The 114708-nt window shown below is 60.2% G+C and carries 104 protein-coding genes and 1 pseudogene (2 of these 105 cut by a window edge); 56 read left to right on the top strand and 49 right to left on the bottom strand.

The window, feature by feature from the left end; translation table 11 throughout:
- From FHT87_RS24310 to FHT87_RS24355, 10 genes are all read left to right on the top strand, one after another.
- A protein-coding gene (locus FHT87_RS24310) for a circularly permuted type 2 ATP-grasp protein (RefSeq protein WP_183805271.1) crosses the window boundary here: on the top strand, positions 1 to 833 show its 3' end. Its footprint begins 1585 nt before the window's first position; 833 of the gene's 2418 nt are visible here — the last part of the coding sequence; its start codon lies beyond the left edge, outside the window; the stop codon is at positions 831 to 833.
- On the top strand, positions 830 to 1717 hold the full coding sequence (locus tag FHT87_RS24315) for a transglutaminase family protein (protein WP_183805273.1): 888 nt from the start codon (positions 830 to 832) through the stop codon (positions 1715 to 1717). The genes FHT87_RS24310 and FHT87_RS24315 overlap by 4 nt, the downstream gene beginning before the upstream one ends.
- A 118-nt stretch (positions 1718 to 1835) precedes the next feature.
- Positions 1836 to 3062: a pilus assembly protein gene (locus tag FHT87_RS24320; RefSeq protein WP_183735466.1), complete on the top strand. Its 1227-nt coding sequence runs from the start codon at positions 1836 to 1838 to the stop codon at positions 3060 to 3062.
- 279 nt (positions 3063 to 3341) lie between these two features.
- Positions 3342 to 5801, top strand: a complete 2460-nt coding sequence (locus tag FHT87_RS24325) for a glycogen/starch/alpha-glucan phosphorylase (protein ID WP_183735296.1) — start codon at positions 3342 to 3344, stop codon at positions 5799 to 5801.
- A complete protein-coding gene (gene glgB, locus FHT87_RS24330; protein ID WP_183805275.1) occupies positions 5801 to 8008 on the top strand; it encodes a 1,4-alpha-glucan branching protein GlgB in 2208 nt (735 codons plus the stop codon). Before FHT87_RS24325 ends, glgB begins: the two co-directional genes overlap by 1 nt.
- A 19-nt stretch (positions 8009 to 8027) precedes the next feature.
- The gene (gene glgC / locus FHT87_RS24335; protein WP_183735298.1) at positions 8028 to 9290 is read left to right on the top strand and encodes a glucose-1-phosphate adenylyltransferase; all 1263 of its coding nucleotides are present in this window, start codon (positions 8028 to 8030) and stop codon (positions 9288 to 9290) included.
- Positions 9291 to 9293: 3 nt separating this feature from the next.
- Positions 9294 to 10736 (top strand): glycogen synthase GlgA, encoded by a 1443-nt coding sequence (gene glgA, locus FHT87_RS24340; protein ID WP_183735299.1) that lies wholly within the window; start codon positions 9294 to 9296, stop codon positions 10734 to 10736.
- 6 nt (positions 10737 to 10742) lie between these two features.
- Positions 10743 to 12374 carry an alpha-D-glucose phosphate-specific phosphoglucomutase gene (locus FHT87_RS24345; RefSeq protein WP_183805277.1) on the top strand — a complete coding sequence of 544 codons (1632 nt, stop codon included), beginning with the start codon at positions 10743 to 10745 and terminating at the stop codon, positions 12372 to 12374.
- A 13-nt stretch (positions 12375 to 12387) separates the two neighbouring features.
- On the top strand, positions 12388 to 14358 hold the full coding sequence (glgX, locus tag FHT87_RS24350) for a glycogen debranching protein GlgX (RefSeq protein ID WP_183805279.1): 1971 nt from the start codon (positions 12388 to 12390) through the stop codon (positions 14356 to 14358).
- 87 nt (positions 14359 to 14445) lie between these two features.
- Positions 14446 to 14934 (top strand): MaoC family dehydratase, encoded by a 489-nt coding sequence (locus tag FHT87_RS24355; RefSeq protein ID WP_183735302.1) that lies wholly within the window; start codon positions 14446 to 14448, stop codon positions 14932 to 14934.
- A gap of 116 nt (positions 14935 to 15050) precedes the next feature.
- Here FHT87_RS24355 and FHT87_RS24360 read toward each other — a convergent pair whose 3' ends face one another.
- Genes FHT87_RS24360 through FHT87_RS24375 form a run of 4 tightly spaced genes read right to left on the bottom strand, consistent with a single transcriptional unit; the run spans position 15051 to position 20189 of the window.
- The gene (locus FHT87_RS24360; protein WP_183805281.1) at positions 15051 to 15599 is read right to left on the bottom strand and encodes a sarcosine oxidase subunit gamma; all 549 of its coding nucleotides are present in this window, start codon (positions 15597 to 15599) and stop codon (positions 15051 to 15053) included.
- Positions 15592 to 18585, bottom strand: coding sequence for a sarcosine oxidase subunit alpha (locus FHT87_RS24365; protein ID WP_183805283.1), 2994 nt, complete (start codon positions 18583 to 18585; stop codon positions 15592 to 15594). Before FHT87_RS24365 ends, FHT87_RS24360 begins: the two co-directional genes overlap by 8 nt.
- A complete protein-coding gene (locus FHT87_RS24370) occupies positions 18582 to 18923 on the bottom strand; it encodes a sarcosine oxidase subunit delta (protein WP_183735305.1) in 342 nt (113 codons plus the stop codon). Before FHT87_RS24370 ends, FHT87_RS24365 begins: the two co-directional genes overlap by 4 nt.
- Before the next feature lie 12 nt (positions 18924 to 18935).
- Complete coding sequence (locus FHT87_RS24375; protein WP_183805285.1) at positions 18936 to 20189, bottom strand: sarcosine oxidase subunit beta family protein; 1254 nt, start codon at positions 20187 to 20189, stop codon at positions 18936 to 18938.
- Positions 20190 to 20429: 240 nt separating this feature from the next.
- Between FHT87_RS24375 and FHT87_RS24380 the strand changes: the two genes are divergently transcribed.
- A complete protein-coding gene (locus FHT87_RS24380) occupies positions 20430 to 21608 on the top strand; it encodes a FecR domain-containing protein (RefSeq protein ID WP_183805287.1) in 1179 nt (392 codons plus the stop codon).
- 4 nt (positions 21609 to 21612) lie between these two features.
- Here FHT87_RS24380 and FHT87_RS24385 read toward each other — a convergent pair whose 3' ends face one another.
- Complete coding sequence (locus FHT87_RS24385) at positions 21613 to 23784, bottom strand: adenylate/guanylate cyclase domain-containing protein (RefSeq protein ID WP_183805289.1); 2172 nt, start codon at positions 23782 to 23784, stop codon at positions 21613 to 21615.
- 286 nt (positions 23785 to 24070) lie between these two features.
- Between FHT87_RS24385 and FHT87_RS24390 the strand changes: the two genes are divergently transcribed.
- The 6 genes from FHT87_RS24390 (at position 24071) to FHT87_RS24415 (ending at position 30598) form a co-directional block, all read left to right on the top strand.
- Positions 24071 to 25699 (top strand): adenylate/guanylate cyclase domain-containing protein, encoded by a 1629-nt coding sequence (locus tag FHT87_RS24390; RefSeq protein WP_183805291.1) that lies wholly within the window; start codon positions 24071 to 24073, stop codon positions 25697 to 25699.
- A 179-nt stretch (positions 25700 to 25878) separates the two neighbouring features.
- Positions 25879 to 26094 (top strand): 30S ribosomal protein S21, encoded by a 216-nt coding sequence (gene rpsU, locus FHT87_RS24395; protein ID WP_003542939.1) that lies wholly within the window; start codon positions 25879 to 25881, stop codon positions 26092 to 26094.
- Between the two features lie 139 nt (positions 26095 to 26233).
- Complete coding sequence (locus tag FHT87_RS24400) at positions 26234 to 27100, top strand: tetratricopeptide repeat protein (protein WP_183735310.1); 867 nt, start codon at positions 26234 to 26236, stop codon at positions 27098 to 27100.
- A gap of 24 nt (positions 27101 to 27124) precedes the next feature.
- On the top strand, positions 27125 to 28198 hold the full coding sequence (locus tag FHT87_RS24405; RefSeq protein ID WP_183735467.1) for an FAD-dependent oxidoreductase: 1074 nt from the start codon (positions 27125 to 27127) through the stop codon (positions 28196 to 28198).
- A 211-nt stretch (positions 28199 to 28409) separates the two neighbouring features.
- A complete protein-coding gene (locus FHT87_RS24410) occupies positions 28410 to 30053 on the top strand; it encodes a sensor histidine kinase (RefSeq protein ID WP_183735311.1) in 1644 nt (547 codons plus the stop codon).
- 62 nt (positions 30054 to 30115) lie between these two features.
- On the top strand, positions 30116 to 30598 hold the full coding sequence (locus FHT87_RS24415; protein WP_183735312.1) for a DUF992 domain-containing protein: 483 nt from the start codon (positions 30116 to 30118) through the stop codon (positions 30596 to 30598).
- A gap of 148 nt (positions 30599 to 30746) precedes the next feature.
- On the opposite strand, the gene FHT87_RS24420 is transcribed toward FHT87_RS24415, so the two are convergent.
- The 6 genes from FHT87_RS24420 to FHT87_RS24445 all read right to left on the bottom strand — a co-directional run bounded on the left by FHT87_RS24420 (position 30747) and on the right by FHT87_RS24445 (position 37499).
- Positions 30747 to 32141, bottom strand: coding sequence for an NAD(P)(+) transhydrogenase (Re/Si-specific) subunit beta (locus FHT87_RS24420; RefSeq protein ID WP_183735313.1), 1395 nt, complete (start codon positions 32139 to 32141; stop codon positions 30747 to 30749).
- A 7-nt stretch (positions 32142 to 32148) separates the two neighbouring features.
- Entirely contained in the window at positions 32149 to 32547 is a 399-nt protein-coding gene (locus FHT87_RS24425; RefSeq protein WP_007817406.1) for a proton-translocating transhydrogenase family protein, read from the bottom strand.
- Entirely contained in the window at positions 32547 to 33695 is a 1149-nt protein-coding gene (locus FHT87_RS24430; protein ID WP_183735314.1) for a Re/Si-specific NAD(P)(+) transhydrogenase subunit alpha, read from the bottom strand. The genes FHT87_RS24425 and FHT87_RS24430 overlap by 1 nt, the downstream gene beginning before the upstream one ends.
- 107 nt (positions 33696 to 33802) lie before the next feature.
- Complete coding sequence (locus FHT87_RS24435) at positions 33803 to 34027, bottom strand: aa3-type cytochrome c oxidase subunit IV (protein WP_183735315.1); 225 nt, start codon at positions 34025 to 34027, stop codon at positions 33803 to 33805.
- Between the two features lie 267 nt (positions 34028 to 34294).
- Positions 34295 to 35047, bottom strand: a complete 753-nt coding sequence (locus tag FHT87_RS24440) for a hypothetical protein (RefSeq protein ID WP_183735316.1) — start codon at positions 35045 to 35047, stop codon at positions 34295 to 34297.
- 145 nt (positions 35048 to 35192) lie between these two features.
- Complete coding sequence (locus tag FHT87_RS24445; protein WP_183735317.1) at positions 35193 to 37499, bottom strand: EAL domain-containing protein; 2307 nt, start codon at positions 37497 to 37499, stop codon at positions 35193 to 35195.
- A gap of 317 nt (positions 37500 to 37816) precedes the next feature.
- On the opposite strand from FHT87_RS24445, the gene FHT87_RS24450 reads away from it, so the two are divergent.
- Positions 37817 to 38356, top strand: coding sequence for a TRAP transporter small permease subunit (locus FHT87_RS24450; protein ID WP_183735319.1), 540 nt, complete (start codon positions 37817 to 37819; stop codon positions 38354 to 38356).
- Positions 38357 to 38378: 22 nt separating this feature from the next.
- Positions 38379 to 39875, top strand: coding sequence for a TRAP transporter large permease subunit (locus FHT87_RS24455; protein WP_183735320.1), 1497 nt, complete (start codon positions 38379 to 38381; stop codon positions 39873 to 39875).
- Positions 39876 to 39955: 80 nt separating this feature from the next.
- On the opposite strand, the gene FHT87_RS24460 is transcribed toward FHT87_RS24455, so the two are convergent.
- Positions 39956 to 41062: a TRAP transporter substrate-binding protein gene (locus tag FHT87_RS24460; protein ID WP_183735321.1), complete on the bottom strand. Its 1107-nt coding sequence runs from the start codon at positions 41060 to 41062 to the stop codon at positions 39956 to 39958.
- Between the two features lie 237 nt (positions 41063 to 41299).
- On the opposite strand from FHT87_RS24460, the gene FHT87_RS24465 reads away from it, so the two are divergent.
- Positions 41300 to 42079, top strand: a complete 780-nt coding sequence (locus tag FHT87_RS24465) for a gamma-glutamyl-gamma-aminobutyrate hydrolase family protein (RefSeq protein WP_183735322.1) — start codon at positions 41300 to 41302, stop codon at positions 42077 to 42079.
- Between the two features lie 55 nt (positions 42080 to 42134).
- Here the strand turns inward: FHT87_RS24465 and FHT87_RS24470 are convergent, their stop codons facing one another.
- From FHT87_RS24470 to FHT87_RS24485, 4 genes are all read right to left on the bottom strand, one after another.
- Positions 42135 to 43166, bottom strand: coding sequence for an aldo/keto reductase (locus FHT87_RS24470; RefSeq protein ID WP_183735323.1), 1032 nt, complete (start codon positions 43164 to 43166; stop codon positions 42135 to 42137).
- Between the two features lie 264 nt (positions 43167 to 43430).
- Positions 43431 to 44387 carry a 2-hydroxyacid dehydrogenase gene (locus FHT87_RS24475; RefSeq protein ID WP_183735324.1) on the bottom strand — a complete coding sequence of 319 codons (957 nt, stop codon included), beginning with the start codon at positions 44385 to 44387 and terminating at the stop codon, positions 43431 to 43433.
- Between the two features lie 24 nt (positions 44388 to 44411).
- The gene (locus FHT87_RS24480) at positions 44412 to 45434 is read right to left on the bottom strand and encodes a LacI family DNA-binding transcriptional regulator (RefSeq protein ID WP_183735325.1); all 1023 of its coding nucleotides are present in this window, start codon (positions 45432 to 45434) and stop codon (positions 44412 to 44414) included.
- A gap of 119 nt (positions 45435 to 45553) precedes the next feature.
- Positions 45554 to 46063: a MarR family transcriptional regulator gene (locus FHT87_RS24485; RefSeq protein WP_183735327.1), complete on the bottom strand. Its 510-nt coding sequence runs from the start codon at positions 46061 to 46063 to the stop codon at positions 45554 to 45556.
- 83 nt (positions 46064 to 46146) lie between these two features.
- Here FHT87_RS24485 and FHT87_RS24490 point away from each other — a divergent pair, with 83 nt between their 5' ends.
- From FHT87_RS24490 to cysE, 4 genes are all read left to right on the top strand, one after another.
- Complete coding sequence (locus FHT87_RS24490) at positions 46147 to 46938, top strand: creatininase family protein (RefSeq protein ID WP_183805293.1); 792 nt, start codon at positions 46147 to 46149, stop codon at positions 46936 to 46938.
- Between the two features lie 144 nt (positions 46939 to 47082).
- On the top strand, positions 47083 to 48159 hold the full coding sequence (locus tag FHT87_RS24495; RefSeq protein WP_183805295.1) for a GTP-binding protein: 1077 nt from the start codon (positions 47083 to 47085) through the stop codon (positions 48157 to 48159).
- Complete coding sequence (locus tag FHT87_RS24500) at positions 48159 to 49151, top strand: WD40 repeat domain-containing protein (protein ID WP_183805297.1); 993 nt, start codon at positions 48159 to 48161, stop codon at positions 49149 to 49151. Before FHT87_RS24495 ends, FHT87_RS24500 begins: the two co-directional genes overlap by 1 nt.
- Before the next feature lie 173 nt (positions 49152 to 49324).
- On the top strand, positions 49325 to 50137 hold the full coding sequence (gene cysE / locus FHT87_RS24505; protein ID WP_183805299.1) for a serine O-acetyltransferase: 813 nt from the start codon (positions 49325 to 49327) through the stop codon (positions 50135 to 50137).
- Between the two features lie 12 nt (positions 50138 to 50149).
- On the opposite strand, the gene FHT87_RS24510 is transcribed toward cysE, so the two are convergent.
- Positions 50150 to 51307 carry a GGDEF domain-containing protein gene (locus FHT87_RS24510; RefSeq protein ID WP_183735336.1) on the bottom strand — a complete coding sequence of 386 codons (1158 nt, stop codon included), beginning with the start codon at positions 51305 to 51307 and terminating at the stop codon, positions 50150 to 50152.
- A 100-nt stretch (positions 51308 to 51407) separates the two neighbouring features.
- Positions 51408 to 52418, bottom strand: coding sequence for a serine hydrolase (locus tag FHT87_RS24515; protein WP_183735337.1), 1011 nt, complete (start codon positions 52416 to 52418; stop codon positions 51408 to 51410).
- A 163-nt stretch (positions 52419 to 52581) separates the two neighbouring features.
- Between FHT87_RS24515 and FHT87_RS24520 the strand changes: the two genes are divergently transcribed.
- Positions 52582 to 53547 carry an NAD(P)-dependent oxidoreductase gene (locus FHT87_RS24520; protein ID WP_183735338.1) on the top strand — a complete coding sequence of 322 codons (966 nt, stop codon included), beginning with the start codon at positions 52582 to 52584 and terminating at the stop codon, positions 53545 to 53547.
- 113 nt (positions 53548 to 53660) lie between these two features.
- On the opposite strand, the gene FHT87_RS24525 is transcribed toward FHT87_RS24520, so the two are convergent.
- Together FHT87_RS24525 and odc2 are read right to left on the bottom strand one after the other, a co-directional pair.
- Positions 53661 to 54251 carry an N-acetyltransferase gene (locus tag FHT87_RS24525; protein ID WP_183735339.1) on the bottom strand — a complete coding sequence of 197 codons (591 nt, stop codon included), beginning with the start codon at positions 54249 to 54251 and terminating at the stop codon, positions 53661 to 53663.
- A gap of 96 nt (positions 54252 to 54347) precedes the next feature.
- A complete protein-coding gene (gene odc2, locus FHT87_RS24530) occupies positions 54348 to 55481 on the bottom strand; it encodes an ornithine/lysine decarboxylase (RefSeq protein ID WP_183805301.1) in 1134 nt (377 codons plus the stop codon).
- Between the two features lie 529 nt (positions 55482 to 56010).
- On the opposite strand from odc2, the gene FHT87_RS24535 reads away from it, so the two are divergent.
- The 3 genes from FHT87_RS24535 (at position 56011) to FHT87_RS24545 (ending at position 58710) form a co-directional block, all read left to right on the top strand.
- Complete coding sequence (locus FHT87_RS24535; protein ID WP_183805303.1) at positions 56011 to 56904, top strand: LysR family transcriptional regulator; 894 nt, start codon at positions 56011 to 56013, stop codon at positions 56902 to 56904.
- Positions 56905 to 57004: 100 nt separating this feature from the next.
- Entirely contained in the window at positions 57005 to 57646 is a 642-nt protein-coding gene (locus FHT87_RS24540; protein WP_183735342.1) for a DUF1007 family protein, read from the top strand.
- Positions 57640 to 58710 carry a nickel/cobalt transporter gene (locus FHT87_RS24545; RefSeq protein ID WP_183805305.1) on the top strand — a complete coding sequence of 357 codons (1071 nt, stop codon included), beginning with the start codon at positions 57640 to 57642 and terminating at the stop codon, positions 58708 to 58710. The genes FHT87_RS24540 and FHT87_RS24545 overlap by 7 nt, the downstream gene beginning before the upstream one ends.
- Positions 58711 to 58714: 4 nt before the next feature.
- Here the strand turns inward: FHT87_RS24545 and FHT87_RS24550 are convergent, their stop codons facing one another.
- The 3 genes from FHT87_RS24550 to FHT87_RS24560 all read right to left on the bottom strand — a co-directional run bounded on the left by FHT87_RS24550 (position 58715) and on the right by FHT87_RS24560 (position 60498).
- Positions 58715 to 58921 (bottom strand): hypothetical protein, encoded by a 207-nt coding sequence (locus FHT87_RS24550; protein ID WP_183735468.1) that lies wholly within the window; start codon positions 58919 to 58921, stop codon positions 58715 to 58717.
- A gap of 87 nt (positions 58922 to 59008) precedes the next feature.
- On the bottom strand, positions 59009 to 59728 hold the full coding sequence (locus tag FHT87_RS24555) for a tellurite resistance TerB family protein (protein ID WP_183735345.1): 720 nt from the start codon (positions 59726 to 59728) through the stop codon (positions 59009 to 59011).
- Positions 59729 to 59859: 131 nt separating this feature from the next.
- Entirely contained in the window at positions 59860 to 60498 is a 639-nt protein-coding gene (locus FHT87_RS24560; RefSeq protein ID WP_183805307.1) for a 2-dehydro-3-deoxy-phosphogluconate aldolase, read from the bottom strand.
- Between the two features lie 152 nt (positions 60499 to 60650).
- Between FHT87_RS24560 and FHT87_RS24565 the strand changes: the two genes are divergently transcribed.
- The 4 genes from FHT87_RS24565 (at position 60651) to FHT87_RS24580 (ending at position 63578) form a co-directional block, all read left to right on the top strand.
- Positions 60651 to 61139 carry a CYTH domain-containing protein gene (locus FHT87_RS24565; protein ID WP_183735348.1) on the top strand — a complete coding sequence of 163 codons (489 nt, stop codon included), beginning with the start codon at positions 60651 to 60653 and terminating at the stop codon, positions 61137 to 61139.
- The gene (locus FHT87_RS24570) at positions 61117 to 62025 is read left to right on the top strand and encodes a CHAD domain-containing protein (RefSeq protein ID WP_183805309.1); all 909 of its coding nucleotides are present in this window, start codon (positions 61117 to 61119) and stop codon (positions 62023 to 62025) included. Before FHT87_RS24565 ends, FHT87_RS24570 begins: the two co-directional genes overlap by 23 nt.
- 74 nt (positions 62026 to 62099) lie before the next feature.
- A complete protein-coding gene (locus FHT87_RS24575) occupies positions 62100 to 62576 on the top strand; it encodes a VOC family protein (protein WP_183805311.1) in 477 nt (158 codons plus the stop codon).
- A gap of 72 nt (positions 62577 to 62648) precedes the next feature.
- Positions 62649 to 63578: a rhodanese-related sulfurtransferase gene (locus FHT87_RS24580; protein WP_183805313.1), complete on the top strand. Its 930-nt coding sequence runs from the start codon at positions 62649 to 62651 to the stop codon at positions 63576 to 63578.
- 9 nt (positions 63579 to 63587) lie between these two features.
- Here FHT87_RS24580 and FHT87_RS24585 read toward each other — a convergent pair whose 3' ends face one another.
- Complete coding sequence (locus tag FHT87_RS24585) at positions 63588 to 65792, bottom strand: EAL domain-containing protein (RefSeq protein ID WP_183805315.1); 2205 nt, start codon at positions 65790 to 65792, stop codon at positions 63588 to 63590.
- A 181-nt stretch (positions 65793 to 65973) separates the two neighbouring features.
- Between FHT87_RS24585 and FHT87_RS24590 the strand changes: the two genes are divergently transcribed.
- Both FHT87_RS24590 and FHT87_RS24595 read left to right on the top strand, forming a co-directional pair.
- A complete protein-coding gene (locus FHT87_RS24590) occupies positions 65974 to 66444 on the top strand; it encodes a MarR family winged helix-turn-helix transcriptional regulator (RefSeq protein ID WP_183805317.1) in 471 nt (156 codons plus the stop codon).
- Positions 66441 to 66905, top strand: coding sequence for a hypothetical protein (locus tag FHT87_RS24595; protein ID WP_183805319.1), 465 nt, complete (start codon positions 66441 to 66443; stop codon positions 66903 to 66905). The genes FHT87_RS24590 and FHT87_RS24595 overlap by 4 nt, the downstream gene beginning before the upstream one ends.
- Before the next feature lie 40 nt (positions 66906 to 66945).
- Here FHT87_RS24595 and FHT87_RS24600 read toward each other — a convergent pair whose 3' ends face one another.
- The gene (locus FHT87_RS24600) at positions 66946 to 68319 is read right to left on the bottom strand and encodes a GH1 family beta-glucosidase (RefSeq protein ID WP_183805321.1); all 1374 of its coding nucleotides are present in this window, start codon (positions 68317 to 68319) and stop codon (positions 66946 to 66948) included.
- 241 nt (positions 68320 to 68560) lie between these two features.
- Between FHT87_RS24600 and FHT87_RS24605 the strand changes: the two genes are divergently transcribed.
- Positions 68561 to 68968 (top strand): DoxX family protein, encoded by a 408-nt coding sequence (locus FHT87_RS24605; protein WP_183735360.1) that lies wholly within the window; start codon positions 68561 to 68563, stop codon positions 68966 to 68968.
- A 76-nt stretch (positions 68969 to 69044) separates the two neighbouring features.
- Here FHT87_RS24605 and FHT87_RS24610 read toward each other — a convergent pair whose 3' ends face one another.
- The 5 genes from FHT87_RS24610 to FHT87_RS24630 all read right to left on the bottom strand — a co-directional run bounded on the left by FHT87_RS24610 (position 69045) and on the right by FHT87_RS24630 (position 75206).
- Positions 69045 to 70232, bottom strand: a complete 1188-nt coding sequence (locus tag FHT87_RS24610) for a Gfo/Idh/MocA family oxidoreductase (protein WP_183735361.1) — start codon at positions 70230 to 70232, stop codon at positions 69045 to 69047.
- A 27-nt stretch (positions 70233 to 70259) separates the two neighbouring features.
- Positions 70260 to 71315, bottom strand: coding sequence for a sugar phosphate isomerase/epimerase (locus FHT87_RS24615; RefSeq protein WP_183805323.1), 1056 nt, complete (start codon positions 71313 to 71315; stop codon positions 70260 to 70262).
- Positions 71316 to 71564: 249 nt separating this feature from the next.
- Positions 71565 to 72512 (bottom strand): substrate-binding domain-containing protein, encoded by a 948-nt coding sequence (locus tag FHT87_RS24620; RefSeq protein WP_183805325.1) that lies wholly within the window; start codon positions 72510 to 72512, stop codon positions 71565 to 71567.
- Between the two features lie 87 nt (positions 72513 to 72599).
- Positions 72600 to 73604: an ABC transporter permease gene (locus FHT87_RS24625; RefSeq protein WP_183805419.1), complete on the bottom strand. Its 1005-nt coding sequence runs from the start codon at positions 73602 to 73604 to the stop codon at positions 72600 to 72602.
- A gap of 75 nt (positions 73605 to 73679) precedes the next feature.
- On the bottom strand, positions 73680 to 75206 hold the full coding sequence (locus FHT87_RS24630; RefSeq protein ID WP_183735366.1) for a sugar ABC transporter ATP-binding protein: 1527 nt from the start codon (positions 75204 to 75206) through the stop codon (positions 73680 to 73682).
- Positions 75207 to 75372: 166 nt separating this feature from the next.
- Here FHT87_RS24630 and FHT87_RS24635 point away from each other — a divergent pair, with 166 nt between their 5' ends.
- Positions 75373 to 76404, top strand: coding sequence for a LacI family DNA-binding transcriptional regulator (locus FHT87_RS24635; RefSeq protein WP_183735368.1), 1032 nt, complete (start codon positions 75373 to 75375; stop codon positions 76402 to 76404).
- A 92-nt stretch (positions 76405 to 76496) separates the two neighbouring features.
- Entirely contained in the window at positions 76497 to 76883 is a 387-nt protein-coding gene (locus tag FHT87_RS24640) for an ester cyclase (protein ID WP_183805327.1), read from the top strand.
- 22 nt (positions 76884 to 76905) lie between these two features.
- Here the strand turns inward: FHT87_RS24640 and FHT87_RS24645 are convergent, their stop codons facing one another.
- The 6 genes from FHT87_RS24645 to FHT87_RS24670 form a co-directional block, all read right to left on the bottom strand.
- Positions 76906 to 77526 carry a class I SAM-dependent methyltransferase gene (locus FHT87_RS24645; RefSeq protein ID WP_183735370.1) on the bottom strand — a complete coding sequence of 207 codons (621 nt, stop codon included), beginning with the start codon at positions 77524 to 77526 and terminating at the stop codon, positions 76906 to 76908.
- Positions 77527 to 77675: 149 nt separating this feature from the next.
- Complete coding sequence (xylA, locus tag FHT87_RS24650; RefSeq protein WP_183735371.1) at positions 77676 to 78986, bottom strand: xylose isomerase; 1311 nt, start codon at positions 78984 to 78986, stop codon at positions 77676 to 77678.
- 177 nt (positions 78987 to 79163) lie between these two features.
- Positions 79164 to 80618: a xylulokinase gene (gene xylB, locus FHT87_RS24655; protein WP_183735372.1), complete on the bottom strand. Its 1455-nt coding sequence runs from the start codon at positions 80616 to 80618 to the stop codon at positions 79164 to 79166.
- A gap of 21 nt (positions 80619 to 80639) precedes the next feature.
- Positions 80640 to 81665, bottom strand: a complete 1026-nt coding sequence (locus tag FHT87_RS24660; RefSeq protein ID WP_183735470.1) for a LacI family DNA-binding transcriptional regulator — start codon at positions 81663 to 81665, stop codon at positions 80640 to 80642.
- A 159-nt stretch (positions 81666 to 81824) separates the two neighbouring features.
- Positions 81825 to 83426 (bottom strand): DHA2 family efflux MFS transporter permease subunit, encoded by a 1602-nt coding sequence (locus tag FHT87_RS24665; protein ID WP_183735373.1) that lies wholly within the window; start codon positions 83424 to 83426, stop codon positions 81825 to 81827.
- Between the two features lie 23 nt (positions 83427 to 83449).
- Complete coding sequence (locus FHT87_RS24670; RefSeq protein WP_183735374.1) at positions 83450 to 84658, bottom strand: HlyD family secretion protein; 1209 nt, start codon at positions 84656 to 84658, stop codon at positions 83450 to 83452.
- Positions 84659 to 84809: 151 nt separating this feature from the next.
- Here FHT87_RS24670 and FHT87_RS24675 point away from each other — a divergent pair, with 151 nt between their 5' ends.
- The 5 genes from FHT87_RS24675 to lysS all read left to right on the top strand — a co-directional run bounded on the left by FHT87_RS24675 (position 84810) and on the right by lysS (position 90624).
- The gene (locus tag FHT87_RS24675; RefSeq protein WP_183735375.1) at positions 84810 to 85490 is read left to right on the top strand and encodes a TetR/AcrR family transcriptional regulator; all 681 of its coding nucleotides are present in this window, start codon (positions 84810 to 84812) and stop codon (positions 85488 to 85490) included.
- 105 nt (positions 85491 to 85595) lie between these two features.
- The gene (locus FHT87_RS24680) at positions 85596 to 86435 is read left to right on the top strand and encodes an AraC family transcriptional regulator (protein WP_183735376.1); all 840 of its coding nucleotides are present in this window, start codon (positions 85596 to 85598) and stop codon (positions 86433 to 86435) included.
- Between the two features lie 101 nt (positions 86436 to 86536).
- The gene (locus FHT87_RS24685; RefSeq protein ID WP_183805329.1) at positions 86537 to 87286 is read left to right on the top strand and encodes a TerC family protein; all 750 of its coding nucleotides are present in this window, start codon (positions 86537 to 86539) and stop codon (positions 87284 to 87286) included.
- 364 nt (positions 87287 to 87650) lie between these two features.
- Positions 87651 to 89105: a glutamate--tRNA ligase gene (gene gltX / locus FHT87_RS24690; protein ID WP_183805331.1), complete on the top strand. Its 1455-nt coding sequence runs from the start codon at positions 87651 to 87653 to the stop codon at positions 89103 to 89105.
- A 22-nt stretch (positions 89106 to 89127) separates the two neighbouring features.
- Positions 89128 to 90624, top strand: a complete 1497-nt coding sequence (lysS, locus tag FHT87_RS24695) for a lysine--tRNA ligase (RefSeq protein ID WP_183735379.1) — start codon at positions 89128 to 89130, stop codon at positions 90622 to 90624.
- Between the two features lie 58 nt (positions 90625 to 90682).
- Here lysS and FHT87_RS24700 read toward each other — a convergent pair whose 3' ends face one another.
- Both FHT87_RS24700 and FHT87_RS24705 read right to left on the bottom strand, forming a co-directional pair.
- Positions 90683 to 90985 carry a hypothetical protein gene (locus tag FHT87_RS24700; protein WP_183735380.1) on the bottom strand — a complete coding sequence of 101 codons (303 nt, stop codon included), beginning with the start codon at positions 90983 to 90985 and terminating at the stop codon, positions 90683 to 90685.
- A 13-nt stretch (positions 90986 to 90998) separates the two neighbouring features.
- Positions 90999 to 91751 carry an SDR family oxidoreductase gene (locus FHT87_RS24705; RefSeq protein WP_183735381.1) on the bottom strand — a complete coding sequence of 251 codons (753 nt, stop codon included), beginning with the start codon at positions 91749 to 91751 and terminating at the stop codon, positions 90999 to 91001.
- Between the two features lie 132 nt (positions 91752 to 91883).
- Between FHT87_RS24705 and FHT87_RS24710 the strand changes: the two genes are divergently transcribed.
- Positions 91884 to 92774, top strand: a complete 891-nt coding sequence (locus FHT87_RS24710) for an AraC family transcriptional regulator (protein WP_183805333.1) — start codon at positions 91884 to 91886, stop codon at positions 92772 to 92774.
- Between the two features lie 12 nt (positions 92775 to 92786).
- Here the strand turns inward: FHT87_RS24710 and FHT87_RS24715 are convergent, their stop codons facing one another.
- Positions 92787 to 93509 carry a hypothetical protein gene (locus FHT87_RS24715; RefSeq protein WP_183805335.1) on the bottom strand — a complete coding sequence of 241 codons (723 nt, stop codon included), beginning with the start codon at positions 93507 to 93509 and terminating at the stop codon, positions 92787 to 92789.
- A gap of 180 nt (positions 93510 to 93689) precedes the next feature.
- Here FHT87_RS24715 and FHT87_RS24720 point away from each other — a divergent pair, with 180 nt between their 5' ends.
- From FHT87_RS24720 to FHT87_RS24755, 8 genes are all read left to right on the top strand, one after another.
- Positions 93690 to 94598 (top strand): LysR family transcriptional regulator, encoded by a 909-nt coding sequence (locus FHT87_RS24720; RefSeq protein WP_183735384.1) that lies wholly within the window; start codon positions 93690 to 93692, stop codon positions 94596 to 94598.
- Positions 94599 to 94718: 120 nt separating this feature from the next.
- Positions 94719 to 95879, top strand: a complete 1161-nt coding sequence (locus FHT87_RS24725; RefSeq protein ID WP_183805337.1) for an ABC transporter substrate-binding protein — start codon at positions 94719 to 94721, stop codon at positions 95877 to 95879.
- A gap of 201 nt (positions 95880 to 96080) precedes the next feature.
- Positions 96081 to 97067 carry an ABC transporter ATP-binding protein gene (locus tag FHT87_RS24730; RefSeq protein ID WP_183805339.1) on the top strand — a complete coding sequence of 329 codons (987 nt, stop codon included), beginning with the start codon at positions 96081 to 96083 and terminating at the stop codon, positions 97065 to 97067.
- Positions 97064 to 98026: an ABC transporter permease gene (locus FHT87_RS24735; protein WP_183805341.1), complete on the top strand. Its 963-nt coding sequence runs from the start codon at positions 97064 to 97066 to the stop codon at positions 98024 to 98026. The genes FHT87_RS24730 and FHT87_RS24735 overlap by 4 nt, the downstream gene beginning before the upstream one ends.
- Complete coding sequence (locus FHT87_RS24740) at positions 98016 to 98831, top strand: ABC transporter permease (RefSeq protein ID WP_183805343.1); 816 nt, start codon at positions 98016 to 98018, stop codon at positions 98829 to 98831. The genes FHT87_RS24735 and FHT87_RS24740 overlap by 11 nt, the downstream gene beginning before the upstream one ends.
- 75 nt (positions 98832 to 98906) lie before the next feature.
- Positions 98907 to 100334, top strand: a complete 1428-nt coding sequence (locus FHT87_RS24745) for a gamma-aminobutyraldehyde dehydrogenase (protein ID WP_183805345.1) — start codon at positions 98907 to 98909, stop codon at positions 100332 to 100334.
- Between the two features lie 186 nt (positions 100335 to 100520).
- The gene (locus FHT87_RS24750; RefSeq protein ID WP_183805347.1) at positions 100521 to 101627 is read left to right on the top strand and encodes a LuxR C-terminal-related transcriptional regulator; all 1107 of its coding nucleotides are present in this window, start codon (positions 100521 to 100523) and stop codon (positions 101625 to 101627) included.
- 170 nt (positions 101628 to 101797) lie between these two features.
- Positions 101798 to 101971, top strand: a complete 174-nt coding sequence (locus FHT87_RS24755; RefSeq protein WP_007817547.1) for a DUF1328 domain-containing protein — start codon at positions 101798 to 101800, stop codon at positions 101969 to 101971.
- A 52-nt stretch (positions 101972 to 102023) separates the two neighbouring features.
- Here FHT87_RS24755 and FHT87_RS24760 read toward each other — a convergent pair whose 3' ends face one another.
- Positions 102024 to 102470: a DoxX family protein gene (locus FHT87_RS24760; RefSeq protein ID WP_183805349.1), complete on the bottom strand. Its 447-nt coding sequence runs from the start codon at positions 102468 to 102470 to the stop codon at positions 102024 to 102026.
- Between the two features lie 8 nt (positions 102471 to 102478).
- On the opposite strand from FHT87_RS24760, the pseudogene FHT87_RS31295 reads away from it, so the two are divergent.
- Positions 102479 to 102831: pseudogene (locus FHT87_RS31295) on the top strand (anti-sigma factor); the annotation flags it as partial.
- On the opposite strand, the gene FHT87_RS24765 reads toward FHT87_RS31295, so the two are convergent.
- On the bottom strand, positions 102828 to 103496 hold the full coding sequence (locus FHT87_RS24765; protein WP_183735392.1) for a DUF1345 domain-containing protein: 669 nt from the start codon (positions 103494 to 103496) through the stop codon (positions 102828 to 102830). The pseudogene FHT87_RS31295 and the gene FHT87_RS24765 overlap by 4 nt on opposite strands.
- 97 nt (positions 103497 to 103593) lie before the next feature.
- The gene (gene tal, locus FHT87_RS24770) at positions 103594 to 104559 is read right to left on the bottom strand and encodes a transaldolase (RefSeq protein WP_183805351.1); all 966 of its coding nucleotides are present in this window, start codon (positions 104557 to 104559) and stop codon (positions 103594 to 103596) included.
- A gap of 446 nt (positions 104560 to 105005) precedes the next feature.
- Here tal and FHT87_RS24775 point away from each other — a divergent pair, with 446 nt between their 5' ends.
- Positions 105006 to 105989 (top strand): sugar-binding transcriptional regulator, encoded by a 984-nt coding sequence (locus FHT87_RS24775; RefSeq protein ID WP_183735394.1) that lies wholly within the window; start codon positions 105006 to 105008, stop codon positions 105987 to 105989.
- Between the two features lie 23 nt (positions 105990 to 106012).
- Here the strand turns inward: FHT87_RS24775 and FHT87_RS24780 are convergent, their stop codons facing one another.
- Complete coding sequence (locus FHT87_RS24780; RefSeq protein ID WP_183735395.1) at positions 106013 to 106885, bottom strand: bifunctional helix-turn-helix domain-containing protein/methylated-DNA--[protein]-cysteine S-methyltransferase; 873 nt, start codon at positions 106883 to 106885, stop codon at positions 106013 to 106015.
- A 71-nt stretch (positions 106886 to 106956) separates the two neighbouring features.
- Complete coding sequence (locus FHT87_RS24785) at positions 106957 to 107454, bottom strand: DUF2244 domain-containing protein (RefSeq protein WP_183805421.1); 498 nt, start codon at positions 107452 to 107454, stop codon at positions 106957 to 106959.
- Here FHT87_RS24785 and nth point away from each other — a divergent pair.
- Positions 107453 to 108256: an endonuclease III gene (nth, locus tag FHT87_RS24790; RefSeq protein WP_183735396.1), complete on the top strand. Its 804-nt coding sequence runs from the start codon at positions 107453 to 107455 to the stop codon at positions 108254 to 108256. The genes FHT87_RS24785 and nth overlap by 2 nt on opposite strands.
- Here nth and FHT87_RS24795 read toward each other — a convergent pair.
- On the bottom strand, positions 108221 to 108799 hold the full coding sequence (locus FHT87_RS24795; RefSeq protein ID WP_183735397.1) for a TetR family transcriptional regulator: 579 nt from the start codon (positions 108797 to 108799) through the stop codon (positions 108221 to 108223). The genes nth and FHT87_RS24795 overlap by 36 nt on opposite strands.
- Before the next feature lie 83 nt (positions 108800 to 108882).
- On the opposite strand from FHT87_RS24795, the gene FHT87_RS24800 reads away from it, so the two are divergent.
- On the top strand, positions 108883 to 109308 hold the full coding sequence (locus tag FHT87_RS24800; protein ID WP_183735398.1) for a VOC family protein: 426 nt from the start codon (positions 108883 to 108885) through the stop codon (positions 109306 to 109308).
- Here the strand turns inward: FHT87_RS24800 and FHT87_RS24805 are convergent.
- Positions 109305 to 110018, bottom strand: coding sequence for a sulfate transporter family protein (locus tag FHT87_RS24805; protein WP_183805423.1), 714 nt, complete (start codon positions 110016 to 110018; stop codon positions 109305 to 109307). The genes FHT87_RS24800 and FHT87_RS24805 overlap by 4 nt on opposite strands.
- A 237-nt stretch (positions 110019 to 110255) precedes the next feature.
- Between FHT87_RS24805 and FHT87_RS24810 the strand changes: the two genes are divergently transcribed.
- On the top strand, positions 110256 to 111110 hold the full coding sequence (locus FHT87_RS24810; protein ID WP_183805353.1) for a MurR/RpiR family transcriptional regulator: 855 nt from the start codon (positions 110256 to 110258) through the stop codon (positions 111108 to 111110).
- A 30-nt stretch (positions 111111 to 111140) separates the two neighbouring features.
- Here FHT87_RS24810 and FHT87_RS24815 read toward each other — a convergent pair whose 3' ends face one another.
- From FHT87_RS24815 to FHT87_RS24825, 3 genes are all read right to left on the bottom strand, one after another.
- Positions 111141 to 112724 (bottom strand): FGGY-family carbohydrate kinase, encoded by a 1584-nt coding sequence (locus tag FHT87_RS24815; RefSeq protein ID WP_183805355.1) that lies wholly within the window; start codon positions 112722 to 112724, stop codon positions 111141 to 111143.
- Entirely contained in the window at positions 112724 to 113413 is a 690-nt protein-coding gene (locus FHT87_RS24820; RefSeq protein ID WP_183735401.1) for an HAD family hydrolase, read from the bottom strand. The genes FHT87_RS24815 and FHT87_RS24820 overlap by 1 nt, the downstream gene beginning before the upstream one ends.
- Positions 113414 to 113504: 91 nt before the next feature.
- A protein-coding gene (locus tag FHT87_RS24825) for a mannitol dehydrogenase family protein (RefSeq protein ID WP_183735402.1) crosses the window boundary here: on the bottom strand, positions 113505 to 114708 show its 3' portion. It continues 278 nt past the right edge of the window; 1204 of the gene's 1482 nt are visible here — the last part of the coding sequence; its start codon lies beyond the right edge, outside the window; its stop codon occupies positions 113505 to 113507.

A 114708-nucleotide genomic window follows, 5' to 3' on the forward strand; every position in this document is an offset into this window, starting at 1 on the left:
CCGACAACCTCTTCTGGCTGGGCCGCTATATCGAGCGTGCCGAAGGGGCGCTGCGCATCCTGCGCGCCTGGCATGCGCGTTACGCCGAGGCCGCCGACCCGAACCAGCCGCTGCTGGCAGACGTCACCGAATACCTGGCCGCGGTCGATATCGACACGGCCGAACCGGTGCCGGAATCGCTGCTGCGCAATATCGACAGCGCCGTCTATTCGGCGAGCAATATCCGCGACCGCTTCTCGCCCGACGGATGGTTGGCCCTGAACGATCTCGCCAAGACCGCCCGCCGTTTCCATACGACGATTACATCAGGCGACGACGCCAGCCATGCTATGACCATCCTGCTGCGAAAGCTTGCGGGCTTCGCCGGTCTCGTGCATGAAAACATGTACCGCTTCACCGGGTGGCGCTTCCTCTCGCTTGGCCGATACATCGAGCGCGGCCTGCATATGACGCGTCTTCTCGGCCACATGTCCGGCCCGGAAGCGCCCGATGGCGCGCTCGATATGCTGCTCGAAATCGGCGACAGCGTCATGACCCACCGCCGCCGCTACAATGTGAACACCGCGCGGCTGACGGTGACCGACCTCCTGGCGCTCGATCCGCTCAACCCGCGCTCGATCCTCTTCCAGATGAACGAGATCCATCGCGAAGTCGAGCAGCTTCCAAACGCCTTCATCAATGGCCAGATGTCGCCCTTCTACCGTGAGGCGATGCGCCTGCATTCCGGCCTCGCCGTCATGACGCCGGAAGCCATGAACGGTGATGTCTATCATCGGCTGGAGCGCGAGCTGGAACACCTTTCCGACCTTCTGGCACAGACCTATCTCGGATGACGGCCGTGCTCTACGATCTCACCCTGCATATGGGCTATGCCTACGACACGCCGGCATCCGGCGCGCGCCACATCATGCGCCTCATGCCGCTCTCGCTGCCGAACCGCCAACGCCTTGTCGCCGGTTCGATCAGCATTTCGCCACAGCCGGACGAACAGTCCCATTTCGTCGATTTCTTCGAACATCCGGCCACATCCTTCCTGCTGCGCTCGCCACATGAAACGCTCGATATCCGCATGCAGGCCCGCGTGCAGGTCGAAAGCCAAGCCATATCGGCGGACTTCTCGCCGCTGCTGGCCGAGCTCCCGGAGGACGTCGCCGGAATCTGGTCACTCGATCCGGGATCGCCCCACCATTTCCTTGGCGACAGCCCGCGCCTGACCGAAACCAAGATCATCAGTGAGTACGCAAGGACCTGTATCCAGCCTTCGCTGACGGTGATGCAGATCGCCTATGCGCTTTGTGCCCGCATCAACGAGGATTTCACCTACGATTCGGAAGCGACGAGCGTCGAGACGACGCCGCTGGAAGCCTTCACGCTGAAGCGCGGCGTTTGCCAGGACTTCACCCACATCATGATCCTTGCCTTGCGCAGCCTCGGCATTCCCGCCGGCTACGTTTCCGGCTTCCTGCGCACCATCCCGCCACCGGGCAAGGAACGGCTGGAGGGGGCCGATGCCATGCATGCATGGGTGCGCGTCTGGTGCGGCGAGACGGCCGGCTGGATCGAGCTCGACCCCACCAACAACATCCCCGCCGGAACCGACCATATCGTCGTCGCCTACGGCCGCGACTATGCCGACGTCGCTCCCGTTATCGGCGTACTCAAGAGCTATGGCAGCCAGCGCTCCGTGCAGGCGGTAGACGTAATTCCGCTGAAATAATCCCGAAATAGGAAAAAACAGCCAGTTGCCTACAATTTTAGACACTGGCTTTAGCGGCCATTAAAGTCATCTGGTCCATCAGTAGCCTGCATAGGGCTCCTTTGAACCGGTGGACATGATGAACACCCTGCATTCGCATCTTGATCGGCTGCGGCGCGACCGTGGCGGCAATTTCGGCATCATGACGGCCATCCTGCTGCCTGTGCTTATCGGCGCCGCAGGCTTGGCGATCCAGGTCAGCGATATGTTACTCTCAAAGCAGCAGTTGCAGGAGGCAGCCGACTCGGCTGCGCTCGCAACCGCGACCGCGCTGGCAAATGGCACGATCCAAACCTCGGAGGCCGAGGCCTTCGCGCAGAATTTCGTCGCCGGACAAATGGCGAATTACCTGCAAAGTGGTGTGGATATCAAGAACGCGACGGATGTCGATGTCCAGACAACGACATCGGGTAAGTCGACGTCCTACCAGGTAACGGTTTCACCGAGTTACGATCTCGCGGTCAATCCACTCATGCGAGCGGTCGGCTTCACGACGCAGCATCTTTCGACGTCGGGCACAACGGTCAGCGGCCATTCACAGACCCAGGGCTCCATCTCCATGTTTCTTGCGCTCGATAAATCGGGATCGATGGGAGAGGCTACAGCGACCGTCAATGTGGATAACCCGACGGAAACATACACGTATAACTGCAACGGCCACTACAACAGGAACAACAAGTGGGTCTACGACACCTGCACTGGCACTCGTGCGCGCTATTACACGAAGATAGAGGCTCTAAAGATTGCCGCCGGCAATCTCTTCGGCCAGCTCAACAGCGCCGATCCCAATGCGGAATACGCGCGCACCGGCGCGGTATCTTACGATCTGGTTGAATACACGCCGAGCAAGCTCGCTTGGGGAACCGCCGGTGTCGCCAGCTATGTCAACGAGCTTCAGGCCGGGGGCGGCACGAATTCAAGCGGCGCGATGAACACGGCCTACACGTCATTGACTGCTAAGAACGCGGCCGGGAACGATGCCGAGGATGCCCTTCACCAGCAGAAGACCGGGCAGGTACCCAAGAAATACATCGTCTTTATGACGGATGGTGATAACAACAACGACAAGTGGGGCGGCCGCTCTTACGATACCTCGACAAAAACAACGTGCGACAACGCCAAATCCAAGGGTATCGAGATCTACACCATCGCCTTCATGGCGCCTGCGGGCGGACAGGCACTGCTGCATTATTGCGCCTCTGATGATGCCCATTATTTCCAGGCAGAAAAAATGGAAGACCTCCTTGCGGCGTTCAAGGCGATCGGAGCGAAGGCCTCCGCACAGATGACGCGCCTGACGAACTGACAATCGGTATCTACAAACAGCAGCAGCAAAAAGCCGCTCCGGAACAAACCGGGGCGGCTTTTGTTTAAGCTTTATTCTGCCAATCAGATCGGGAAAACAGATTGAAATCAAGTCCCTTGAGCCCCCGAACATGAAGGTTCCGCAAATTTTTCGTTTGCCTAATTCCCTTGTTGCAAGTGCGTGATAACGGTGCATAAACTGCCCTGTCGGTGTAAGCGACAAATCGATTGAATCAGGCGTAAGATACTGTAACAAAATCAAAATTGGCGAGACCTGACCATGAATACTGTTTCGAAGCCGATCATTCCCGCCCCCGCTCCGCGCAGTTCCCGGCCGGAAATCCTCGCTGAGGAAATTATCGAGCGCCTGACCTATCGTATCGGAAAGGACGCCAAGGTCGCCAAGCCGCATGACTGGCTGACGGCGACCATTCTCGTGGTGCGTGACCGCATCATCGACAAGTGGATGGAATCCACCCGCAAGGTTTATGAAACAGGCGCCAAGCGCGTCTATTATATGTCTCTCGAATTCCTGATCGGCCGCCTGATGCGCGATGCCGTGTCCAACCTCAACCTCATGGAAGAGGTAAGCGATGCGCTCGCTTCGCTCGGCGTCGATATCAACGTCATCGCCGGCCTGGAGCCTGATGCCGCACTCGGCAACGGCGGTCTCGGCCGTCTTGCCGCCTGCTTCATGGAATCGATGGCAACCGTCGATGTGCCGGCCTACGGCTATGGCATCCGCTACGTCCACGGCCTCTTCCGTCAGCAGATGGCAGACGGCTGGCAGGTCGAGCTGCCGGAAAACTGGCTCGCCCACGGCAACCCTTGGGAATTCGAACGCCGCGAGAGCGCCTATGAGATCGGCTTCGGCGGCTCGATCGAGGTCATCAGCGGCCATGACGAGCAACCGCGTTACGTCTGGAAGCCGGCCGAGCGCGTCATCGCCGCCGCTTTCGACACACCTGTCGTTGGCTGGCGCGGCAAGCGCGTCAATACGCTTCGCCTTTGGTCGGCGCAGCCGATCGACCCGATCCTGCTCGACGCCTTCAATGCCGGCGATCATATCGGCGCGCTGCGCGAGAGCAACAGGGCTGAAAGCCTGACGCGCGTTCTCTATCCGGCGGATGCAACGCCTGCCGGCCAGGAACTGCGCCTGCGCCAGGAATACTTCTTCTCGTCCGCCTCGCTGCAGGACATCCTGCGCCGTCACCTGCAGCAGTATGACGATTTCACCTCCCTACCGGACAAGGTGGCGATCCAGCTCAACGACACGCACCCGGCCGTTTCCGTCGCCGAACTCACGCGCCTGCTCTGCGATGTGCACGGCATGGATTTCGATCAGGCCTGGGATATCACCCGCCGGACCTTCTCTTACACAAACCACACGCTTCTTCCGGAAGCGCTGGAAAGCTGGCCGGTTCCGCTGTTCGAGCGACTGCTGCCGCGCCATATGCAGATCATCTATGCGATCAACGCCAAGATCCTGATTGAGGCGCGCAAAAGCCGCAATTTCTCCGACACGGAAATCCGTTCGATCTCGCTGATCGATGAAAGCGGCGACCGCCGCGTGCGCATGGGCAACCTCGCCTTTGTCGGCTCGCACTCGATCAACGGCGTCTCGGCACTGCACACGGACCTGATGAAGGTCACGGTCTTCGCAGACCTGCACAAACTCTATCCCGACCGCATCAACAATAAGACCAACGGCATCACGCCGCGCCGCTGGCTGCAGCAATGCAACCCCGGCCTGACCAGTCTGGTGCGCGAAGCGATCGGCGATGAATTCCTCGACGACGCCGAGAAGCTGCGGGCACTCGACAAATTCGCCACCGACCCGAGTTTCCAGCAGAAGTTCGCGGCCGTGAAGCGCACGAACAAAGTGGCTCTTTCCAATCTCGTCGCCAGCCGCATGGGCGTGAAGCTCGATCCTTCGGCCATGTTCGACATCCAGATCAAGCGCATCCACGAATATAAGCGCCAGCTCCTTAACATCGTCGAAGCCGTGGCACTCTACGATCAGATCCGCTCGCATCCGGAACTGGATTGGGTTCCGCGTGTAAAACTCTTCGCCGGCAAGGCGGCGCCGAGCTATTACAACGCCAAGCTCATCATCAAGCTCATCAATGACGTTGCCCGCACCATCAATAACGACCCGTCGGTCCGCGGCCTACTGAAGGTCGTCTTCGTGCCGAACTACAACGTCTCGCTTGCGGAAGTCATGGTTCCGGCCGCCGACCTGTCCGAGCAGATCTCGACGGCAGGCATGGAAGCGTCGGGTACCGGCAACATGAAGTTCGGCCTGAATGGCGCGCTGACGATCGGCACGCTCGACGGCGCCAATGTCGAAATGCGCGACAATGTCGGCGAAGACAATATCGTCATCTTCGGGCTCCAGGCCGATGAAGTCGCCAAGATCCGCAGCGAGGGCCATAATCCACGTGCGATCATCGAGGGTTCGCGGGAGCTATCGCAGGCGCTGGCCGCCATCAGCTCGGGTGTCTTCTCTCCTGACGATCGCAACCGCTATACCGGCCTCATCGACGGCATCTACTCTCACGACTGGTTCATGGTCGCAGGTGATTTCGATGCCTATGCCGCCGCCCAGCGTGAGGTCGATCAGATCTGGACCAACCAGTCCTCTTGGTATGAGAAGACGATCAATAATACGGCGCGGATGGGCTGGTTCTCTTCCGACCGCACGATCCGACAGTATGCCGACGAGATCTGGAGAGCTTGATGAAGCCGCCGAAAGCCGCCCCTGAAGTGAAGCTTCCCTGGGAAATTTCGGCAGACGAGATCGCGGCAATCCTCAGTGGCTCGCAGGCCAATCCTTTTGCCGTCCTGGGCGTGCACCAGGCCGGTGAGTCCTTCATCGCCAGGTGCTTCATTTCGGGTGCGGAAGCCGTTACCGCCATGACGCTGGATGGGACGCCGATCGGCGATCTCCACCAGCTCCATCCGGACGGCCTCTTCGGCGGCCAGGTTTCCATCACCAAATTCCAGCCGGTGCGCTATCGTGCTCGGCGCGCCGACGCCGAATGGGCCGTGACCGACCCTTACAGCTTCGGCCCGGTGCTCGGCCCGATGGACGATTATTACGCCCGTCAGGGTTCGCATCTGCGGCTTTTCGACAAGATGGGCGCCCATCGCATCAAGCACGAGGGTGCAACCGGCATCCACTTCGCCGTATGGGCGCCGAATGCGCAGCGCGTCTCCGTCGTCGGTGATTTCAACAATTGGGATGGTCGCCGCCACGTCATGCGCTTCCGGTCCGACAGCGGCATCTGGGAGATCTTCGCCCCCGACGTGCCGCTCGGTGTTCCCTACAAATTCGAGATCCGCGGTCACGACGGCGTGCTGTTGCCGCTGAAGGCCGATCCCTTTGCCCGCCGCAGCGAACTGCGTCCGAAGACGGCTTCCGTGACGGCCGCCGAGCTTTTGCAGGAATGGCAGGACGAGCCGCATCTGAAGCATTGGCGCGAAACCGACAAGCGCCGCCAGCCGATCAGCATCTATGAGGTTCATGCCGGCTCCTGGCAGCGTCGCCAGGATGGTTCCATGCTGTCCTGGGATGAGCTTGCCTCGAGCCTCATCCCCTACTGCGTCGATATGGGCTTCACCCATATCGAATTCCTGCCGATCACCGAGCACCCCTACGATCCCTCCTGGGGCTACCAGACGACCGGCCTCTATGCCCCGACCGCCCGCTTTGGCGAGCCGGAAGGCTTCGCCCGTTTCGTCAATGGCTGTCACAAGGTCGGCATCGGCGTCATTCTCGACTGGGTGCCGGCGCATTTCCCGACTGATGAGCACGGCCTTGGCTGGTTCGACGGCACAGCACTTTACGAACATGCCGATCCGCGAAAGGGCTTCCACCCGGACTGGAACACGGCGATCTATAATTTCGGCCGCACGGAAGTCGTGTCTTACCTCGTCAACAATGCCCTCTATTGGGCCGAGAAATTCCATCTCGACGGCCTGCGCGTCGATGCGGTCGCGTCGATGCTCTATCTCGATTATTCGCGCAAACACGGCGAATGGATCCCGAACGAGTATGGCGGCAATGAAAACCTCGAAGCGGTCCGCTTCCTGCAGAACCTCAACACACGCATCTATGGCGAGCATCCTGGCGTCATGACCATCGCCGAGGAATCGACTTCCTGGCCGAAAGTCTCGCAGCCGGTTCACGAAGGCGGCCTCGGCTTCGGTTTCAAGTGGAACATGGGCTTCATGCACGACACGCTGAGCTACATGAGCCGCGAGCCGGTGCACCGCAAGCATCACCACAATGAACTGACCTTCGGGCTGCTCTACGCCTATTCGGAAAATTTCGTCCTGCCGCTGTCCCATGACGAAGTCGTGCATGGCAAGGGTTCGCTGATCGCCAAGATGCCGGGTGACGACTGGCAGAAATTCGCCAATCTGCGCGCCTACTACGCTTTCATGTGGGGCTATCCCGGCAAGAAACTGCTCTTCATGGGACAGGAATTTGCCCAGTGGGCCGAATGGAGCGAAAACAAGTCGCTCGACTGGAACCTCCTCCAGTATCGCATGCACGAAGGCATGCGCCGCCTGGTGCGCGACCTCAACTTCACCTACCGCAGCAAGGCAGCGCTCCATGCGCGCGACTGCGAAGGCGACGGTTTCGAATGGCTGATCGCCGACGATTACGAGAACTCGGTCTTCGCCTGGCTGCGCAAGGCGCCCGGTCAGAAACCGGTTGCCGTCATCAGCAACTTTACGCCTGTCTATCGCGAGAATTACTCGATCCGGCTGCCTTCGTCGGGACGCTGGCGGGAAATCCTCAATACCGATGCCGACATCTATGGCGGCAGCGGAAAAGGCAATGGCGGGCGCGTGCAGGCCGTCGATGCCGGCGGCGAGATAAGCTGCTCGATAACCCTGCCGCCGCTGGCGACGATCATGCTTGAACCCGAGAATTAGTGACTGGTGGGAGGAGAAAATGGTAGAAAGACGCATTCAGCCACTTGCCCGCGATGCAATGGCCTATGTTCTGGCCGGCGGCAGGGGAAGCCGCCTCAAGGAGCTGACCGACCGGCGTGCCAAACCGGCCGTCTATTTCGGCGGCAAGGCGCGCATCATCGATTTCGCATTGTCCAATGCCTTGAATTCCGGCATCCGCCGCATCGGCGTCGCCACGCAATACAAGGCGCATTCGCTGATCCGCCACATGCAGCGCGGCTGGAACTTCTTCCGTCCGGAACGCAACGAAAGCTTCGACATTCTGCCGGCATCGCAACGCGTTTCCGAAACGCAGTGGTATGAAGGCACTGCCGATGCCGTCTATCAGAACATCGATATCATCGAGGATTACGGCGTCGAATACATGGTCATCCTCGCTGGCGACCATGTGTACAAGATGGACTACGAATACATGCTCCAGCAGCATGTCGATTCCGGCGCCGACGTGACGATCGGCTGCCTGGAAGTACCGCGTATGGAAGCGGTCGGTTTCGGCGTCATGCATGTCAACGACAAGGACGAGATCTTCGCCTTCATCGAAAAGCCGGCCGATCCTCCAGGCATTCCGGATAAGCCGGATTTCGCTCTCGCCTCCATGGGCATCTACGTCTTCCGCACGAAGTTCCTCCTTGAGGCGCTGCGCCGCGATGCCGCCGATCCAACCTCGAGCCGCGACTTCGGCAAGGATATCATCCCCTATATCGTCGAGCATGGTAAGGCGGTCGCCCATCGCTTCGCCAAGTCCTGCGTCCGCTCGGATTTCGAACACGAGCCCTACTGGCGCGACGTCGGTACCATCGACGCCTATTGGCAGGCCAATATCGACCTGACGGCGATCGTTCCGGCCCTCGATATCTATGACAAATCCTGGCCGATCTGGACCTACGCCGAAATCACGCCACCGGCGAAATTCGTCCATGACGACGAAGACCGCCGCGGTTCGGCAACGTCGTCCGTCGTTGCAGGCGACTGCATTATTTCAGGCGCAAGCCTCAACCGGAGCCTTCTTTTCACCGGCGTAAGGGCCAACTCCTTCTCCAAACTGGATGGAGCGGTCATCCTGCCCAATGTGAAGATCGGCCGGCGCGCGCAGCTCAAGGATGTTGTGATCGACCATGGTGTCGTCATTCCGGAAGGCCTCGTCGTCGGTGAGGATCCAGAACTCGATGCGCGGCGCTTCCGACGCACGGAAAGCGGTATTTGCCTGATCACGCAACCGATGATCGACAAGCTGGATATCTGACTTATGAAAGTTCTTTCGGTTTCGTCCGAAGTCTTCCCTTTGATCAAGACAGGGGGCCTTGCCGATGTGGCAGGCGCCCTGCCCATAGCCCTCAAATCCTTCGGCGTCGAAACCAAGACCCTCATGCCCGGTTATCCCGGTGTCATGAAGGTCTTGCAAAATCCGATCGCCCGGCTGGAATTTTCCGATCTTCTGGGCCAGCCGGCACGCGTGCTTGAGGCGGAGCATCAGGGTCTCGATATCCTCGTACTCGACGCCCCCGCCTATTACGACCGCCCCGGCGGCCCCTATCTCGACACGACCGGCAAGGATCACCCGGACAACTGGCGCCGTTTTGCCGCCCTTTCGCTGGCGGGCGCCGAAATCGCCGCAGGCCTGTTGCCTGGCTGGCGGCCGGATCTCGTGCATGCCCATGACTGGCAGGCCGCCATGGTGCCGGTCTATATGCGCTATTATCCGACGCCCGAGCTGCCGAGCATCCTGACGATCCACAACATCGCCTTCCAGGGCCAGTTCGGCGCCGATATCTTTCCCGGCCTGCGCCTGCCACCCCACGCCTTTGCCACCGAAAGCATCGAATATTACGGCACCGTCGGCTTCCTGAAGGGCGGCCTGCAGATTGCCTCGGCTATCACCACAGTCAGCCCCTCCTATGCCGATGAAATCCTGACCCCGGAATTCGGCATGGGCCTGGAAGGCGTCATCGCCAGCCGCCGCAACGTGCTGCATGGCATCGTCAATGGCATCGATGCCGACATCTGGAACCCGGCGACTGATCCGGTCGTCCACACGCATTATGGCCCGACGACACTGAAAAACCGTATCGAGAACCGCAGGTCGATCGAAGAATTCTTCCATCTCGACCATGACAATGCGCCGATCTTCTGCGTCATCAGTCGGCTGACCTGGCAAAAAGGTATGGATCTTGTCGCAAGCACCGCAGATAAGATCGTCGCACTCGGCGGCAAGCTCGTCGTGCTCGGATCCGGGGAGGCAGCCCTCGAAGGTGCGCTGCTCGCCGCCGCCAACCGCAACCCGGGCCGCATCGGCGTTTCCATCGGTTACAACGAGCCGATGTCGCACCTCATGCAGGCTGGCTGTGACGCGATCATCATCCCCTCGCGCTTCGAACCCTGCGGCCTCACCCAGCTCTATGGCCTGCGCTACGGCTGCGTGCCGATCGTGGCGCGCACCGGCGGTCTCAACGATACCGTGATCGATGCCAATCATGCCGCACTTGCAGCAAAGGTGGCGACAGGCATACAATTCGCACCTGTAAACGAAGAAAGCATGCTGCAGGCACTGCGCCGCGCCATGCACCTCTACGCGGATCAAAAAGTCTGGACCCAATTGCAAAAGCAGGGCATGAAGTCGGATGTCTCTTGGGAGAAGAGCGCCGAACGTTATGTTGCCCTGTATTCAAGCCTCGTCTCGAAAGGCATGTGAACTAAAATGATCAAGTCCGTTCCCACCACGCCCTATCAGGACCAGAAACCCGGCACTTCAGGTCTGCGCAAGAAGGTTCCCGTCTTCCAGCAACCGAACTATGCTGAGAACTTCATCCAGTCGATCTTCGATTCGCTGGAAGGCTATCAGGGCAAGTGCCTGGTCATCGGCGGCGACGGACGCTACTACAACCGCGAAGTCATCCAGAAGGCGATCAAGATGGCCGCCGCCAATGGCTTCGGCAAGGTCATGGTGGGCAAGGGCGGCATTCTTTCGACACCCGCAGCCTCCCACATCATCCGCAAGTACAAGGCTTTCGGCGGCATCATTCTCTCGGCGAGCCACAACCCAGGCGGCCCGACAGAGGACTTCGGCATCAAGTACAATGTCAACAATGGCGGTCCGGCACCGGAAAAGATCACGGACGCGATCTTCGCCCGCTCCAAGGTGATCGAAAGCTACAAGATCGCCGACTTCGCCGACGTCAATATCGACCGCATCGGCAAGGAAGAGCTGCCCGGCGGCATGATCCTCTCGGTCATCGACCCGGTCGAGGACTATGCCGCGCTGATGGAAGAGCTCTTCGATTTCGGCGCGATCCGCAATCTGATCAGCCTCGGCTTTCGCATCGCCTTCGATGCCATGAGCGCCGTTACCGGCCCCTATGCCAAGGAAATCTTCGAGAACCGTCTCGGCGCGCCCTCCGGCTCCGTTCGCAATTTCATGCCGCTCCGGGATTTTGGCGGCCATCACCCCGACCCGAACCTCGTTCATGCCAAGGAGCTCTACGACGAGATGATGGGTGAGGATGCTCCCGATTTCGGCGCCGCATCCGACGGCGACGGCGACCGCAACCTCATCATCGGCCGGGGCATTTTCGTAACCCCGTCCGACAGCCTTGCTATCCTCGCCGCCAACGCCAACCTGGCGCCCGGCTATTCCGGCGGCCTCGCCGGCATTGCCCGCTCCATGCCGACATCGGGCGCGGCCGACCGTGTCGCCGAAAAACGCGGCATCGGCATCTACGAAACCCCGACCGGCTGGAAATTCTTCGGCAACCTGCTCGACGCCGGCATGGCGACGATCTGCGGTGAAGAAAGCGCCGGCACCGGCTCCAGCCATGTCCGCGAGAAGGACGGTCTCTGGGCTGTATTGCTGTGGCTGAACGTTTTGGCCGTACGCGGCGAAAGCGTGCAGGAGATCGTCACCCAGCACTGGCAGACCTACGGCCGCAACTATTATTCCCGCCATGACTACGAAGGCGTCGACAGCGATGCTGCAAACGGCCTTGTCGATAATCTGCGCAGCCAGCTTTCCACCCTGCCTGGCAAGACCTTTGGCGATCTGACCGTCGAGAAGGCAGATGACTTCGCCTATCATGATCCGATCGACAAGTCGGTCAGCGAACATCAGGGTATCCGCGTCCTCTTCCAGGGCGGCTCACGCGTCGTCTTCCGTCTTTCCGGCACCGGCACGTCTGGCGCAACCCTGCGCGTCTATATCGAGCGCTACGAGCCGGATTCGACTCGCCATAATATCGAAACGCAGGAAGCGCTCGCAGATCTGATCGCAGCCGCCGAAAGCATCGCCAACATTCGTGAGCGCACGGGCCGCAACGAGCCGACCGTGATCACCTGATCCCGGGGGGCATATGGGGGGCAACAGTTCCGCACAGGGCGGCGCCATCGTCTTCGAAACGGGCGTTGAATTTTCTGTTTGGTCGCATCATGCAACGCAGATCGATCTCTGCCTCTTCGATGAAGACGGCAAGGAATATGCAAGGCTCCCCATGGCTCGCGACAGCGGCCATGTCTTCCGTCTTTTCGCCGACAGCGTGAAGGAGGGTGCCCGCTATGGCTACCGCGCGGACGGCATCTACGCCCCGGATAACGGCCTCTGGTTCGACCCTTCGAAACTGCTGATCGATCCCTATGCCAAGGCGGTAGACCGGCCCTTCCATTACGATCCGCGCCTCGCCATTTTCGGCGAGGATACGCAGCATCTGATGCCGAAGTCGGTCGTTACCAAAGACGCGCCCGTCAAAATCCGAAAGCCGCTCTTCAAACCGGGCGGCTTTATTTACGAAGTGGCGGTCAAGCCCTTCACCATCCTGCATCCGGATGTGCCGGAAGCTCAGCGCGGCACGGTCGCCGCTCTTGCCCATCCCTCCGTTATCGCTCACCTGAAGCGCATTGGCGTCGATGCCGTCGAGCTGATGCCGATCACCGCCTGGATCGACGAGCGGCATCTGCCGCCACTCGGACTTACGAACGGCTGGGGCTACAATCCTGTTGCGTTCATGGCACTCGATCCGCGCATCGTGCCGGGCGGTATTGCAGAGCTCAGCGACACGGTGGCGAGACTGCATGAGGAGGGCATTGCCGTCATCCTTGACCTCGTCTTCAACCATACAGGCGAGAGCGACCGCTATGGCGCAACACTATCGCTGCGCGGCATCGACAATCTCAGCTACTATCGTCACGTGCCGGACCGGCCGTCCGTGCTCGTCAACGACACCGGCACCGGCAATACGGTTGCCTGCGATCATCCCTATGTTCAACAGCTCATCATCGACAGCCTGCGCCATTTCGTGCGCAATGCCGGTATCGACGGCTTCCGTTTCGACCTTGCCCCCATTCTCGGCCGCACAGAAAACGGCTTTGAGCGGAATGGCACACTGGCCGCGATCCTCACCGACGATCTGCTCACCGATCGCATCATGATCGCCGAACCCTGGGATATCGGTCCAAGCGGCTATCAGCTCGGCAATTTCCCGGCGCCCTTCCTGGAATGGAATGACCGTGCCCGCGATGACATCAGATGCTATTGGCGCGGCGATGGCTGGAAGACGGGTTCGCTCGCAACCGTGCTGGCCGGCTCGTCGAACATCTTCTCAGCCAATGGCGGAACAGCGACCCGCAGCGTCAATTTCCTCGCGGCCCATGACGGCTTCACGCTCATGGACCTCGTCTCCTACAGCGGCAAGCACAATGAGGCGAACGGCGAGAACAATCGCGACGGTCACAACGAGAACCATTCGTGGAACAACGGCGTCGAAGGCGAGACCGCTTATCCCGTGATCCGTGAGCGCCGCAAGGCCGATGTCATGGCGCTCATCTCTACGCTCTTTGCCAGCCGCGGCAGCATTATGCTCACGGCGGGCGATGAAGGCGGACGCACGCAGCATGGCAACAACAATGCCTACTGCCAGGACAATGAAATCACTTGGGTCGATTGGAAGCTGCTGGACGAAGACCTGATCGCCCATACCGCCTTCGTCGCTACGCTTCGTCGCCGCTTCTCGGTATTCTCCGATCTGACCTTCTTCTCCGGCAACGGTGATGTGGAATGGATATCGCTCTCCGGCGAACCGATGACAACAGGCGAATGGGAAACACCCTCGCTCTCCACTCTCGGCATGATGATGGCGACCCGCGATCGTTCTTCCCGCAAACAGACCCGCCTCGCCGTCCTGTTCAATCGCTCCGAGCAGCATCAGCTATTCACGCTTCTCTCAACCGGCGAAGCAAACTGGCGCCAGCTTCTGCCCGGCGAGACGCGAAACGTCGCTGCCCGTGTCATGGTGGAACCGCGTTCAGTCGCCTTTTTCGTGGAAAATTGATCCACGTTACCGGCCTGCGAGAATCGTTGTCGCAATCGTCATGAATGCGCGATAAGGCTTGCGGCTGCGGCTTTTTACGAGGAATGCATGGTCACGGAAATTTCGCTCTCGGATGTCCGGGAGCTGGTCGGCACGGAAACAGGATTATCTGACTGGATACTCGTCGATCAGAAGATGATTGATGCCTTTGCCGGGGCAACCGGCGACCATCAGTTCATTCACGTCGATCCTGTTCGCGCAGCAGCCGAAAGCCCTTTCGGCGGCACCATCGCCCATGGTTTCCTGACGCTCTCTTTGCTTTCGACGATGAACTACAACTGCTTGCCCAAGGTGCGCGAGCAGACCATGGGCATCAATTACGGCTTCGACAAAATCCGCTTCATGTCACCGGTCAAAAGCGGCACCCGCATCCGCGGCCACTTCGTGCTTTCGGATGCCCGCTTCAGGGGCGCCGGCATGCTGATGACGACCTATGACGTCTCGATCGAAATCGAGAACGAAAAGAAGCCGGCGCTCACCGCCCGCTGGATCACGATCATCCAGTTCGACCCGAAGGATCGACCGGAAGACGCTTAGGGCCGATTGCGGGGTTTAGAGCAATTCCGGCAACAGTGTGAGCGGTTGCGTGTTCGGAATTGCGTAAAACAAAGACCTAAAGCGTGGCCAGCGAATCTGAAAGATCGCGACACGCTTTAATGTCCTGCGTCCTCAGCACCTTCGGCCAGCAGCCCGAAAACATAATCCGAAAACGACCGCCAGCACTCCACCCGGAACGTATCGTCCTCGGTTCGAAAGAGCACGACCTCGGCCTTGCCGAAGATCGTCCGCGAGCAAGCGCCCACCGGAAAGACTTCGAGCGAGAGGTCCTGCGGGCAACCAACGGAAAGGGTTACCACTGCGCCAGGTCCCGAGACGATGAAACCGACATTGCGATGGGACACATCAACTGCCGAATGAAGAGCGCCGGCATCAGCGAGAAGTGCAGGCAGGTCCGAGCCGTCCTCATCGATGACGAGCCATTCATCCGGCCCCAGCCAAAGCACCGAGCGCCCCGCAGCGCGACCAGACGTCTTGGGTACAGTCGGCAAAGCGACTCCCAAAGCGGAGGAGAGTGCCGATACGGATTCAGCCGGCGCGCGCAGCGAAAGACGGCTGGCGACTGGCGCCACCGTCACGCGCACCGTGGCCGAACCGGCAAGAAGACCGGAAAGCGCCGGTTTGCGAATTGTGACCTCAGCCATGGATACGGCCTCCTTCCTTGTCAAAGAACACCAGATCCGTCACCTCGACCGGAATTGTCCGATCCGGCATAGGCACATAGAGCGTCTCGCCCATGAGGTTGCGCCCACCTTCAACCAATGCAAAGGCGATCGAGCGGCCGCAATTTTCCGACCAGTAGGCCGAGGTCACATGACCGAGCATCGTCATCGGCTTCGGCTGGTTCGGGTTGGCAACGATCTGCGCCCCCTCTTCGAGCACCAGCTTCTCATCCTTGGTGGCAAGACCAACGAGCTGCTTGCGACCTTCCTTCACAAGGTCCGGGCGCTTCAGGCCGCGGATACCGACGAAGTCCGCCTTCTTCTTGGAAACAGCCCAGGAAAGCCCCGCATCGTCGGGCGTCACGGTGCCATCCGTATCCTGGCCGACAATGATGTAGCCCTTTTCGGCGCGCAGCACATGCATGGTCTCCGTGCCGTAGACGCAGGCGCCGAGCGGCTCGGCATTGGCCCACACGGCCTCCAGCACCGACTGGCCGTAGTCGGCGGGCACGTTGATTTCGAAACCCGTCTCGCCGGTGAAGGAGACACGGAAGAGACGCGCCGGAACGCCGGCTACCTTGCATTCCGCAACGCTCATATGCGGGAAGGCTTCGTTGGAAATATCGAGACCCTCGACCAGCGGCGCTACGATGTCGCGCGCCTTCGGCCCCTGCACGGCGATCACGGCCCATTGCTCGGTCACCGAGGTCAGCCATACCTTCAGATGCGGGAATTCCGTCTGCAGGTAGTCTTCCATATGGTTGAGAACACGCGGCGCCCCGCCGGTCGTGGTCGTCACATGGAAGCGATCCTCGGAGAGACGACCGACGACGCCGTCGTCATAAACGAAACCATCCTCGCGCAGCATGATGCCGTAGCGGCATTTACCTGGTTTCAGCGTATCCCAGGCATTCGTGTACATGAGATTCATGAATTCGGCGGCATCCGGCCCGACGACCTCGATCTTGCCGAGGGTAGAAGCGTCGAAGATACCGGCGGCCTCGCGTGCCGTCCGGCATTCGCGGGCAACGGCCTGATGCATCGTTTCGCCGGCACGAGGATAAAACCAGGCGCGCTTCCAGTTGCCGACATCTTCGAAGATCGCGCCCTTGGCCTCTTCCCAGGCGTGCAGGGGCGTCTTGCGCGTCGGGTCAAACAGCGGCCCACGCGAATGCGAGATCAACGCACCATAAGTCACCGGCGTATAGGGCGCGCGGAAGGTGGTGAGACCGACCTGCGGAATATCCTTGCCGAGTGTTTCGGCAGCGATCGCCAGGCCATGCATGTTGGACAGCTTGCCCTGATCGGACGCCATGCCGTTCGTCGTGAAGCGCTTGATATGCTCGATCGAATGCATGCCCTCGCGCACAGCAAGGCGGATATCCTTGGCACAGACATCGTGCTGGAAATCGATGAAGGCCTTGGCATTCGTGTCCGGCCCGGCACCTTCGGCCGCACCGATCATGCCACCCGTCCAGTTGAAGGCCTGCTCGACCGAAATCCCGATCTTGCTGCCCGCCTGTCTGCCAACGGCCTGCGCCATCAGTTCACCGGCGGCAAGCGATTCCTCGACGGTTTGCTGCAGGCCGTCCGTCCCGTTGCATGCGCCGACGGAAAGGCAGTCCTGTGCGTAGGTGCCGGGCAGGAAACGCTGCGTCTCCGCATCGAAGGCAACCTTGCCCCGCGACTGCGAGAAGAGGTGTACGGAGGGTGTCCAGCCGGCGCAGACGAGCAGCGCATCGACGGCGATCTTGCGTGGCGAACCACCGCCGTTGCGCGCCACCGTCATAGAGGAGATGCGCAAAGCGCCCGATGTGTTGACGACCGACTGGCCGGTCAGCACATCGATACCGAGCGCACGAGCCTCAGTGAGTACCGCCGCACCTGGCGCTTGCCTGATATCAACGATCGCTGCAATCGAAACACCTGCGCGCTTCAGGTCGAAAGCAGCCTCGTAAGCCGAGTCATGCGCGGTATAGATGCCGACCTTCTGGCCAACCGCAACGCCATAATGATTGAGATACATGCGGCCAGCCGAGGCGAGCATGATGCCCGGCCGGTCGTTATTCGGAAATACCATGTGGCGCTCGATCGCCCCGGTCGCAAGCACAACGCGCTTGGCGCGGACCTGCCACAGCCGTTCGCGCGGCAGATCGCGGGTGGGAAGAGCAATATGGTCCGTGACCCGTTCGACGAGGCCGACGAAATTGTGGTTGTAGTAGCCGAAGGCTGTCGTGCGGGTCAGGACCTGCACATTCTCCATGGCCTTCAGCCGCGCAAGGGTCTTCTGTACCCAGGCGTAGCCGTCGAGCCCATCCACCTTGACGCCAACATCGAAACGCAACGCGCCGCCGGCTTCCGCCTGTTCGTCGCAAAGGATGACTTTGGCGCCGGCTTCTGCAGCGGCAAGTGCTGCCGAAAGCCCGGCAATACCGGCTCCGGCGACCAGCACGTCGCAATGAGCGTAGCGGCTGGCGTAATGGTCAGGATCGCCCTCTGTGGGTGCGACGCCAAGGCCGGCAGCGCGGCGGATCATCGGCTCGTATACGCGTTTCCACGCAGCCCGCGGCCACATGAAGGTCTTGTAGTAGAAGCCCGCTGCGAAGAAGGGCGAGAACAGGTTATTGATCGCACCAATATCGAAGGAAAGCGACGGCCAGCGATTCTGCGACTTCACGATCATGCCGTCGAAGACTTCCTGCACGGTTGCCCTGACGTTCGGCTGCTTGCGGGCGCTGTCGCGGGCGACATCGATCAGTGCATTCGGCTCCTCGGCGCCGGCCGAAAGAATGCCGCGCGGGCGATGATATTTGAACGACCGGGCGACAAGGTGCACACCATGGGCAATCAAGGCTGAGGCAACAGTATCGCCTTCGAGCGCCGTATAGCTGTTACCGTCGAAGGTGAAACGCGCGGTCCTGGCGGGCGTCAGTCGGCCCTTGCCGGCAATACGGTTGGCGCCGCTCATTGGGCCTCTCCTTCAACAGCTTCATAGGTCTCGACCGGCGCATGCGGCTCGGCCGCAGTCCCGATGTCAGGCTTCGGTTCACCGGCCTTGTAGGTCATGATGAACTTGTCGCTGACAGTATCGCGCGCCGCGTTGAAGAAGCGCCCGCAGCCATGCATGTGCCGCCAGCGTTCGAAAATCAGGCCTTTCGGATTATCGCGCAGGAAGAAATACTCCTCGAACGCTTCATCCGAAATCGAAGCGATATTGGTCGGCCGAGCGATATGGGCGTCACCGGCTCCACGGAACTCGAGCTCGGAGCGCTCCTCCTGACAGTAAGGGCAATAGATCAGCAGCATGTCGTCCTCCTGTCAGTGCGCCACGGCGGCAGCTGCCGCCTCGTCGATCAGCCGGCCGGAGCGGAAACGCTCCAGCGTCAGCCCGGCATTGAACTTGTGCGGCTCGTCGAGGGCGATCAGGTGGGCGAAAAGATTGGCCGAACCAGGCGTCGCCTTGAAGCCGCCGGTACCCCAGCCGCAATTTACGTAAAGCCCCGGAACGGGCGTCTTCGACTGGATGGCCGAACGATCCGGCGTATTGTCGACGATACCGCCCCATTGGCGCATCATCTTCACGCGGCGGAACATCGGGAAAAGTTCGCAGATTGCGTCCAGCGTATGCGTGATAATCTGCAGGCCGCCGGTCTGGGAGTAGGAATTATACTGATCCGTGCCGGCGCCGATGACGAGCTCGCCCTTGTCGGACTGCGAGATATAGGCATGCACCGTGTTCGACATCACGACGCAGGGGAAGATCGGCTTCAGCGGCTCGGAAACCAAGGCCTGCAGCGGGCTCGATTGCAGCGGCACGCGCACGTCCGCCATCTTCATGACCGTTGTCGTGTGGCCGGCGGCCGAAACGCCGACCTTCTTTGCGCCGATGAAGCCCCTGTTGGTCTCGACGCCGGTCACGCGTCCGTCCGGGCCGCGGCGGATGCCGGTGACTTCGCAATTCTGGATGATGTGGACACCACGGTCGGACGCCGCACGCGCATAACCCCAGGCAACAGCATCGTGACGCGCCGTACCACCGCGACGCTGCAGGGCTGCACCGTTGATCGGATAGCGCGCTGTCGCCGAAATATCGAGCGGCGGGCAATAGGCCTTGGCCTGCTCCGGCGTCAGCCATTCATTGTCGATACCGTAAAGCCGATTGGCATGGATATGCCGCTTGAAGCTCTGCATGTCGTGCACATTGTGCGACAGCATCATGACGCCACGCGGCGAATACATGACATTGTAGTTGAGCTCCTGCGACAGCCCTTCCCAGAGCTTCATCGAGTGCTCGTAAATGTGCATGCTCTCTTCATAGAGATAGTTGGAGCGAATGATGGTGGTGTTGCGGCCGGTATTGCCGCCGCCGAGCCAGCCCTTTTCCAAGACCGCCACATTGGTGATGCCATGCTCTTTGGCGAGATAGTAGGCCGCGCCCAGCCCGTGGCCGCCGCCGCCGATGATGATGATGTCATATTCGGGTCGCGGCTCCGGCGAGGTCCACTGTTTTTCCCAGCCCCTGTGCCCGCGCAGAGCCTCCCGCGCTACGGCAAAAACCGAATATTTCCGCATCCGCCATCATCTCCTTCAGGCAAAAGCTGTTCGTCGTGGCCATACAAATCGCAAATCGAATTGCGGCACAACGGTTCTTTTGCGACGTGAAAGAGCTTTTGTTTTGACACGACGATAGCTGCACCGCCTCCATTTGTGGCCGTCTCCCTTCGCAGATGCGGCATAGCCCTTTTCTCACCCAACAGGGCAGGCAGAAGCGGCCGACTGCAAATGCTAATGTTCCGATATGTGGAGTGTCACATGTTGGGTTTGCGTAGCATAGGGATCGCGGGCTTCTGCCTCACGCTGTTGAGCGCATGGCCTGCGCTTGCCGCCGAGCCTGTCGGCCAGGCAACCCTCATCAGAACCGAAGTGAGCGGACAGGCCGGTCCGATCATCGTCAATGACGAGGTCCATCGCAACGAGCGTATCCGCACCTCCCAATCCGGGCTCGGCCAGTTCGTCTTCCGCGACGGCACCAAGCTTGCCGTCGGGTGGGGCTCGTCCGTTGTCATCGACAAATATGTTTACGACGATTCCGACTCTGTCAAACGCCTCTCCATCAAGGCGGCTAAAGGCACGTTTCGCTGGGTCAGCGGCAATTCGAAATCCTCGGCTTACCAGATCCAGACGCCGGCCGGCACGATCGGCGTGCGCGGCACCGCTTTCGATTTCTATGTCGGCCCTGACGGTACGACTGCCGTGGTGCTGCTGAACGGTGCGGCCAGCTTCTGCGGCCCGGGCGGCTGCCGGCAATTGCAGCAGCGTTGCGATTGCGTCATTGCGCGGCCGAACGGCAACATGACGGATGCGCAACCCGTCAACCGCGCCGTGCTGCAGCGACTGGGTAACCAGCGCGCCCTTCCCTTCCTTTCCGGCAATCAGAGTCTATCAGGCGGCCTTGGCCTGCTTGGCGGCTGCCGGATGGCCTCGGTTGAGCCCGAGCGTAAAGACCGGCTTCGCCAGGAACCCCGGCCGCGGGATCCGGATCCCCCACCCTCGCAGCAACCGCAGAAGCAGGATGATCCGCCGAAGCAGCGGCCGGAAAAACCGCATCACGATAAGCCGCATCATGACAAGCCTCATCATGACAGACCCCACCATGACAAACCAAGGGACGGCTGGCACGACAAACACGACAAGCATGGCTGGAAGGATAAGGACGATAGAGACGATCACGGAAGGCCGGACCGGCACGACGGGTTCAATCGTGCGGACAGACATGGCGCGTCTGACAGGCCAGGCCGTACGGAAAGGGCAGATAACCACCAGGACCAGCCGAGCAGACAGGAAAGAGGCGGCAGCGAAAACCAGACCGCCGGCAACGACCAGAGCATGGGAAGAGATCGGGATCGCGACCACCGTGGCCATGACCGGAATCACGGCTGGGGCGGAAACGGGAGCAGGGACCGGAACGGTGGCTGGAATCGCAATCGCTGACTGACTATTCGACGGCCTGGTTTTCCGGCAGATCGATTTCCTCCCGGAAATGATCGTTCCTGCCCGATATCCGCTCGTAGAATTCGGTGAGACCGGGCAAGACCTGTACGCCGGCGAGCTTTGCCGCACCGATCAGCTTGCGGCTGTTCCTTGAGCGCACACGCAAGGCGCTCATCACGTCTTCATGGACGAGATGCAGGGCACCGAATTCCGGCGAGGTGGCGACCTTCTCGTCGCCGATCACGGCAAAGATCTGCGTTCGGCTGCTCTTTCCCTTGAGCGGAATGGCTCCCGCCTCCAAGAGCGCCGCACCGCTCTGCGCCCGCGCCGTGCTGTCGGAGATCAGGATGTCGAAACCGACGTCCTTGCAGCAGGATTCGATGCGCGCCGCGACATTCACGGCGTCACCAACCGCCGAATAGTTGAAGCGCGTCTTTGCGCCCATATTGCCGACACAGGCAAGGCCGGTATGGATGCCGATACCGATCCTGACCTGCCTAGCGTTGCCGAAACCGAAAGCATCGCGAGCGTTCAGCTCGGCGAGGGTCTCGCGCATGGCAAGTGCCGCCCGCAGCGCTTTTGCCCCATGATCCGAAACATCGACCGGTGCATTCCAGAACGCCATGATGGAATCACCGATGAATTTATCGAGCGTTCCCTCGTTCCCCACGACATGACGGCTCAGTGCATCGAGCAGCGTATTAAGGAACTGGACGACGGCGATCGGCGTCAGCTTTTCACTGATCTCCGTGAAATTGCGTACATCGACGAACATCATGGTGAGCTCACGCTCGTCTCCGCCGAGCTTCAACGCGTCAGGCGTGTGCTCGATCCGGTGCAGCAGCGAAGGCGAGAGATAGTGGCCGAAAGCGCGCCGTACTTCCCGCCGCTCCCTGTCGATGACGAGGATGCGGAACGATGTTGCCGCAAAATGCGTGATGGAGCCGCTGACGATCGGCGCCAGCGGATCGAAGAGCAGACCGGCGTAGAGAAAGCAGAACCACGACGCAACAAGCGCCATCGCGGTGATCGCCAGGCCGCAGACCAAAGCCACAGCCGGGCTGACGAAGGTCGTGACAAGAACGAGCAGGAAACCGACCACGGCAATGGAGAGGATCTCCAGCCCGTCGGCCCAGTCCGGCCGTGACAGGTAGCGGCCCGAGAGGATCTGCTCGACCGTCTGTGCCTGCAGCGAAACACCGGGCACATTTTCTCCGAGCGCGGTGGTGCGGATATCCTGCAGCCCGACCGCCGAGGTGCCGATGAAGATGATGCTGCCTTCGATCTGAGCAGCAACATCAGGGGCCGCTCCGCCGGCAGCAAGGACCTTTCGGGCCGAGATATAACGTTCCGCCCGGTTCGGCGTCACATAAAGCCAGATCTCTCCGGCAGCCGTCAGCGGGACGATGAAATCACCGATTTTCGCCGAGGTGATGATCCCTGCCCTGTCTGGCGCGCCGGCCAGTACATAGGTCGAAGCACCCTGCGCTACCCGCAACGCTTCGATCGCAAGATTGGGATAAAACTGCTCGCCATCGCTGAGGAACAACGGCACTGCACGAACCACCGATGACGGGCTGCCGGGATTGAGACTGACATGGCCAAGCCCCGCGGCATTCGCCTCCAGCCTCGGCCGGAGCGGCGTGGAAGCGTTAAGATGCGGAGGTGCGGCTAGCGGACTTTCGCCGGTAAAGGCAAAGCCGGCTTTTACCGGCGGCTTGTAATTACCCTCGTTGGAAAGCCCGAAGCCGAGAACGACAGGCTTTCCTTCGATCGATTGCGCGAATATCTCGTCATTGTCGGGCAATTGCGCCGCAAGCGATGGATCGACGCCCTCCACCTCCTGGATGACATTGCGCGGCGACATTCGGTCGGGCTCGGCGAAGATGACGTCGAAGGCGATGGCCGCCGCTCCCATGTCGGAGAGACGCTCGACCAGCGTTGCCAGCCTGTCGCGCGGCCAGGGCCACTGGCCGAACTCCCGCAGGGAAGCCTCGTCGATATCGACCACTCGGACCGGCATCGCTGCGAAGCTGCGCGGCACAAGGCGCTGATACTCATCGAAGGTGACGTCGCGGATCTGCTTCAGCACCGGCGGATCGCTTGCCCGGAACATCGTAAGCGCGGCCACGATGATCAGGCCGATCAGCACACCGATCTGCTGCAAGCGCGTCATGTTTTGCCCGACCTCCCCGCCGCAGGCAGGCTACGCCTGTTCGACGTCAAAGACCATTCGCTCATGCGCACAAGCTGAAAAACAAACGGACGGCAATGCAGAATCCGCCCATCGCACCGGCCCAGTATTTTCGCCGAGATGTAACGGCAACACAGCGTGGAATTACTTCCAGATTTGGTCCTCGCTTTCGGCCCGACCTTCAAGCGTCGGCCTTGCCGAGCACGCGACGAAATGTTTCTGTGTCTCAGGGGATTTAATAATGCGATTGATGTCGAGGGGATGAGCCATGGCAGATCCGCAAGGAGAGACCACGGCAAGAACTGCCGAAGATTCGGCTTTCACCGCGCGCAGAAGCGGCTACTGGCTGGTCGTCGTCGTGCTGGCGATGCTGGCCGGACTGCCGCTTGCTGTCTGGCTCGATATCAGCGATCTCTCCGAAAGCGCTCTGCGCCGGCAGGCGCGGGACATGAGTTCGCTCGTCACAAGTATCCGCTCCTATTATTCGGCCAATGTCGTCGGCCGGGTGCTTGCTGCCCATCAGGCAGGTGACGTCAGCGGCACCGTCGTCTCCCACAACTATGCCAATATTCCAGGCGCCATTCCGCTGCCGGCGACGCTTTCGCTGGAACTCGGCGACGTCATCAGGGAGCAGCAGGCCAATATTACCTATCGGTTCCTCTCGGATCTCCCCTTCAAGAACCGTGCGCCTCACGATCTCGATAGTTTCGAAAAGGCGTCGCTCACGGCTCTGCGCACCAATTCCGGCCAGACGCTGACGGATCTCACCCGCGTCGGATTTACCGATACGCTGCGGCTCATCACACCTGTCGTCATGGGTCAGGCCTGTGTGGCCTGCCACAATATCCATCCCGAAAGCCCGAAGAAAGACTGGAAGGTGGGCGATGTGCGCGGCATCCAGGAAGTCATCATCCGTCAGCCCTATGCGAGCAATATTCTCGCCTTCAAATATCTGCTCTGCTACTTCCTCTTCGTCGCCATCATCGGCATCAGCTTCATCGTCCTGCAGCGTCAGCAGACGCGCGTCATCCACAGCGCCAACCGCGACCTTGAAGCCGCAAACGAATTCCTCGCCAGCGTTTCTCTCAAGATTTCCCGTTACCTGCCGCCGCAGATCTACAAGAGCATCTTCAGCGGCCAGAAGGATGTGGTCGTCCACACCGAGCGCAAGCGCCTGACGATCTTCTTCTCCGACATCAAGGATTTCACCGCGACGACAGAGCGCCTGCAGCCGGAAGCACTGACGGAGATGCTGAACGAATATCTGACCGAAATGTCCGCCATCGCACTCAACCATGGCGGCACGGTGGACAAGTTCATCGGCGATGCGATGCTGGTGTTCTTCGGCGATCCCGAGACCAAGGGGCCGGAGGAAGACGCCAAGGCATGCCTGCGCATGGCGGTGGACATGCAGCGCCGGCTCGGTGAACTGAAGGACAGATGGCGCAGAAACGGCACCGAGGAGCCCTTCGTGGTACGCATGGGGATCAACAGCGGTTACTGCAACGTCGGCAATTTCGGCAGCAACGACCGCATGGACTATACGATCATCGGCGCCGAAGCGAACCTCGCCGCCCGCCTTCAATCGATTGCTCAGGGCGGCGAAATCGTCATCAGCTACGAAACCTATGCGCTGGTGAAGGATATCGTTGACGCCCATCCCCTGCCGCCGATCACCATGAAGGGGATCCAGCGGGAGATCGTACCTTACGCCGTGGACGGGCTGATGCTCGGCACCGATCACAAGAGCCGCGTTCTGAGCGAACATCTGGCCGGCCTGGACCTGCATCTGGACATGGCTCGGCTTGAGCCCGCCGACCGTTCCCGCGTGATAGCCGCGCTGAAGGAAGCGATCGCCGCGCTCGACGAAACCAAGCCCGAGACGGCCCGCTTCTAGCGCCCCGTAATCATGGCCGGCATTTTTCCGCCCATTCGCACATGCCGTCTGGACTTCACTCCCTCGATCTGCTATCCCGCTTCACCAATCGCAAGGCTGCGGCCGCGCGAACGTTATATTTTTGCCCCAGGCGCTGCGCCGCCTTCCGGCATCAACCAAACCAAAGGAACGTGATTCTCGTGCAGGTACTTGTCCGCGATAACAATGTTGACCAGGCTCTCCGCGCTCTCAAGAAGAAGATGCAGCGCGAAGGCATTTTTCGCGAAATGAAGATGCGCGACTACTACGAGAAGCCGTCGCAGAAGCGTGCTCGCGAAAAGGCCGAGGCTGTTCGTCGCGTTCGCAAGCTGGCCCGCAAGCGCGCGCAGCGCGAAGGTCTGGTTGCAGCACGCTGAGGCGGTGCCGTCGTTTTTTCGACGTTTTCAGGTGCATGTGTGGCGGGGGCGATGAGTTTCGCCGCCGCCTTTTTTAATTTGCTGCTGAAGATTGCATATCCGCCTTGCCGGATATGATGCATGGGGAAAGCGAGCCCGAATGGCTATAATAACCTTCAACCCGTCCCGCTCGTTGCGTTCGCAGAAATCGGTCGTATTTGCCTCTCTGGCTCTTATCGCCGCACTTGGCCTTGCCGGTTGCGAAACGACCAACACGTCTGATGCTGTGATCCGCATCGACAAGGCGCAGGGCTCGCAGGAAAACATCGCGTCGCTGACGGCCGTCATCAATGCCAATCCGCGCGATCCGGAAGGCTATAATGTCCGCGGTTCCGCCTATGGTCGCGCCGGAGAGTTCCGCAAGGCGCTCGACGACTTCAATACGGCGCTGCAGATCAACCCGCGCTTCTTCCAGGCCTATGCCAACCGCGCGCTGGTCTACCGCAACATGGGTCAGCAGGCGCAGGCGATCGGCGATTACAATGCCGCGCTGCAGATCAATCAGAGCTATGACGTCGCCTATATCGGCCGCGGCAATGTCTACCGCATGGCCGGCCAGGACGATCAGGCCTTCAACGATTTCTCGAGAGCGATCCAGCTCGGCACGACGGATGGCCGTGCCTACCACAACCGTGGCCTGATCTATCAGAAGCGCAATCAGCAGGATAAGGCGATCGACGACTTCTCGAAGGCGATCTCGCTCTCGCCGAACTCGCCCGAGCCCTATAATGGCCGCGGCATTTCCTATATCGCGCTGAACGACGACGACAACGCCTTCGCTGATTTCAACCACGCGATCGAGCTGAATGGCAACCTCGCCGAATCCTGGGCAAACCAGGCTCTTGTCTACGAGCGCCGCGGCGAGAAGGATAAGGCAATCCGTTCCTACCGCCACGCTGTCGGCCTCGATCCGAAGTACCAGCCAGCCCGGGACGGCCTTGCCCGCGTCGGCGGCACGGCCGGCTAGCAGAAACAGGAAAAGGTGATGACGATGACAGCGAAACCGCATGTGATCGTCGTCGGCGCCGGCATCATTGGCGCCTCCATCGCCTGGCATCTCACACGCAAGGGTGCAGCAGTCACCATCATCAGCGAAGAACTCGGCGGTGTGGCGACACCTTGCTCCTTTGCCTGGATCAATGCGAGCTGGGGCAATCCTGAATTCTATTTCCATTTCCGCCGCAGGGCGATGGCCGAATGGAAGCGGCTGACGCGGGAACTGCCCGGCCTGCCGCTTACCTGGTGCGGCGGCCTCTGCTGGGATATACCGCCGGCCGATCTCGAAACCTATGCCGATGAGCATGGCCGTTGGGGCTACGGTATCACCCGGCTGAACCGGGAAGAAAGCGCGCTGCTCGAACCCGGCCTCGGCGAATATCCGGATTTCGCCCTCTATATCGCAGAAGAAGGTGCGGTGGAGCCTGTTGCCGCCGCACGTTTGATGCTTGCTGATGCTGAGGCGCATGGTGCGACATTCGTTCATGCCACGGTCAACGGTCTGCTTCAGAGTGGTGGACGAGTCATCGGGGTCGTCACGTCGGAAGGCATGCGCGAAGCCGATCATGTCGTGCTGGCCGCAGGCGCAGGCGCAGTTCCGGTCGCTGCCTCGGCGGGAATAACATTGCCGCTCTCCACGCCGGCCGGCCTGATCGTGCACTCCCGTCCTGTCTCGAAACGCTTGAACGGCCTCGTCATGACACCGCGTCTGCATATGCGCCAGACAGCGGAAGGCCGTATCATCGCCGGCACGGATTTCGGTGGCGGCGCTCCCTGCGAAGACCATCAGGCAAGCGCTGCGGAACTCTTCGCACACGTGAAGGCGACGATCATAGACAATGGCGATTTGAAGCTCGATTTCTTCACTATCGGCTATCGCCCGACACCGGCTGATGGTTTTCCCATCATCGGAAATGCCGGCCTGCCGGGTCTCTACGCCGCGGTGATGCACTCCGGTGTCACACTTGCCCCGCTTGCGGGCCTGCTGGCAGCCGAAGAGCTTCTGTCAGGCAAGAGTGACGAAAGCCTCATGCCTTTCCGGTTGCAGCGCTTCGCCGAAGCAGGATAGTCGACAATAAAATTGACGATTTTACACCTGACTATTTTAGTAGGTTGCAACCAAATGCCCTGCCCCCTAACATGACCGTGCTTTGATAGCGGGCTATTGGGCGGTACGAATGTAAGGGGCGTTTGCGAGCGATGCGGATTCTTGCTTTCGTGACAGCAGGCGAAACCGTGCTTCCGCAGCATCCAGCCCCGACAGACCAGGGGCGGCATCGATGAAGTTTGCCGTACGTCTTTTCCCGAAAGCTGCGATCGGAACATATCTCGTCGCCATGGCCGTGGCGATTGCGCTACCGATCTTCGCCTTCGTTGCCCTTCTTCTCATGCAGTTGGAAGATAATCAGCGGTCCACACTCAAGCGCGAAACCGCACAGGATGCGCTGGCGCTGTCGCGAACCATCGACCGCCAGCTTCAGGATATGGCGACGACTTTGCGGCTGCTGTCCTCCTCGCCGGAGCTGGAGGGCGGCGACTATGAGTCTTTCTACAATCGTACAGAAACGGCGCTGCGCGGCGATACGCTCTATGTGATCGCCGTCGACAGGGCCGGGCAGCAATTTCTCAATACCCGTCGCGCCTTCGGCACGCCGCTCGGAAAGACGACGAACATCGCGGCTTTCGAAGCCGCGATGAAGTCCGGCCGGATCGAAGCCTCCGACGTCTTCGTGGGTGCAACGAGCGGCACGTGGGTCTATAACGTCACCCTACCGCGTGACGAGGATCCTGTCGCCGCATTGATCATCACCCAGAATGCCAACGACCTCGCAAAACTCGTCACGACCGAAGGTCTTGCCTCCGGCTGGTCGGCAGCGGTGATCGATCAGGGTGGTCATGTCGTAGCGAGCCGCGGCCCCGCTAATCTGCAGCCCGGCGAAGCCTTCGACCCACGCATTCTGCCCTCGCTCGTCGCTTCCAGCGGCGTTTTCGAAGACAGCGATATCCTCCCGCACGCCATGCTGGGCTATGCGCAGATTCCCGGCTGGTCCTGGAAGACGGTGGTATGGGGACCGATCGCTACTGCGCAGGCACCAATACTCAGCACCTGGCGCTTCCTGCTGATCGGCGGCCTCGTGCTGCTGCTCGTCGCCGTGCTTGCCGCCTATGCCGTTGCCCGACAAGTCCGTTCCACGATCCGTGAAATTGCCGACATGGCGAACCGGCTCGGCGAAGGCCATATCGTCTCGCCGGTCGAAACCAGCGTTATCGAGGCCAACCAGGTAGCGATTGCGCTTTCCAATGCCTCTTTCGACCGCAGCCAGAGCGAGGACCGGCTGCGCTTCGTCATGCATGAACTGGTCCATCGTACCAAGAACCTGCTGACGCTCGTTCTCGCCATGATGCGTCAACTCTCCAAACAGGCCGACAGCGTCGAGACATTCCGGCTGGCCGTCGCCCATCGCCTTGAAGGGCTCGTGCGCTCGATCGAGCTTCTGACAGGCGAACAGTGGTCCGGCGTCTCGCTGCATCGCGTCATCGATATTCATCTTCAGGCTTTTCCGCAGGCCCGTGAGCAGGTGAAAATCGAGGGTACGGATTTTATCCTCAAGCCCGATGCCGTTCAGAACCTCGGCCTAGCACTGCATGAACTTGCTACCAACTCAGTAAAATACGGAGCGCTGTCCGTGCCTCAAGGCCGTGTGCGTTTCGAATGGCAGCCGGCAGAGGACGACATGCTGCGTTTCACCTGGACTGAAAGCGGCGGTCCGCCGGTCAAACCGCCGGCGCGCACTGGCTTCGGCACCACCGTCATCAAGGCGCATGCCGCCGCCGCTTTCCGGGGCAAGGTCGATATTGACTTCCGCCCGGAAGGTCTCGTCTGGATCCTCACCGCCCAGCGTGGGATGATGGAGCGCGAGTAGCGCAACCGGAACAATCACTGCAACCGTCCGTTTCGAACAGGTCATTCAAAAGGAGAAGGACCATGTTCAAGCAAACCATGATTGCGGCTGCAGTCGTCTCGGCTGCAGCCTGGGCCGGGTCTGCCACAGCTGCCGACTATATGTCGCTTGGCCGGCTCGTCTGCGGATCGGATGGCGGCCAGGGGCTGATCGTCACGTCTGAGAAGAACCTGATCTGCACCTATACGCCAGCTTCCGGTGGCCCGAAGGCGGTCTATGCCGGCAAGATCGAAAAATTCGGCATCGATATCGGCCAGACCGGCAAGAGCGTGATGATCTGGCAGGTGCTTGCCAAGACCGGCACCAATGTTCCCGATTTCGCGCTGGCAGGAGAATATTACGGCATTGGCGCCGATGCCAGCCTCGGTGCCGGTGGAGGTGCCAAGGTCATTGCCGGCGGCACCAACAAGGCCTTCATGCTGCAGCCGCTGAACCTGCAGGCCCAGGAAGGTCTCAATCTCGCCGTCGGTGTCGAGAAGATGACACTGGTGCCGGGCGAAATCTGATCGCTCCCGGCGGCAAATGAAAAGCCCGCCGAAGCGGGCTTTTCGATGAGAGCAATTCCAGCGGAAATGCGCAGCGGCTTTGCGTCGGGAACTGTGTAAGAACAAGGCGATAGAGCATTTTCGGGATTCGAGGAAAAACGAAAACGCGCTAATGAGCGATCGCCTTGTTGATCTCTTCCGTCACCTTCTTGGCATCGCCGAGCAGCATCATCGTGCCGTCCTTGTAGAACAGCGTGTTGTCGATGCCGGCGTAGCCCGAGCCGAGCGAGCGCTTGACGAACAGGCAGGTCTTGGCCTTATCGACGTCGAGGATCGGCATGCCGTAGATCGGCGAGGTCTTGTCGTCGCGCGCCGCCGGGTTGGTGACGTCGTTGGCGCCGATGACATAGGCGACATCGGCCTGGGCAAATTCCGAGTTGATGTCCTCAAGCTCGAAGACTTCGTCATAAGGCACATTGGCCTCGGCAAGCAGCACGTTCATATGGCCGGGCATGCGGCCGGCGACCGGATGAATCGCGTACTTCACCTCCACGCCGTTCTTCTTGAGATTATCGGCGAGTTCGCGCAGCGCATGCTGTGCCTGCGCCACCGCCATGCCGTAACCAGGCACGATGATGACTTTCGAGGCATTCGCCATCAGGTAGGCCGCATCTTCGGCCGAGCCGAGCTTAACGGTCTTGTCCGAGTTATCCGCCGCACCACCCGACGTCTCGCCGCCGAAACCGCCGAGGATGACGGAGATGAAGGAGCGGTTCATACCCTTGCACATGATATAAGACAGGATCGCACCCGAGGAGCCGACCAGCGCGCCGGTGACGATGAGCGCCAGATTGCCGAGCGTGAAGCCGATGCCGGCGGCGGCCCAGCCCGAATAGGAATTCAGCATCGACACGACGACTGGCATGTCGGCGCCGCCGATCGGCACGATCAGAAGCACGCCGAGCGCCAGCGACAGAGCCACGACCGCCCAGAAGTCGAAATGGCTTTCCGTCACCGCCAGCCCGATGATGAAGAGCACGATCAGGGCAAGCAGGGTGATGTTGATCAGATGCCGGAAGGGCAGCAGGATCGGCTTGCCGGACATGCGCCCGTCGAGCTTAAGAAAAGCGATGATGGAGCCGGTGAAGGTCAGCGCACCGATCGCCACGCCGAGCGCCATTTCGATGCGTGCTTCGGTGTGGATCTGACCGATCTCGCCGATTCCGAAGGCATCAGGCGTATAGAGCGCCGATGCGGCGACCAGAACCGCGGCAAGGCCGACCAGCGAATGGAAGCCGGCCACGAGCTGCGGCATCGAGGTCATGGCGATGGTGCGGGCGATATAGGCGCCCGCACTGCCGCCGATGGCAAGACCGAGGATGATGAGCACGAAGCCGCCGAAATCCGGTGTTGCCAGCACCAGCGTGGTGAGGATCGCAATCCCCATGCCGATCATGCCATAGAGATTGCCCTTGCGGCTGGTGGCCGGATGCGAGAGCCCGCGCAGCGCCAGGATGAAGAGCACGCCGGAAACGAGATAGAGGAAGGCTGCAAGATTGGTCATCGGCGCCTCACTTGTCCTTCTTGCGGTACATTGCCAGCATGCGCTGTGTGACGAGGAAGCCGCCGAAGATATTCACCGAGACGAGTACGAGGGCCACGAAACCGAAGCCGGTCGCAAGGCCGCTGGTCGAAATGCCGACCGCAAGCAGCGCACCGACGACGATGACCGAGGAGATCGCATTGGTCACGGCCATCAGCGGCGTATGCAGCGCCGGCGTCACCGACCAGACGACGTAGTAGCCAACGAAGATCGACAGCACGAAGATCGCGAACTGGAAGACGAAGGGATCGATCGCCCCGCCGGTTGCGGCACTTGCCGCCTCAGGTGCCTGGGCAGCAGCGGTGATAACCGCGGTGACGGCCTGGTCGAGCTGTTCCAGCGCCTTGTCCATTGCTTCACTGGCCATCAGTTATCCCCCTTCTTGGCGCCGCCGAATGCCGGATGCACGACATCCCCCGCATAGGTCAGCATCGTCGCCTTGATGAGCTCGTCTTCGAGGTTGAGCACGACCGATTTCGTTTCCTTGTTCACCATCGTCTCCAGGAAGGTGACAAGGTTCTTGGCATAAAGCGCGGAGGCACTGGCGGCCACACGGCCCGCCATGTTCGAGAAGCCGACTACCTTCACGCCTTCGACATCGGCGACCTCACCCGCGACCACGCCTTCGATATTGCCGCCACGCTCGACCGCGAGATCGACAGCCACCGCACCCGGCTTCATCGAAGCCAGCATGGCGCGCGACACCAGCCGCGGCGCCGGACGGCCGGGGATGAGTGCGGTCGTGATGACGATGTCCTGCTTGGCGATATGCTCGGCTACGAGTGCCGCCTGCTTGGCCTGGTATTCGGTGGACATTTCCTTGGCATAGCCGCCGGCCGTTTCCGCCGCCTTGAACTCTTCGTCCTCGACGGCGATGAACTTGGCGCCGAGCGAGGCGACCTGTTCCTTGGCCGCGGGGCGGACATCTGTCGCCGAGACGGCGGCGCCAAGACGGCGCGCCGTCGCGATCGCCTGCAGACCGGCAACGCCCGCACCCATGACGAAAACCTTGGCGGCGGGAACCGTACCTGCCGCCGTCATCATCATCGGCAGGGCTCGGTCATAAACGACGGCGGCTTCGATGACGGCCTGATAGCCGGCAAGATTGGCCTGGGATGACAGCACGTCCATCGACTGCGCGCGGGTAATGCGCGGCATCAGTTCCATGGAGAAGGTGGAAAGACCCGATCGAGCCATCGCGGCAACCGCCTCGTCATTGCCATAGGGATCCATGATGGCGATGACGACGGCACCGGCTTTGTAGCCGGCAATTTCGCTTTCGCTCGGCCGGCGGACCTTGAGGATGACATCGGCGGACGCTGCATCCGCGAATGTGCCGATTGCAGCACCGACGGCCTCGAACTCGCTGTCCGGAATGCGGGAAAGCGTTCCGGCGCCTGATTCAACGATAATATCGAAGCCGAACGACCTCATCTTTTTCACGGTTTCGACAGACGCGGCAACGCGCGTCTCATCATCAGTGATTTCCTTTGCTACGAAAATGATATTCGCCAACTGCCCCCTCCTCCGGGTCAGCTGGACCGTCGCAGGCTGCTTGCCTGCGCGGGCCAAGCATCTACATCACAAAGTTCGGAAAAACCTTGTCTTCCCGCAGGCCGCGCTTAGCGGAGCAGGAAGATGCCGGCGACGAGAATGATGAGGAAGACGAGGATGCCGCCGAGGAAGCCGGCGCCGCCGAAGAAACCTGCAGCCATGGCAAGCATCAGGGCAATTAGAATCATCGTGCCGTATTTCGTGCCGGCAATGAACATGTCGTAGGTCTTTTCATGTTCCTTGTAGTCCATCGGCGCGCCGGTCTCGACCGGTCCGGTATGATGTTCGGCCATGAATATCGTCTCCCTGAAATGCCTTAACGCTGCCTGATTCCCTTGCCCCAGCAAGGCAAACCCCTACCCGCAGGGATTACACAATGACGGGCGAAAGCGCAATGCATGAGAATGCCGCAGGAACGCCTCACCGCGACATCATCCGAACGAAAAGACGACCTCAACGGCCGGATGAAAGGAGGTCCGACGACAGATGCGGTTTTCGACTGTCGCCCACGCCTCATCTGCCCTGACGGGTATCGTCCCTCTATCGCGAAGAAAGAGAAATCACAGCGGCAGATCGGTACCAAGTTCGCCTGGCGGCACGAAACGCGCCGTCGGAATGATGGTGAGAGGCGGCAGCGTGTCGTTCGGCTTGCGCGAAAACATCATGCGCTGCTCGCTGGCGCTGGAGATGAAGAAGGGGTAACGCGTCAAAAGCTTGCGCCCGACCTCGACCACATTCGTTGCCATCAGCGTCACGTCAACCCCGTAACTCTCCGCCAGTCGGCCGGGCACAATGGTATCGGCATAGAAGACCCGCTTGTAGAAGGCGGCATGCGGGGGCCGGACGGACTGAATAACGCGGTCAGCCCGGAAATACGCTGCCGCAACGATGGCGGGTCTCAGCGTCAGATAAGGAACCCATGGCATGTTGGCGGTGAGTTCCGGATCAGCCGCAAAACGCGCCGGGTCGATCAAGGTCAGCCCCGCGTCCAAAAGCTCATCCATCGCCTCGGGAAAGGCCTCTCCGGACCGACTGATACGATGATCCGGCGTCACATAGTGAATTCGGATCGTACTGACCAGTTCGCCATAATAGTAAAGACCGAAAATATAGGCATGGCTGTCGAAATCGACATCGTCCAATAGGCCTTCCGGGGCAAGCGACAGCGCGCCATGAGCCTTATAGGCCTTATAGCGCAGCCGCTCCACCTCCTCCATGTCTTCGTTGCTTTCGACACGGCGATATTCGACGTGGTCTAGAATTTCCAGGATTTTCCTGCTGAAATCGCCACGCGTAAAAAGTGTGTCTGACATTCTCTCGATCCGCTCGTTAACGGATCATTAATCATACGCCGCCGATATATAGGCAAGAAAATCTGAGAATTTGCGTTAAATTTAAATTATTAAGGTTAACGGCCCGCAAGATTTTCGGCTGGACAACCAGTCACTTGCAGGAGGCTCAGGCGACCTTGGTGCGACGGCGCTGGACGGTGCGGCGGCCGATGATGCCCTCTTGCAGCAGCGTGATGTTCTGGGAGGGCACGGGCGGCGAGAAAACATAGCCCTGCACGAGGTCGGCGCTGCGGTGCTTGTTGAGTAGCGCCAGCTGCTCCTCGGTCTCCACACCCTCGATGACAATTTTGAGGCCGAGTTCGCGGGCGAGATTGACGGTGCCACGCAGAAGCTTGAGGCGGCGGGTATCCTCGACGATGTTGCGCACGAAGGAGCGGTCGATCTTGACGATATCGAGCGGCAGCGTGTCGAGATAGCTGAGGCTGGAGAAGCCGGTGCCGAAATCGTCGATGGCGATGGTGATGCCACGGAACCTGAGTTCCGCCAGGATGGCGCGCACCGCCGCCGGTTCGTCGATCAGGCAGCTTTCGGTTACCTCGAGATGAAGCCGCGCCGCCGCCAGGCCGGATTGGGCAAGCGCATCGGCGACGACTGAAAGGATGTCAGCGTCGCGCAGATCCCGTGCCGAAAGGTTGACCGAGACAGCGATGTGTTCCGGCCAGGTCATGCATTCGCTGCAGGCCTTGAACAGCACGAAACGAGTGATGTCGGAGATGATGCCCATATCCTCGGCGAGCCGGATGAAGACGTCGGGTGGGATCGAGCCCCTTTCCGGATGCACCCAGCGCGCCAAGGCCTCGGCGCATTCGATGCGCGCACCATCAGCCTTGAACATAGGCTGGAAGACGAGGTGCAGCGCATTTGCAGCCACCGCCTCGCGTAAATCCGCCTTCAGCTTCTGCTGCTCGATATAGCGGCCGTCCATCTCGCGCTCGAAACCGGCGATGCCACCCTTTATGCGCGACTTGCTTTCGAATAGCGCAAGGTCAGCCTTGACGCTCCATTCGTCCATGGCGAAGGCATCGCTCTCAAGAACAGCATAACCGGCACTGAGCGAGACGAGGAAGGTTACTTCATCGACTTCATATTGCCCCTGGACGGCGGCATGCAGCTTGCGGATGTCGGCATCCAGCACCTGCTTGTCGCGCGCATGCGGGAAGAAGAGGATGAACTGATCCCCCATCAGGCGGCCAACGATCGCATTGCCAGCCATCTCCTTGACCCGCATGGCGATCGCACACAGCAGATGGTCGCCGGTGACATGGCCCCGCATGTCGTTGACATGCTTGAACTCGTCGATATCGAGGATCATGAAACCGAGAGGGCCACGCTTTTTCGGATGTCTGGTGAGGTACTCCTGCACGCGCTGGCCGAAATATTCGCGATTCGGCAGACCTGTCAGTGCATCGAAGCGCACCATATGCAGGATCTTCTGCTCGGCCTTCACGCGGCTCGAAACGTCTTCGAAAATCAATACGGCGCCGCCATCCGCACGTCGGCTCGCCGAAAATTCCAGCGACAAACCCTCAGGAAAATGGATGAGCGTACGTGACAGACTGCCTTCGGCGACCTGCGTCAGCTGCCGCAGGATCAACTCCGGCTGGGACGCGTCCATGAAGCTGTAGCGCGCGCCATAGCGCAACACTGCGCCGAGATCGCGATCCTTCAGCCGATCCGGTGCGCCGATCTTCAGGAGCTCGCAGGCCTTGCGGTTGATGACCTGGATCCGGTTCTCCGTATCGACCATGACGAGGCCGTGCGGCATGTTGTTGAGCGCCGTATCAAAACGGTCGGCGATGATAGTGATTTCCCGGCGCGCAATGACGTTCTCATAGAGAAACTCGCGTACGCCGTTCGCCATGGCCCGCGTCGTCAGCCAGAAAGGAATGAGGAAGATCGAGAGCACGCCGCGATAGAAATCCAGCGCCAGGAGGCTGCAGACGATCATCGGCAGGCAACAGAAGAGCGTCTGGAGGTCGACCGCGAAGCGCGAGCCGTAGTTGCGGCCGACGACGGAAACCATGGTCGCCATGGTGACGGAAATGCAGGCAAGCTCCGCAAAGGAATCACGCACGACGAAGATGGCATAGCCACTGGCGATGCCGAGGAGCGCGGTGGTGCAGGCTCCACTGGCAACGAGAATCCGCTCCCAACGCTCGATTCCGGCGTGCGGCAGGCTCTGCTTGTCGACACGGTCGAATTGCCGGAAGATGACCATGCGAGCGCCGAAGACCAGAAGGAAGGCGACCGACAGCAGGATGTAGATCGAGTACTGTGTCTTGGCAGCCACGGCAAGGCACGTCGCAACATGCACAATCACGCCAACAAGAAGCGTCATGCGGTTCCCGGAGAGAGAACTCACAAACGACAGATACACATCCTTAGGGACCCTGTTCGGGTTATGTGGCTTCATCCATACTTTCCCTGTGCGCAGGGAATGTAAACCGAACCCTTTAAAAATTGATTTCAAACGGTTCAAACATTTGGTCAATTTTTCTAAAACCATAGGATGAGCTGCATATCCAGCACGCGATATTGCAGCTTTATCGCGAGATTATTGAAAAATATATCCGCGCGAAAGTTGTTGGAATCTCTGACGGCATCACAATCCTTAGCCGCATAAGACTATATTCCAAGGCGGACCATTTATCCTTCCAATTTCAAAAACCCTGGTCTACACCGGTTATAGAGGGAGAACTGCCGAAAACGGCAAACAATAAGGGGAGGCGAATGTCGGTATTTCTGGCCGCCAGTCGACTGATCGACTCGATCAGCGAGTTCATTGGCAAACTGTCCGAATATATGGTTCTGTTCTGCTGCCTGATCAGCGCCGGCAATGCGATGGTGCGCTACGCATTCAACTACAGCTCGAACGGCTGGCTGGAAATCCAGTGGTATCTCTTCGCCTTCGTCGTCCTCCTCGGCGCGTCGCATACCCTTCGTAAGAACGAGCATGTACGCGTCGATCTGATCTATGGCTCCGTCTCCGACAGGGCAAAGATCTGGATCGACATCATCGGCCTGATCGTCTTTCTCATCCCGGCCTGTCTCTTCCTCGCAATTCTCTGCTGGCCCTATTTCCTGCTCGCCTATCAGCAGGGTGAGGTTTCAGCCAATGCCGGCGGCCTCATCCGCTGGCCTGTGAAGCTGATGCTCTTTGCCGGCTTCGCACTCCTGACCCTCCAGGGCATTTCGGAATTGATCAAGAGAATCGCCGCGCTGACCGGCACGATCGAGATCGATACGAAATACGAAAAGCCGCTGCAGTAACTCGGCGCCCGGAGGAACGGATTTGTTTGACTACGGTATCATCCCGCCGGCCATGTTCCTTGGCATGGTCATCTTCATGCTCTACGGCTTCCCCGTCGCCTTTTCGCTCGCCGCAGTCGGCCTTTTCTTCGGCATCATCGGCATTGTGACCGGCCATTTCGGAGAGGTCTTCCTGCAGGCGCTGCCACTGCGCTTCTTCGGCATCGTCTCCAACGATCTGCTGCTGGCGATCCCCTTCTTCACCTTCATGGGTGCGATATTGGAGCGATGCGGACTGGCCGAAGATCTGCTCGAAGGCACTGGCAAACTCTTCGGCGGCATCCCCGGCGGCCTTGCCTATGCCGTCATTCTGGTCGGTGCCGTGCTTGGCGCCATCACCGGCACGGTCGCAGCCTCGGTCATCACCATGGGCGTCATCTCCCTGCCGATCATGCTGCGCTATGGCTACAGCCCGCGGCTTGCAACGGGCGTCATCGCCGCCTCGGGCACGATTACCCAGGTCATTCCGCCTTCGCTGGTGCTGGTGGTGCTTGCCGACCAGCTCGGTCGCTCCGTCGGCGACATGTATCTCGGCGCAATCGGTCCTTCGATCCTGCAGGTGGCGATCTTCGTCGCCTATATCCTGATCCTGTCAATCATCAACCCGAAGGCGATGCCACCGCTGCCCAAGGACGTGCGCGGCGATTTCGACTGGGCGTTGCTGATAAAGGTACTGTGGGGCATGATCCCCTCGATCGTGCTGATCTTCCTTGTGCTCGGCACCATCTTCATGGGCCTCGCCACTCCGACGGAAGCAGGCGCGCTTGGCGTCGTCGGCGCCATGGTGCTTGCCGCCCTGCACAGTCGCCTCACCTGGCCGCTGATCCGCGAAGCCATGAGCACGACCACGCACATCACCTCGATGGTGGTGATGATCCTGATCGGCTCGACCTGCTTCAGCCTCGTCTTCCAGGGCATGGACGGCACACGCTGGATCGAACACATGCTCTTGGGCATCCCCGGCGGACCTGTCGGCTTCCTGATCTTCGTCAACATTTTCATCTTCATCCTCGCCTTTTTCCTCGATTTCTTCGAGATCGCCTTCATCGTCATCCCGATGCTGGCGCCGGTCGCCTCCAGTCTCGGTATCGACCTGATCTGGTTCGGCGTCTTGATCTGCGTGAACATGCAGACGAGCTTCATGCATCCGCCCTTTGGCTTCGCGCTCTTCTACCTGCGCTCCATCGCCAACAGGGATGTCCGCACCAAGGATATCTATCTCGGCGCCCTGCCCTGGGTCGGCATGCAACTCATTCTCGTGGCGATTGTGATCTTCTGGCCGGAATCGGTCACCTATTGGCTGGATCACGGTCCGAAAGTGGACCCGAACTCGATCAAGATCGAAGTACCGGGTTTCGGCGGTCAGCTCGGCCTGCCGTCATTCGGGGCGCCGGGCGGCAGCAATGGCTCGCCGCAGATTCCGGGCTTGACCCTACCGGCCCTGCCGAGCACGCCCCCGCCGATACCCCCCGCGCAGTAAAGCATTTACGCGAAAACGAAAGCCCAGGATTTTCATCCAGGGCTTTCGAGGCCGATATCGCTGAGAAACGGCAGAATGCCTTAGATCTTGCCCGCGCGCTGCTGGATCATCATGAATGTATCGAACGTATATTCCGACAGCTGCATCCAGAGATAGGCGTCTCTCTTGAAAGCAGTCTGATCATCGTAGATTTTCCTGAAATACTGGTTCGTGCCTGAGATTTCGCCGTAGATCCCCATCGCAGCCTGGAAGCAGGCTTCCATGATCTCCTGGCTGAACGGCCTCAGGGTCGCCCCCTCCGCAACAAGCTGCTTCAACGCGCTTGGGTTCTTCATGTCGTATTTCGCCAGCATGTTGGTGTTGGCGAAGGCGCAGGCGTCGTTGAGCGCCGCCTGATAGTGCTTCGGCAGGCTGCTCCATTTATCGAGATTGAAGAAGGCGTGCACCGTCGGGCCACCTTCCCACCAGCCCGGGTAATAATAGTACTTCGCCACCTTGTGGAAGCCGAGCTTCAGGTCGTCATACGGACCGACGAATTCTGCCGCATCAATCGTTCCCTTTTCGAGCGCCGGGTAGATGTCGCCGCCGGCGATCTGCTGCGGGATGACGCCGACCTTCTCCATAACACGGCCGGCGAGACCGGCAATGCGCATCTTGACACCCTTGAGATCATCGAGCGTGTTGATCTCCTTGCGGAACCAGCCGCCCATCTGGGCGCCGGTATTGCCGGCCGGCAGGGCATACATTCCCTGCGTGGCATAGAATTCGTTCATCAGCGTATTGCCGTTGCCCTGGTAAAACCAGGCATTGGTCAGGCGGCTGTTCAGTCCGAACGGAATGGCCGTTCCGATCGCGTAGGTCGGGTCCTTGCCGACGAAATAATAGGACGTGGTGTGGGCTGCCTCAACGGTACCGGCGGCCACCGCATCGACGGCCTGCAGGCCCGGGACGATTTCACCGGCTGCGAAAGGCTGGATCGTGAAATTGCCATCCGTGGCAGCAGAAACATGCTTGGCGATATCTTCGGCGCCGCCATAGATCGTGTCCAGGCTCTTCGGAAACGACGAGGTCATACGCCAGGAAATCTTCGGGTTTTCCTGCGCAACTGCAGGCGCAGCCAATGCAGTTGCGGCAACGGCTCCGGCGCCGGCTGTTCCCGCCTTTTTCATAAATGAACGACGATCCATCAAAAACCTCCCGTATAGATGGCACTGCGTGGCAATCCTCACCCCTACCCGCAGTAGGGGCAAAGCTAAGCATGGCGGAAGAAGCGTTTCAAGCTTTCGTCTATTAGTCTTTGGGATCACGACGCTTCTGTGGCGCGAGCCACACATCCATCGGAATCAGCAGCTTAGCAGCCAAGCGTTGACTTACCGCCCATTCTGGAGGCAGAAACGTCTGCTAGTGTTTTCTCCGGGACGAAAATGACGAAACCGATCGTTGCTATTCCTGCCGATATCCGCATCCTCGATGGCGCAACCTGGCATGCGGCGCAGCATCAATATCTCCGCGCGGCCCTGAATGCCGCCGGCGTGATGGCTTTCATCATTCCCGCCTTCGAGGAAGGGTACGACACGGATGCGATCCTCGACCGGGTCGACGGCGTGCTGGTATCCGGCTCAGCCAGCAATGTGCACCCCTCGCTCTACGGCCTCGAAGCTGCGGAAGCCGACGGCCCCTTTGACCCGGCCCGCGACGCCACGAGCCTGCCGCTGATCCGCCGTGCCATCGACCGCGCCATTCCACTTCTTGCCATCTGCCGCGGCATTCAGGAATTGAACGTTGCCCTTGGCGGCTCGCTTGCCAGTGAAATCCAGGAGCAACCTGGCATCTGGGATCACCGTAAACCTGATGTCACGGATCGCGACCATATGTACGCGATCCGCCAGAGCGTTTTCATCAGGGAAGGCTCCTGCATTGCTGGCATCGTCGGCGCCGGCGAGATCCGCGTGAACTCCCTGCATCGGCAGGCAATCGCCAGGACCGCGCCGCGCCTGCAGGTGGAAGCCACGGCAGAGGACGGCACGATCGAGGCCGTCTCCGTCATCGACGCCAAGGCCTTCGCCGTCGGCGTACAGTGGCATCCGGAATATTGGGCCGAGACCGACAAGCCTTCAAACAAGCTCTTCACCGCTTTCGGCGATGCTGTCAGGGGTTACGCCGCGAGCAGGCTGCCGCCGCTGCCGGCACAGGCAATCGGCTGAAACAGAAAGGCCGCCGGATCGCGCCGACGGCCTTGTTTCTTTCTGATCGAATGGCTCAGCGACCGCCTTCGATCTTGCGATGACGCTGATTGGCGCCATGGACGCCATAGGGATATTGCCCCGGTGTCGGCGCACTGATCTCATTGAGCTTCGCCGTCTCCTCCTCTGACAGCACCAGTTTCGCAGCCTCAAGATTGTCGGCAAGCTGTTCTGAGGTGCGGGCGCCGAGGATGACTGAGGTCACGGCCGGACGTGCCGCGACCCAGGCCAGTGCCACCTGAGCCATGCTGACACCGCGTGCCCTAGCGATCTCTTCGACAGCAGTGATGATGTCCCAGGTCCGCTCCTGCGCATTGCGGCCCGCATAGGCTTCGCCGCCACGGTTGGGATTTTCGCCGAGGCGCGTCGCACCCGTCGGCATCTCGTCACGTTTGTACTTACCGGTCAGCCAGCCGCCGCCGAGCGGTGACCATGGCAACAGACCCATGCCGGCATCCTTGCAGGCATCGACGATCTCGAGCTCGATGTCGCGCATCAGCAGGTTATATTGCGGCTGCAGCGTCACCGGAGGCGTATAGCCCTGGGCCTTGGCGATTTCGGAAGCCTTGGCAATATGCCAGCCGACATAGTTGGAGAAACCATAATAGCCGATCTTGCCGGCGCGAACAGCATCGTCGAGGAAGCGCAGCGTCTCCTCGATCGGCGTCAGGGCATCCCATGCATGCATCTGGTAGAGATCGATATGCTCGACGCCCAGACGGCGCAGCGAGTCGTTGAGCGCTTGATTGAGGTGACGGCGGGAAAGACCGATATCGTTCGGCCCGTCGCCCATCGGGAAGCGGCCCTTGGTGGCGATCACCGCCTGCTGTGCCTGCGTCGGGCGCGCCTTGAGCCAACGGCCGATAATCTCCTCCGATGCACCGGCGCTGTAGACGTCTGCAGTATCGATGAAATTGCCGCCCCAGGCGAAGTAGTCGTCGAGCATCTTGAAGGAAGCCGCCTCATCGGATTCCTTCCCGAAAGTCATGGTACCCAGGCAATATGCGGTGACGACGGCCCCGCTGGGACCGAGCTTGCGATAATCCATTTCTGCCTCCTTCCAGAAAACGCCGGCTGCCGGCATGAAAAAACGCCGGGCGGAGCAGACGCTCCCCGATCAAATCGCTATGTATAAGCTTGAGACGGCGAAATGCCGCCGATGACAGTTACGGCCGCAACAAACGGGCGCGACCGGAGCTAACCATAGCCAATCCTTCCCGGCCGACCAAGTAGGGAAACGGGAAAAAGTCCAAGGGCAAAAAAGGAAAAAGCGAAAACTCCCTCCGCCTTCGGAGGGGATGGCAGCGACGAGCTACGACTTGACGGGCGTTTCCGCCACCGGGGTAACCGGCTTGCCCTGTTCGAACCAGGTGATCAGGTTTGCGGCCACCAGATCCGCCATGGCATTACGCGTCGGCACCGAAGCCGAGGCTACATGCGGCAACAGGACCGTATTCGGCGCGGCCAACAATCCCGCCGGCACGTTCGGCTCGTCATAGAAAACGTCCAGGCCGGCAGCGCCGATCGCGCCTGCATTCAGCGCGGCAACCAGGTCATCCTCATCCACCGTCCATCCACGGCCGACATTGACCAATACGCCATCAGGGCCGAGCGCGGCGAGAACCTCCGCATTAACAGTCTTGTGGGTTTGCGGCGTCTTCGGCACGATCGCAATCAGCGTGTCGACGGCCTCGGCGAGCCCCTTCAGCGTCGGCTGGTAATCATAGGGTGCATCGGCATGGCGCGAGCGGGTGTGATAGCTGATCTTCACCTTGAAAGGTTCCAGCCGTTTGGCAATCTCTAGGCCGATACGTCCGAGGCCGTAGAGGCCGACATGCCGGCCCTTCAGCGAAAAGCGCGTCAGCGGATAGGAAGCGCCCGGCTTCCAGTTGCCGTCCCGCAGCCAGTTCTCCGCCTTGGGGATTTCGCGGATGGTGTTGAGCAGAAGCGCAATCGCCGTATCGGCAACCTCGTCGTTCAGCACGTCGGGCGTATTGGTGACGATGATGCCTTTCGAGCCTGCGAGCTTGGCATCGATGCCATCGTACCCGACGCCGAAACTGGCGACGATCTCGATAGAAGGCAACTGCTCGAACCAGGCAGCCGGAAAGGCTCCGCTGACTGCTACACCACGAATGCGTTTCGCCGTCTCGGCATCGAGCTTCAGCGTCTCGTCACGATCGACGGCTGTCACCTCGAAGCGGTCCTTCAACTGGGTCAGAACGCGATCATGCATCTTCCCGGGAACGAGAACGGCAATACGGGACATGGCTTTTCCTCTTGGCTTCGGCGGTCAGCTACGCGGCCGATAGGGGCTGGTGGACTGGCGGATACGCATTTCCGGCTTGATGAGATGGATGCCATCAGGCTCATGGCTGCCGGCAAGCCGATCAAGTAGGGCGCGGGCGGCAAGACGTCCAACCTCGGTCTGGCCGTTCCAGACAGTGGTCAGCGCCGGCGTTGCAATCGAGGCCTCTTCCAGGTCGTCATAGCCTGTGACCGAAATATCGCCGCCTGGCACCAGGCCGGCGCGGGCAATGCCGTTCATGAGGCCGATAGCGACCAGATCGTTCCAGCAGACGGCCGCCGTCGGCTTCTGCGGCAGGGAAAGGAAATGCACCGCGGCTTCGAAACCGCCTTGCTTGGAACGCGGGCCGGGAATGCGCAGGTTCGGATCGACCTCGATGCCGGCCTTGCGCAGTGCATTGACATAGCCCTGATAACGGTCGCGTCCTGTCGAGGTCTGGTCCGTGCCGCCGATCATGGCGATCGTCCGATGGCCGAGGCCGATCAGGTGATTGGTGGCAAGCGAAATACCGTAGCTGTCGTCACCGCGATAGGTCGGCACATCCTGACTGTCCATGGAGCGGGCGACGAGGATCGCCGGCATGCCGTTCTCTTCCGCAAGCTGGATGTCTTCCGGCGGCGTACCGATCGCCGGCGACATGATCACCCCGTCGCCGCCGAGCTGCAGCAGGGTTTCGATGAAGGTGCGCTGCTTTTCGACGGAATCGTAATGGTTGGAAAGAATGAAAGTGTGTCGGCTGCGGTCGAGTTCGCTTTCGATCGCCTTCAGGATCTCCCCGTAGAACGGGTTCATGATGTCGTGGACGACCACGCCGATAATGCCGGAGCGCGAGGTACGAAGGCTGGCAGCGCGGCGATTGTAGATATAACCCAGTGCGCGGGCCTGTTCCTTGATCTTTTCGCGGGTATTGCCTGCCACGAGGGGACTATCGCGTAAGGCCAGGGAAACGGTCGCCGTTGATATGCCGAGCGTTTCGGCAATCGTCGAAAGCTTGATCTTCTGAGCCACGTCTCCTCCTCCAGGCAACGCGTGAAGTCGATAACGGACTGCCGCAGCGCAGCGACAGCCTTAAAAAATTTAATTAAAAGATTTAAGCGGTGCAGGCAATTCGCCTTTTGAGGAAATTTTCAATCTTCCTCATCTTCGTCGACATGCATCGCCTCGGCCTGCAGATTGCCATCGATCGCCTTCAGCAGACGCACCAGATTGCGGATTTCCTTTTCGGAAAAACCGGACGTCGCAAGCTTGTCGCAGGAGGAAGCGGCAAGCTCGATCGCCTGCACGCTGCCGCGGCCGAGTTCGGTGAGATAGACCTTGGTGAGCCGGGCATCCTCGGCATCGGGCTTGCGCTCGAGGAAGCCTTGCGCCTCCATGCGGCCGATGGTGCGGGTCATGGTGGGTGCCTTGACGCCAAGCTTCTGGGCAAGTCCGCCGGCGGTCATCCCGTCGCTTTCGGCAAGCGAAAGGATCACGCCGTCTTGGCCGGCATAAAGACCGCTTTCGAGCAGGTTGCGCGACAGGACCGTGCGCATGGAGCGGGCAGCCTGCGTCAAGGCCGGCGAAAGATCGACAATCGTGTATTCGGTCTGATCCTTCTTTTTCTTGTGCTTCTTGCCGTCCTTATGCTTCTTGCCCATTGCCATCCCTTTGATCTTTAAGCACTGCCCAGGCTGCGCTATGACATTGCCCATCATCTCGTCATAAACAAGAGGCAACGCCCGTGTTGGTTCCGTCGTTCCGTTTCGAGGACAATGATCCGGCGCTCGCTCCTGAGGCCCGTCACCACTGGATCGCGGTCCTGCCGCTCGGCGCCCATGAACAGCACGGTCCGCATCTGCCCTTCGAAACCGACACATTGATCGCGCAGGGTGTCGTCGACAGGCTGAAAACCGCCCTTCCGGCCGGTTTGCCCGTCACCGTACTCCCCATCGAATCGGTCGGCTACTCCTTAGAGCACATGGATGTTGAAGGAACGAAGACGCTCCCTTTCGATACAGCCGTAAAGCACTGGCTCGATATCGCTGAAAACCTCTCGACGCTCGGCATCCGCAAATTTGTGATGCTGAATGCCCATGGCGGCAACTCGCCGCTCATGACCATCGTCGCCACGGAAGCGCGCGTGCGCTTCAACATGCTGGCCGTCGCTACCAGCTGGACCCGCTTCGGCCTGCCGGAGGGCATCATTTCACCTCAGGAAAAGGCGATCGACATTCACGGCGGTGATATCGAAACATCCGTTATGCTGGCCTTATATCCGGACAGGGTGGATATGGAAAAAGCTGCCGATTTTCCCTCTCGCCAGACAGACTTTGCCGAGCGCTTCAAGCACCTGCGCGCCTATGGCCCGCACGCTTTCGGCTGGAAGATGTCGGATCTCAATCCGCAGGGCGTGGCCGGCAATGCCGCTAAGGCCACGGCAAAAAAGGGCGAAGCGCTGATTACCCATGCCGTTAACGGGTTGGTCGAGCTGCTGCAGGATATCGACGCCTTCGACGCAGAAACGCTGCGATGACCATCCGGCTTTGCGCAAAGGGCAATGTGATCTTATAACATACAAAACCCTTTGAACTGCCGCTTCCAAGCGCCTATATGAAACCGACCCATTCAGGCCCCGCACTTTGCCCTCGGGGTCAAGGCCCTATTCTTCGAGGTTCTCATGACCGACGCGATCCAGACACAGCAGAAGCCCATTCCCGTTACCGTGCTCACCGGTTATCTCGGCGCGGGTAAGACGACGCTGCTCAACCGCATTCTTTCCGAAAATCACGGCAAGAAATATGCAGTCATCGTCAACGAGTTCGGCGAAATCGGCATCGACAACGACCTGATCGTCGAGTCCGATGAAGAAATCTACGAAATGAACAATGGCTGTGTGTGCTGCACGGTCCGCGGCGACCTGATCCGTGTCGTCGAGGGCCTGATGCGCCGTCCCGGCCGTTTCGATGGCATTATCGTCGAAACCACCGGTCTTGCCGATCCGGTTCCGGTTGCCCAGACATTCTTCATGGATGACGACGTGCGTGCCAAGACCGAGCTCGATGCCGTCGTCGCCCTCGTCGATGCCAAGCATCTGCCGCTGCGCCTGAAGGACAGCCGCGAGGCCGAGGACCAGATCGCCTTTGCCGATGTCGTCATCATCAACAAGACCGACCTCGTGACGCCGGAAGAACTGGCTCAGATCGACGATATCGTGCGCGCCATCAACCCGGCCGCCCGCGTCTACAAGACCAGCCGCTCCGGCGTCGATCTCGCCCGCGTGCTGGATCAGGGCGCCTTCAATCTCGAGCGCGCTCTGGAGAACGATCCGCATTTCCTCGAGCACGGCCATGACGATCATGTCTGCGGCCCGGATTGCGACCATGACCACCATCATCACGATCATGACCACGATCATCATCACCATCACCACGGCGAGATGTCGGCCATCCATGACGTGACGGTTCAGTCCGTTTCGCTGCGCGGCGGCGAAATGAACCCGGAGCGCTTCTTCCCCTGGATCCAGAAGGTCACCCAGACGCAAGGCCCGAACATCCTGCGCCTCAAGGGCATCATCGCCTTCAAGGATGACGCCGAGCGCTATGTCGTCCAGGGCGTGCACATGATCATCGAAGGCGACCACCAGCGTCCCTGGAAGGATGGCGAAAAGCACGAGACCCGTCTCGTCTTCATCGGCCGCGATCTCGATCGCGCAAAGCTGGAAGAATCCTTCAAGGCGTGCGAGGCGGCCGCCTGATGCCAACAGTTGCACCGCTTGATCTCGACGGCCACGTTCTGGCCGTCGAATTTTTAGGTGATGTCCCCTTCTTCGCGAATGCCAGCGGCACCTTTCACCGGCTCGAAGGCAGCGACAAGGTCATCGAAGCCCATCAGGGCATGTTGACAGCGATCCGCGATCCCTACAGCGAAAGCCTGATTTCCGGCGGCGAGGACGGCAAGGTGCTGCGCGTCGATGTTAACGGCAATGTCAGCGAGATCGCCTCCGCGCCGCGCAAGTGGATTTCGCAGGTCGCAGCCGGCCCGCAGGGCGCTGTCGCCTATTCCTACGGCAAGAGCACGCTGGTGCGCCTTGCCGACGGCACGACCAAGGAATTCCCGGAAGAGCGCACGGTCGAAGGCATTGCCTTTGCACCGAAAGGCCTGCGCATAGCGGCTGCCCGCTATAACGGTGTTTCGCTGCACTGGGTCGGCATGAGCGCCAAGCCTGTTGATCTCGAATGGAAGGGCGCCCATACCGGCGTGACCTTCTCGCCTGATGGTAATTTCCTCGTCACCTCGATGCAGGAAAACGCGCTGCATGGTTGGAAACTCGACGTCAAATCGGGCACCGAAGCCCGCCATATGCGCATGACCGGCTATCCCGCCAAGGTCAAATCGCTCTCCTGGTCCGCCAAGGGCAAGTGGCTCGCTTCCTCGGGTGCACCGGCCGCCATCGTCTGGCCCTTCCAGAGCAAGGACGGCCCGATGGGCAAGGCGCCGCTGGAACTCGGCACCCGCGCCAACATCATGGCGACCGCAGTGAAATTCCACCCCGCCGAGGACATCCTCGCCATCGGCTTCATCGATGGCATGATCCTCGCCGTCCGTCTCGCCGACAGCAAGGAAGCGCTGTTGCGCCGCCCCGGCAAGGGCGCCATCACGAGCATGAGCTGGAGCAAAAACGGCAAGCTGCTCGCCTTCGCCTCCGAAGCCGGCGATTGCGGCGTGGTGGATATCGCGGCGGACTGATTTCTTGGCCCTCGAAGTATCGCAACTGGATAGCGGGCATGCGTATCAGGCGGTGATGGTCGGGCGTGCCGCGCTCTGCGATTGGCCTGATCTGCCGGAACCGGTGTATAGTGCTGATCCACTCCGCCGCTGAACACTTGCCGTGCGCAGATTGCAAGAACAAGGATCCGGGAATGCAAGCCTCGAATAACGCCACCGCCAAAGAGTTGGGCGCCTTCGCGTCCGTCTGGTCGGCAATCCGTGCCGAAGCGACGGATCTCGCGAGGCGTGAACCGACGCTGCAGACTTTGCTCGAAACGCAGATCATCGGCGCAGAAAGCGATGCTGATATCATCGCGCATGTGATCTCCGCACGCCTCGCAGTGGCAAAGATCGATGCCCGAGACCTCTTCGGACTATTTCACGGCACACTGCTGGAGCGTGCCGATATCCGCGCCGCCATTGAAGCCGATCTTCTGGCTGTGCGCGAACGCGACCCCGCCTGCACCACCTATCTGCACGCACTTCTGAACCTCAAGGGCTTCCACGCCCTGCAGACACATCGCATTGCCCATGCCCTTTGGACCGACGGCCGTTTCGAGATTGCGAGCTGGCTTTCCAACCTCGCCTCGCTGGTCTTCGGCCCAGATATCCATCCGGCGGCAAGGATCGGCTCCTCGATCATGCTGGATCATGGTTCGGGCATCGTGATCGGCGAAACAGCCGTCATCGAGGATGAAGTCTCTATCCTGCAAAACGTCACGCTCGGCGGCACGGGTAAGGAAACCGGAGACCGGCATCCGAAGATCCGGCATGGCGTCATGATCGGCGCCGGCGCGAAGATTCTCGGCAATATCGAGATCGGTGCTTTCAGCAAGATTGCCGCTGGCAGTGTCGTGTTGAAGCCAGTACCAGCGCATTGCACGGTCGCTGGCGTTCCGGCTGCCGTCGTACGCATTCATCGCAATGATGAGATCCCTGCCGAGACCATGGATCAGAATATCTAAGGCAGGCCGCGCTCAAGCAGCCTGCTGGTTTTCCGCTGACGCCTCGACGCGGTTGCGGCCTTCGCGTTTCGAACGATAAAGCGCCTCATCCGCCTTCTGCACGATTCGCTCAAAATCCACGCTGTTTTCCTGACGCGTGGCGACGCCGATGCTGAGTGTCGGAAAGATCGCCAGATTTGGCATCTCCATCACGGCTGCCGCAAAGGAGAGGCGAATACGGTTGGCGATCGCGACTGCTTCTTCCTGATCGGCATCCCTGAGAACGACGAGGAACTCATCCCCGCCCTGCCGGGCGAGCAGATCGCCGGGGCGCATGATACCCTTCGACACTGTCGCAAAGAGCCGCAACACCTCATCGCCAGTGGCATGACCGTGCTGGTCGTTCAACTGCTTGAAATGATCGATATCGATGATGAGCAGCGAGACCGGGTGAACGCCGAGCAACGATACATGTCGGGCAAGGCCGCTACGGTTGAGCGTGCCTGTCAGCGGATCGTGATGAGCAAGCTCGATGAGCTGGTTCCTGCTCCGCTCGGCCGCCATCAGCACCATCGCCATGCTGCGCAGCATGATGAAGGCCACCGCCGATACCGCCATCCAGCTATGGATCACGCTGCCGCCGAAGGGATCCGGCCCGCCGATATCACCAGTGGCGGCCAGAAAGCTGCGAACCGCGAAGATGACTGCAGTGACAACGTAGAGCCCGCAAAGAATGGCCGCCGAATAGAGCCTTTCACGGCGGGCGATGCCTGCGGCCTCCCTGACGATGGTGAGATCGCAAAGGCAGCAGATCACCGAGACATAGAGCAGGCGTTCAGATATCGCTGAGGGATCGCTGATGAAAAGCGCCACCGGCATGCTGGCGCTGACGATCACGATCCAGAAATAACGCCGGTGGATGGGATGGCGGGCAAAAGCGCGCACCGCAAAAAACATCAGCATGTAGCCGACAATGGTCAGCACATTGCCCACATCGATAGAGACATAATAGGGCACGAGATTGCGTAGCGCGACGAGGAATGAACCGATACCGACGAGCAGGTTGCTCGTGCCCCACCAGAGCGGCCAGCTTTCGAAGCGGCCCGTCGCATAGGCGGCAAACTGCAGAGCGCTCAAAACGACGCAGCTCACAGCAACGATGAAATAGATTGTCCGCAGATCCAGCAGCATCGAGCCTATCCCGAAGTCCCACGCGGCGAACCCTACAGGAAGCGATTTGCAGTTTGATTGGACGCTTCGCTAAAAATTTAACGACGTCTCGTTTTCTGCGTCAGGTTGCCCGTACTGTGCTGATGATGTCTGCCAGCAGGCCGTGCAGCGAATCGCGGTAGCCGTTGCGGGCGGAAGGGCCGCTCTCTTCCGACGTCATGACCACGGTGAGGTTGAGCGACGGAACGATATAAAGCATCTGTCCGCCATAGCCCCAGGCGAAATGCACCTTTTCTCCGCCGATCCGCCGCATGAACCAGCCATAGCCATATTCGTCGCCGGAGAAGCGCGAATTGGTGCGGTACCGCCAGGACTGGGCGACCCAGTCCGCCGGAACCACCTGTTTGCCATCGGCCGTGCGCCCGCCATTGCGGTAGAGCTCGCCGAAGGCAAGCAGGGATCGGGCGCTCATCGCCATCTGGTTGCCGCCGAGATAGATGCCCTGCGGGTCACGCTCCCACGCACCGATGCGGAAACCCTCGACAGGACCGAGCCATTCCCGCGCCAGCGCCAGCGTCGACTTGCCACCGACCTTGGTGAGAATGGCGGAGAGAAGATGCGTGGAGGCGGTGGAATACAGCATCTCCCCGCCCGGCTGATCGGTGAAAGGTTGCGACAGCGCAAAGCGCACCCAGTTGCGAGAGGAAACCCAGCGGCCGTAATTCGCCCCCGACAGGCGATCCAGCCCCGCCTGCATGGAGAGAAGATTGCCGACCGTGATCTCGTTGAGGCGAGGATCCGGACGAACGGGCAGATCCGCCTTCAGGATCGGCGCGATCTTCTGGTCTGGTCCTTCCAGCAGGCCTTTGCCGATGGCAATCCCGACCAGCGCCGAAATGATCGATTTCGAGGCGGATTTGATATTGGTCGATTCCGATGGCGTGTGGCCGCGATAGCCATGCTCTGCCACCACGCGCCCATCACGAGCGACAACGACGGTTTTCAGCGGCCTCAGCTCGTCCCGACTTCCGAGGCTGTCCAGAAGAGCTGGGACGGAGCCTGCCGCCTGCTGAGCGGCAGCGGCAATGGGGACGAGCAGCAGAAGAAGGAAGAGAGCAAGGCGCTTGATCATGGAGCGATGAGCTAGCGCAACTGGGCGGCGAAATCAGCAGCGGAGACCGGCGATTCACGCGGACGTGAAACTTTATGATCCGCGCACCGGCCACTTGCAGTCCCGCGAAGCGGCACGACATACTGCGCATGACCAGCCCATATGTGCATCTGGAGGAGACAGCATGGCCCGCGTGATCGTCATCGGAGCAACAGGACATGTCGGCACCTATCTCGTGCCTCGCCTCGTCGAGGCCGGCCATGAAGTGGTGGCGATCAGCCGCGGCGCTGCCGCGCCCTACAAGACGAGTGAAGCGTGGAGCCGCGTCGATATCAGACGCATGGATCGCGCAGCGCTCGAGGCCGAAGGCCGCTTCGGCCATGAGATCCGTGCGCTGAATGGCGAGATCGTCATCGACATGATCTGCTTCACGCCTGACAGCAACGAACAGCTGACAACCGCCCTCGAAGGCCATGTCGGCCATTTCCTTCACACCGGCACGATCTGGACACATGGTTTCTCCACCGTCGTCCCGACGCCCGAGGAGACGCCGAAGAAGCCCTTCGGCGACTACGGCGTGAAGAAAGCGGCAATCGAAACCTATCTCTTGCGGATGGTGCGGGAGAGGAACTTCCCCGCAACCCTCATCCATCCCGGCCATATCGTCGGTCCCGGCTGGAGCCCTCTGAACCCGGCAGGTCACTTCAATCCCAATGTTTTCACGACACTGGCGCGCGGCGAAACACTGGCCCTGCCGAATTTCGGCATGGAAACCGTACATCACGTCCATGCCGACGACATTGCCGAACTCTTCATGGCCGCCATTGCCAAGCCGCAGGCCGCGATCGGCGAGGCCTTCCATGCGGTTTCGGAAAAGGCAATCACGCTACGAGGTTATGCTGAGGCGATGGCCGCATGGTTTGGCCAGGAAGCGAAGCTGGAATTCCTCGCCTATGACGCCTGGGCGGAAAAACAGATCCCGGAAGAAGCGAGAGCTACCTGGGAACACATTGCCCGCAGCCCCAATTGCTCGATGGAAAAGGCCCGCCGGCTGCTTGGCTTCACACCGCGGCACAGCTCGTTGCAGGCCGTGCAGGAAGCCGTCCGCTGGCTGATTGACAATGGCCGGATACAGGCAACGGCTCCCTGATCCCCAGACGATAGCCCGAAACAAAAAGCCCCTCCCGGAGAATGAACTGACCCCCGAAGGTTGTTGTCCAACTTTCGGGGGGTCAGTTCAGAGAATGGGAGAGGCTTTGTCGATCAGGCCGCCTTCCGGACCGGCGCGCCGGCCAGCATGCGTCCCGAAGGGACGATCATACCAGCCGCGCCGCCAAGCCAGCCCTCAACAAGTTCAAGCGCCAGAAAGCGCGAACGTTCGAAGGGGCCGGGCATGACAAGGTGACGAGCCTTTTCGGCGAAGAAGCCGAAACGCTCGTAATAATCCGCGTCGCCGACGAGCAGGATTGCACCGTGGCCGCGCTTCTTTGCTTCGAGGATCGCCGCCCGCATCAACGCGGAGCCGATACCCTTACCGCCATGTTTGCCGTCAACAGCGAGCGGGCCGAGCAGCAGTGCGTCGAGCGGCGAGCCTTCATAGTTGATGCCGGCTTCGACGTTCCACAGGCGTACCGTGCCGATGACACGGCCGTCACGGTCACGCGCGACCAGCGCCAGGCCCTCGGCCGGAACGCGGTTACGGCGGATCATTTCCGACGACTTCTTGCGACGGTCCGGCCCCATGACGCGATCGAGCAGGCTCTCGCGAGCGACCACGTCGGACGGATTTTCCACGTCGATGGTGAAAGCAACAGGCGCAAAGAATGCGCGGACAGAATCAAGAACAGCGGCCATCTTGGCCTCCCGTACCCAATACCGTTATCAGCGGTGATGACTGGAAATTGTGAAGTTGCCGCCCCGGCTGATTACGGGGCTGGCAGAAACAGGACCTTAGATGACGTAGGCCTTCAGCGGCTCGAAGCCGTTGAAAGCGACCGCCGAGTAGGTCGTCGTATAGGCGCCGGTGCCTTCGATCAGAACCTCGTCGCCAATCGTCAGGGAGATCGGCAACGGGTAGAGGTTCTTTTCGTACAGCACGTCGGCCGAATCGCAGGTCGGGCCGGCGATCACGCAGGGCTCCATCTCGTCGCCGTCACGCTCGGTGCGGATCGGGTAGCGAATGGCCTCGTCCATGGTTTCGGCGAGACCGCCGAATTTGCCGATGTCGAGGAAAACCCAGCGGGCGTCGTCATTATCAGACTTCTTGGAAATCAGCACGACTTCAGCCTTGATGACGCCGGCATTGCCAACCATGCCGCGACCCGGCTCGATGATCGTCTGCGGGATCTGGTTGCCGAAATGCGTGCGCAGCGCCTGGTAGATCGACTTGCCGTAAGCTTCTGCCGACGGAACGTCGCGCAGGTACTTGGTCGGGAAGCCACCGCCCATGTTGACCATCTGCAGGTGGATGCCCTGCTTGGCAAGCTGGACAAAGACGCGCTTGGCATCGGCAAGGGCCGAATCCCAGGCATCGACCTTAATCATCTGCGAGCCGACATGGAACGAGACGCCGTAGGACTGTAGGCCGAGCTGATGAGCGTAGACGAGAACGTCGACGGCCATCTGCGGAACGCAGCCGAACTTGCGCGACAGCGGCCATTCGGCACCTTCGCCATCGGTCAGCACGCGGCAGAAAACGCGAGCGCCTGGAGCCGCACGGGAAATCTTCTCGACTTCTTCGTGGCTGTCGACGGCAAAGAGGCTGACGCCAAGCGCATGGGCGCGGGCGACATCGCGTTCCTTCTTGATCGTGTTGCCGTAGGAAATACGAGCTGCAGTCGCACCGGCTTCGAGCGCCATTTCGATTTCTGCGACGGACGCGCAATCGAAATTGGAGCCGAGGCCCGCGAGCAGCTTCAGCACTTCCGGGGCCGGGTTGGCCTTGACGGCGTAGTAGATCGCGCTGTCCGGCATGGCGTGACGGAAGGCGTGGAAATTGTCGCTGATGACGTCGAGGTCAACCACGAGGCAGGGACCGTCGGGACGTCGGGTTGCGAGAAAGTCGCGGATGCGCTGGGTGGTCATATCGATTCCCTCTTCCAATTCCAGAGCTCCGGCGTGAACCGGAGGACAAAGGGCGTGCGGGAATCGCTCAGGAACCAGCCGGTGGAGACCCCGGATCCTTGACGACGCTCGACGCGCAAGTAATGAACCAACGCCGCAAATGCGGTATAGGTTCGGCTTTGTCTGCCATGGATTGGAGGGAATATCCCTGCCGCACTTCCGGCAATGAAGGTGTGCCTCTTCAGTAACCCCCGCTGATGGAAAGCAGGGAGAGAACAAAAAGGCCCGCACCGTCGTTGCTTCAGGCGTCCTCGCATTTTCCGGTTGGCCGGAATAGCGACTGGAGGGGTTAATTCCAGGTACCTTACCGATTTCCTCACCAATTCGAGGGTTCGGCGGACACCCATGGGCACGTGCGACTTTGGGCTGAATGGGAAATAAGAATATTTGCCTTCACAATCAAGAGAAATTTTGCGCCACCGCCCAAAAAATAATTGAACGATGAGGGACAATTTGTTCAACCTCCTTCAACAGATTTGGAGCACCGCTTATGGACACCCTGACCCGCATCCGTGCCTTCATCGATGTTGTTGAAGCAGAAGGCTTTTCCGCCGCGGCACGGCGTACGGGGCGCTCCAAGGCGCTGCTCTCGAAATACGTGCGTGAACTGGAAGACGAACTGGGCGCTCTGCTGCTCAACCGCACCACCCGGCAGTTCTCCATGACCGAGGCCGGCCACACATATTATCGTACCGCTTCCGACATCCTGAAGGAGATCGACAACCTCGCCGATCTCGTGCGCGAGAACAATGCACAGTTGAAGGGCCGCCTCAAGGTCTCCGTGCCGCGCACCTTCGTCGATGCGGATGTCGGCCAGTCCTTGATCGATTTCGCCAAGGAAAATCCGAACCTGCAGCTGGAGATCGCCGCCGACGACCGTTTCGTCGACCTGATCGAGGAAGGCTTCGACGTTGCGGTCCGCGTCACCAAGCTTGAAGATTCCGGCATGATCGCCCGCAAGATCTCCGATTTCCGCGTGCACATCTGCGCCACGCCGGAATTCCTGGAGCGGTATCCCAATATCGAGCACCCGAGCGATATCTCCAATGTGCCTTTCATCATCGACACCAATTCCCGCAGCCAGGCAAGCATCCGCTTCTACAATCCCGACAGCACCTCCTTTGCGGTTGCCGTTTCCGGGCCGATGGAAGTCAATAGCCCGCATGCCACGCTGCGCGCCGCGCTGTCGGGGATCGGTATTGCGCTGATTCCTGACTTTATCGCCCGCAAGCCGATCGAGGACGGCCGGCTGGTGACGTTGTTCAATGATTATATTCCGACCGACCGCGGCATCTATGCCGTCTATCCGCACCGGCGTTATCTGCCGGCAAAGGTGAGGATCTTCGTGGATTACCTCCACAACTGGTTCAAGAAACATCCCTGACGCGAACGGGATGCGCGCCCAAGCGTCGCAGGGACGGTCCCAATTCCGTCCCATTTTCTGGTGACAAATCACCCCAACCGAACAGGGGCAGCGGGTAAGCATGAAAAGATCGACATTTCTGACGGCTGGGCTTCTTTCGCTGGCCCCCGCCACCGCCTTCGCCCATCCGCATATTTTCGTGGAGGCCCGACTGGAAGTGGTCGCAGCACCTGACGGCAGCATTCAGGAACTGCGCAACGTCTGGCGTTTCGACGAGGTCTTCTCCTCCTCGGTCGTCATGGATTTCGACAAGAACACCGATCTGAAGCTGGAGCCGAGCGAACTTGCCGAGGTCGGCAAGACCGTCCGGGATTCGCTTGCCGATTATGATTATTACATGAACCTGACGATCGACGGGAAGAACATCACCGTCCAGAAGCCCGACATCATCCATGTCGATTACAAGGACGGCCAGCTCTTGATGTTCTTCGCCGTCAAGCCGGTCGAAAAGATGCCGCTGAAGGGCAAGCTCACCTTCGGCGTCTACGACCCGACGCTCTACACCTCAATCGATTTTCCGACCGACGACGAGCTTGCCATGGTCGGCACCAACTTCCAGTCCTGCAAGCACGCGGTCGTGCGCCCGGATGCGGACGAGGTGATCTCGGAAAACAAGCAATCGCTGACCGACGCATTCTTCAACGATCCGACCGGCACCAATATGTCGAAGCTCTTCGCCACGCGGCTGGAGATCACATGCTGACAAAACGCCTGCCTCTCGCCCTGCTCGCGCTCGCCATCATGGCTGCCGCCGCCCACGCCCAATCGCCGCTCGGTATCGGCACGGCGGAACCGAGCTTCCAGCCGACGGGCGGGCCGCTGGAGCCTCTTTTTCTCTATGTCAACTACGAGCAGCAGGCCTTCTACCGCGCCTTGACCAATGCGCTGAAAGCCATGCGGCAGGATCCCTGGCAGCTCTCTTCGCTGATCGGTCTTTCCTTTGCCTATGGCGTCTTTCATGCCGCCGGCCCCGGCCACGGCAAGGCCGTCATCTCGTCCTACATGATCGCCAACGAAGTCGAGCTTCGACGTGGCGTCGTCATCTCCTTCATCTCCGCCTTCGTCCAGGGCGTCATGGCCGTCGTGCTCGTCGGCGGCGCCTGGCTGGTGTTGCGTGGCACCGGCATCACGCTGACCATGGCAACACAGGCCATGGAAATTGCCAGCTTCGTGATGGTCATCCTCTTCGGCGGCTGGCTGCTTTTTCGCAAGCTGCGCTCGATCGCCGGCAGCTGGCCGCATCGGCAGCTGATGGCAACGCCAGCCGGCCCCGTCAGCATGATGCTGAATTGGAAGGATAATGCCGCCGAGCGCCAGAGCGCCGATTTCAGCTTTAACGGCAAGGCGCAGGCGGTCGAGCGCGGCCACACCTATGTGCCCGGCATGATCTGCGAGACCTGCGGCAACGCCCATGTGCCCGATCCTTCGCTCGTCAGCGGCGACAAGTTCAGCATGCGCGAAGCCTGGTCGGCTGTCATCGCCGTGGGCTTACGCCCCTGCTCCGGCGCATTGCTGGTCATGACCTTCTCACTGCTGAACGGGCTTTATCTCGGCGGCGTGCTCTCGGTCGTCGCCATGTCGCTCGGCACCGCGATTACGGTTGCGGTTCTCGCCACACTTGCCGTCACTGCCAAAAGTACTGCTGTGCGCCTCTCCGGTCGCGGCTCGTCAGCCTCCGTCTGGATCGGCAATGCGATCGAGATACTGGGCGCAATCCTCGTGATCCTGATGGGTGTGTTGCTGCTCGGAGCCTCCCTGCAGGGATAGGCTCTCAGAGCTTCTTGCTGCGCTGATAGCGCGCCCGCAGCCAGAATATGCCGAAGAAGCACATCAACAGGCAGACGCCGACGATGACGGCCAATGTCGGCGAAAAACTGCCGATCCACAACACGATGGTCGGCAGGAAATAGATCACCAGCCCAGCACAAACCAGAATGATAGCGGCTGCAATTGCCTGCGAACGGCTTTCCGGGCTCATGGACATGCTCACTCCTCTTGTCCGGGAGTGGAATAGGCCAGCCGCCTCGCAAAGGCAACCGGCCCTGATACTGCTGGAATCGCGATGCTATTGGGACAAAGTGACCTTAGCGGAAGAAACCGTCGCCTCGATATGATCGACAAGCTGATCGGGAAGACCCAGCCTGCCGGCGAGCAGATCGAGATAGCCGCGTTCGGCACGCGAGTCCGGCTCGATCGTCAGGCGCGAGGCGGTGTAGAGTTCGACCTTCTGCTCCTCGGTAACGGCGGCTGCGACAAGCGCATCGATATCCGTCGGCTCCGAAAGCTCGTGCTCGATGAAGGTCGCGGCCTCCCCGCTGACATCGGCCGCCTTGACCTTGTCCATGATGAGGGCGCGCTCCGCATCGTCGATATGGCCGTCGGCCTTGGCGGCGGCGATCATGGCGCGGATGAGGACGAGCACGAATTCATTGCTGGTCGCGGGTGAAGCCGAGCCGAAACCGGATTCTGCAGGCGGCGGCAGGAGCACGGGATTGTTGGCCGTCGGCGCATCTGACGGTGCTGCAGGCGCCTGTCCGGCCTGATAGTTCTTCCAGGCCTGGTAGCCGAGACCGGCAATGGCTGCGAGACCGCCGATGGTGATGGCATTGCCCGCGATGCTGCGGCCGGCCTTGGTGCCCAGAAGGACGGCGGCAAGCGCGCCAGTCTTCAAGGGATTGTCCTTCGCCATCTGGATCGCATCGCCCGCCCGGTCGCGCACACTGCCGCCCACACCCGGCACCTGAGATCCCAGAAGCTGGTCGAGTAGTTTCTTCGCGTCGAACATGTCCTCATCTTCTCCGTGTTTTAGAGGCTGGAGGAGAACATAGGTTTGCGACTGCCGAAATACAAACGAGGGCGGCGCGGCCACCCTCGTTCAAAATCTGTCAGCGTTCAAAACCGGCAAGTCTCGAGAGCTCAACCCTTCAGCGCGAAAGCTTCCGAAGCGAGCTTGGTGATACCTGCCCAGTCGCCTGCCGCGACCAATTCCTTCGGCGCGACCCACGAACCGCCGACACAGATGACGTTCGGCAGAGAAAGATAGTCATTGGCATTCTTCAGCGAGATGCCCCCGGTCGGGCAGAAAAGCGTGCCTGACAGCGGCGAGGACAGCGCCTTCAGATAGGCGGCACCGCCGGCCTGCTCGGCCGGGAAGAACTTCAGAACCTGGTAGCCTTCTTCGCGCAGCGCCATGACCTCGCTTGCGGTCGCTGCACCCGGCAACAGCGGCACCGGAGAATCGGCGGCGGCATCCAGAAGCTCCTGGGTCGTGCCGGGGCTGACGATGAACTTGGAACCTGCCTGCACCGCGGCTTCCCAATGAGCAGCGTTCAGGATCGTGCCGGCGCCGACTTCCGCGCCTTCCACTTCAGCAGCAACGGCGCGCACCGCATCGAGAGCGGCCGGCGTGCGCATGGTGATTTCGATGGCCTTGAGACCACCGGCGACAAGAGCGCGCGCAAGCAACACGGCCGACTTCGCGTCATCGACGATAAGAACCGGAACGACAGGCTGGAGTTTCAGGATGGAAAGGAGTTTCTCTGTCTTCTCGCCCATGGCCACAGTTTCCTTGAAACGATTGAAATCGAGTTTCGAATAACGCCCTCATAAAGGCTTGTCGAGATAAAACCATCCTGCGCGACAAGACGGGTATTAAATCACTATAAATTGGGTTACCGTACCGCAATCGTCACAAAAGGTTCATTCGTATGGCGAAAGAGATCGAACGGAAGTTCCTCGTACGCAGCGATGCATGGCGCTCCGCAGTTCAGTCGAAATCGGTCCTGAAACAAGGCTATATCGCCTCGATGGACGACCGCTCAGTACGCGTCCGCATATCGGATGAAAAGACCGCGCGGTTAACGCTGAAGATCGGCCGGAGCACCCTTACCCGCGACGAATTCGAATATGAGATCCCCGTCTCTGACGCCGAGGAATTGCTCGAAAACGCCATCGGCATCGTCATCGAAAAGACGCGTTACCGCGTGCCCCACGAAGGTTTCGTCTGGGAAGTCGATGTCTTCGCCGGCGCCCATCGCGGCCTCATTATAGCCGAGGTCGAGATGCAGGCCGAGACCGACAATCCCTCCCTGCCGGCTTGGATCGGCCGCGAGGTAACAGGTGACTTCCGCTACTCCAATCAGGCACTTGCCACAGAATTCGAGCACGACAGGCATGGGCTATCGCATACGGCCTGAGGCCGACTTTACGGACGAGTTCCAAAGCGCGGCCGTGGAACAGCTCACGCGTGCCATCACCGTTCTCGAGAAACGGCCGGAAGGCACCCACGAGGCGATCCACTCTTTCCGCAAGAATATGAAGCGGCTGCGTTCGCTCTATCGCCTCGTGTCCCGCCAAGCGCCGGATTTCCAGAAGCGGGAGAATGCCCGACTGAGGGACACTGCAAGGTCGCTCTCGGCCATCCGCAATGCCGCAGCAATCGTCGGCACCGGCCGCTACCTGCAGGAGAATGCTCGAAACGTGGAAGAGGCGGAGGCGCTCGGTCGCATCGTGTCCATTCTGGAAGCGCGTCGCGACTGGATGGCGGAAGCCGAAAGCGACCTCGAGCAGCGGCTGCATGATACCGCCGGCACGCTGCGGGAGGCGATCGCAGCACTCGACGATATCACCTTCGACAAGAGCCACCGCAAGAATGCCCGCATGTTGGCAAAGAGCTGGCGCCGGACGGCATCGCGTGCAAGGGAGGCGCTGGATGCCTGCCACGAGGATGCAGCGGCTGAAGATTTTCACGAATTGCGCAAGCGCACCTATGACTACCGGCTCTATCACGCGCTTCTGGGTGATCTCTGGCCGAGCGCGATGAAGGTCAAGCGCGACTTCGCCAAGGACCTCGTCGAACGCCTCGGGCATATCAACGATCTCTCTGTGCTTTCAGGCCTTGTGGAGGCAGAGCCGCAGCTCTTCACCCGCAACGACGACCTCGCCCATCTGCTGGATGCCATCATCTTCCGCCAGCAGGAGGACCGGCGCGAGGCGCTACGAGGCGCCGAAACACTCTACAGCGATGAGCCGGATGAGGAAGCGCAGCGTCTCGAGCTGCTCTGGGTCTCGATCCGCAATTGACGCATTTGCCCTGTTGACCTCAACATTGGTTGAGGTTCTAGCCTCAGCCGGTCAATGAACCCGCTGAGGAAGATATGTCTGCCGACAACGCCACGACGCCGCAAATCCAGGGCATCTACGAAACCCATCTCACCGTCGCCGATCTGAAGACTTCCATTTCGTTCTACCGCGATATTCTGGGCCTGGAGCTCGCCGCCGAATTTCCCGAGCGCCGCATCGCCTTCTTCTGGGTGAACGGCAAGAAGAACGCCATGCTCGGCCTCTGGGAAACCGGTACCGGCCCTTTGAAGATGCGTCTGCACATGGCCTTCCGCCTGTCGCAGGAGGAAATGATGCGGGCGCCGGCGCTGCTGATCCACAAGGGCCTGAAGCTGCCCGGCTTTCACGGCGAGCCGATCACCGAACCGATCGTCATCGGCTGGATGCCGGCGCTGTCGCTCTACTTCCACGATCCCGACGGGCATTCGATCGAATTCCTGAACGTGCTCGACGAAGAGCCGGATGCTGCGTTTGGCATGCGGTCCTACGCCGAGTGGAAGGCGCGCGGATAAGCCACAATCCCATAGTGCCGTCCTTGCGTAATGTCATTGCGCAGGGGCCGCATATTCTGTATTTCCACGCGCATGACCGACAATGCGACCCAAACAAGCCCCTTCCTCGTGGCAGCGCTCTATCATTTTGTATCCCTGCCGCGCTTCGAGAGCCTGCAGGCGCCGTTGCAGGCGCTCTGCGAGGAGAATGGCGTGAAGGGCACGCTTCTGCTTGCCCATGAGGGTATCAACGGCACGATTGCTGGACCGGACGCCGGCATTCATGCCGTCCTCTCCTTCCTGCGCACCCAGCCGGAATTTGCTGCCTTGGAGCATAAGGAAAGCCGCGCTTCCAAAATGCCGTTCCTGCGCATGAAGGCGAAGCTGAAGAAAGAAATCGTCACGATGGGCGTCGAGAACATCGATCCCAACAAGGTGGTCGGAACCTATGTCGATCCCAGCGACTGGAATGCGCTGATCTCGGATCCCGACACGATCGTCATCGACACCCGCAACGATTACGAGACGGCGATTGGCATCTTCCGCGGCGCGGTCGACCCGAAGACCAAGACTTTCCGCGAGTTTCCGAACTGGGTGCGCAACAATCCCGGCCTGCACAACAAGCCGAAGATCGCCATGTACTGCACCGGCGGCATCCGCTGCGAGAAGGCGACGGCTTTCATGAAGGAACAGGGCTTCGATGAGGTCTATCACCTCAAGGGCGGCATCCTGAAATATCTGGAAGAAGTGCCGCAGGAAGAAAGCCTGTGGGACGGCGCCTGCTTCGTTTTCGACGAGCGCGTTTCCGTCGAGCACGGCCTGAAGGAAGGCGAGCACAAACTTTGCCACGCCTGCCGCAACCCGATCACGGCAGAAGAGGTCACCTCGCCCTACTACGAGGAAGGCGTTTCCTGCAGCAATTGTTACCATACGCGCAGCGAAGAAGACCGCCTGCGCTATCGTCAACGCCAGCACCAGATCGCGCTCGCTAAGAAGCGCGGCCAGAAGCATATCGGCACGTAAGGCGGACTTTTAACGGGCAAGGCGGCGCTGCGGCTGAACCTCACGGCGTTCCTGCAACAGCTCGTTGATCTGGTCGGCAGCCATCGGCTTGCCGAAGAAATAGCCCTGCAGGCTGTCACAACCAAAGAGGCGAAGCGCGATCGCCTGCTCCTCCGTCTCGATGCCTTCGGCGGTGACGGGAATATCCAGCGCGCGAGCAAGTGCGACCGTCGCCTGCAGCATTTCCCGCTGCCGGCCGTTGCCGGTAATGTCAGTCACCAGCGAGCGGTCGATCTTGATGCGGTCGAAGCCGAACTGCCGCAGGTAGCCGATCGAAGAGAAGCCGGAGCCGAAGTCGTCGAGCGCCACCTTGACACCGAGCGACTTCAGTCGCTCGATCGACTGGCGCGTGCGCTGCGGATTCTGGATCATGTAGCCTTCGGTGATCTCCAGCGTGACGCGGCTCGCCTCGATCTCCGTCTGCTTCAGCACATAGCGAACATAATCGGTGAAGGCCGGATTACGGAACTGGCCCGGTGAAACGTTGACCGAGATCTTCAGCTCCGGCCACTGTTTTGCCGTTTCGCAGGCCTTGCGCAGCACGAATAGCCCGAGGGATTCGATGAGGCCGCTGGTCTCTGCGATCGGAATGAAAACCTCAGGCGAAACCGGACCGTGGCCAGGCCGATTCCAGCGTACCAGTGCCTCCACGCCATTCATCTCATGCGTCGCGGCGTCGACGAGCGGCTGATAGGCAAGCGTGAGATCGCCGCTTTCGATCGCCATACGCAGATCGAGCTCCAGCGCATTGCGCTGCGCGCGATCGGTATCCATGGCCGGATCGTAGAGCGTCATGCGGGCGCGGCCGGCTTCTTTTGCCTTGTACATGGCGAGATCGGCGCGGCGCACCAGTTCTTCGCGATCGATCGAGCCGAGCGGCGACATGGCGATGCCGATGCTGGCGCCGACCACGACGATCCGCCGACCGACCTCCAGGGGTTCGGCGAGGAAATCGAGGATCTGCTCCGCAAGCTGCAATGCGGCGGCATTTTCCGCATCCGAAAGGAAAGCGATTGCGAACTCGTCGCCGCCAATGCGCGCGAGCAAGGCATCGTCAGGGATCAGCACGTCCAGTCCTGCCGCAACAGCGCGGATCAGCTGGTCGCCGGTGCCGTGGCCATAGCTGTCGTTGACTTCCTTGAACCCGTCGAGATCGAGATAGAGCAGCAGGACGTTCCGTTTCGTCTGCCGTGCTTCCGCGACGAAACTGTCCACCGCAAGGCTCAAGCCATCGCGGTTGGAAAGACCACTCAGGCGATCGCGAAGCGCTTCTTCACGCGCACTGTTTTCCTCCGCCTTCAGGCGCCGCCCGGCCAGCCAGCCGATGATGAGCAGAACGACGAAGAACAGGCCGACAAGACCAAGCGCCTGGATGACCGTGGGCCGGACCTGCGCATAGCCGATATCGCCGGGCGAACGCGACACCCAGACAAGCTTGGCAAGAACCGCGCGAGCGGGGTCTGCGATCTCGACGGAATAGGCCGAAACAGAATCCGCAGGCACGAGCCGCAACCCGTTCAGCACATAAGTGGTGCCGAGAGCAGATACTTTGGCATCATCGAGATGCCGGGCGAAAATCAGATAGCGATGCTGACCGGCAGGCGCGTCCAGCGCACCGGACTTCTCGCGCACAAGCGCGATGCCGACAGCCGCGATACCCTTTTCGGTCCTGATGAAGCCGGTCGCTTCCGGCTTGTCGTTGGCGTCAGGTGCACGAACCTTATCCAAAAGCAGCCAGAGGGACGGGGTAAAGAAATCGCTGACCGGCTTCTGCATGGGCAGGCCGTCCTGATAGGCGATGACGGTCTTCTTCTCGTCATCGATGACGATAGCCATGTCGAAGAGAGAGCTGTTGACGGACATCTCACCGTAATTGCTGATCGTCCATACCATGCCATCCGGCTTGTAGACATTGGCAGCCGCGTCATCCCAGGCGGCATAATCGTCGAGCGTGGCGGCAAGCTGATCTTCGAAGGTCTTGAGTGCACCGATCGTGGTTTCGCGCGAACGCTCTTCGTCGAGCATGTTGGCATTTTCGGAAACGCGTTCCAGCGCCGTCAGCACCATGACGGTGACAACGGCGACAATGACCGCAAAGGAAAAAAGCACGCCGGTCACCGTGGTATGGCGGCCCAAACCCGATCCGTTGCTTCTAGACCTCAAGACTGGCGGCAATTCATACAACTCCCCGTTCAGGAAATCTTCGCAGGCAACGGTCAAGAAACGCTTAAAATCATGAGAACAATCGAGAATCCGGCTCAGGATTTACTTGAATATCGCACGCCACAGCACATTGACAACTAGTTTCCAATAATGGTAACTAGTTTCCATAACTCGATATGGAGAGCCGAAAACTTTGAAGCGCACGATCGAAGCAGACCTGCTGACGGACATTATGCTGATGGTCTTCCGCATCAATGGACGACTATTGGATGGCGGCGATCGGCTCGGTGCTCCGCTGAACCTCACCAGCGCTCGCTGGCAGGTGCTTGGTGCGATCACGCTGTCTTCCGGAAACGTCGCCGTCCCGGTCATCGCCGAGATGATGGGCATGACGCGGCAGGGCGCCCAGAAACAGGTGAACAAGCTGGAAGAGGACGGTTTCATCGAAAAACGAGCGAACCCGCGCCATCAGCGCTCGCCCTTTTATGGACTGACGCCACAAGGCGCGGAAAGCTATGCACGGATAACCGACTTTCATACCGGCTGGGCCAACAGACTTGCCGATGGGCTGGATGCATCGGATCTCCGCACCGCGCTCAGTCTCCTGAACAGTTTCGACCAACGGCTGGCGCTCGACGCCACGGAAAGCGAGGAGCAGACATGAAGACGATCATTCATGCCGGCGCAGGCACTCTGGCCATGATCCTGATTGCGGGATTTCTGACCGCAACGCTGATCTCCGAACTGCTTCTGAACGAGGCGGCCGTCCTTATGGTCAAAAAAGCGATCCTTGCCGGCGTCTGTCTGCTGATCCCGGCGATGGCAATCACCGGCGGCAGCGGCTTTTCGCTGGCGCGCGGCCGTCATTCGCCGGCTATCGACAGAAAGCGCAAACGGATGAAGATCATTGCCGCCAGCGGGCTACTCATATTGCTGCCCTTGGCAATCCTGCTCTATCTGCGAGCAGCTGCAGGTCTGTTCGATAGCTTTTTCTACACCATGCAGGCGTTGGAAGTGCTGGCCGGATCGACGCAGCTTGCGCTGCTTGCCGGGAACTTCCGTGACGGGCGGAAGATGACGCGAGGCAAACGCCTCGCTGCGGTAAAAACGCTACGCGCGATTTGAAACGGCGGGGCACCCATGCCCCGCTGGAAATCTGTCGATCTCAGACGACCTTGTGGTTGCCCTTCGGGAATTGGCTCGCCAATTCGCGATACCACTTGCCGCTCTTCTTGACCGTACGAACCTGCGTTTCGTAATCGACGTGAACGAGGCCGAAGCGCATGCGATAACCTTCCGCCCATTCGAAATTGTCCATCAGGCTCCAGGCGAAGTAGCCGCGCATCGGATAACCGTCCTTGATCAGATCGGCGACGACATTGAGATGGTCACTGACATAGTCGAGGCGCATCACATCATCGACCTCGCCATTGACGACGCCGGTATTGTCGCAGGCGCCGTTCTCGGTGATGTAGCACTCCGGCAGGTCGTAACGGCGATAGAGGTCCTCGACGAGCAGCTTGAGGCCTGGCGAATAGACCTCCCAGCCGATATCCGTCTTCACGTCGCTTGCCGGAGGTGCTTCCACAGTCCAGGGGAAGTCACCCCCGCGGCTCGCATCGTCGGCGACGCGATCCGGCTTATAGTAGTTGAGACCCCACCAATCGAGCTTCTGATTGATGATCTTGAGATCGCCATCTTCGATGACGGGCATGCGGTCGCCGAGCGCTTCGACGAATTCCTTTGGATATTCGCCCTTGAAGACCGGATCGAAGAAGGCGCCGTTGTGGAACTGATGCGCGCGCTCACCGGCAGCGAGATCGGTAGCACTGTCAGACCCCGGAATGATCGAGGAGGCGTTGAGCACCAGGCCGACCGGCACGCCAGACGCCTCCGAACGGATCGCCTCGACGCCAAGGCCGTGCGCGAGGTTCATGTAGTGCATGGCGTGCAGGGCGGCCTGCATGTTGCGCTCGCCCGGCGCGTGAATGCCATAGAGATGGCTGAGCCAGACGATGCACCACGGCTCGTTGAAGGTCGCTACGCTGTCGAGGCGGTCGCCAAGGCGGCTCATGACAGTCTTTGCATAGCGCTGATAGGCATAAGCGGTCGAACGCGCCGTCCAGCCGCCGTCACCGGCGAGCAGCAGCGGCAGATCCCAGTGGTAGAGCGTCGCGAAAGTCTTGATGCCGCGTGCCTTGCAGCCATCGACGAGACGATCGTAGAAATCGAGGCCGGCTTCGTTCACCGGGCCTGTGCCATCGGGGATGATGCGCGGCCAGGCGATCGAGAAGCGATAGGCATCGACGCCCATATCCTTGATGAGATCGAGGTCCTGCTCCAACCGGTTATAGTGGTCACAGGCGACATCGCCGTTATCGCGATTGTAGACGCGGCCAGGCATGTTGCAGAAGGCGTCCCAGATGGACGGCTTGCGGCCATCGGCCTTGCTGGCGCCCTCGATCTGGAAGGCAGCGGTGGCAACACCGAAAGTGAAATCACCGGGGAAGCGGTCGGCAAGCTTTTTCGGATCGATCATCTCTAAATCCCATCTCTCAGTTGTGGACTGACCGTTTGCGCGGGGTTTAACCAAGCCCGCGCCCAAAGTACAGGCCGGCAGCACGGAAAACTGCAACGTTACAGAAAGAAAGACGACAGAACAGCAAGGCTGTCACAAACCACTCTTCCGGATCTCATAACGCCAATGTCAGCAGTCGTGATTTGCCGTCGCAACCCTGATCCTTACACGGAAAAGGGCATCGCAATATGAAAGGAAACGAATGCTCTCCTCGATCCATCTGCTGCAGCCGCATCTCCTAAGCCTGCTGCGCATCGTCTCGTCCCTCGTGCTTTTCAGCTACGGAACGCAGAAGATCCTGCTTTTCCCGGCTGCGGCAAGCGTGCCGCCCGTCGGCTCGCTGTCCTGGATTGCCGGCCTCATCGAACTCACGCTCGGCTTTCTGGTGCTGATCGGTTTCCAGACCCGCATCGCAGCCTTCGTGCTTTCGGGCCTCATGGCCTTTGCCTATTTCATCGGCCACGCATCGAAGAGCTTCTTCCCCGCGCAGAACGGCGGTGTCGCGGCGATCCTGTTCTGCTTCGTCTTCCTCTACCTGGTCGCCGCTGGCGCCGGCCCCTTCAGCGTCGATAACCTGCTGAAACGCGGCCGCACCACCGTCGCCGCCTGATCACCGAAAAAAGAAAAAAGCCGGGGCGATATCGAACCGCCCCGGCTTTTTTGACACGTGCTTGATAGCGTAGAACTCAGACCTTGACCCAGGCACCGTTGCGCTTCGAAGAGGCGACGCAGGCCTCGACGAAAGCGACACCCTTCACGCCGTCGTCGACGGTCGGGTAGACCACGGCCTTATCGACAGCCTTGCCCTTCTTGTGAGCGTTGATGGCGTGCGCGGCTTCCGTATAGATCGTCGCGAAGGCTTCGAGATAGCCTTCCGGGTGACCCGAGGGAACGCGGGAAACGCGGGCAGCGGCAGCGCCGGAACCGGCACCGTTGCGAGTGATCAGCCGCTTGGATTCGCCGAACGGCGTATACCAGAGATAGTTGGGATCGGCCTGAACCCATTCGAAACCACCCTTGGTGCCGTAAACGCGCACCTTGAGGCCGTTCTCGTGGCCGGGCGCCACCTGACTGCACCAGAGCATGCCCTTGGCTGGCTTTTCCGAACCCTTGGCCTTGAAGCGCAGCATCACATGGGCGTTGTCATCGAGACGGCGGCCCGGCACGAAGCTGTCGAGGTCTGCAGCAAGGCTGTCGAGTTCGAGGCCGGTGATGAACGAGGCCAGGTTATAGGCATGTGTACCGATATCGCCAGTTGAGCCGCCGACGCCGGACTGGGCCGGGTCGGTGCGCCATGCAGCCTGCTTCTGGCCAGACTGCTCGATTGCTTCCGTCAGCCAGTCCTGCGGATACTCGGCCTGGACGATACGGATATCACCGAGTTCGCCATTGGCAATCATCTCGCGCGCCTGACGCACCATCGGGTAGCCGGTATAGTTATGCGTTAGGATGAACAGCGCGCCGCTCTCGTCGGCAACCTTCTTCAGCTTCTTGGCGTCGGCAAGGTTTGAGGTCAGCGGCTTGTCGCAGATGACATGGATGCCGCGGCGCAGGAATTCCTTGGCCGCGTCATAATGCACATGGTTCGGCGTGACGATGGAAACGGCTTCGATGCCGTTCTTCAACTTGGCCTCGCGGATCGCCATTTCCCGATAGCTGGAATAGGTGCGCGACGGATCGAGACCGAGATCGCGACCGGACTGAACAGCCTTTTCTGGTGTCGACGACAGCGCGCCGGCGATCAGATCATACTGATCGTCGATACGTGCGGCGATGCGGTGAACGGCGCCGATGAAGGCCCCTGCCCCGCCGCCAACCATGCCTAGCCGGATGCGCGGCTCGCGGGTCTGTTCGGATGATGCTTCGATTGCCATGATATTCTCCTCGAAATCCCGATCCGCTTACGACAAACCCAGCATGCGCCGGTTGGCAGCCTGATCGGTGCCGCCGGCCGCGAAGTCGTCGAAGGCCTTCTCGGTCACGCGGATGATATGCGCCTTGACGAATTCGGCCCCTTCACGCGCGCCATCTTCCGGATGCTTCAGCGCGCATTCCCATTCGACTACGGCCCAGCCGTCGAAGTTGTTGGCGGTCATCTTGGAGAAGACTGCGCCGAAATCGACCTGGCCGTCGCCCAGCGAACGGAAGCGGCCGGCGCGTTCGACCCAGCCCTGATAACCGCCGTAGACGCCCTGGCGTCCGGTCGGGTTGAACTCCGCATCCTTGACGTGGAACATCTTGATGCGGTCTTTGTAGATGTCGATATTGTCGAGATAGTCGAGGCACTGCAGAATGTAGTGCGACGGATCGTAGAGCATATTGGCGCGCGGATGGTTGCCGACGCGCTCCAGGAACATCTCGTAGGTGATGCCGTCGTGCAGGTCTTCGCCCGGATGGATTTCGTAGCAGACGTCGACGCCGTTTTCGTCGGCATGATCGAGGATCGGCTTCCAGCGACGGGCAAGCTCGTCGAAGGCGGTCTCGACGAGACCGGCAGGACGCTGCGGCCACGGATAGATGAAGGGCCAGGCGAGCGCACCGGAGAAGGTCGCATGCGCCTTCAGGCCGAGGTTCTTGGAAGCGGTCAGCGCATACTTGACCTGCTGCACGGCCCATTCCTGGCGCGCCTTCGGATTGCCGCGCACTTCGGGTGCGGCAAAACCATCGAAGGCTTCGTCATAGGCCGGATGAACGGCAACGAGTTGGCCCTGCAGGTGGGTGGAAAGCTCGGTGACCTCGACGCCGTTTTCACGCGCCTTGCCCGCGAATTCATCGCAGTAATCCTTTGACGTCGCCGCCTTCTTGAGGTCGATGAGCTGGCTTGCCCAGGTCGGAACCTGCACGCCCTTGTAGCCGGTGTCGGCCGCCCATTTGGTGATCGCGTCCCAGGAATTGAAAGGCGCGGTATCGCCCGCGAACTGCCCGAGGAACAGGCCGGGTCCCTTGATCGTCTTCATGTCAGTTTCCTCCCTGAATATCGATCGTAAACGTTTTCGATAAATCTTAGTGCGCCGTCCGGTAAAGAAAAGGCGCCTCCCCGCCAATGCGAAGGATTTAGCGGGGTAGCCGAAAATCAACGCGGTCTGGACCTAATCACGCTCGCCGCGGAACGGCAAGAGGTACGTGCCGCATTTCGGCTGCAACTTGTCTGAAGGCACGAAAAATGCGCCCATCCTCTCGAATGGGCGCATGCGTGAAAGCAGCAATCAGAACGGAGAATCCGGGAAGTAGAAGTTCTTGGCATTCTCCTTGGTGACGAGCGTTGCGTCGAGGATGTAGTTGCCGTGAACCGGAACCTGATCGTAGAGCGCAGCAGCCGTCAGTTCCATGGCCGTGCCGACCATTGCCGGCGGGTAGAGAACGTCGACCGGGATCAGCTTGTCACCATCCATCACCTTCTTGACCATGTCCTTGGAGCCGGCGCCGGCAACGACATACTGGATGTCGGTGCGCTTGGCCTGCTCGATGGCCTGGAGAACGCCAACGGCCATGTCGTCATCCTGGCACCATACGACGTCGATCTTCGGATACTTCGTCAGATAGTCCTGCATGACCTTGAAGGCATCGTCGCGGTTCCAGTTGCCATACTGGCGATCGAGAACCTTGACCTTGGAGCCGGCGATACCCTTGTCGAAACCGTCCTGGCGCTGCTGATCGATCGGGATCGGCAGACCGCGGATGACGACGACCTCAGCTTCCGGAGTCTTTTCGGCAATGTACTTGCCGGCGACCTCGCCGAGCGCCGGGTTGTTGCCGGCAACGTAGAGGTCACGCACGGAATTGTCGTTGTTCGATGGCGCGCGGTCGACGAGCGCAACGAACTTGCCCTTGCCCTTGACTTCCTTGATGGCGTTGACGAGCGGATCTGGATCCGACGGCAGGATGACGAGAGCGTCGATGCCCTGCGTGTCGAGGTCCTGCACGGCATTTGCCTGCGTTGCGGCATCCGGCGAGGTTTTGACGATGACATTGAGGCCCGGGTGTTCGGCCATCAGCTTCTTGGCAACGCGTTCTGCATGGAACACGACACCCGATGTCCAGCCGTGGTCGGCAGCCGGAATGGACACGCCGATCGTGTAATTCTTGTCCTGGGCGTAGGCTGCGCCGGCAAAAGCCACCCCCGCAACAGCCAGACCCAACATGAGCTTGCGCATGCTATTTCCTCCCAAAAATATCAGGGACTTGTCCAATCCGAACCGGGTGCCCTGGATAGCCCGGCCAATCCGAGAAGCAGGCTTGTCTTACGATTTGCGGACCAGCGACCGCTGCACCAGCATGGCGATGATGATGATCGCGCCCTGGATCGCACCGATGAGATATTCGCTGATGAAATTCGAAAGCAGCATGATGTTGCCGACGAGCTCGAGAATGAAGGCGCCGCAGATCGTGCCCCAGACACGGCCCGCACCACCCTTCAATGCCGTGCCGCCGACGACGACGGCCGTAATCGCCTGCAGCTCCCACAAGATGCCTGTTGTTGCCGAGGTCGAACCGAGGCGCGGCACATAGAGCAACACGGCAATCGCCACGCAGAGACCCTGGATGACGAAGGCAATCGTCCGCACGCGGTTGACCGCGATGCCTGAATAGCGGGCAACGTCGCTGTTCGAGCCGACAGCCACGACATGGCGGCCGTAACGCGTGCGGTAGAGAATGAAGGCCGCAACGGCAGTGACGGCAAGGATGACGGCGATCGGCACCGGAATGCCGAGGATATTGCCGAAATAGGCCGGACGATAGAGCGTCTGAATATCTGCCGAGCGCAGCGTGATCGCTCCACCCTGCGACAGCCATGTCGTCAGGCCGCGATAAATGCCCATCGTACCGAGCGTCGCGATAAAGGGTTCGATCTTGCCGACCGTCGTGATGAGGCCGTTTGCGAGACCGCAGAGCGCACCGGCAATCACGGCGAAGACGACAGCTGCCGTCAGCATCAGTGTCGGATCGGCGATGACGCCGGAATTGATGAGCAGGATCATCAAGCTCGCGACGAAAGCCACCATGGAGCCAACGGAAAGATCGAGGTCGCCGGCGGAGATCACGAAGGTTGCGCCGACGGCGATGATCGCAATGAAGGCGCAGCGGGTCGCGACATTTGTAAGGTTGGTGATGCCGATGAAATTCGGATTGACCAGCGCGCCCACGATGAGGAGCAGAGCCAGTGCGGCAAAGGGCGCAACCGCTCGCAGATCGACATCACGCCAGGATCTGCGCCGGATTTCCCTGGTCTCCTCGTTAACACTCATATCCAAAACCAACCTCCCGTCCCATGACTGCTGGGCATCTTGTTTATCGCGCGGTGCGCCCGTGCCCTGCCGGCGTCAGGCGGCCGCCTGACGCTTCAGTCCTGCGGCGTAACGCATGATTTCCTGTTCGGAAATTTCGTCCCCTTCCAGGATGCCGACGATCCGGCCTTCGCGCATGACGGCGACGCGCGTGCAGAGACCGATAATCTCGGGCATTTCCGAGGAAACGACGATGATCGACCGCCCGTCGCGGGCGAGCGCCGAGATGAAATGATAGATCTGCTGCTTGGTACCGACATCGATGCCACGCGTTGGCTCGTCGATGATGATGATCTGCGGTTCGGTCTCCATGACCTTGGCGAGAAGCAGCTTCTGCTGGTTGCCACCCGACATGCGGCCGGCAATGATATTGCCGTCACGCACGCGGATGTCGAAGCGCCGCTTAGCCTTGGCAAGTGCGGCCGCCTCGCTGCTCGGGCTCAGATAACCATGGCTGACATGCCGCTCGAGCGACTGCAGGGTCAGGTTGGCGATCATGCCCGAGCCGAGCAGAAGCCCCTTCGACTTGCGATCCTTGGTCATATAGGCGAGGCCGGCGCGATTAGCCGCACGCGCATCGCCCGAAGACACGCTTTCGCCGTGGATGACGACCTCGCCCGACAGACGCGAGCGCAGGCCGACGATCGCTTCCATCAATTCCGTGCGGCCGGAGCCGATCAAGCCGGAGAAACCGATGACTTCGCCCTTGCGCACGTCGAAGCTCGCATCCTGCACGTAGCCAGTCGAAACCGCGCTGACGCGAAGAACCACTTCCTCGTCCACATTGGGCTCGACCTTAGCGGGATAGAGGCTGGAAAGCTCACGGCCGACCATCAACTGCGCGATGGATTCCCCATCAAGCATGGAGGTCGGCGCCGTCTTGACCCACTGGCCGTCACGCAGCACCGTGACCTTGTCGGTCAGCTCCATGACCTCGTCGAGCTTGTGGGACACGAAGACGAAGCTTGTGCCCTGCTCGCGCAGCTTGCGCACCTGCTTGAAGAGCATATTGGTTTCTTCCCGCGACAACACGGCCGTCGGCTCGTCCATAAAGACAACACGGGCATCACGGCTGATCGCCTTGGCGATCTCGACCATCTGCTTGTCGGCGATCGAGAGCGAGCTGATCATCGCATTCTCGTCGACATGCGAACCGAGCACATCCAGCACCCGGCGAGTCTCCGCGCGCATATATCTGCGATCGAGCACACCGAAATGCGTAACTTCGCGGCCGAGAAACAGGCTCTCGGTCACGGTCAGATGTTCGGCGAGATTGAATTCCTGATGGATGATGACGATCCCGAGCGCTTCGGCCGCGCCGTTCGGCGGCAGCACCACAGGCTTGCCGTCGAGCACGATTTCGCCCGACGTCGGCTGCTCGAAGCCGGAGAGAATCTTGACCAGGGTGGATTTGCCGGCGCCGTTTTCACCCATCAGCGCATGGATTTCACCAGCGCGAAGATCGAAATTGACGCTGAAAAGAACCTGCACGCCGCTGAAAGACTTGCAAATGCGCCTGGCGGACAACACCACCGGTGCAGCTTCTGCGGTATCCACGGTCATGATTTCCTCCTGCGGCTCCCATCCGCTTATGTTGGGCATATGTAAACCTTTACATCGCGCATGTAAAGGTTTACATGGTGGATTTACACAGATCTGTTGTGCGGTGCCTTTGACCTCCCGGCAAGTCTGTGTAGTGTGCGGCGAAGACAGCCCAAGGCGGAGCCCCGTGTCGAATTCCACGCCCGCAACAATCGAAGACGTCGCCCGGATCGCCGAGGTTTCCATCGCGACGGTTTCGCGGGCAATCCACATGCCCGAAAAGGTGGCCAATTCGACGCGACTGAAGGTCAACCAGGCAATCGCCATCACCGGTTATACGACCAATGCCATGGCGCGCAGCCTGCGGCTCGGCCGTTCCAACATGATCCTTGTGGTGGCGCCCGATATCGGCGACCCCAACTTTTCCAACATCCTGATCGGCTTGGAGAATGAGGCTCGCGCCCATGGCTACGGCATCCTCATCGGCCATACGCAGAACGATGCGCAGCGCGGCCTCGAATATCTGAAGTTTTTCAGTTCCAACCAGGCGGCGGGACTCATCCTTTTCACCGGCATCCTGCCCTTCGGCCACCAGACTGTGACGGCGCAACTGCCGCCGAGCGTCGGCGTATTCGAACCCGTCTTCAATGGTGGCATCCCCTATGTCGGCGTTGACGACATCGAGGGCGCCAGGAAAGCCGTCGACCTGCTCCTGGCCGAAGGGCACCGCAAGATCGCCTTTATCGGCGATTCCCGCACCCGGCTGGCCTACAGCCGCCGCCGGCAAGGCTATGACGCCGGTCTCGACGCCGCCGGTGTGCCGAAAGACACGCGTATCGTGTTGGAGGGCGACGGCACGATCGAGAGCGGCCGCCATGCCGTGGAGCAGCTCTTCATGCGCGATACGCTGCCCACCGCCTTCATGTGCGTCAACGACCAGACGGCGATCGGCGTCATGATCGGCCTCAACGCCCGCGGCTACAATATCCCGCAGGACTTTTCCGTCACCGGCTTCGACGACGTGCCGCAAGCCGTCTTCATGAGCCCGTCGCTGACGACCATTCGCCAGCCGCGAACGGCAATCGGCAAACAGGCGATGGCGCTGCTCCTCGAACTCCTCTCCAACAGCCATCCGGCCGAAACGGAAATTTTGCTGCGGCCGGACCTTGTTGTGCGCAACTCTGTCTCAGCACCGCCGCGTAACTGGCAGAAGCGGTAGGCTCGAAGCCACTGTCAATGATCTGCTGTTGCCCGAACTCAATGCTGTCCTAATTTGGCGACGGACTCCTTTGTGAAGACGAGGCAACTGAGATGACGCAAGATCTGCTGACCGACAGGTACCGGGGTTACATTGCCTGCCTGAACGGACAGGATTGGGATAACCTGGGAAACTTCGTCCACGAGCATGTTCGGTATAACGGCGAGCATGTTGGACTGTCCGGCTATCGCGAGATGCTCGAAGGCGATTTTCGCGCCATCCCCGATCTCTTCTTCGACATTCAGCTGCTGATCTGCGAGCCGCCGCGTGTGGCAAGCCGTTTACAGTTCAACTGCACGCCTAAGGGCGAGCTGTTCGGTCTTCCGGTCAACGGCAGGAGAGTGCAGTTTGCCGAAAACGTCTTCTACGAGTTCCTGGACGGAAAGATCGAAAACGTCTGGTCGGTCATAGACAAGGCCGCGATCGAATTACAACTTTGAAACCCTCAGGCTTCCTCTGCGATTATGCAATCCGCCTGAACGTGCTGAATTGAAATCTCTGCACGCTATCCCAAGGTGTCGAATGATCGTGGCGGCGGCTGTCGATCAGCTCGAAACCTGCTCCCAGCAGTTCCAGCAGACTGTCCGAACTATGGCGCGCAACTGGCAGACCGCTGCACTTTTCCGGCCCATCGAGGGCGAAAGTTCCCATAATCAGAGAGCCGCCGATCTTCAGCGCGCGTTTCAGTCGCTCGATGTAGGCCGCTTGTTCAGCCGCATCGGTCAGAAAATGGAAGGCTGCGCGATCGTGCCAGATATCATAGGTCTGCGCCGGCTCCCAAAGAGTGGCGTCGCCGGCAATCCATGTCACCTCGTCAGCCTTGACGCCGAGACGCTTTTGCGCCGTATCGAGCGCAGCCGCCGAGAGATCGAGCACAGTCACATCGACGAACCCTTCGGCAAGAAGGCTGTCAACGAGCCTTGAAGCTCCACCGCCGACATCGACGATAGCGTCAGATCGTTTTGCCTTAACGAAGTGAATCAGCTCGAGAGAAGGCGCCGGGCTTTCCTGAAACCAGCTGACATCAGCCTCGCCTTTGGTCGAATAGACGTTTTCCCAATGCAGTTTGCGATCGTCCGTCATGAAGCGCTCCAAGCGTTTTCTCCATCGCCGCTGATGGCATGCCAGATTTCCATATACCCGACCAGTACAGCCAGCCAACGTTCGCCTTCGCAAATGAAAAAGCCGGGAAGCTCTCGCTCCCCGGCTTTTCAAATAATCGAAACCGCCGATCAAACGTAGCGGTTGACGATATTTTCCAGCAGTTCCTGCTTGCCGGACTTCGGCTGCGGGTTGACGTCCTTGCTCTCGACCCACTGCGTGATCTCTTCCAGCGAATATTCGCCGCGGAAGAGCTTCTGGCCTTCGGCCGAATTCCAGCCGGCATAGCGGTCTGCGAGCGGCTGCGACAGAGCCTTGTCTTCGAGCATCTTGGCAGCAGCCTTCAGGCCGCGGGCGCAGCAATCCATGCCGCCGATATGACCGATCAGCAGGTCTGCCGGATCGAGCGACTGACGGCGCAGCTTCGAATCGAAATTGGTACCACCCGTCTTGAAGCCGCCGCCCGCCAGGACGTAATAATAAGCCAGAGCCATTTCCGGAACGTTGTTCGGGAACTGGTCGGTATCCCAGCCGGACTGGTAGTCGTTGCGGTTCATGTCGATCGAGCCGAAAATGCCGAGCGCATTTGCGAGCGCCAGCTCATGTTCGAAGGAATGGCCGGCGAGGATGGCGTGGCCCTGCTCGATGTTGAGCTTCACTTCGTTTTCGAGGCCGTGCTTCCTAAGGAAGCCATAGACGGTCGCGACGTCGTAGTCGTACTGGTGCTTGGTCGGCTCCTGTGGCTTCGGCTCGATGAGGATCGTGCCCTTGAAGCCGATCTTGTGCTTGTACTCGACAACGAGGTTGAGGAAGCGACCGAGCTGGTCGAGTTCGCGGCCGATATCGGTATTGAGCAGCGTTTCATAACCTTCGCGGCCGCCCCAAAGAACGTAGTTTTCGCCGCCGAGCTTCTGCGTGGCATCGATGCAGGTCTTCACCGTTGCAGCGGCAAATGCAAAGACGTCCGGATCCGGGTTGGTCGCAGCACCCGACATATAGCGGCGGTTGGAGAAAAGGTTCGCCGTGCCCCAGAGCAGCTTGGTGCCGGTGGCCGCCTGCTTCTCGGCGAAGTAGTCGACGATCTCGTTCAGATTCCTCGTGTTTTCGGCAAAATTCTTGCCTTCCGGACGTACGTCGGCGTCATGGAAGCAGTAATAGGGCGCGCCGAGCAGTGAGAAGAATTCGAAAGCGACGTCAGCCTTCAGCTTTGCGGCCTTCATCGTGTCTTCGAACCACGGACGCAGGAAGGTCTGACCGCCGAAGGGGTCGCCGCCCGGCCAGGTGAAGGTGTGCCAGTAGGCGACGGCAAAGCGCAGATGGTCTTCCATGCGCTTGCCGAGAACGATTTCGTCCGGCTGGTAGTGGCGGAAGGCCAGCGGGTTGGTGCTGTCTGGGCCTTCGTACTTCACTTTCTGGATGTCGCCGAAAAATCCGGTGCTCATTGGGGTTCTCCTTGGGTTTGTCGTTCAGTCTTATCGTTAGTGTCGTGCGGCCCCTCATCCGACCCTTCGGGCCACCTTCCCCCGAGGGGAGACGGGCATGAGGCAGCGCCGCCAGTCTCTTCTCGCCAGCGGGGAAAAGGTGCCGGCAGCCGGATGAGGGGCTGCCGGCTGCAGTTCTCAATGCACCAGCGACTTGATCGCCGGATAGGTCGCGCGATAACGCTTGTAGGCATCTTCATAGGCGCCGCTCAGTGCCGAAACCGGCTCGATCGTGCCGGCCGTCACCGGCGGTGTGCAGACAGCAACCGGATCGGCGCTCGTTGCCGCAATCAGGCCGAGACGGGCAGCACCGAAGGCGGCGCCGAAATCGCCGTCTGCCGGCAGGTCGACGGGAACGCCGAGCGCAGTCGCGATCGAGGCCAGCCAATAGCGCGAGCGCGAACCGCCGCCGATCGCCGTGACGCGGGAAATATCCGTGCCGGCCGAACGCAGGGCTTCCAGATTGTCGCGGATCGCGAAGGACACGCCCTCCAGCACGGCCTGGGTCAGCACTGCGCGGCTGCTTTCATGCTCAAGGCCGATGAAGGCGCCACGGATGACCGCATCGTTATGCGGCGTGCGCTCGCCTGAGAGGTAAGGCAGGAAGGTCACGCCGGTCGGCGCCTTCAGGCTTTCGCCGAGTTCGCCGGTGAGATCAGCAGCCGACTTGCCGGTGACCGAAGAATGCCAGTTCAGCGCATCGGTGGCCGACAGGATAACACCCATCTGGTGCCAGGTATTCGGCAGCGCGTGGCAGAAGGCATGAACGGCGCTTTCCGGCTTCGGCAGGTAGGCGGCGTTGGCGGCGAAGAGAACGCCTGACGTGCCGAGCGATACGAAAGCGGCGCCATCGCTGACCGTGCCCATGCCGCAGGCCGAAGCCGCGTTGTCGCCAGCGCCACCGGCAACCACGACATCGCCTGAAATGCCCCAGGCCGAGGCGAGCTCGGCGCGCAGCTTGCCGCCCTGCTCCGTGCCTTCGATCAGCTTCGGCATCTGCTTTTCATCGAGATTGGTCGCGGCCAGCAGTTCGGACGACCAGGCGCGCTTGCCGGTATCGAGCCAGGACGTGCCGGCCGAGTCGGACATTTCCGAGATGTGCTCGCCGGTCAACCAGAGGCGTAGATAATCCTTCGGCAGCAGAACCTTGGCGACCTTGGCGAAGATCTCTGGCTCGTTTTTGGCGACCCAGGCAAGCTTCGGTGCGGTGAAGCCCGGAAAAACGATATTGCCGGTCAGCTTGCGGAAGCGCGGATCGGCATCGAGCGCGGCCGCCTCGACATAGGAACGCGTGTCGTTCCAGAGAATGCAGGGGCGCAGCACCTTGTCGGAGGCGTCGAGCAGCGTCGCACCGTGCATCTGGCCGGAGAGGCCGATGCCCTTCACTGCGGCAAGCTCCTTCGGGTGTTTGGCCTTGAGGCCGGCGACAGCCTCTTCCGTAGCGCGTACCCAATGAGCCGGTTCCTGTTCGGACCAGCCGGAATGCGGGCGCGAGACGTCGAGCGAACCATTGGCGGAACCGATGATCTTCTGATCGCCGTCGATCAGCATCGCCTTGACGCCCGAAGTTCCGAGATCGAGACCCAGATACATGTGGTATTTCTCCCTTTGCCGTTACGGCAGATTGTCTTTCAGGAATATGTCGAGGCGGATGCGCTCCTGCGCATCGATGACCGCAAGCCCGTCTGCCTTCGCCTTGAGAACACGGATCGCGCTGCGAACCTCGTGGCCGGCATCCTGATTGAGGATTGCGTCGATAGTGCCATCGAGAAGAGCTGCGCGCGTATGCGCCGTCAATTCATGGGCAATCACCGTCAGCGACCTGTCTGCCGCCTTTTCCTTTAGTGCCCGGATAAGGCCACGATTACCGGCGCCGAGGCTGTAGATGCCGATAATGCCATCATTCTTGCCGAGCGCATCGGCAATCAACATATGGGCGACTTCAGGATCGTCCCGACCTTCGAGCACCGGCAGCAGATGCAGCGCCGGAAATTCCTGCGCCATGACAGATGCAAAGCCCTCCAGGCGTTCGCGATGGTCGCGTACCAACATGGAGCCGGCCAGAATGACGATCTCGCCCCTGGCGCCGCCGAGGAAGCGTCCAAGCAGACGCGCAGCGGTGCGCCCCGCGGCGATGTTGTCGACGCCGGCATAATGATGACGCAGCGATCCCGTCAGATCGGAAACGAGAGTGACGACCGGAATGCCGTCATGCACCAGCCGGTCCACGGCAGCACGCACATCGGGCGCATCCGTGGCGACAAGCGCGACACCTGAGGGCTTTTCGGCAGCGAGCGTTTCCAGCTCGCGCACCAGCGCCTGCGGATCGAAGGCGGGCACTTCGACGATGCGGATATCCGTACGCTCAGCGGCCGAACGCGCAATCGCCGCGCGGATTTCGGCATTCAGGCCATGCATGAAGGAGTTGTCGCTGGCGGGCAGGATGAAGGTCAGCGGATAGACGCGGCCCTTGGCAAGGTTTGCAGCCGCCACGTCGCGCACATAGCCGAGATCGCGGATGGCTGTCTCCACCTTCTCCCGCGTCACATGGCGCACGCCTGGCCGCTGGTTCAGAACCCGGTCCACGGTCGCAAGACTGACACCCGCCGCAGCGGCGATATCATGAACGGTTGGCCTCATCATTCCTCCTGACGAGACCATTAGCGCCAATTTTGATGTACGTAAATCAAAAAATACGTGAGCTGGAAAACACCCGCGCTGAAGGAGCAGAGAAACCGCTCATATTTAAAAGCAAAAAGGCCCTCCGAAGAGGGCCTTTCTCGCAATGGCGGCCGGAGGTCAGTGGCCGCCACCGCCTCCCCCGCCGCCTTGCGGCGCGGGTTTCTTGATCATGACGACACCAAGGATCATCGCCAGGAAAAGCACCGTCAGCATCAGGAAGATGTCGCTGAAGGAAAGGATCATCGCCTGTTTGGTGGCCAAGCCAACCATCTGCTTGACCGCGACATTGGCTCCATCCAGACCCCAATTGTTGAAATTGGCGGTCATGTTGTTCATCTGGTCGATCGCGGCCGTATTGCCCCAATGGACGTTTTCGCGCAGCCGCTCGTAATGCACGTCTTGGCGGGTGGTGAGCACGGTATTGATGACAGCAAGACCGACGGCGCCGCCGAGGTTACGCGTCAGGTTGAAAAGACCGGATGCGCCGCGGATACGCGCCGGCGGCAGCGTGCCGAGCGCGATGTTGTTGATCGGCACCATGCACATCATCAGGCCGAAGCCGCGCAGGATCTGTGGGATGAAGAGCTCGTAGAAGTCCCAGTCCTGCGTCAGATGCGTCATGATATAGGTACCCGCCGCAAAGCTCACGAAGCCGATCGCCATCATCAAACGCAGATCGATCTTGGTCGACAGCCGGCCGGCAATCGGCGCGGTGAAGAACATCGCAAGGCCCGACACGAACATCGTCTCGCCGATCATCTGCGAATCGTAGCCACGGATACGGCCGAGATAGACCGGATAGATATAGGTGAGCCCATAAAGGCCGATGCCCATGACGAAGGAGAACACCGAGCCGAAGGAAAAATTTCGGTTCGAGAAGGCCGTCAGGTCGACGACCGGGAATTCCACCGTGAAGGCGCGGTAGAAGAAGACGACACAAGCGACAGTCGACGCGACGGCGCCTGCAACGATGTAGCTGTCGTTGAACCAGTCGTTCGAATTGCCCTCTTCCAGCACATATTCCAGCGAGCCGAGAAAGATGCCCATGGCAAACAGCCCGTACCAGTCGAACTTCTTGAAGAGCGACAGTTCCGGCTTGTCGAAATCGATGAAGTTCCAGGTGACGATCGTGACGATGATACCGGGCACGATGTTGACCAGGAACAGCCAGTGCCAGGAGAAGGCATGGCTCAGATAACCGCCGACTGTCGGGCCGATGGTCGGCGCAAGCGTGGCGATGAGACCGATGATCGGCGAGACGATCGAACGCTTCGACGGCGGGAAGATCGTGAAGGCGGCCGCGAAGACTGAGGGGATCATGCCGCCGCCGATGAAGCCCTGAATGGCACGGTAGACGATCATCTGGTCGATGTTCGTCGCCGTTGCGGCCAGGGCGCTCGCCATGGTGAAACCGGCAGCCGAGATTGCGAAGAGGTAACGCGTCGAGATGATACGCGCCAGCGTGCCCGACAGCGGGATCATGATGACTTCGGCGATCAGATAGGCCGTTTGCACCCAGCCAATCTCGTCCGTACCGGCAGAAAGTCCTGCCTGGATCTCCGCAAGCGAGGCGGAGACAATCTGGATGTCGAGGATCGACATGAACATGCCAAGCACCATCGCGAAGAAAGCGATGAGCCTTTTAGGATCCATGCGATCGGCGGCATGCGCGGGCGCTGCCGGGATCGAACCTGCCGTTGCTGTCGCACTCCCGGCCATGGGACCACCTCTGCCCTAAGGGCTTACTTCACCGGCGCCGTGCGGGTATCGACGTCGACGACGACGCTGAGACCGGCGCGCAGGCGGCCGCTGTCAAGCGCATCCTGCGGCAGGGCGATACGAACCGGCACGCGCTGGATGATCTTGGTGAAATTACCCGTCGCGTTTTCCGGCGGCAGCATGGAGAAGACCGAACCGGAAGCCGGCGAGATCGATTCGACGGTGCCGACGACAGGGTAATCGCTGTAGGCGTCGACATGGACGTTCACCTTGGAGCCGGGAACCAGATGCTGGATCTGCGTTTCCTTAAAGTTGGCGTCGATATAGAGCTGACGGGTCGGCACGAGCGCCATCAGCCGCTGGCCGGGCGAAACGAGATCGCCCTCCTGAACCGAACGGTTGCCGACGATGCCGTCATAAGGTGCCTTCAGCACGGTGAAGGAGAGGTCGCGGGCGGCTTTGTCGCGCTGGATTTCCAACGTGCGGACAGAACCTTCGGCTTCCTTGCGCTGAGCTTCGAGGATGGCAATGTTGGCCTGTGCAGCAACGATATTGGCATCGCCGCCTGCGAGGTTAGCCTTAGCCTGATCGAGCGCCGTATTGGCGTCGTCGAGGTCTGCCGTGGTACCGACCGACTTCGCCTGCAGATCACTCTGGCGCTTCTGCTTGATTTCCGCACCGCGCACCGTGGCTTCGAGGGCGGTCTTCTGAGCCTGCGCCTGCACGAGACTGGCCTTCGCGCCTTCGATCTGTGCATCGATGCGGCTCAACGAAAGCTGCTCCGTCACGATCTGGGCATTCGCCTGGTCGAGGGCGTTCTGGTAGTCGCCGTTATCAAGGGTAGCGAGAACGTCGCCTGCCTTGACTTCCTGATTGGCAACAACATTCACCTTCGCGACGTAGCCGGTAACCTTCGGCGAGATCGTCGCGATATCACCCTCGATATAGGCGTCGTCGGTCGACACGAGGAATCGGCCGTGGGTCCACCAGTCGTAGCCGTACCAGCCGGCACCGCCGAGCAGCGCCAGCACGACGACGGGCAGTACAAAGCTGCGGCGCTTCTTTGGAGCAGCCGGTGCAGGTGCGACAGCAGGCGCGGACTGCGCGGGAGCCGTCTGCGGCGCCTCGGCCTTCGGGGCTTCGGCGGGAGCTGCGATTTCCGCTTTCACCTCTTCGGCGCCGGCATTTTCGCTGACGATGCGCGCGACGTTGCTTTTCTGGTTGGTCGACATTAACGGCTACCGATCTGGAGTAAAATAATCGAACTGAACGGTTCGGTTCAGTTGACATAAAGGGTTTTTGACATCATATCAAGATGCATAGAACCAATCGGTTCGATTTCTCTGAAAGAAAACACGAATTCGCCAAGACGGTTAAGGAGACATGACACTGAAGCCCGAGGACACCGCCGTATTCAGCCCACCCAATCCGGGGGGCCGCTTTGCTGCGGGTGAGGATCCCGCCAAGCGCCAGCAGATCCTTGATGGTGCCCGGCGCGTGTTCATGAAGATGGGCTTCGACGCGGCCAGCATGAACGATGTGACCCGCGAGGCCGGCGTTTCCAAGGGAACGCTCTATGTCTACTTCGCCAATAAGGAAGAACTCTTCCACGCCATGGTCGAAACCGAGCGCGCCGCCTTCGTCGCGGCCGTTCGCACGGTCCTCGCGGAACACGACGATGTCGAGGCCGGCCTGTACGAATTCGGGATGACCTTCGTCACCCACATGACCGGAGACAAGGTCATCGATGCGATGCGTACCGTACTCGGCGTACGCGAGCGCATGCCCCTTCTCTGTCAGCGCTTCTTCAAGGGGCCGCAGAACCTGCGCACCATCATGCACGACTTCCTGGAGAAGCATGTTCGGGCAGGCACCCTGAAGATCGACGATATCGATCTCGCCGCCGGGCAGTTTCTCGACCTTGCAAGCGGTAGCTTCTTCAAGCTGCGCCTCTTCGGCAATATGGAAGGACCGCCGCCGCGCAACGAGATCGAACGCGTCATCCGCGGCGCGATCTATGTCTTCATGGCAGCCTACGGCGTTCGCAAACACGAACCTGCCTGATCCGTTTCTCCACCTCGATTGGTTTTCCGCCGGATTTGCGCAATAGCGATCAAATCCTGCTGCCGCATTTCCACTAGGAATAAGACGGCAACCAAGGGAGAGGAAATGAGCGCCATCGGACGGGCGATATGGTTCATCGAGAGCCATTTCGAAACCGATATAAGCCTCGACGAGATCGCAGAAGCCGCCGGATTGTCGCGCTATCATCTGTCGCGCGTCTTCGGTCTGGTGACCGGCCATTCGATCAGCGGCTATATTCGCGCACGGCGTCTGAGCGGTGCCGCGCTGTCCCTTATCTCGGGCTCATCCAGCATTCTCGAGGTTGCCCTCGGCGCGGGCTATGGCTCGCACGAGGCTTTCACCCGTGCCTTCCGCGACCAGTTCGGCATGACGCCGGACGCGGTGCGGCGACAGGGGCACATTCGCAATCTTGTTTTGATGGAGCCTATCAGGATGAAAACCGCAAACCTCAACGATCTCGAACCACCCCGTTTCGAAAGCCTGCCGCCGATGCTTTTCGCCGGCCTGCAGGAAACCTATGCCTATGGCGGCAACGCTGCGATCCCGTCGCTCTGGCAGAAATTCAACCAGCATTTCGGCCATATCCCCAACCAGAAAGGCAATGTCGCCTACGGGATCTGTACCCATATCGACGGCGAGGCCGAGAAATTCCGCTATATGGCGGCGGCCGAGGTATCCGACGCCGACGAGCTGCCGGATGGCTTTGCCACACTAAAGCTGCCGGCCCAGCGCTACGCCGTCTTCTCCCACCGCGGCCATGTTTCCGGCATACCAGCCACGATGGACCTGATCTTCGGCAACTGGTGGCCGACTTCGGGCCTCGAACACGGCAGCATGCCTGACATGTTCGAACGCTACGATGACCGCTTCGATCCCTATACGGGAATGGGCGTGACGGAAATCTGGCTGCCGATCAGGGAATAAAAGCCCGATCGTTTTCGTATACCCCCTTGCGGCGCTTGCCCGGCAAGTCCGTAACGATAGATTGTCCGCGTTCTTATGTGACGCAAGGGGGAAATACGCCGATGCAGGATATCATGACGCTCATTCAGGACCCGGCTGCCTGGGTGGCGCTTGTCACGCTCGTGGTGATGGAAGTGGTTCTCGGGATAGACAACCTCATCTTCATCTCCATCCTCACCAACAAGCTGCCGCCCGAGCATCGGGAAAGAGCGCGCAGGACCGGTATCGCCCTTGCTCTCGTTATGCGTCTTGCCCTGCTCGGCACCATCGCCTGGATCGTCCAGCTCACCGAACCGCTCTTCGAGCTTTTCGGCCACGGCTTCTCCTGGAAGGATCTCATCCTGATCGCCGGCGGTCTCTTCCTCGTCTGGAAGGCCACAAAGGAAATCCACCACAATGTCGATCCGGAGGACCATCAGGAGGATTTCATTGCGAGCTCGACAGGCACGAACTTCGCGTCGGCAATAGGCCAGATCCTGCTGCTCGATCTCGTTTTCTCGGTGGACAGTATCATCACCGCCGTCGGCATGACCCCGCACCTGCCGATCATGGTGGTCGCCGTCATCGCCGCCGTCACGGTTATGCTGGTCGCAGCAACGCCGCTCGCCAATTTCATCGAGCGCAACCCGACGATCGTCATGCTGGCGCTCGCCTTCCTGCTGATGATCGGCACGACGCTGATAGCCGACGGCATGGGCTTCCACGTGCCGAAGGGCTACGTCTACGCCGCCATGGCCTTCTCGGCCCTCGTCGAGGCGCTGAACATGCTGGCGAGGAACGCGCGCCGGCGAAAGCGTGAGGGCGGCCACTAAGGCCGCCCATCCATCAGAGATCCGCTTGTTGTCTCCGCCTTACTCGATAAGGCGGAGGTTCTTCTGCGCGCATGGCGGCTTCGCTGAAAAGCACAGACATCGCCTGCTTCATGTCGTCGCCGGGCTTCACGTCGAAGAACAGATCATCCGAGTCGCCCGCCCGGAGGGGCCGGAAGAGGCCCACTGGAAGCGGTTTTTCTTGACGTGTCCTTTTGAATATGGCCTAAGCGCAACCATCAGGATAATCGGCGGATTATGCGGGCAGACGCCTCCTCCAGCCGGTTCCCGAAAGATATCTGCATCCTCCAGGCCGAACGTTGCTTTCATCGAAAAGCCGCTCGGCATTCATTGACGGGCACAAAAAATGACAGCTTCCGGCGTCCGCGTCCGCATCGCTCCCTCGCCGACTGGCGAGCCGCATGTCGGCACCGCTTACATCGCTCTTTTCAACTATCTCTTTGCCAAGAAGCACGGCGGCGAGTTCATCCTGCGCATCGAGGATACCGATGCGACGCGCTCGACCCCTGAATTCGAGACGAAGGTGCTGGATGCGCTGAAATGGTGCGGGCTGGAATGGAAGGAAGGCCCCGATATCGGCGGCCCCTACGGCCCCTATCGCCAGTCCGACCGCAAGGACATGTATCAGCCATACGCTCAGGAACTGCTGGACAAGGGCCATGCCTTTCGCTGTTTCTGCACGCCCGAGCGGCTGGAGCAGATGCGCGAGACCCAGCGCGCTGCCGGTAAGCAGCCGAAATATGACGGTCTCTGCCTGAGCCTCACAGCTGAAGAAGTCACGGCCAAGATGACATCAGGCGAAAGCTCCGTCATCCGCATGAAGATCCCGACCGAGGGCTCCTGCGATTTCACCGATGGCGTCTACGGCGACGTGTCTATCCCGTGGGATTCCGTCGATATGCAGGTGCTCATCAAGGGCGACGGCATGCCGACCTATCATATGGCCAACGTCATCGACGACCATCTGATGAAGATCACCCATGTCGCGCGCGGCGAGGAATGGCTGGCCTCCGTGCCGAAGCACATCCTGCTTTATCGCTATTTCGGCTGGGACCAGCCGGTCTTCATGCATCTCTCGCTGATGCGCAACGCCGATAAGTCCAAGCTGTCGAAGCGCAAGAACCCGACCTCGATCTCCTATTATTCCGCGCTCGGCTATATTCCCGAAGCGCTGATGAACTTCCTCGGCCTGTTCTTCATTCAGATCGCCGAAGGCGAAGAATTGCTGACGATGGAGGAACTCTCCGAAAAATTCGATCCGGACAACCTCTCCAAGGCCGGCGCGATCTTCGACATCCAGAAGCTCGACTGGCTGAACGGCCGCTGGATCCGCGAAAAGCTGTCGGAAGAAGAATTCCGCGCCCGCGTGCTGATCTGGGCGATGGAAAACGATCGCCTTATGGCAGGCCTGCGCCTGTCGCAGACGCGCATTTCCAAGCTCGGCGAACTGCCCGATCTCGCCGGCTTCCTGCTGAAGTCCGATCTCGGCCTGCAGCCGTCCGATTTCGCCAAGATCAAGTCGCCACCGGAAGAGATCCTCGAGATCCTCAACGCCGTTCAGCCGGATCTCGAAAAGATCCTGGAATGGAACGTCGAGACGATCGAGGCCGAGCTGCGCGCCGTCGCCGACCGGATGGGCAAGAAGCTGAAGGTCGTCGTCGCACCGCTCTTCGTTGCCGTTTCCGGCTCGTCGCGCTCGCTGCCACTCTTCGATTCCATGGCGATCCTCGGCCGCTCCGTCGTACGCCAGCGCCTGAAGCTCGCCTCGCAGGCAGTCGCCGCCCTTGTCGGCTCGAAGTAAGAACGGTCAGAGGATTTCGACAATGGCTGACAACAAGACCGAAAGCACCCTTTCCTCCGATGCAACGGAAGTTCGCGCCCAGAAGCTGAAGCTGCTGCGCGAGCAGATCGGCGACGTCTATCCGGCGCATTTCCACCGGACGATGACCAATGCCGAATTGGCCGCAAAATACGAGGGCCTGGAGCCCGACGTCGAGACACAGGATGTCGTGACCGTCGCCGGCCGTGTTTACTCGTCGCGCAACTCCGGCATGTTCATGGACATCCACGACGCTGGCGGCAAGATCCAGATTTTCAGCCACAAGGACACGACCCCGGAAGAAGCGCGTGCGCTTCTGCCGATGATCGATATCGGCGACATTATCGGCGTCACCGGTGTCGTGCGCCGCACCAAGCGCGGCGAGCTGACGATCAATGCCCAGAAGATCGAGATGCTGACGAAGTCACTGCTGCCGATGCCCGAGAAGTGGCACGGCCTCTCCGACATCGAGCTGCGCTACCGCAAGCGCCACCTCGACATCATGACCAACGAGGAATCGAAGCTGCGCTTCCAGCAGCGCTCGAAGATCCTCTCCGGCATCCGCCGCTTCATGGAAAATGACGGCTTCATGGAAGTCGAAACGCCGATGCTGCATTCGGTCTATGGCGGCGCCACTGCCGAGCCGTTCAAGACGCATCACAACACGCTGAAGCTCGACATGTACCTGCGCATCGCGCCGGAACTGTTCCTGAAGCGCACGCTGGTTTCGGGCCTCACAGACAAGGTCTTCGAGATCAACCGCAACTTCCGCAACGAAGGCGTCTCCACCCGGCATAATCCGGAATTCACCATGATGGAGTGCTACTGGGCCTATGCCGATTACGAGGACATCATGGACCTTGTCGAGCGGCTGTTCGAGAGCCTGGCACTCTCCATCCACGGAACGACGGAATTCCCCTTCGGCGACAAGACCATGTCCTTCAAGGGGCCGTTCAAGCGTGTTCCGATGCCTGACGCGGTCAAGGAAGTCACCGGCATCGACTTCCTGGCGATGAAGACCGACGAGGAAGCCCGCGCCGCTGCCAAGGCTGCCGGCTTCGAGGTCGAGAAGGACTGGACCTGGGGCGAATGCCTCGCTTTCATCTTCGAAGAGAAGGTCGAGCAGACGCTGATCCAGCCTTCGCACGTTACGCATTTCCCGAAGGATATCTCGCCCTTCGCCAAGGAGGTGCCGGGCGAGCCGCGCCTCGTCGAACGTTTCGAAACCTATTGCAACGCTTGGGAACTCGGCAACGCCTTCTCCGAACTCAACGATCCGGAAGAACAGCGCCGCCGCATGGTCGAGCAGCTCGAGCAGGCCCATGTCCGCGGCGAGAAGGAAAAGCAGCTTGACGAGGAGTTCCTCGATGCGATCGACCAGGGCATGCCGCCCGCCGGCGGGCTCGGCATCGGCGTCGACCGCCTGATCATGCTGCTCACCAACGCACCGTCGATCCGCGACGTCATCCTCTTCCCGGCCCGCCGCAGCAAGGCGGACTGAGACGCGAATTTCCCTGATAAGAAAAAGGGGAGCGACCGAAAGGACGCTCCCCTTTTGTTTATGGTGACTGGTGAAACACCGAGCCGATCGTCCATGAAACGGTGGTTTGATCAATCACCGCGTGCACGGGTGAATCCGCCAACTCGCGCATGAGCCGGCTAGCGGAATCCGATGCCTGCCTCGCGGTGTCCCAGATCACCATATCGGTAATGGTGCCATCCTCGTGTTCCACCATGATCCTTGAGCGGAAGCCCGGCTGCCGGCGCAGCCAGGGTTCGACATCAGCATTGGCTGCCAGAAAATCCTGAGCGACGAGCCCATCCTTCAAACGGAAAGAGGTTATTTCGATTGCATGTGCCATGTGCCGTCTCAGCTTAGATCATATATCCGCCCGCGACCTCGATCGTCTGCGCGTTGATCCACGCGCCATCGTCGGATGCAAGCATGGCGATGACGCGGCCGACATCTTCCGCCTCGCCGATACGACCAAGCGCGGTCTGCGAGGCAAGCAGTGCTGCAAATTCCGGATTCTTGTCCAGCGCCGCGTCGGCAAGATTGGTGCGGATGGGGCCAGGCGAAATGGCATTGGCTCGGATCCTGCGGCCGCCGAATTCCTTCGCCTGATAACGGGTCAGCGTCTCAAGTCCGGACTTGAGGGCCGCATAAGGCGCAACGCCGGCCGTTGCGACGCGAACGGAAGCGCTCGTCACGTTGAGGATCACGCCACCGTCCGCCATCAGCGGCAAGAGCGCCTGCGTCAGGAAGAACGGCCCCTTCAAATGAACATTCATGAGGGCGTCGAACTGCTCCTTGGTTACCGTCTCCATGAGATTGAATATGCCGAAACCAGCATTATTGACGAGGCAGTCGAAATCGCTGCGCCCCCAATAGGTGGAAAGCAGCCGTTTGACCTCTTCCACGAAGGCGGGGAAGCTGTCGGCATCGCCGACATCGAGGGCAAGAGCCACGGCCTGCCCGCCTTCGGCCTTGATCTCGGCAACGACCTCATCTGCACCCGGCTTGTAGCTGTTATAGGTGAGGACAACGCCCATGCCGCGTCTTGCGCATTCCAGCGCCGCTGACTGGCCGATGCCACGGCTTCCGCCGGTGATGATTGCAATCTTCATCTCTGTCTCCTTTGCTTCGATGGTCGGAAGCTATGGGAAGCGGCCGGCAGACACTCCGCCGGAAACTGCCTCGTTCTTGCCTATTCCTGCTTTTGTCTTGCGCGTGATCACGTGCTGGTCCAGGATTTGGGCATGGAAACAATGCTCCACGAATTGCGCCGCTTGACGGCCCATGCCGAAAATCGTCCCACGGAGACCGGCATACCCGGCATCGTGATGGTCAAGGGGGAGATTCCCGAACATAAGCTCGGCGCCGTCTATGAACCGATGGTCAATATGATCCTCGATGGCAGCAAGACCCTGACGATCGCTGGCCGCGATTATTATTATGATCCCGCCAGCTATTTCGTGATCTCGGTCGATATACCGGCGACCGGCATGGTGCGGCAGACCGGCCCCGACCGGCCCTATATCGGCGTCAGCCTTTCGCTCGATCCGGCGCGTGTCGCGGCCCTTCTGCTGGATATTCCACTGCAATCCTATGTGGCGGGGCAGAGCGGTGGCTATTCCGTTTGCCGCATGACTCCGGAACTTTTGAATGCATGGCTGCGAATGCTGCAACTGATGGAGCGCCCGCAGGATATTCCTGCCCTCGCCCCGGCCTACGAGCGCGAGATCCTCTATCGCGTGCTACAGGGACCGCAGGGCTGGATGCTGCGCGATATTGCGGCACCGGATAGCGCCCTGTCGCAAGTAAGGCTCGCAATCCGCTGGGTTCGTGAACACTACACCGAAGCGATCGAGGTCGAAAAACTCGCCATCCTCGCCTCCATGAGCGTCTCGGCCTTTCACCGCCATTTCAAGGCTGTGACGGCGATGAGCCCCATCCAGTACCAGAAGCGTATCCGCCTGCTGCAGGCCCGCCAGTTGCTGATTGCCCAATCAGGAAACGCATCCTCGGTCGCCTATGCCGTAGGTTATGAGAGCGCTTCGCAATTCACTCGGGAATATGCGCGCCTCTTCGGCCAGCCGCCGACGCGCGACGTATCTTCGATAAGGGAAAATATCAGGCCGGGGGCCTGATCGTTGTCGGACCTAGTGGCCGCTCTTGGCAGGCACCTCCTCTGCGGGAGCAGCTTCCGCTGGAGTGGCTGCATCCTTGGCCGCTTGCTCTTCAGCGGACGGCTCCTCAGGTTCTTTGGCTGGCACGGCGCCTGCTGCCTTGCTCCCTCCCTTGGTGGAGGCAACGGCAACCGGGTCGATGCAATCGGCCGGATCCTTGAGGCTGGCGTTCAGCGCTGCGATCTGATCGTCCGGCAGGTCGATGCGTTCGCCATAGAAGAGGCCCTGCTCGCTCGCCTTGCCGTCGTAGTAGCGGGCCGTATAGGGCTTATCATCCAGCCCTTCGACCATCTTGTCGGGATGCGCGATATAGACCACGTCGGCGCCGATCGCCCGGCCACGAATATCCGAACGGAGCGTCGGACCGTTTTCATCGAGTACGACAACCTGCACGAGGTCGGGTTTCTGCGTTGCATAGACGGCCTGGGCGACACGCAGCGCCGTCTTGATGCGCGTCATGCCGTCGACAGGCTCGGTCTTGATATATTTGCGGACCCAGACGTGGTCCTGTTTCTTGATCGTCACGAGATTGACGTCGGTACAGGCCACGCCATCGACGGATTCCTCGTCGCCCAGCAGCCTGTCCTTGCCGACATAAACTGCAGCGCCGCCGGAAACGCCCGCCAGCAGAGCGCTACCACCGATGATCAAAGCCAATTTCCGGGAAGGCCGGAATATGCGCAGTAAGGCCTTCACGCCAACTGCTCCGCCATCTGAAAACTCCAACGCAATACAAGTGACTGTGAAGCTAAGGGAAATGACGTTTCCGAATCTTTAAATGGGCCGCCCGACTTTGTCTCGAATTGGCAAAATACCAAAAAAGGTCCAGCCGCCGATGCGCTTGCCAGACCGCTGAAGTACATGTTCTAAAATGCCATGGCCTTCACGCTTCGCCAGATCCAGTATTTTGTCGCCGTTGCCGAACAGGGCTCTGTCACGCGCGCGGCGCAGAACCTGTCGATCTCCCAATCCTCGATCACCGAAGCGCTGAAAGAACTGGAAAACGACCTCGGCGTCGTGCTGTTCGAGCGCCACCCACGGGGACTCTCGATCACCCATAATGGCCACCAGTTCCTGCGGCATGCCACGAAAATCCTGGCATCGGTCTCGGATGCCCGCACCAGCTTTTCCGGCCAGCAGAGCATACCCTCCGGCACGCTCAACATCGGCGTCACCTCGCTCGTCGCAGGTTATGTGCTGTCCGATCTGCTGGCCCGCTATCGCCGCGCCTGCCCCGGCGTCGAGGTCAGCGCCATCGAGGATAATGGCAGTTATCTGGAACATCTGCTCGTCGGCGGCGAGCTGGATGTTGCAGTTATGGTGATTTCAAATCTGCGTGATCGCATGGCCCTGCAGGCCGAAATCCTGGAAACCTCGCCCTATCGCCTGTGGTTGCCGATGGGCCACCCGCTGGTTTCGGCCGATATCATCTCCATCGCCGATATCGCTCGCGAGCCATTGATCATGCTGACGGTTGACGAGATCGAGGAGAATACCGGCAAGCTGTTGACCGCACTTGGCGCCCGTCCGCACGTCGCCTTCCGCACCCGCTCGGTGGAAGCCGTGCGCAGCCTGGTTGCGACGGGCGCGGGCGTGGCGCTGCTGCCCGATCTTGTCTACCGCCCCTGGTCGCTGGAAGGCGACCGTATCGAAAGCCGCGACGTTTCCGGCTCCTTGCCCGTCGTACAGGTCGGCATGGTCTGGCGAAAGGGCTCCAGCCTGCCGCAGGCGGCACGCGATTTCGTCGCCATCGCCGAGAACATGCGGTCGGGCCGATCCCGCTAGATATCGGAATTTCCGATATCGGCTTTCTGATAAATGAATTTGCGAAACCGGGCTTTCCGCGTCACCTTTTCTTCCGGGAACAAAACGCCGCAAAAGCGGCACCGAACCGGGAGACAGACGATGAAGCATCTTCTGAAATCGTGCACTGCTGCGCTCGCGAGCCTGAGCTTTGCGACACAGGTTGTCGCTGCCGAACCGCTGAAGGAATTGGGCAAGGGTGAAGGCGCCGTCAGCATCGTTGCCTGGGCCGGCTATATCGAGCGCGGTGAGACCGATAAGAATTACGACTGGGTCACCGACTTCGAAAAGGAAACCGGCTGCAAGGTTTCAGTCAAGACCGCCGCCACCTCCGATGAAATGGTGGCGCTGATGAACGAAGGCGGCTTCGACCTCGTCACTGCCTCAGGCGACGCGTCGCTTCGCCTCGTCGCGGGAAAACGCGTCCAGCCCATCAACACCGATCTCATCCCGAGCTTCAAGACCGTCGACAAGCGCCTGCAGAATGCGCCCTGGAATACGGTGAACGGCGTCCACTACGGGGTGCCCTACCTCTGGGGGCCGAACGTGCTGATGTACAATACAGACACTTTCAAGGATAAGGCGCCGACGAGCTGGAATATCGTCTTCGACGAGCAGAACCTGCCTGATGGTAAGTCCAACAAGGGCCGCGTTCAGGCCTATGACGGCCCGATCTACATCGCCGATGCCGCTCTGTATCTGATGGCGCACAAGCCCGATCTCGGCATCAAGGACCCCTATGAACTTAACGAGGAGCAGTACAAGGCTGCCCTCGATCTGCTGCGCGGCCAGCGCAAGATCGTCTCGCGCTACTGGCATGATGCGATGATCCAGGTCGACGACTTCAAGAATGAAGGCGTCGTCGCCTCCGGCTCCTGGCCCTTCCAGGTCAACCTGCTGCAGGCCGACAAGCAGAAAATTGCCTCCACCTTCCCCGAGGAGGGCGTGACGGGCTGGGCCGACACGACCATGCTGCACGCCGACAGCGAACATCCGAACTGCGCCTATATGTGGATGGAACATTCCCTGAAGGCGAAAGTACAGGGTGATGCCGCCGCCTGGTTCGGCGCCGTACCCTCGGTTCCGGCCGCCTGCAAGGGCAACGAACTCCTGACCGATGCCGGCTGCAACACCAATGGCTATGATCACTTCGACAAGATCAAGTTCTGGAAGACGCCGGTCGCCAAATGCGCAAGCGAGAGCGAATGCGTACCCTATCATCGCTGGGTATCCGACTATATCGGCGTGATCGGCGGGCGGTGACGCCAAGCCCGATCCATGTAAATCCCCCCAGCCCCTCCCGACAGGGGAAGGGGCTGGAGTGGCACCCCGAATTCCTGTTGTAACGCCGAAGGGTTTGAGCGTGGGCGCGGCAGGGTAAGCCCCTCCCCCTAGGGGGAGGGGTTTGGGGGGCGGTTTTCAACCCGAAGCCCCTCTCGATAACATTGCAATACCGGAGCCCCCATGACGTCAGCCGTCCGTTTCCAGAAGGTGTCTCGCCATTTCGGCGCGGTGCGCGCCGTCGATGGCGTCGATCTCGAGATCGCGCCCGGTGAATTCTTCGCCATGCTCGGCCCGTCCGGCTCCGGCAAGACCACCTGCCTGCGGCTGATTGCGGGCTTCGAACAGCCGACATCGGGACATATCGAGATCTTCGGTGAAACCGCCGAGGGCATTCCGCCCTATCGCCGCAACGTCAATACCGTTTTCCAGGATTACGCGCTCTTCCCGCATCTCGATATTCTCGACAACGTCGCCTACGGGCTGATGGTCAAGGGCGTCGGCAAGGCGGAGCGGATCAGGGAGGCCGAGAAGGCACTGGAACTGGTGAAGCTGCCGGGCTATGGCAGCCGCCGCCCCGGCCAGCTCTCCGGCGGCCAGCGGCAGCGCGTGGCGCTGGCCCGCGCGCTCGTCAACAAGCCACGGGTGCTTCTGCTGGACGAACCGCTCGGAGCTCTGGACCTGAAGCTGCGCGAGCAGATGCAGGAAGAACTGAAGAGCCTGCAGCGCGCGCTCGGCATCACCTTCATCTTCGTCACCCACGACCAGGGCGAAGCACTTTCCATGGCCGACCGTGTTGCGGTCTTCAACGATGGCGGCATCGTCCAGCACGGCACTCCGCAGGATATCTACCGTCGCCCGAAGACACGCTTCGTCGCCGATTTCGTCGGCTCGTCGAATGTCATTTCTCCCGATGTGATGACGGTTCTCGGCGGCGAGAAACGCTGGGCGAGTTTGCGGCCGGAAGCAATCCGCCTCGCGGCTGACGGTATCGAAGCCAGGGTCGAGAATGCCAGCTTCCTGGGTGCCTCAACCCGCCTTACTGTCGATATCAAAGGGTCGCACCTGCATGTCATGCTGCCGGCCGGCAGTGATATCCCTGATGTCGGCACCGCCATCCGTCTCGCCTGGCAGCAGGGCGACGTGCACTATATGGATGACGCGGCATGACGGCGCTGGCAATCACCAAGCCGCAAACCTCGATCCTGCCGCGGCGCGGCGGTTTCTTCAGCCGCCTGTCGGACAATTTCTGGCGCCACCCGAAACTGCTCCTGTTGCTGATGCTGACACCGCCGCTACTTTGGCTCGGCATCATCTATGTCGGCTCGCTGATCGCGCTCCTGCTGCAGAGCTTCTTCTCGATCGACGATTTCTCGGGAATGGTGAATTACGAGTTCACTCTCGATACCTATGCGCAGCTTTTGAACCCCGGCAATTTCGACATCATCGTCAGAACCGTCCTGATGGCGGCACTGGTAACGATCGCCTCGGCCATCGTCGCCTTCCCGATCGCCTATTACGCCGCGCGTTATGCGCAGGGAAAATGGAAGGCTCTCTTCTATCTCGGCGTCATGCTGCCGCTCTGGTCGAGCTATCTCGTCAAGATCTACGCCTGGAAGCTGATCCTTGCCAAGGAAGGCATCCTCACCTGGCTCTTCGACAAGCTCTATCTTTCCTGGCTGCTCGATAGTGTCCTCGCCTTGCCGGTCGTCGGCGGCAATTCGCTTTCCGTCAGCTATCTCGGCACCTTCATCGTCTTCGTCTATATCTGGCTGCCCTACATGATCCTGCCGACGCAGGCAGCACTCGAGCGCGTGCCCGGCAACCTGATCGAGGCATCAGCCGATCTCGGTGCCACCCCGCACCAGACCTTCCGAACCGTGCTTTTCCCGCTGGCGCTGCCCGGCATCGTCGCCGGTTCTATCTTCACTTTCTCGCTGACCTTGGGCGACTACATCATTCCGCAGATCATCGGCTCGTCGCGCCTCTTCATCGGCCAGGCGGTCTATACGCAGCAGGGAACCGCCGGCAACGTACCGCTCGCGGCGGCCTTCTCCGTCGTGCCGATCGTCATCATGGCGGTCTATCTGTGGCTTGCCAAACGCATGGGGGCTTTCGATGCGCTCTGATCGCGTACAACGTTCCCCAGCGCTTTTGAAGATCGCCGCTGCCGGCGGTCTGCTCTTCCTGCATCTGCCGATCCTGTTGATCTTCGTCTACGCCTTCACGACGGAAGAGAAGAGCTATCAATGGCCGCCGCCGGGCCTGACGCTGCAATGGTTCGGCATCGCCTGGAATCGCCCGGACGTCTGGTCGGCACTTGGTCTCTCTCTACAGGTTGCCTGCATCGCGACGGCGATCGCGCTCATCCTCGGCACGCTCTGCGCAGCCGCCGTCAGCCAGACGAAATTCTTCGGCCGTGAGGCGATCTCGCTGCTCGTCATCCTGCCGATCGCGCTTCCCGGCATCATCACCGGCATCGCGCTGCGCTCCGCCTTCAGCCTGTTCGACATCCCCTTCTCGGTCTGGACGATCGTGCTCGGCCACGCAACCTTCTGTGTCGTTGTCGTCTATAACAATGCCGTCGCCCGTTTCCGCCGCACGTCGAGCTCGCTGATCGAAGCCTCGATGGATCTTGGCGCCGACGGCTTCCAGACCTTTCGCCATATCATCCTGCCGAATATCGGCACGGCGCTTCTGGCTGGCGGCATGCTCGCCTTCGCTCTGTCCTTCGATGAGGTGATCGTCACCACCTTCACCGGCGGCCAGCAATCCACCCTTCCGATCTGGATGCTCGAAGAACTGATCCGCCCACGCCAACGCCCAGTCACCAACGTGGTCGCCATGGTCGTCGTGCTCGTCACCTTCCTGCCGATCCTGGCGGCCTATTACCTCACGCGCGATGGCGATCAGATCGCCGGCGCCGGCAAATAACCCGGAGTGGGATCGGAAAGTGTCAAACGCTTTCCTGCCCCCATCTCGCTCCACCAACGAACAAGGAGAACGCCCATGGACACGCAAATGCTGATCGGTTCCCGCTTCGAGACCGGCACGGAAACGGAAGAGCACATCCTGAACCCGAAGACCGGCGAGACGGTGCTGAACCTCGCCGAAGCTTCGCTCGGTCAGATCGATGCCGCCGTCGATGCCGCCGAAAAGGCCTTTGTCACCTGGGCACAGACGACCCCATCCGAACGCTCCACCTATCTCCTGAAGATCGCCGACACCATTGAAAGGGATGCAAAGGGCTTTGCCACGCTGGAGGCGCTGAACTGCGGCAAACCGATCAATGCCGTGCTGAATGACGAAATCCCAGCCATCGTCGATTGCTACCGCTTCTTTGCCGGTGCGGTGCGCAATCTGCATGGACCGGTCGCAGGCGAATATCTTCCCGGTCATACCTCGATGATCCGCCGCGACCCGATCGGCATCGTCGGCTCGATCGCGCCATGGAACTATCCGCTGATGATGATGGCCTGGAAGCTGGCGCCTGCCATCGCCGGCGGCAATACGGTCGTTTTCAAGCCGTCCGAACAGACGCCGCTGACAGCACTCAAGATGGCAAAGCTCCTCTCTGACATTCTCCCCGAGGGCGTAGTCAACGTCATCCTCGGCCGCGGCGAGAGTGTCGGCAACGCGCTGATCAACCATCCGAAAATCGATATGGTGTCGATTACAGGCGATATTGCGACCGGCAAGAAGGTGCTGCAGGCTGCCGCCAAGACCGTCAAGCGTACCCATCTGGAACTTGGCGGCAAGGCGCCGGTCATTATCTTCGACGACGCCGATATCGATGCCGTCGTCGCCGGCATCCGCACCTTCGGCTATTACAATGCCGGCCAGGACTGCACAGCCGCCTGCCGCATCTATGCCGACGCCAGGGTCTACGACAATTTCGTCGCCGACCTGACCTCTGCCGTATCCAGCATCCGCTTCAACCAGACCGACGACACCGAAAACGAAATCGGCCCGCTGATTTCCAAGCGCCAGCGCGATCGTGTCGAAAGCTTCGTTACCCGAGCCTCTGAACATAAGCACATGGACATCACCACCGGCGGCAAGGTCTCTGGCGATAAGGGCTTCTTCTTCGCGCCGACAGTCGTTGCGGGCGCAACGCAGGAGGATGAGATCGTCCGCCGCGAAGTTTTCGGCCCTGTCGTCTCGGTCACCCGCTTCACCAATGTCGAGGATGCAGTAACCTGGGCGAATGACAGCGATTACGGCCTTGCCTCTTCCGTCTGGACCAAGGATATCGGCCGCGGCATGAAGACCGCCGCCCGCCTTCAATATGGCTGTACTTGGATCAATACCCATTTCATGCTGGTCAACGAGATGCCGCATGGCGGTTTGAAGCAGTCAGGCTACGGCAAGGATATGTCCGTCTACGCTCTGGAAGATTACACAGCTGTCCGTCACGTGATGATCAATCACGGATAGTTGAACAAGAGCCTCCTGTTCCGCTGCAAAAGTCACTACCGCCATCAGTGACTTTTGTCACTTTGTCATAATACAACTGCAAATGCTGTTTTTCGAACGTGGAATTGCTGCTTCACCGTATATGGCAAGCCGCGATAAATATGATTCTTCGTCGGATCAAAGAAATCGGTCAGGCATTACTTACCCATGGCGACGCCCATCGATATCTCCGAGCTTGAAAAAGCCCTGGACAGATTACTGGAATCCGCACTTATACCTGATGGCTGGGAGCGCACGCTGGAGCAGATCAGTCAGGCGACTGGTTCCGTGGGAACGCATATCATGCCGGTTCGGGGAAAATTTCCCGCCGGCTTCCTGAGCACGCCGAATTTGCTGGAGGCCTTCCAGGTCTATTTTTCCGAAGAATGGTACAAGCGCGATTTCCGTGAGCGCGGTCTGGCGGTTGCGATGACCAAAGGTGTCGTCATCGAACACGACATCGCCAGCGAGGAAGAATTCAAGAATCAGAGCTTCTATACGGAGTTTCTGGCCCGCTTCGGCTTTCGCTATTCCGCCATGGTGGGCTTTACCGCCGGCGATACGATGCTGAGCCTCAATCTGCAGCGCCGGATCGAAGACCAGCCTTTCGATCGCGACGATGCGCGATTGCTCATAAAAATGCAGTCGAGGCTGACCGCTGCGGCCGAAATCATCCGCGCGCTGCATGTCGCCAGGATCGACAGCATGAGCGAAGCCTTCGAGCTCGCCGGTACCGCAGTCATCTTCTTCGACCGGGCTGGGCGTATCACCCGGCTGAATCAGCGGGCGGAGAAACTGCTCGACGGAAATATCCGTATCCTGGATCGGGAACTCGTTGGCATCAGCCAGGAAGAGACCAGTGTCCTGCGACGCCACCTGCAGGCAATCCTTTCGAAGGAGTCTTTCGTCAATCCTGTCGTTTCCACGCCCGTTCTGTTTTCCCGCCCGGGAAAGACACCGCTCGTCATCCGCGCCCAACGGCTGAACGGCGTGCCGGCCGAACTCTTCTCGCATTCCGCCGCTGTCGCCATCATCACGGATCTTTCCGAGCGTACGAGCCCAAGCCGCGATCTGCTGCGACAGCTGTTCGCACTCACCCCTCAGGAAACGACGGTCGCGCGCCTGCTCATGGATGGTTCGTCACCGCGTCAGATCGCCGAAATATGCGGACTGACCTATGAGACGACGCGCGGCTACGTGAAAAAGGTTCTCGCCAAGACTGGCACGCAGCGCCAGTCTCAACTCATCTCGCTGCTCTCAAGCCTGAAAGTCTAGGGCTTATAGAGCGCAAGTAGTTCGCACCCGCCTTCCCAGATCATGTCGAGCGCCACATAAATGATGACGGCAAGGCCGATCCAGCCGAGGAACGACGTTCCATTTTAAACGATTTGGAACAAAATCCGCTTCGATGCGTCTTCCTCCAAAAATCACGGAGGAAGATATCCATGCTGAAATGGGCTCTGATATTTCTGGTCATTTCGATCGTCGCCGGCTTTTTCGGCTTCTCCGGCATTTCCGCGGCAACAGCGACGATCGCCCGCGTACTCTTCGGCATATTCCTCGTCGTCTTCCTGATCTTCCTCATCCTGGCGCTGATGGCCGGGCAGGCGATCTTCTAGCCAGCAGGTTATTCCGGATGGCTGGCTTGCCGGCGGCTTCAAGACAAGTTCGTTAGAGCACCGCCCTGAGCCACGGATGCACTCCTTTCACCCGCCGTTTCACGAGACTGTCGATCGACACCGATCCTGCACCGGAAACCGCCAGCACGAACATGCCGCCGGCAATTGCAAGATCCTTCTCGAAATGCAGCAACTCGTTCTGGCTTGCGAGATTGGTGTGGAACAGAAAAGCCGTCGCGAGGCAGAACAGCCCCAGGGCAACCGCGCCGAGCCGACTGAGGAAACCAGTGGCGATCGAGAGGCCGGCGCCGAGTTGCAGGGCAATCACGCCAAAGGTCACCAGTGCCGGCAAGCCAAGCTTTTCGAAAGTGGCAAGGGTCGCGGTGATGTCTGCGATGAGAGACGCTCCCTCATGCAGGAAGATCAGGGATAGCAGAAGCCTACCCAGAAGAAGAATGAGGTCGGCCAGACGGGGCCGGCTTGAAGCGTTTTCCATCATATCCTCCACTGACGGACGTGCTGACTTCGGATCAGCATACCGTAAAACCCTGGTTCAACGGCAAGATCGATTTCTCGCCGCCTGTCAGCGATCTCGCCAAGGACGGCTTCCCGTTGGTCGGCGGCCGTGTCGATTATATCGGCGGCCACGCCCGTTGCGGCCCTCGGTCTACCGGCGCCATGGCCACATCATCAACCTGTCCATCTGGCCTGCGACATCATCGACACAAACGACCAGAGCCCATGACGACTACAATATGGTATGGTCGGATGGCGGACTGATGTTGTGGGCGATTTCGGATGTCGCCTCGGGCGATCTTGCCGAGTTCGAAACGCTATTTAGGAGCGCCGCAAGACTCTAAAGCAGGCTTGCGCCGACATTGATCGCAAGCGCGAGAATGGTGGTGTTGAAAAGAAACGATAGAAGCGCATGCAGCAGGGTCAGCTTGCGCATCGCTGTCGAGGTGACGGCCACATCGGCCGTCTGCGCCGCCACGCCGATCGTGAAGGAGAAATAGAGGAAGTCCCAATAGGCGGGCTCTTCGATACCGTCGGGGAATTTCAGTCCGTCGCCCTTGTTCGGCCCGCCATAGAAATAATGCGCATAATGGATCGTGAAGAGCGTATGCAGGAAAAACCAGGAGATCATGATCGTCAGGATCGCCGCGGCCGCACGCCAGAGCGCGATATTGGCCGGCGCGTCCTTGATCGAATGAAGCTCGATGCCGATGCCGGCAATACTGGCAAGGGCCGCCGCGATCGACAGAAAGAGCAGGAACGTGTCGGAAAAATCGAGGTCCGCAGATCGCTTGCGGATGCTCTGGATGGTGGCCCGAAGCATCTTGCGCCAGCTCAGCCCGATGAAGACGATCGCCGAAGCATTCCAGCCGAACAGGATATTGCTGGCGCTGACCTCCCGGGAGGTCAGCAGTAGAAAGACTATGAAACCGCCGAGCACCGAAAGGATGAAGCTTGCATGCTTGTAGGCAAGCGAGACCAGCGAATTTCCGTCATCCCCGTCAGCCACTGCAATCCTCCGGCCTCCATGTCTTTGATATCAACATGAAAAAGGCGCAGATGCCAGCGGCACCCGCGCCTTTCATCAAAGTGCGGCTTGCTCGGCCTTAAGCGGCGGCGAGCTGCAGTTCCTTGCGGACCTGGCTGCGCAGCGTGCCCAGATCCTTTGCGAACGCCCTGATACCTTCGGCGAGCTTTTCGGTCGCCATCGCATCTTCGTTCATCATCCAGCGGAAGGTCTTTTCGTCGACCGTAACCTTCGGAGCCGGCTTGATCGTTTCCGGCGACAGCTTGCGCTCGAGCTTGCCCTGGTCGTTCGACAGTTCGTCGAGCAGGTTCGGAGCAATCGTCAGGCGATCGCAACCGGCCAGCGCTTCGATTTCGCCGGTGTTGCGGAAAGAGGCGCCCATGACGACCGTCTTGATGCCGTTGGCCTTGTAGTAGTTGTAGATGTCGCGAACGGACAGAACGCCCGGATCTTCCTCGGCAGTGAAATCCTTGCCCGTCGACTTCTTGTACCAGTCAAGGATGCGGCCGACGAAGGGTGAGATCAGGAACACGCCGGCGTCAGCGCAGGCGATTGCCTGGGCTTTAGAGAAGAGCAGCGTCAGATTGCAGTCGATGCCCTCCTTCTGCAGGATTTCGGCGGCGCGAATGCCTTCCCAGGTGGAAGCGAGCTTGATGAGGATGCGATCCCTCTCGATGCCGCGCTCCTTGTAGGAGGCGATGATGCTGCGTGCCTTGTTAAGTGAGGCTTCCATATCGAAGGAGAGGTCGGCATCGACTTCCGTCGAAACGCGGCCGGGAACGAGCTTTACGAGTGCTGCGCCAACAGAGATGGCAAGGCGATCGGCAACGGCTGCAGCCGCAGCATCCGCATCACCGCCGAGTTTCTTGCCCCAGGCGATCGCTTCCTTCATGTCGTTGGCGAACATTTCGGTGCCAAGCGCCTTGAGAACGATGGACGGATTGGTCGTGCAATCGACCGGCTTCAGGCGAGCGACAGCCTGAATGTCGCCGGTGTCGGCGACGACGGTTGTGATCTCGCGGAGTTGGTCAAGCTTGGATGTCATGGTCTAAATCCTTTTTGAACTTGGGCTGCGGACCGGCGCGAGTTCCGCCCGGCAAAGAGGTGATCTAAGGACAGATGGTTTGCATGTAGCAGGCGAATAGTCGCGCGTCCGTCACGGATGATTCATAAACGTGAGAGACACTGGCGGTGTTCCCAAGGGCGGTGTTCCAGGCGCCGCAAAATGACAAGCGCATCACAAGCGATGCCGCCTGCGGCTGAAAGGTCGGTCGTGACTTTCCGCATGCCCGCACATTGTCCTCCTCGGACGGACAAGAACGACGTTGTCGGCCATGACTATCGCCGCTCTCGCAACGAAAAGTCAAGGACATTTGTGCATTTCAATTGACATAAGTGTCACACCCGGCATTATCGCGGGAACAAAGCCGATATCGCAACCTTATGCTATTGATGGCAAAGATCTAGGGCGAAATCGGCGCGGGAGGAGATGTGGTCAAGCTGAAACGCGGCACGCACACTGCCTATTCCGAAGCCTCGTCGCTCAGGCTGAGGGCCGCATGGCTCTACTATAACGAGGGCCTGACCCAGAAGGATGTCGCCGAACAGCTCGGCATCAGCCGCACTACCGTCATCCGCCTGCTCGACGAGGCGATGAAACGCAGCGAAGTGCAGATCTGGATTAACGATTCCATCGGGGACTGTGTCGAGCTGTCGGTCAAGCTTGAGCGGGCTTACGGGCTGGACGAGGCTATCGTCGTGCCGCAGCCCGCCAATTGCGACGTCAATTCCCTGGCAAAGAATGTCGGTCTGGCGCTCGGCCAGTTCCTGTCGGAGGCCATTCCGGACGATTACACGATCGGCGTCGGCTGGGGTCGCACCATGACCGCCTCGCTCGCGAGCTTTCGCCCGCCGCGCCGGGACAATTGCAAGATTGTCTCCCTGCTCGGCGGCATCGTCGCTGTCCACCAGACGAACCCGATCGACTACACTTGGCGGTTGGCAAACCAGCTTGGCGCCGAGTGCTACATGTTCCTCGCCCCACTGCTCGTCGATTCGACCGAGACCAAGCGCAACCTTGTCGAAAAATGCGGGCTCGATACGATCTATCAGCTGGCGGAAAACCTTGATCTCGCGATCGTCAGCTGCGGCGATATCGGCCCGCATTCGACCTCGCTCTCCGAGGGCTGGATTTCGAAGGCCGAGTTGCAGCAGTTGATAGATGCCGGCTGCGTCTGTGACACCATGTTCAACTTTCTGGACAAGGACGGCAATTCCGTCGACCATTCGATCAATGAGCGGGTCATGTCGGTGGATCTCGATACGCTGAAGAAGGCGAAGCACATCGTGCTGTCTTCCGGCGGCGCACACCGCGCCGTCGCGATCCGCGCGACGATCAAGCGGGTCGGCTGCAACACGCTGATAACAGATGAGAGTGCGGCAAAAGCGCTGCTGGAACTCGCCGAAGCCGCCTGAACGGCCTCGGCCTATCGCGTCGGTCAGGCGTGCGCCGATTCCCAGCCGAGCATCGCCCGCTTGCGGGTGAGACCCCAATGGTATCCAGTCAATGCCCCGTTCTTGCCGAGTGCGCGGTGGCAGGGCACGACGAAGGAAATCGGGTTGGCCCCGACCGCCGCACCGACCGCGCGCATGGCAGTCGGTCGACCGATATCCTTGGCGATATCGCTATAGGTCACAGCCTTGCCGAAGGGGATTTTCAAGAGGCTCTGCCAGACGCTGACCTGGAAATCCGTGCCGATCAGGACGACCCTCAACGGCTGGTCCGATGTCCAGCGGCCCGGCTGGAAGATACGCTCGGCATAGGGTGCTGTCGCTTGGCGGTCCTCGACATAATCAGCGTTCGGCCAGCGGCAGGTCATATCCTCGAGACAGGCCTTTTCATCGCCGGAATCGCTGAAAGCGAGACCTGCGAGGCCGCGGTCCGTAACCATGACGAGCGCCGTCCCGAATGGGCAAGCGTGGAACCCGTAACGGATCGTCAGCCCACCGCCCTTCGCCTTCCATTCGCCCGGAGACATTGCCTCATGCGTGACGAACAGGTCGTGCAGGCGGCTCGGGCCTGAGAGACCGACCTCGATCGAAGTTTCGAGCAGCGGCATTTCTTCCCTGCGCAGCAGCCGCTTGGCGTGGTCGAGCGTCACGGCCTGCAGGAAGGCTTTCGGCGACAGGCCGGCCCAGCGGGTGAATGTCTTCTGGAGCTGCGTCGGCGACTGGTTCAGCCGAGCGGCAATCGCTTCAAGCGACGGCTGGTCGCGATATTCCTCGCTGATGAGTTCGATGACTTGACGGACGATATCGTAATCAGGGCCATCAGGAGTGATATCTGTGTCGAGCTTCGCGATCATGTTCATCGTCTTTCTCCTTTACAAAGGAGATAATCAAGGGCGAGCAGCTAAACCACCCGTTTCTTGCGCCCCGATTCTCAAATACGCTGTCTTACCGTTGCCAATGCGCCCTTGAAGGCCTTGGCGAAGCTCTCGCGATCGTCAGGATTGAGAAAGGAGCCGACATCGGTGCGTTTGCCCTCCCCGAAAATATGCATGGAGAGAATGCCGATCTCCTGATGTCGGCGCACGAGAAAGCGCGTCCAGAACGGATTGAAGTGATGCTCGATCATGCGGCCCGAGGGGGAGAACTTGCGCACCGCAACATCGGTGCGTGAAACCGTCACCTCTTCCCGCACCCTACCGGACCGGTAGCTCAGCCAGAAGGCACCATAAAGCAGCAGGAAATCCAGGCCGAAGAAGAAGCCGATCGGCCAGGCGCCGGTCACGATGAAGAACATGCCGTAGATGAAGCAGATCGCGCCGGACATGCCGAGCAACACCTTGAAGCCCTTCCGCCCGAGCGAACGGTAGGGAAAGAGTTCGGCTGCGAAAACCGGCTGATCGTTGCGGCTGTCGGCGTTGCTTTCCATCATGGCCGCCGAGTATAGATTTTCCATGGCGAATCCGAAACTCAAATCCGTTACCAAACCGTCGCAAGACTCGAATGTGATCGTCAACCGCAAGCCGGCGGCGGTGAAGACCGCCTATTCGCTCGCCGAACGCGAGGAGATCTTCCGCCGCTTCTCCATTCAGCGTCCGGAGCCACGGGGCGAACTGGAACACACCAATCCCTTCACCCTCGTCGTGGCAGTGGCACTCTCCGCCCAGGCGACCGATGCCGGCGTCAACAAGGCGACGCGCGCGCTCTTCAAGGTCGCCGATACGCCGCAGAAAATGCTCGATCTCGGCGAGGAGAAGGTCCGTGACTACATCAGGACGATCGGACTTTATCGCAACAAGGCGAAGAACGTCATTGCGCTCTCGCAGATGCTGGTCGACGAGTTCGGCGGCAAGGTGCCGGAGACGCGCGAGGAGCTGGTTCGCCTGCCGGGCGTCGGCCGAAAGACCGCCAATGTCGTACTGTCAATGGCTTTCGGCCAGGCAACGATGGCCGTCGACACCCACATCTTCCGCATTGCCAACCGTATCAAGCTCGCGCCGGGCAAAACACCCGACGAGGTGGAAGAGCGGCTGATGAAGGTCGTGCCGAAGCACTACCTCTATCACGCTCATCACTGGCTGATCCTGCATGGCCGCTATACCTGCAAGGCCCGCCGCCCGGAATGCGAACGCTGCGTGATCGCCGACATCTGCAAATCGCCGGAAAAGAGCTGCGATATCCCGGCACCGCTGGTCGAACTACCTCCGCAGGTGATCGGCGAGGCCGTCGAGTAGGGCAACAATCGCCCTCTCATATTCTTCACGCCTGCCGCCCGCTTCGATGGCGATTGCTGCGCGGTCGAAGCCGGCTGACAGCAGAGCCGTCAATGGCCCGAGCAGTGTGCTGGCCTGCGGCAGACAGGCTTCGAGCCCTGCCCGCAATGTCGCTTCTGTAGTCTCGACATCGATCTGCGTGGCCGCAGGCAGGCCAATCACCGCCGGCGCCTCGAGCAGAAGCAGCCGTGTCCGCCCTGCCACCGCCATCGCATCGAAATAGGCTGCGGCACCTGCAAGCAGTGCCGCACGCGGTTCGGTTTCCGGCTTTGCGCGCTTCTCTATCTCTTCGGCGACATCAGCCGCCTCTCTTGCGATCACCGCCCGGAAGAGCGCCTTCTTGTCTTCAAAGTGATGGTAGAGAGCCCCGCGCGTGACGCCGGCTGCCGCGACAATGTCAGGCGTCGCCGTCGCCGCATATCCCTTCTCGACGAAAAGCCGGCGCGCGGCATCCATCAGGGCCTGTCTGGTCTGCTCGGTTCTCTCACGATTGCTGCGACTCATGACTCTTCTTTACATACAATCTGAATGTATGTTAATTACAAAAACATACAGACTGCACGTAAAGATCCGAAGGAGGGAAAGCGATGAAATCGACGAGCTACTATCCTGTCATCATGACGGATGACGTTGCCGGCACGGCTGCCTTCTATTGCCGCCATTTCCGTTTCCAGCGGCTGTTCGAAAGCGACTGGTACATTCATCTGCAATCGACAGAGGATGAGCATGTGACGCTCGCCGTGCTCGATGGCAGCCACGAAACCATTCCGGCTGCGGGCCGCGGCAAGGTCTCCGGGCTTCTGCTGAATTTCGAGGTAGAGGATGTGGACGCGATCTACGCTGCCTGCACGGCGGCCGACCTGCCGATCCTGCGCGAGATTCGCGACGAGGCTTTCGGCCAGCGCCATTTCATTACCGCCGACCCGAACGGCGTGCTGATCGACATCATCAAGCCGATCCCGCCGAGCGCCGAATACGCTGTCATGTATGACGCGGCAGCGCTGCCTGGTTAAGCGCGGAAACCGGGATCGCGCGCCGAGATCAGCTTATGCAGATGCACCATCATGCCGGCAGCAAAGAGCGGTGTGAGCAGGTTGACGATCGGGATCGCCAGGAAAAGTGCGATCACCAGACCGCCGAGAAAGACGGTTGGACCATGCTTGGCGCGAAACAGCCGCGCCTCCGGCGGCGAACGGAAGCGCATGGCCGCGAACTCGAAGAATTCCCGCCCGAGCAGGTAGCCGTTCACCAGGAAGAAGGCCACGAGATTGATGCCGGGAATGAAGAGCAGGAAGAGCGCGATGATATTGCCGACGATGACCACGCCGAGAAATTTGAGCGAGCTTGCCATTGCAGGACCGAGCGGCATGGCCTTGCCCGGCGCCTCCTGCGGATAATCCCGCTTTTCGATTACTTCCGCGACGTCGTCGAGAAAGAGGCCGGCTATCAGAGCGGTGACCGGCGAAAGCAGCAGCGCCAGACCGAGCGCAAGGCCGATACCGGCGGCGACAAGGAAAACGAAGCTGAGCCAGCCGGCCCAATCAGGCATCTCGGGAAAGAACCCGGCCACCCAGGGAAAGGCGAAATTGATGAACAGACCGCGCAGCGCAAACCATAAGCCGATCAGCACCAGCACCGTCAGTCCCAGAACTTTCCAGAAAGCCGACCGGGTCCCTGGCGCAAACAGGTTGGCAAGTGAAAGGCGAGCGGCCTCAAGGATCATTTCTCTGGCGTCTCCGTTACGCAGCGTCATGTAGGAAACCTGCGTCCTTCCGGCAAGTCAGTTGAAAATTACATGCATGAATAGAAAACTTGTCGAAAATTATGTGCTAATATATAGTTCATAGTGTTCGAAATACGTGTGGGCCATAAGAAGAGCTTCCGGACAATATTAAGAAACAAGGATTCGGCACTGCATGAATCCACGGAAAGCCTCTGAGGAAATGGGGGAGGCTGCGACGTGGAAGATTTTGTAGAGAAGCTTAGGCAATACGCCAAGTCCGGCACGCCTGCCGAACGACGCATCGCGAAATATTTCACGGAACACTTGAACGACCTGCCGTTCGAAACCGCCGCGTCGGTTGCCGACCGGCTTGATCTTTCGCCCATGACGGTTGGCCGTTTCCTTCGTGCACTCGGCTATCAGGGCCTGGACAGCGTCAAGGTGGAGATCCGCGAAACGGCAACGACCTCTCCCGTCCAATTCCAGAGCGCGATGACGGAATTGCAGACGGATGCATCGGAGGGCAAGGCACTCGCCGTTCTCGTGGCCGAACAGATACAGGCGCTGCATCACATCTATCATCTGACTGCGCAGCCGCATTGGGCCGAAGCCGTCGCAATGATCGGCGCCGCCAAAGAGGTCTTCGTCGCCACCCATGCCAGACTTGCCGGCTTCTCCAATCATTTCTGCCAGCGACTGACCCAGGCTCGCGACGGCGTGCGTGCGATCGACGGCGCGGGAAGCCGCTTCACGGAGCTTTTCGCCCGTTCCTTCGTCGACGATGCCGTGCTCGTCATCATCGATTGCCGGCGCTTCACCAGGTCGCGGCTGCTTGCGCGGACTGCCCGGCGCTACGGCTACAAGGTGATCTTGATTTCCGCCCAGCATGCGGACTGGCTGCCCGAACAGGCGAACATCGTCCTGCCTCTGCCGCCTGCCCGCGCGCCCGACGCGGATAACCTGCCGCCGCTGATCGCCTTGCTCGATTGTCTGTCCGAGGCGGTTATATTGAATGCCGGCGAGGAGGCGAGCCAGCGTCGCCGACGCATGGTGGAATATGCAACGATCCTCGGCGAGGCGACAAACCGCTGAGCCTTTGCTTCAATCTAACCAGCAAAGGCTCTATTCCACGGCTTCCAGCTCTGCCCGGTGACGATACATGGCAAGAAAGCGGCGATAATCGCGGTCGTAAAACGCCTGCCTGCTCCTGTCGGGAAGCCGTTCAACGCCGCCCGGATACATGGCTTTGCCCGCCGCCGCCAAATCTCTGTGTAAGCCGCAGGCAACCGATGCAGCGATCGCGGTGCCGAGCAGTACCGCCTCGTTCATGCCAGGCACGATGACCTTGCAGCCCGTCACATCCGAATAGAGTTCCATCAAAACGGGGTTCTTCACATGCCCGCCGGCCACATGCAGCGTATTCGGCACGTAGCCGTGATCTCTCATCTTTTCGAGGATATGACGTATGCCGAGCGCAATTCCGACTGCGGTCCGCCAATAGAGCGCGCAGAGCCCGTCGAAGGACGTATCGAGCGTCAGCCCGCTGACGACGCCGACGGCATGCGGATCGGCCAGCGGCGACCGGTTACCGTGAAAATCGGGAAGGACGAAGATCCGCGCACCGAGCGCGTCACCCTCCTCTGCCCTGAGTTCAGCGATGCGGGCGACGATCCTCTGATGCAGCACCGTGGTCGGCTCACCGCCGGCCGCATGCATGCGCACGATATGATCGAGCAGCGCACCGGCCGCCGATTGGCCAGCCTCGACGAGCCATGATTGCGGAAAGACCGCCTCGTAATACGGCCCCCACATTCCCTGGCTCGGCTTTCGCTCGCGGGAAAAGGCGACAACGCAGCTCGATGTCCCGGCAATCAGCGCAAGCTGATGCTCGAGCTTTGCCGGATCGCCGGCATAGCCGCTGAGCGTGCCGAGCGCGCCGGCATAGGCATCGATCATTGCGGTCGAGACATGGCAATCGGTGGTCAGGCCCAATGCTTCGGCAGCCTGCGGCGTCAACTTACCGATGCTCTCGCCGACGGCTGCCGTCTCATCCGGCAGATGGCCGCGTGCCAGCAGATCCTCAAGACCGATCTGCTGCAGGAAATCCTGCCGCCAGCCCTTTTCCTTGTGAGCCAGATAGTTCCACTTGGCTGTCAGCGTGCAGCGGGAGCGCGCAAGCGAACCGGTGGCCTTCCAGGTCAGGAAGTCAGCGAGATCGAAGAAATGGCCGGCCTTCTCCCAGGTCGCCGGCAGCTTCTTCTTCAGCCACATCAGCTTCGGCATTTCCATTTCCGGCGACATGACATTGCCGGAATGTTCCAGCACCTCATGCTTCGTCGCCGTACAGAAATCGGCTTCCTTCAGTGCCCGATGATCGAGCCAGACGATGGTGTCGAAACGCGTCTCACCGCCGGTGGAAACGCTGATCTGCCTGCCCTCGGTGTCACGCACCACAAGCGAACAAGTGGCGTCGAAACCGATCGCGCCAATAGCGGCCGCTTCAATGCAGGACTGGCCCATCGCGGTGCGCACCGCAATGCAGACGGCCGCCCAGATATCCTCGGAATCATGCTCGGCATGGTTCTCGCGCGGCCGATTCATGACAATAGGATGTTCAGCCTTGGCAAGCAGGTGGCCATGCGCGTCAAAGACACCGGCGCGTGCGCTACCCGTGCCGATGTCCACCGCAACCACATGATCACGCATCAATGCTGAGTCCCGTCCCGCTTTTGTTTGCGGACAAGGTGTATCAATTCCGGCATGGCGTCAAACACCACTTCCGGTGAAAGACGGTCGAGTTCTTCCCGGTATCCGGCGAAGTTGGCATGCGAGCCGCCGGTGAAGGCGAAGACCGTCATGCCCGCCGCTTTTGCTGCGGCAATACCGGCCGGACTGTCCTCGATGACGATGCAGTCGCGCGGCTCGACTTGCATTTTGCTGGCCGCGTAGAGGAACAGATCGGGCGCCGGTTTGCCGCGCTTGACCATGCTGGCGCTGAAGATATTCGGCAGCTTCGGTAGGAGCCCGGTGACTGAAAGCGACAGCCTGATCCGCTCGACCTGGCTCGACGAAGCTACACAGCAGGGAACACCAAGCGCATCGATCGTTTCGCCAATGCCCGCCATGGGTTTCAGCTCGGTGCGGAAGCGGGCGTAGAGATTGGTGCGGATGCCTTCGAGAAACGCCTCGTTGGCATGCACATTGAACTCCGTTTCCAATATGTCGATCAGGGTTGCAAGGCTGCGACCGAGGAAACGCTCATAGGCCTCGTCCTCGGTGATCGTCACGCCGAGGTCGGCCATCGCCCTGACGAGAACGCTGATCGAAATCGGCTCACTGTCGACGAGCACACCGTCGCAATCGAAAATGACCAGCCGTGGTTCAGCATCAGACATGGAAGACCCAACCTGAGTTCAGTTCGGACGCAACCGTCCTGCTTTGTCCGCAAGGCCGGGATGGCGGCAGAAACACCGCCACCGGGATTTCTTACACTGCGAGCTTGCCGTCGAGATAGAGCTGCAAGGTTTCCTTCGTGCCTTTTTCCCACAGGGTTTTGAGCGCATGGGCGAAACGCTTGCGGAAAAGCTCGGATTTCGCCACCTCGCCGAAAATATCGTCGAAGACGAGGAAGGCCGCGGGATCGTCCTTGGCCTTTACCGCCGCCTCGTGCAGACGGTCGGCGCTGACATCGTTGAAGACGATGTCCTTGCCGCTGTCGCTCTTGCCGAAGAAGTAGCGGCACCAGAGCGCAGAGACGAGCGCGAGGCCGACGACATCCCTACCTTGGCGCAGGTTGTCGAGCGTCGAGGGCAGGATGAATTTCGGCTGACGGTTGGAGCCATCCTGTGCCAGCCGCGGGATCGTGTCGGCGATCTTCGGGTTGAGGAAACGGCGTTCGATCAGCTTGAAATAATCGGCAAGCGACGTATCCGGCACCGGCGGTACGATCGGGATGATTTCCTCGTTTTCCAGCTTGGCGAGGAAGGCGCGGATCAGATCGTTCTCCATTGCCTCATGCACGAAATGAATGTCCATCAGCGCCGCCGGATAGGCGATCGCCGCATGGCCGCCGTTGAGGATGCGGATCTTCATATGCTCATAGGGCGTGACATCGGGTACGAAGGTGACGCCGACCTTTTCGAGCGCCGGGCGCCCCATCGGGAACTTGTCCTCCAGCACCCACTGCTTGAATTCTTCGCAATAGACCGGCCAGTTGTCCTCGATATCGAAAGTCTGCTTGAGGAAATCGATCTCGCGCTGGCTGGTCGCCGGCGTGATGCGGTCCACCATGCCGTTCGGGAAGGAGACGTTGGCCTTGATCCAGTCGGCAAAGGCAGGATCGGAAAGCTTGGCCGTTCCGACGACAGCATTTGCGGTGATGACGCCATTATGGGGAATGTTGTCGCAGGACATGACGGTGAAGGGCTCGACGCCCTTGTCTTTGCGCGCCTTCAGGCCGGCAACGATCAGACCGAAGACCGTCTTCGGCGCAGAGGGGTTCTGCCCGTCGGCGGCAATCGCCGGATGCGCCGGATTGAACTTGCCCGAGGCATCGATGAAGTAGCCGCCTTCGGTGATCGTCATCGAGACGATACGGATCTCGGGATCGGCCAGCTTGGCAATGATGACATCAGGTTCGCCGACCGGCAGGATATCGATCATCGGCGCGGTCACGCGCGCCGACGTCTTG

This window comes from Rhizobium sp. BK316 (assembly GCF_014193695.1).
Taxonomy (GTDB): domain Bacteria; phylum Pseudomonadota; class Alphaproteobacteria; order Rhizobiales; family Rhizobiaceae; genus Rhizobium.

Excerpts from the sequence above, each read along its gene's own strand:
- FHT87_RS24315 (WP_183805273.1), top strand. The coding sequence starts at position 830 with ATGACGGCCGTGCTCTACGATCTCACCCTGCATATGGGCTATGCCTAC.
- FHT87_RS24320 (WP_183735466.1), top strand. The coding sequence starts at position 1,836 with ATGAACACCCTGCATTCGCATCTTGATCGGCTGCGGCGCGACCGTGGC.
- FHT87_RS24325 (WP_183735296.1), top strand. The coding sequence starts at position 3,342 with ATGAATACTGTTTCGAAGCCGATCATTCCCGCCCCCGCTCCGCGCAGT.
- glgB (WP_183805275.1), top strand. The coding sequence starts at position 5,801 with ATGAAGCCGCCGAAAGCCGCCCCTGAAGTGAAGCTTCCCTGGGAAATT.
- glgC (WP_183735298.1), top strand. The coding sequence starts at position 8,028 with ATGGTAGAAAGACGCATTCAGCCACTTGCCCGCGATGCAATGGCCTAT.
- glgA (WP_183735299.1), top strand. The coding sequence starts at position 9,294 with ATGAAAGTTCTTTCGGTTTCGTCCGAAGTCTTCCCTTTGATCAAGACA.
- FHT87_RS24345 (WP_183805277.1), top strand. The coding sequence starts at position 10,743 with ATGATCAAGTCCGTTCCCACCACGCCCTATCAGGACCAGAAACCCGGC.
- glgX (WP_183805279.1), top strand. The coding sequence starts at position 12,388 with ATGGGGGGCAACAGTTCCGCACAGGGCGGCGCCATCGTCTTCGAAACG.
- FHT87_RS24355 (WP_183735302.1), top strand. The coding sequence starts at position 14,446 with ATGGTCACGGAAATTTCGCTCTCGGATGTCCGGGAGCTGGTCGGCACG.
- FHT87_RS24360 (WP_183805281.1), bottom strand. The coding sequence starts at position 15,599 with ATGGCTGAGGTCACAATTCGCAAACCGGCGCTTTCCGGTCTTCTTGCC.
- FHT87_RS24365 (WP_183805283.1), bottom strand. The coding sequence starts at position 18,585 with ATGAGCGGCGCCAACCGTATTGCCGGCAAGGGCCGACTGACGCCCGCC.
- FHT87_RS24370 (WP_183735305.1), bottom strand. The coding sequence starts at position 18,923 with ATGCTGCTGATCTATTGCCCTTACTGTCAGGAGGAGCGCTCCGAGCTC.
- FHT87_RS24375 (WP_183805285.1), bottom strand. The coding sequence starts at position 20,189 with ATGCGGAAATATTCGGTTTTTGCCGTAGCGCGGGAGGCTCTGCGCGGG.
- FHT87_RS24380 (WP_183805287.1), top strand. The coding sequence starts at position 20,430 with ATGTTGGGTTTGCGTAGCATAGGGATCGCGGGCTTCTGCCTCACGCTG.
- FHT87_RS24385 (WP_183805289.1), bottom strand. The coding sequence starts at position 23,784 with ATGACGCGCTTGCAGCAGATCGGTGTGCTGATCGGCCTGATCATCGTG.
- FHT87_RS24390 (WP_183805291.1), top strand. The coding sequence starts at position 24,071 with ATGGCAGATCCGCAAGGAGAGACCACGGCAAGAACTGCCGAAGATTCG.
- FHT87_RS24400 (WP_183735310.1), top strand. The coding sequence starts at position 26,234 with ATGGCTATAATAACCTTCAACCCGTCCCGCTCGTTGCGTTCGCAGAAA.
- FHT87_RS24405 (WP_183735467.1), top strand. The coding sequence starts at position 27,125 with ATGACAGCGAAACCGCATGTGATCGTCGTCGGCGCCGGCATCATTGGC.
- FHT87_RS24410 (WP_183735311.1), top strand. The coding sequence starts at position 28,410 with ATGAAGTTTGCCGTACGTCTTTTCCCGAAAGCTGCGATCGGAACATAT.
- FHT87_RS24415 (WP_183735312.1), top strand. The coding sequence starts at position 30,116 with ATGTTCAAGCAAACCATGATTGCGGCTGCAGTCGTCTCGGCTGCAGCC.
- FHT87_RS24420 (WP_183735313.1), bottom strand. The coding sequence starts at position 32,141 with ATGACCAATCTTGCAGCCTTCCTCTATCTCGTTTCCGGCGTGCTCTTC.
- FHT87_RS24425 (WP_007817406.1), bottom strand. The coding sequence starts at position 32,547 with ATGGCCAGTGAAGCAATGGACAAGGCGCTGGAACAGCTCGACCAGGCC.
- FHT87_RS24435 (WP_183735315.1), bottom strand. The coding sequence starts at position 34,027 with ATGGCCGAACATCATACCGGACCGGTCGAGACCGGCGCGCCGATGGAC.
- FHT87_RS24440 (WP_183735316.1), bottom strand. The coding sequence starts at position 35,047 with ATGTCAGACACACTTTTTACGCGTGGCGATTTCAGCAGGAAAATCCTG.
- FHT87_RS24445 (WP_183735317.1), bottom strand. The coding sequence starts at position 37,499 with ATGAAGCCACATAACCCGAACAGGGTCCCTAAGGATGTGTATCTGTCG.
- FHT87_RS24450 (WP_183735319.1), top strand. The coding sequence starts at position 37,817 with ATGTCGGTATTTCTGGCCGCCAGTCGACTGATCGACTCGATCAGCGAG.
- FHT87_RS24460 (WP_183735321.1), bottom strand. The coding sequence starts at position 41,062 with ATGGATCGTCGTTCATTTATGAAAAAGGCGGGAACAGCCGGCGCCGGA.
- FHT87_RS24465 (WP_183735322.1), top strand. The coding sequence starts at position 41,300 with ATGACGAAACCGATCGTTGCTATTCCTGCCGATATCCGCATCCTCGAT.
- FHT87_RS24470 (WP_183735323.1), bottom strand. The coding sequence starts at position 43,166 with ATGGATTATCGCAAGCTCGGTCCCAGCGGGGCCGTCGTCACCGCATAT.
- FHT87_RS24475 (WP_183735324.1), bottom strand. The coding sequence starts at position 44,387 with ATGTCCCGTATTGCCGTTCTCGTTCCCGGGAAGATGCATGATCGCGTT.
- FHT87_RS24485 (WP_183735327.1), bottom strand. The coding sequence starts at position 46,063 with ATGGGCAAGAAGCATAAGGACGGCAAGAAGCACAAGAAAAAGAAGGAT.
- FHT87_RS24495 (WP_183805295.1), top strand. The coding sequence starts at position 47,083 with ATGACCGACGCGATCCAGACACAGCAGAAGCCCATTCCCGTTACCGTG.
- FHT87_RS24500 (WP_183805297.1), top strand. The coding sequence starts at position 48,159 with ATGCCAACAGTTGCACCGCTTGATCTCGACGGCCACGTTCTGGCCGTC.
- cysE (WP_183805299.1), top strand. The coding sequence starts at position 49,325 with ATGCAAGCCTCGAATAACGCCACCGCCAAAGAGTTGGGCGCCTTCGCG.
- FHT87_RS24510 (WP_183735336.1), bottom strand. The coding sequence starts at position 51,307 with ATGCTGCTGGATCTGCGGACAATCTATTTCATCGTTGCTGTGAGCTGC.
- FHT87_RS24515 (WP_183735337.1), bottom strand. The coding sequence starts at position 52,418 with ATGATCAAGCGCCTTGCTCTCTTCCTTCTTCTGCTGCTCGTCCCCATT.
- FHT87_RS24520 (WP_183735338.1), top strand. The coding sequence starts at position 52,582 with ATGGCCCGCGTGATCGTCATCGGAGCAACAGGACATGTCGGCACCTAT.
- FHT87_RS24525 (WP_183735339.1), bottom strand. The coding sequence starts at position 54,251 with ATGGCCGCTGTTCTTGATTCTGTCCGCGCATTCTTTGCGCCTGTTGCT.
- odc2 (WP_183805301.1), bottom strand. The coding sequence starts at position 55,481 with ATGACCACCCAGCGCATCCGCGACTTTCTCGCAACCCGACGTCCCGAC.
- FHT87_RS24535 (WP_183805303.1), top strand. The coding sequence starts at position 56,011 with ATGGACACCCTGACCCGCATCCGTGCCTTCATCGATGTTGTTGAAGCA.
- FHT87_RS24540 (WP_183735342.1), top strand. The coding sequence starts at position 57,005 with ATGAAAAGATCGACATTTCTGACGGCTGGGCTTCTTTCGCTGGCCCCC.
- FHT87_RS24545 (WP_183805305.1), top strand. The coding sequence starts at position 57,640 with ATGCTGACAAAACGCCTGCCTCTCGCCCTGCTCGCGCTCGCCATCATG.
- FHT87_RS24550 (WP_183735468.1), bottom strand. The coding sequence starts at position 58,921 with ATGAGCCCGGAAAGCCGTTCGCAGGCAATTGCAGCCGCTATCATTCTG.
- FHT87_RS24555 (WP_183735345.1), bottom strand. The coding sequence starts at position 59,728 with ATGTTCGACGCGAAGAAACTACTCGACCAGCTTCTGGGATCTCAGGTG.
- FHT87_RS24560 (WP_183805307.1), bottom strand. The coding sequence starts at position 60,498 with ATGGGCGAGAAGACAGAGAAACTCCTTTCCATCCTGAAACTCCAGCCT.
- FHT87_RS24565 (WP_183735348.1), top strand. The coding sequence starts at position 60,651 with ATGGCGAAAGAGATCGAACGGAAGTTCCTCGTACGCAGCGATGCATGG.
- FHT87_RS24570 (WP_183805309.1), top strand. The coding sequence starts at position 61,117 with ATGGGCTATCGCATACGGCCTGAGGCCGACTTTACGGACGAGTTCCAA.
- FHT87_RS24575 (WP_183805311.1), top strand. The coding sequence starts at position 62,100 with ATGTCTGCCGACAACGCCACGACGCCGCAAATCCAGGGCATCTACGAA.
- FHT87_RS24580 (WP_183805313.1), top strand. The coding sequence starts at position 62,649 with ATGACCGACAATGCGACCCAAACAAGCCCCTTCCTCGTGGCAGCGCTC.
- FHT87_RS24595 (WP_183805319.1), top strand. The coding sequence starts at position 66,441 with ATGAAGACGATCATTCATGCCGGCGCAGGCACTCTGGCCATGATCCTG.
- FHT87_RS24600 (WP_183805321.1), bottom strand. The coding sequence starts at position 68,319 with ATGATCGATCCGAAAAAGCTTGCCGACCGCTTCCCCGGTGATTTCACT.
- FHT87_RS24605 (WP_183735360.1), top strand. The coding sequence starts at position 68,561 with ATGCTCTCCTCGATCCATCTGCTGCAGCCGCATCTCCTAAGCCTGCTG.
- FHT87_RS24610 (WP_183735361.1), bottom strand. The coding sequence starts at position 70,232 with ATGGCAATCGAAGCATCATCCGAACAGACCCGCGAGCCGCGCATCCGG.
- FHT87_RS24615 (WP_183805323.1), bottom strand. The coding sequence starts at position 71,315 with ATGAAGACGATCAAGGGACCCGGCCTGTTCCTCGGGCAGTTCGCGGGC.
- FHT87_RS24620 (WP_183805325.1), bottom strand. The coding sequence starts at position 72,512 with ATGCGCAAGCTCATGTTGGGTCTGGCTGTTGCGGGGGTGGCTTTTGCC.
- FHT87_RS24625 (WP_183805419.1), bottom strand. The coding sequence starts at position 73,604 with ATGAGTGTTAACGAGGAGACCAGGGAAATCCGGCGCAGATCCTGGCGT.
- FHT87_RS24630 (WP_183735366.1), bottom strand. The coding sequence starts at position 75,206 with ATGACCGTGGATACCGCAGAAGCTGCACCGGTGGTGTTGTCCGCCAGG.
- FHT87_RS24640 (WP_183805327.1), top strand. The coding sequence starts at position 76,497 with ATGACGCAAGATCTGCTGACCGACAGGTACCGGGGTTACATTGCCTGC.
- FHT87_RS24645 (WP_183735370.1), bottom strand. The coding sequence starts at position 77,526 with ATGACGGACGATCGCAAACTGCATTGGGAAAACGTCTATTCGACCAAA.
- xylA (WP_183735371.1), bottom strand. The coding sequence starts at position 78,986 with ATGAGCACCGGATTTTTCGGCGACATCCAGAAAGTGAAGTACGAAGGC.
- xylB (WP_183735372.1), bottom strand. The coding sequence starts at position 80,618 with ATGTATCTGGGTCTCGATCTCGGAACTTCGGGCGTCAAGGCGATGCTG.
- FHT87_RS24660 (WP_183735470.1), bottom strand. The coding sequence starts at position 81,665 with ATGAGGCCAACCGTTCATGATATCGCCGCTGCGGCGGGTGTCAGTCTT.
- FHT87_RS24665 (WP_183735373.1), bottom strand. The coding sequence starts at position 83,426 with ATGGCCGGGAGTGCGACAGCAACGGCAGGTTCGATCCCGGCAGCGCCC.
- FHT87_RS24670 (WP_183735374.1), bottom strand. The coding sequence starts at position 84,658 with ATGTCGACCAACCAGAAAAGCAACGTCGCGCGCATCGTCAGCGAAAAT.
- FHT87_RS24675 (WP_183735375.1), top strand. The coding sequence starts at position 84,810 with ATGACACTGAAGCCCGAGGACACCGCCGTATTCAGCCCACCCAATCCG.
- FHT87_RS24680 (WP_183735376.1), top strand. The coding sequence starts at position 85,596 with ATGAGCGCCATCGGACGGGCGATATGGTTCATCGAGAGCCATTTCGAA.
- FHT87_RS24685 (WP_183805329.1), top strand. The coding sequence starts at position 86,537 with ATGCAGGATATCATGACGCTCATTCAGGACCCGGCTGCCTGGGTGGCG.
- gltX (WP_183805331.1), top strand. The coding sequence starts at position 87,651 with ATGACAGCTTCCGGCGTCCGCGTCCGCATCGCTCCCTCGCCGACTGGC.
- lysS (WP_183735379.1), top strand. The coding sequence starts at position 89,128 with ATGGCTGACAACAAGACCGAAAGCACCCTTTCCTCCGATGCAACGGAA.
- FHT87_RS24700 (WP_183735380.1), bottom strand. The coding sequence starts at position 90,985 with ATGGCACATGCAATCGAAATAACCTCTTTCCGTTTGAAGGATGGGCTC.
- FHT87_RS24705 (WP_183735381.1), bottom strand. The coding sequence starts at position 91,751 with ATGAAGATTGCAATCATCACCGGCGGAAGCCGTGGCATCGGCCAGTCA.
- FHT87_RS24710 (WP_183805333.1), top strand. The coding sequence starts at position 91,884 with ATGGAAACAATGCTCCACGAATTGCGCCGCTTGACGGCCCATGCCGAA.
- FHT87_RS24720 (WP_183735384.1), top strand. The coding sequence starts at position 93,690 with ATGGCCTTCACGCTTCGCCAGATCCAGTATTTTGTCGCCGTTGCCGAA.
- FHT87_RS24725 (WP_183805337.1), top strand. The coding sequence starts at position 94,719 with ATGAAGCATCTTCTGAAATCGTGCACTGCTGCGCTCGCGAGCCTGAGC.
- FHT87_RS24730 (WP_183805339.1), top strand. The coding sequence starts at position 96,081 with ATGACGTCAGCCGTCCGTTTCCAGAAGGTGTCTCGCCATTTCGGCGCG.
- FHT87_RS24735 (WP_183805341.1), top strand. The coding sequence starts at position 97,064 with ATGACGGCGCTGGCAATCACCAAGCCGCAAACCTCGATCCTGCCGCGG.
- FHT87_RS24740 (WP_183805343.1), top strand. The coding sequence starts at position 98,016 with ATGCGCTCTGATCGCGTACAACGTTCCCCAGCGCTTTTGAAGATCGCC.
- FHT87_RS24745 (WP_183805345.1), top strand. The coding sequence starts at position 98,907 with ATGGACACGCAAATGCTGATCGGTTCCCGCTTCGAGACCGGCACGGAA.
- FHT87_RS24750 (WP_183805347.1), top strand. The coding sequence starts at position 100,521 with ATGGCGACGCCCATCGATATCTCCGAGCTTGAAAAAGCCCTGGACAGA.
- FHT87_RS24755 (WP_007817547.1), top strand. The coding sequence starts at position 101,798 with ATGCTGAAATGGGCTCTGATATTTCTGGTCATTTCGATCGTCGCCGGC.
- FHT87_RS24760 (WP_183805349.1), bottom strand. The coding sequence starts at position 102,470 with ATGATGGAAAACGCTTCAAGCCGGCCCCGTCTGGCCGACCTCATTCTT.
- tal (WP_183805351.1), bottom strand. The coding sequence starts at position 104,559 with ATGACATCCAAGCTTGACCAACTCCGCGAGATCACAACCGTCGTCGCC.
- FHT87_RS24780 (WP_183735395.1), bottom strand. The coding sequence starts at position 106,885 with ATGAACATGATCGCGAAGCTCGACACAGATATCACTCCTGATGGCCCT.
- nth (WP_183735396.1), top strand. The coding sequence starts at position 107,453 with ATGGCCGCCGAGTATAGATTTTCCATGGCGAATCCGAAACTCAAATCC.
- FHT87_RS24785 (WP_183805421.1), bottom strand. The coding sequence starts at position 107,454 with ATGATGGAAAGCAACGCCGACAGCCGCAACGATCAGCCGGTTTTCGCA.
- FHT87_RS24795 (WP_183735397.1), bottom strand. The coding sequence starts at position 108,799 with ATGAGTCGCAGCAATCGTGAGAGAACCGAGCAGACCAGACAGGCCCTG.
- FHT87_RS24800 (WP_183735398.1), top strand. The coding sequence starts at position 108,883 with ATGAAATCGACGAGCTACTATCCTGTCATCATGACGGATGACGTTGCC.
- FHT87_RS24805 (WP_183805423.1), bottom strand. The coding sequence starts at position 110,018 with ATGATCCTTGAGGCCGCTCGCCTTTCACTTGCCAACCTGTTTGCGCCA.
- FHT87_RS24815 (WP_183805355.1), bottom strand. The coding sequence starts at position 112,724 with ATGCGTGATCATGTGGTTGCGGTGGACATCGGCACGGGTAGCGCACGC.
- FHT87_RS24820 (WP_183735401.1), bottom strand. The coding sequence starts at position 113,413 with ATGTCTGATGCTGAACCACGGCTGGTCATTTTCGATTGCGACGGTGTG.